This window comes from Halomonas sp. 7T (assembly GCF_025643255.1).
GTDB lineage: Bacteria > Pseudomonadota > Gammaproteobacteria > Pseudomonadales > Halomonadaceae > Vreelandella.
In genome coordinates, this window is sequence record NZ_CP087112.1 from 1,032,899 (window position 1) to 1,148,241 (window position 115,343).

At 51.5% G+C, this 115,343-nt stretch carries 95 protein-coding genes, 1 tRNA gene, 1 other RNA gene, 4 pseudogenes and 2 other annotated features (2 of these 103 running past the window's edge); of the genes and pseudogenes, 54 read left to right on the forward strand and 47 right to left on the reverse strand.

Going from position 1 to position 115,343, the window contains the following annotated elements:
• From LOS15_RS04720 to LOS15_RS04735, 4 genes and pseudogenes are all read right to left on the reverse strand, one after another.
• A protein-coding gene (locus LOS15_RS04720; RefSeq protein WP_263068482.1) for a ketopantoate reductase family protein crosses the window boundary here: on the reverse strand, window positions 1-200 show its beginning. Its footprint begins 721 nt before the window's first position; only the first 200 of its 921 coding nucleotides appear in the window; the start codon lies at window positions 198-200; the stop codon falls past the left edge of the window.
• Window positions 201-375: 175 nt separating this feature from the next.
• On the reverse strand, window positions 376-963 hold the full coding sequence (locus LOS15_RS04725; protein ID WP_263068484.1) for an NAD(P)H-dependent oxidoreductase: 588 nt from the start codon (window positions 961-963) through the stop codon (window positions 376-378).
• 611 nt (window positions 964-1,574) lie between these two features.
• A protein-coding gene (locus tag LOS15_RS04730) for an IS3 family transposase (RefSeq protein ID WP_263068485.1) occupies window positions 1,575-2,791 on the reverse strand; the annotation gives its coding sequence in 2 pieces (ribosomal slippage) (window positions 1,575-2,506 and window positions 2,506-2,791; 1,218 coding nt in all).
• Window positions 2,400-2,516 (reverse strand) — a sequence feature (AL1L pseudoknot). Its footprint overlaps the gene before it by 117 nt.
• Before the next feature lie 714 nt (window positions 2,792-3,505).
• Window positions 3,506-3,816 (reverse strand): annotated as a pseudogene (locus LOS15_RS04735) (transposase); the annotation flags it as partial.
• On the opposite strand from LOS15_RS04735, the gene LOS15_RS04740 reads away from it, so the two are divergent.
• Window positions 3,815-4,108 (forward strand): 2OG-Fe dioxygenase family protein, encoded by a 294-nt coding sequence (locus LOS15_RS04740; RefSeq protein WP_263068486.1) that lies wholly within the window; start codon window positions 3,815-3,817, stop codon window positions 4,106-4,108. The pseudogene LOS15_RS04735 and the gene LOS15_RS04740 overlap by 2 nt on opposite strands.
• 107 nt (window positions 4,109-4,215) lie before the next feature.
• Here LOS15_RS04740 and LOS15_RS04745 read toward each other — a convergent pair whose 3' ends face one another.
• The gene (locus LOS15_RS04745; RefSeq protein ID WP_263068488.1) at window positions 4,216-4,716 is read right to left on the reverse strand and encodes a lactoylglutathione lyase family protein; all 501 of its coding nucleotides are present in this window, start codon (window positions 4,714-4,716) and stop codon (window positions 4,216-4,218) included.
• Between the two features lie 94 nt (window positions 4,717-4,810).
• On the opposite strand from LOS15_RS04745, the gene LOS15_RS04750 reads away from it, so the two are divergent.
• On the forward strand, window positions 4,811-5,680 hold the full coding sequence (locus LOS15_RS04750; protein WP_263069626.1) for a LysR family transcriptional regulator: 870 nt from the start codon (window positions 4,811-4,813) through the stop codon (window positions 5,678-5,680).
• Window positions 5,681-5,799: 119 nt separating this feature from the next.
• Here LOS15_RS04750 and LOS15_RS04755 read toward each other — a convergent pair whose 3' ends face one another.
• The 3 genes from LOS15_RS04755 to LOS15_RS04765 all read right to left on the reverse strand — a co-directional run bounded on the left by LOS15_RS04755 (window position 5,800) and on the right by LOS15_RS04765 (window position 9,129).
• Window positions 5,800-6,762, reverse strand: a complete 963-nt coding sequence (locus LOS15_RS04755; protein ID WP_263068490.1) for an ABC transporter substrate-binding protein — start codon at window positions 6,760-6,762, stop codon at window positions 5,800-5,802.
• 71 nt (window positions 6,763-6,833) lie between these two features.
• A complete protein-coding gene (locus tag LOS15_RS04760; RefSeq protein ID WP_263068491.1) occupies window positions 6,834-8,081 on the reverse strand; it encodes a TauD/TfdA family dioxygenase in 1,248 nt (415 codons plus the stop codon).
• 79 nt (window positions 8,082-8,160) lie between these two features.
• Window positions 8,161-9,129 carry a GlxA family transcriptional regulator gene (locus tag LOS15_RS04765; protein ID WP_263068492.1) on the reverse strand — a complete coding sequence of 323 codons (969 nt, stop codon included), beginning with the start codon at window positions 9,127-9,129 and terminating at the stop codon, window positions 8,161-8,163.
• Window positions 9,130-9,503: 374 nt separating this feature from the next.
• On the opposite strand from LOS15_RS04765, the gene LOS15_RS04770 reads away from it, so the two are divergent.
• A complete protein-coding gene (locus LOS15_RS04770; RefSeq protein WP_263068493.1) occupies window positions 9,504-10,715 on the forward strand; it encodes a GGDEF domain-containing protein in 1,212 nt (403 codons plus the stop codon).
• A 72-nt stretch (window positions 10,716-10,787) separates the two neighbouring features.
• Here the strand turns inward: LOS15_RS04770 and LOS15_RS04775 are convergent, their stop codons facing one another.
• Together LOS15_RS04775 and LOS15_RS04780 are read right to left on the reverse strand one after the other, a co-directional pair.
• Entirely contained in the window at window positions 10,788-12,380 is a 1,593-nt protein-coding gene (locus LOS15_RS04775; RefSeq protein WP_263068494.1) for a GMC family oxidoreductase, read from the reverse strand.
• Between the two features lie 13 nt (window positions 12,381-12,393).
• Window positions 12,394-12,924: a Tat pathway signal protein gene (locus LOS15_RS04780; protein ID WP_263068496.1), complete on the reverse strand. Its 531-nt coding sequence runs from the start codon at window positions 12,922-12,924 to the stop codon at window positions 12,394-12,396.
• A gap of 164 nt (window positions 12,925-13,088) precedes the next feature.
• On the opposite strand from LOS15_RS04780, the gene LOS15_RS04785 reads away from it, so the two are divergent.
• The 3 genes and pseudogenes from LOS15_RS04785 to LOS15_RS04795 all read left to right on the forward strand — a co-directional run.
• Window positions 13,089-13,490 carry a DUF2784 domain-containing protein gene (locus LOS15_RS04785; protein WP_263068498.1) on the forward strand — a complete coding sequence of 134 codons (402 nt, stop codon included), beginning with the start codon at window positions 13,089-13,091 and terminating at the stop codon, window positions 13,488-13,490.
• A 90-nt stretch (window positions 13,491-13,580) separates the two neighbouring features.
• Window positions 13,581-14,177: a LemA family protein gene (locus tag LOS15_RS04790; protein WP_263068499.1), complete on the forward strand. Its 597-nt coding sequence runs from the start codon at window positions 13,581-13,583 to the stop codon at window positions 14,175-14,177.
• A gap of 396 nt (window positions 14,178-14,573) precedes the next feature.
• Window positions 14,574-15,143: pseudogene (locus LOS15_RS04795) on the forward strand (M48 family metalloprotease); the annotation flags it as partial.
• A 288-nt stretch (window positions 15,144-15,431) separates the two neighbouring features.
• On the opposite strand, the gene LOS15_RS04800 reads toward LOS15_RS04795, so the two are convergent.
• A protein-coding gene (locus LOS15_RS04800; RefSeq protein WP_263068500.1) for an IS5 family transposase occupies window positions 15,432-16,285 on the reverse strand; the annotation gives its coding sequence in 2 pieces (ribosomal slippage) (window positions 15,432-15,929 and window positions 15,932-16,285; 852 coding nt in all).
• Window positions 16,286-16,376: 91 nt separating this feature from the next.
• Here LOS15_RS04800 and LOS15_RS04805 point away from each other — a divergent pair.
• A complete protein-coding gene (locus tag LOS15_RS04805) occupies window positions 16,377-17,096 on the forward strand; it encodes a hypothetical protein (RefSeq protein WP_263068501.1) in 720 nt (239 codons plus the stop codon).
• Window positions 17,097-17,109: 13 nt separating this feature from the next.
• Here the strand turns inward: LOS15_RS04805 and LOS15_RS04810 are convergent, their stop codons facing one another.
• A complete protein-coding gene (locus LOS15_RS04810) occupies window positions 17,110-18,795 on the reverse strand; it encodes a DNA topoisomerase (RefSeq protein WP_263068502.1) in 1,686 nt (561 codons plus the stop codon).
• A 544-nt stretch (window positions 18,796-19,339) separates the two neighbouring features.
• On the opposite strand from LOS15_RS04810, the gene LOS15_RS04815 reads away from it, so the two are divergent.
• A complete protein-coding gene (locus LOS15_RS04815; protein WP_263068503.1) occupies window positions 19,340-20,503 on the forward strand; it encodes a hypothetical protein in 1,164 nt (387 codons plus the stop codon).
• A gap of 299 nt (window positions 20,504-20,802) precedes the next feature.
• On the opposite strand, the gene LOS15_RS04820 is transcribed toward LOS15_RS04815, so the two are convergent.
• The 3 genes from LOS15_RS04820 to LOS15_RS04830 all read right to left on the reverse strand — a co-directional run bounded on the left by LOS15_RS04820 (window position 20,803) and on the right by LOS15_RS04830 (window position 25,352).
• Window positions 20,803-21,968, reverse strand: a protein-coding gene (locus LOS15_RS04820; protein ID WP_263068505.1) for an IS3 family transposase whose coding sequence is annotated in 2 segments (ribosomal slippage) — window positions 20,803-21,707 and window positions 21,707-21,968 — 1,167 coding nt in all. Because the reading frame shifts where the segments join, the coding sequence is not laid out codon by codon here.
• A gap of 214 nt (window positions 21,969-22,182) precedes the next feature.
• On the reverse strand, window positions 22,183-23,379 hold the full coding sequence (locus LOS15_RS04825; protein WP_263068506.1) for a DUF3800 domain-containing protein: 1,197 nt from the start codon (window positions 23,377-23,379) through the stop codon (window positions 22,183-22,185).
• Window positions 23,380-23,835: 456 nt separating this feature from the next.
• Window positions 23,836-25,352 (reverse strand): IS3 family transposase gene (locus LOS15_RS04830; RefSeq protein ID WP_263069628.1). Its coding sequence is split into 2 segments (ribosomal slippage): window positions 23,836-24,915 and window positions 24,918-25,352, totalling 1,515 coding nucleotides; the frame shifts between segments, so codons are not numbered across the junction.
• 278 nt (window positions 25,353-25,630) lie between these two features.
• On the opposite strand from LOS15_RS04830, the gene LOS15_RS04835 reads away from it, so the two are divergent.
• The 5 genes from LOS15_RS04835 (at window position 25,631) to LOS15_RS04855 (ending at window position 31,725) form a co-directional block, all read left to right on the forward strand.
• Complete coding sequence (locus tag LOS15_RS04835; protein ID WP_263068507.1) at window positions 25,631-26,869, forward strand: nucleotidyltransferase; 1,239 nt, start codon at window positions 25,631-25,633, stop codon at window positions 26,867-26,869.
• On the forward strand, window positions 26,866-28,587 hold the full coding sequence (locus tag LOS15_RS04840; RefSeq protein ID WP_263068508.1) for a ThiF family adenylyltransferase: 1,722 nt from the start codon (window positions 26,866-26,868) through the stop codon (window positions 28,585-28,587). Before LOS15_RS04835 ends, LOS15_RS04840 begins: the two co-directional genes overlap by 4 nt.
• Window positions 28,588-29,049 carry a Mov34/MPN/PAD-1 family protein gene (locus LOS15_RS04845; RefSeq protein WP_263068509.1) on the forward strand — a complete coding sequence of 154 codons (462 nt, stop codon included), beginning with the start codon at window positions 28,588-28,590 and terminating at the stop codon, window positions 29,047-29,049.
• 36 nt (window positions 29,050-29,085) lie between these two features.
• A complete protein-coding gene (locus tag LOS15_RS04850; RefSeq protein WP_263068510.1) occupies window positions 29,086-30,183 on the forward strand; it encodes an SAVED domain-containing protein in 1,098 nt (365 codons plus the stop codon).
• Between the two features lie 325 nt (window positions 30,184-30,508).
• Window positions 30,509-31,725 (forward strand): IS3 family transposase gene (locus tag LOS15_RS04855; RefSeq protein WP_263068511.1). Its coding sequence is split into 2 segments (ribosomal slippage): window positions 30,509-30,794 and window positions 30,794-31,725, totalling 1,218 coding nucleotides; the frame shifts between segments, so codons are not numbered across the junction.
• Window positions 30,784-30,900: a sequence feature (AL1L pseudoknot), on the forward strand. It overlaps the preceding gene by 117 nt.
• A 45-nt stretch (window positions 31,726-31,770) precedes the next feature.
• Here LOS15_RS04855 and LOS15_RS04860 read toward each other — a convergent pair.
• Window positions 31,771-31,950 carry a type ISP restriction/modification enzyme gene (locus LOS15_RS04860; protein ID WP_263068512.1) on the reverse strand — a complete coding sequence of 60 codons (180 nt, stop codon included), beginning with the start codon at window positions 31,948-31,950 and terminating at the stop codon, window positions 31,771-31,773.
• A 145-nt stretch (window positions 31,951-32,095) separates the two neighbouring features.
• Here LOS15_RS04860 and LOS15_RS04865 point away from each other — a divergent pair, with 145 nt between their 5' ends.
• Window positions 32,096-32,974, forward strand: a complete 879-nt coding sequence (locus LOS15_RS04865) for a hypothetical protein (RefSeq protein WP_263068513.1) — start codon at window positions 32,096-32,098, stop codon at window positions 32,972-32,974.
• Between the two features lie 94 nt (window positions 32,975-33,068).
• Here the strand turns inward: LOS15_RS04865 and LOS15_RS04870 are convergent, their stop codons facing one another.
• The gene (locus LOS15_RS04870; RefSeq protein WP_263068515.1) at window positions 33,069-33,233 is read right to left on the reverse strand and encodes a helix-turn-helix domain-containing protein; all 165 of its coding nucleotides are present in this window, start codon (window positions 33,231-33,233) and stop codon (window positions 33,069-33,071) included.
• Between the two features lie 164 nt (window positions 33,234-33,397).
• Between LOS15_RS04870 and LOS15_RS04875 the strand changes: the two genes are divergently transcribed.
• Complete coding sequence (locus LOS15_RS04875) at window positions 33,398-34,546, forward strand: hypothetical protein (protein ID WP_263068516.1); 1,149 nt, start codon at window positions 33,398-33,400, stop codon at window positions 34,544-34,546.
• A gap of 95 nt (window positions 34,547-34,641) precedes the next feature.
• Here the strand turns inward: LOS15_RS04875 and LOS15_RS04880 are convergent, their stop codons facing one another.
• Genes LOS15_RS04880 through LOS15_RS04900 form a run of 5 tightly spaced genes read right to left on the reverse strand, consistent with a single transcriptional unit; the run spans window position 34,642 to window position 41,423 of the window.
• Window positions 34,642-36,552 (reverse strand): DNA topoisomerase III, encoded by a 1,911-nt coding sequence (locus LOS15_RS04880; protein ID WP_263068518.1) that lies wholly within the window; start codon window positions 36,550-36,552, stop codon window positions 34,642-34,644.
• The gene (locus LOS15_RS04885; RefSeq protein WP_263068519.1) at window positions 36,549-37,025 is read right to left on the reverse strand and encodes a hypothetical protein; all 477 of its coding nucleotides are present in this window, start codon (window positions 37,023-37,025) and stop codon (window positions 36,549-36,551) included. Before LOS15_RS04885 ends, LOS15_RS04880 begins: the two co-directional genes overlap by 4 nt.
• A 2-nt stretch (window positions 37,026-37,027) precedes the next feature.
• Window positions 37,028-38,905 carry a hypothetical protein gene (locus LOS15_RS04890; protein ID WP_263068521.1) on the reverse strand — a complete coding sequence of 626 codons (1,878 nt, stop codon included), beginning with the start codon at window positions 38,903-38,905 and terminating at the stop codon, window positions 37,028-37,030.
• The gene (locus LOS15_RS04895; protein WP_263068522.1) at window positions 38,905-40,689 is read right to left on the reverse strand and encodes a hypothetical protein; all 1,785 of its coding nucleotides are present in this window, start codon (window positions 40,687-40,689) and stop codon (window positions 38,905-38,907) included. Before LOS15_RS04895 ends, LOS15_RS04890 begins: the two co-directional genes overlap by 1 nt.
• On the reverse strand, window positions 40,689-41,423 hold the full coding sequence (locus LOS15_RS04900) for a site-specific integrase (protein ID WP_263068523.1): 735 nt from the start codon (window positions 41,421-41,423) through the stop codon (window positions 40,689-40,691). The genes LOS15_RS04895 and LOS15_RS04900 overlap by 1 nt, the downstream gene beginning before the upstream one ends.
• 80 nt (window positions 41,424-41,503) lie before the next feature.
• Here LOS15_RS04900 and LOS15_RS04905 point away from each other — a divergent pair.
• Together LOS15_RS04905 and LOS15_RS04910 are read left to right on the forward strand one after the other, a co-directional pair.
• Window positions 41,504-41,587: pseudogene (locus tag LOS15_RS04905) on the forward strand (hypothetical protein); the annotation flags it as partial.
• A gap of 209 nt (window positions 41,588-41,796) precedes the next feature.
• A complete protein-coding gene (locus LOS15_RS04910) occupies window positions 41,797-43,074 on the forward strand; it encodes an IS3 family transposase (RefSeq protein WP_226916873.1) in 1,278 nt (425 codons plus the stop codon).
• Here LOS15_RS04910 and LOS15_RS04915 read toward each other — a convergent pair.
• Together LOS15_RS04915 and LOS15_RS04920 are read right to left on the reverse strand one after the other, a co-directional pair.
• Window positions 43,071-43,706, reverse strand: coding sequence for a hypothetical protein (locus LOS15_RS04915; RefSeq protein WP_263068524.1), 636 nt, complete (start codon window positions 43,704-43,706; stop codon window positions 43,071-43,073). The genes LOS15_RS04910 and LOS15_RS04915 overlap by 4 nt on opposite strands.
• Window positions 43,707-43,787: 81 nt before the next feature.
• Window positions 43,788-44,102 (reverse strand): annotated as a pseudogene (locus LOS15_RS04920) (toprim domain-containing protein); the annotation flags it as partial.
• Window positions 44,103-44,290: 188 nt separating this feature from the next.
• On the opposite strand from LOS15_RS04920, the gene LOS15_RS04925 reads away from it, so the two are divergent.
• Window positions 44,291-45,538, forward strand: a complete 1,248-nt coding sequence (locus tag LOS15_RS04925; RefSeq protein ID WP_263068525.1) for an ABC1 kinase family protein — start codon at window positions 44,291-44,293, stop codon at window positions 45,536-45,538.
• A gap of 135 nt (window positions 45,539-45,673) precedes the next feature.
• Window positions 45,674-47,494, forward strand: a complete 1,821-nt coding sequence (locus LOS15_RS04930) for an SEC-C domain-containing protein (protein ID WP_263069630.1) — start codon at window positions 45,674-45,676, stop codon at window positions 47,492-47,494.
• A 7-nt stretch (window positions 47,495-47,501) separates the two neighbouring features.
• On the opposite strand, the gene LOS15_RS04935 is transcribed toward LOS15_RS04930, so the two are convergent.
• Window positions 47,502-48,869: an AmpG family muropeptide MFS transporter gene (locus LOS15_RS04935; RefSeq protein WP_263068526.1), complete on the reverse strand. Its 1,368-nt coding sequence runs from the start codon at window positions 48,867-48,869 to the stop codon at window positions 47,502-47,504.
• Between the two features lie 133 nt (window positions 48,870-49,002).
• Between LOS15_RS04935 and LOS15_RS04940 the strand changes: the two genes are divergently transcribed.
• The 4 genes from LOS15_RS04940 (at window position 49,003) to LOS15_RS04955 (ending at window position 51,729) form a co-directional block, all read left to right on the forward strand.
• Window positions 49,003-49,521, forward strand: coding sequence for a peptidylprolyl isomerase (locus LOS15_RS04940; RefSeq protein ID WP_263068527.1), 519 nt, complete (start codon window positions 49,003-49,005; stop codon window positions 49,519-49,521).
• A gap of 227 nt (window positions 49,522-49,748) precedes the next feature.
• On the forward strand, window positions 49,749-49,874 hold the full coding sequence (ccoM, locus tag LOS15_RS04945) for a cytochrome c oxidase subunit CcoM (RefSeq protein ID WP_263068528.1): 126 nt from the start codon (window positions 49,749-49,751) through the stop codon (window positions 49,872-49,874).
• Window positions 49,875-50,071: 197 nt separating this feature from the next.
• Window positions 50,072-50,584, forward strand: coding sequence for a hypothetical protein (locus LOS15_RS04950; protein WP_263068530.1), 513 nt, complete (start codon window positions 50,072-50,074; stop codon window positions 50,582-50,584).
• Window positions 50,578-51,729: a sensor domain-containing diguanylate cyclase gene (locus tag LOS15_RS04955; RefSeq protein ID WP_263068531.1), complete on the forward strand. Its 1,152-nt coding sequence runs from the start codon at window positions 50,578-50,580 to the stop codon at window positions 51,727-51,729. Before LOS15_RS04950 ends, LOS15_RS04955 begins: the two co-directional genes overlap by 7 nt.
• Here the strand turns inward: LOS15_RS04955 and LOS15_RS04960 are convergent.
• From LOS15_RS04960 to LOS15_RS04975, 4 genes are read right to left on the reverse strand one after another with little or no spacing between them, the layout of a single operon-like run.
• Entirely contained in the window at window positions 51,713-52,162 is a 450-nt protein-coding gene (locus LOS15_RS04960; RefSeq protein ID WP_263068532.1) for a group I truncated hemoglobin, read from the reverse strand. The genes LOS15_RS04955 and LOS15_RS04960 overlap by 17 nt on opposite strands.
• Window positions 52,163-52,207: 45 nt before the next feature.
• Complete coding sequence (locus LOS15_RS04965) at window positions 52,208-53,065, reverse strand: DUF3034 family protein (protein WP_263068533.1); 858 nt, start codon at window positions 53,063-53,065, stop codon at window positions 52,208-52,210.
• A gap of 16 nt (window positions 53,066-53,081) precedes the next feature.
• Entirely contained in the window at window positions 53,082-55,421 is a 2,340-nt protein-coding gene (locus LOS15_RS04970) for a putative bifunctional diguanylate cyclase/phosphodiesterase (RefSeq protein WP_263068535.1), read from the reverse strand.
• Between the two features lie 11 nt (window positions 55,422-55,432).
• Window positions 55,433-56,110 carry a Cupredoxin gene (locus tag LOS15_RS04975; RefSeq protein WP_263068537.1) on the reverse strand — a complete coding sequence of 226 codons (678 nt, stop codon included), beginning with the start codon at window positions 56,108-56,110 and terminating at the stop codon, window positions 55,433-55,435.
• 221 nt (window positions 56,111-56,331) lie between these two features.
• Between LOS15_RS04975 and LOS15_RS04980 the strand changes: the two genes are divergently transcribed.
• Both LOS15_RS04980 and LOS15_RS04985 read left to right on the forward strand, forming a co-directional pair.
• Complete coding sequence (locus LOS15_RS04980) at window positions 56,332-56,643, forward strand: hypothetical protein (protein ID WP_263068538.1); 312 nt, start codon at window positions 56,332-56,334, stop codon at window positions 56,641-56,643.
• A gap of 9 nt (window positions 56,644-56,652) precedes the next feature.
• Window positions 56,653-57,879, forward strand: a complete 1,227-nt coding sequence (locus LOS15_RS04985) for a PqqD family protein (protein ID WP_263068539.1) — start codon at window positions 56,653-56,655, stop codon at window positions 57,877-57,879.
• Here the strand turns inward: LOS15_RS04985 and LOS15_RS04990 are convergent.
• Entirely contained in the window at window positions 57,876-58,370 is a 495-nt protein-coding gene (locus LOS15_RS04990; RefSeq protein ID WP_263069631.1) for a transglycosylase SLT domain-containing protein, read from the reverse strand. The two genes, LOS15_RS04985 and LOS15_RS04990, sit on opposite strands and share 4 nt — an antisense overlap.
• Before the next feature lie 113 nt (window positions 58,371-58,483).
• Window positions 58,484-60,217, reverse strand: coding sequence for a proline--tRNA ligase (locus LOS15_RS04995; RefSeq protein ID WP_263068540.1), 1,734 nt, complete (start codon window positions 60,215-60,217; stop codon window positions 58,484-58,486).
• 254 nt (window positions 60,218-60,471) lie between these two features.
• On the opposite strand from LOS15_RS04995, the gene LOS15_RS05000 reads away from it, so the two are divergent.
• A complete protein-coding gene (locus LOS15_RS05000; protein WP_263068541.1) occupies window positions 60,472-60,906 on the forward strand; it encodes a hypothetical protein in 435 nt (144 codons plus the stop codon).
• Window positions 60,907-60,957: 51 nt separating this feature from the next.
• On the opposite strand, the gene LOS15_RS05005 is transcribed toward LOS15_RS05000, so the two are convergent.
• Complete coding sequence (locus tag LOS15_RS05005; RefSeq protein WP_263068542.1) at window positions 60,958-62,193, reverse strand: benzoate/H(+) symporter BenE family transporter; 1,236 nt, start codon at window positions 62,191-62,193, stop codon at window positions 60,958-60,960.
• Window positions 62,194-62,309: 116 nt separating this feature from the next.
• Complete coding sequence (locus LOS15_RS05010; protein ID WP_263068543.1) at window positions 62,310-63,728, reverse strand: amidase; 1,419 nt, start codon at window positions 63,726-63,728, stop codon at window positions 62,310-62,312.
• Window positions 63,729-63,887: 159 nt separating this feature from the next.
• Between LOS15_RS05010 and LOS15_RS05015 the strand changes: the two genes are divergently transcribed.
• Window positions 63,888-64,475, forward strand: a complete 588-nt coding sequence (locus tag LOS15_RS05015) for a helix-turn-helix domain-containing protein (protein WP_263068545.1) — start codon at window positions 63,888-63,890, stop codon at window positions 64,473-64,475.
• On the opposite strand, the gene nfo is transcribed toward LOS15_RS05015, so the two are convergent.
• Together nfo and LOS15_RS05025 are read right to left on the reverse strand one after the other, a co-directional pair.
• Window positions 64,445-65,305 carry a deoxyribonuclease IV gene (gene nfo / locus LOS15_RS05020; RefSeq protein WP_263069633.1) on the reverse strand — a complete coding sequence of 287 codons (861 nt, stop codon included), beginning with the start codon at window positions 65,303-65,305 and terminating at the stop codon, window positions 64,445-64,447. The two genes, LOS15_RS05015 and nfo, sit on opposite strands and share 31 nt — an antisense overlap.
• 8 nt (window positions 65,306-65,313) lie before the next feature.
• Window positions 65,314-66,081 (reverse strand): glycerophosphodiester phosphodiesterase family protein, encoded by a 768-nt coding sequence (locus LOS15_RS05025; protein WP_263068546.1) that lies wholly within the window; start codon window positions 66,079-66,081, stop codon window positions 65,314-65,316.
• Between the two features lie 159 nt (window positions 66,082-66,240).
• Here LOS15_RS05025 and LOS15_RS05030 point away from each other — a divergent pair, with 159 nt between their 5' ends.
• Window positions 66,241-67,218: an NADPH:quinone reductase gene (locus tag LOS15_RS05030; protein WP_263068547.1), complete on the forward strand. Its 978-nt coding sequence runs from the start codon at window positions 66,241-66,243 to the stop codon at window positions 67,216-67,218.
• A 92-nt stretch (window positions 67,219-67,310) separates the two neighbouring features.
• Here LOS15_RS05030 and LOS15_RS05035 read toward each other — a convergent pair whose 3' ends face one another.
• A complete protein-coding gene (locus tag LOS15_RS05035; RefSeq protein WP_263068548.1) occupies window positions 67,311-68,207 on the reverse strand; it encodes a MurR/RpiR family transcriptional regulator in 897 nt (298 codons plus the stop codon).
• A gap of 179 nt (window positions 68,208-68,386) precedes the next feature.
• On the opposite strand from LOS15_RS05035, the gene LOS15_RS05040 reads away from it, so the two are divergent.
• From LOS15_RS05040 to LOS15_RS05070, 7 genes are all read left to right on the forward strand, one after another.
• Entirely contained in the window at window positions 68,387-69,196 is an 810-nt protein-coding gene (locus LOS15_RS05040; protein ID WP_263068549.1) for an enoyl-CoA hydratase/isomerase family protein, read from the forward strand.
• A gap of 36 nt (window positions 69,197-69,232) precedes the next feature.
• Window positions 69,233-71,410: an acetate--CoA ligase family protein gene (locus LOS15_RS05045; protein WP_263068551.1), complete on the forward strand. Its 2,178-nt coding sequence runs from the start codon at window positions 69,233-69,235 to the stop codon at window positions 71,408-71,410.
• Window positions 71,407-72,210: an enoyl-CoA hydratase-related protein gene (locus tag LOS15_RS05050; protein ID WP_263068552.1), complete on the forward strand. Its 804-nt coding sequence runs from the start codon at window positions 71,407-71,409 to the stop codon at window positions 72,208-72,210. Before LOS15_RS05045 ends, LOS15_RS05050 begins: the two co-directional genes overlap by 4 nt.
• A 184-nt stretch (window positions 72,211-72,394) precedes the next feature.
• Window positions 72,395-74,233 (forward strand): SLC13 family permease, encoded by a 1,839-nt coding sequence (locus tag LOS15_RS05055; protein WP_263068553.1) that lies wholly within the window; start codon window positions 72,395-72,397, stop codon window positions 74,231-74,233.
• An 88-nt stretch (window positions 74,234-74,321) separates the two neighbouring features.
• The gene (locus LOS15_RS05060) at window positions 74,322-75,080 is read left to right on the forward strand and encodes a DeoR/GlpR family transcriptional regulator (protein WP_263068554.1); all 759 of its coding nucleotides are present in this window, start codon (window positions 74,322-74,324) and stop codon (window positions 75,078-75,080) included.
• Window positions 75,081-75,248: 168 nt separating this feature from the next.
• Window positions 75,249-76,730: a glycerol kinase GlpK gene (gene glpK / locus LOS15_RS05065; RefSeq protein ID WP_263068555.1), complete on the forward strand. Its 1,482-nt coding sequence runs from the start codon at window positions 75,249-75,251 to the stop codon at window positions 76,728-76,730.
• Between the two features lie 626 nt (window positions 76,731-77,356).
• Window positions 77,357-77,581: a hypothetical protein gene (locus LOS15_RS05070; RefSeq protein ID WP_009095610.1), complete on the forward strand. Its 225-nt coding sequence runs from the start codon at window positions 77,357-77,359 to the stop codon at window positions 77,579-77,581.
• A 257-nt stretch (window positions 77,582-77,838) separates the two neighbouring features.
• Here the strand turns inward: LOS15_RS05070 and LOS15_RS05075 are convergent, their stop codons facing one another.
• The 11 genes from LOS15_RS05075 to betI form a co-directional block, all read right to left on the reverse strand.
• Window positions 77,839-79,485: a glycerol-3-phosphate dehydrogenase/oxidase gene (locus LOS15_RS05075; RefSeq protein WP_263068557.1), complete on the reverse strand. Its 1,647-nt coding sequence runs from the start codon at window positions 79,483-79,485 to the stop codon at window positions 77,839-77,841.
• 123 nt (window positions 79,486-79,608) lie between these two features.
• Window positions 79,609-81,348 carry an ABC transporter substrate-binding protein gene (locus LOS15_RS05080; protein WP_263068559.1) on the reverse strand — a complete coding sequence of 580 codons (1,740 nt, stop codon included), beginning with the start codon at window positions 81,346-81,348 and terminating at the stop codon, window positions 79,609-79,611.
• A gap of 81 nt (window positions 81,349-81,429) precedes the next feature.
• Window positions 81,430-81,702, reverse strand: a complete 273-nt coding sequence (locus tag LOS15_RS05085; protein ID WP_009095618.1) for a DUF2160 domain-containing protein — start codon at window positions 81,700-81,702, stop codon at window positions 81,430-81,432.
• 11 nt (window positions 81,703-81,713) lie between these two features.
• Window positions 81,714-82,607: a carbohydrate ABC transporter permease gene (locus LOS15_RS05090; RefSeq protein WP_263068560.1), complete on the reverse strand. Its 894-nt coding sequence runs from the start codon at window positions 82,605-82,607 to the stop codon at window positions 81,714-81,716.
• 1 nt (window position 82,608) lies between these two features.
• Window positions 82,609-83,496, reverse strand: coding sequence for a carbohydrate ABC transporter permease (locus LOS15_RS05095; RefSeq protein ID WP_263068561.1), 888 nt, complete (start codon window positions 83,494-83,496; stop codon window positions 82,609-82,611).
• A complete protein-coding gene (locus LOS15_RS05100; RefSeq protein WP_263068562.1) occupies window positions 83,489-84,592 on the reverse strand; it encodes an ABC transporter ATP-binding protein in 1,104 nt (367 codons plus the stop codon). Before LOS15_RS05100 ends, LOS15_RS05095 begins: the two co-directional genes overlap by 8 nt.
• Window positions 84,585-85,682, reverse strand: coding sequence for an ABC transporter ATP-binding protein (locus LOS15_RS05105; RefSeq protein ID WP_263068563.1), 1,098 nt, complete (start codon window positions 85,680-85,682; stop codon window positions 84,585-84,587). Before LOS15_RS05105 ends, LOS15_RS05100 begins: the two co-directional genes overlap by 8 nt.
• Window positions 85,683-86,045: 363 nt before the next feature.
• Entirely contained in the window at window positions 86,046-88,532 is a 2,487-nt protein-coding gene (locus LOS15_RS05110) for an acyl-CoA dehydrogenase (RefSeq protein WP_263068565.1), read from the reverse strand.
• 333 nt (window positions 88,533-88,865) lie between these two features.
• The gene (gene betA, locus LOS15_RS05115; protein WP_263068566.1) at window positions 88,866-90,539 is read right to left on the reverse strand and encodes a choline dehydrogenase; all 1,674 of its coding nucleotides are present in this window, start codon (window positions 90,537-90,539) and stop codon (window positions 88,866-88,868) included.
• A gap of 10 nt (window positions 90,540-90,549) precedes the next feature.
• On the reverse strand, window positions 90,550-92,019 hold the full coding sequence (betB, locus tag LOS15_RS05120) for a betaine-aldehyde dehydrogenase (RefSeq protein ID WP_263068567.1): 1,470 nt from the start codon (window positions 92,017-92,019) through the stop codon (window positions 90,550-90,552).
• 10 nt (window positions 92,020-92,029) lie between these two features.
• The gene (betI, locus tag LOS15_RS05125) at window positions 92,030-92,638 is read right to left on the reverse strand and encodes a transcriptional regulator BetI (protein ID WP_411537531.1); all 609 of its coding nucleotides are present in this window, start codon (window positions 92,636-92,638) and stop codon (window positions 92,030-92,032) included.
• Between the two features lie 234 nt (window positions 92,639-92,872).
• Between betI and LOS15_RS05130 the strand changes: the two genes are divergently transcribed.
• From LOS15_RS05130 to LOS15_RS05220, 19 genes are all read left to right on the forward strand, one after another.
• Window positions 92,873-93,808, forward strand: a complete 936-nt coding sequence (locus tag LOS15_RS05130) for a choline ABC transporter substrate-binding protein (protein WP_263068569.1) — start codon at window positions 92,873-92,875, stop codon at window positions 93,806-93,808.
• Window positions 93,809-93,900: 92 nt separating this feature from the next.
• Window positions 93,901-93,974, forward strand: a tRNA-Met gene (locus LOS15_RS05135).
• 47 nt (window positions 93,975-94,021) lie between these two features.
• An RNA gene (gene ffs / locus LOS15_RS05140) (signal recognition particle sRNA small type) lies at window positions 94,022-94,118 on the forward strand.
• 631 nt (window positions 94,119-94,749) lie between these two features.
• Window positions 94,750-95,922 carry an O-antigen ligase family protein gene (locus LOS15_RS05145; RefSeq protein WP_263069635.1) on the forward strand — a complete coding sequence of 391 codons (1,173 nt, stop codon included), beginning with the start codon at window positions 94,750-94,752 and terminating at the stop codon, window positions 95,920-95,922.
• Window positions 95,910-96,665 (forward strand): ElyC/SanA/YdcF family protein, encoded by a 756-nt coding sequence (locus LOS15_RS05150; RefSeq protein WP_263068571.1) that lies wholly within the window; start codon window positions 95,910-95,912, stop codon window positions 96,663-96,665. The genes LOS15_RS05145 and LOS15_RS05150 overlap by 13 nt, the downstream gene beginning before the upstream one ends.
• Window positions 96,666-96,713: 48 nt before the next feature.
• The gene (locus LOS15_RS05155) at window positions 96,714-97,151 is read left to right on the forward strand and encodes a low molecular weight protein-tyrosine-phosphatase (protein WP_263068573.1); all 438 of its coding nucleotides are present in this window, start codon (window positions 96,714-96,716) and stop codon (window positions 97,149-97,151) included.
• A gap of 777 nt (window positions 97,152-97,928) precedes the next feature.
• On the forward strand, window positions 97,929-99,080 hold the full coding sequence (locus LOS15_RS05160; RefSeq protein WP_263068574.1) for a polysaccharide export protein: 1,152 nt from the start codon (window positions 97,929-97,931) through the stop codon (window positions 99,078-99,080).
• 42 nt (window positions 99,081-99,122) lie between these two features.
• Window positions 99,123-101,381 carry a polysaccharide biosynthesis tyrosine autokinase gene (locus LOS15_RS05165; protein ID WP_263068576.1) on the forward strand — a complete coding sequence of 753 codons (2,259 nt, stop codon included), beginning with the start codon at window positions 99,123-99,125 and terminating at the stop codon, window positions 101,379-101,381.
• Between the two features lie 6 nt (window positions 101,382-101,387).
• Window positions 101,388-103,202, forward strand: a complete 1,815-nt coding sequence (locus LOS15_RS05170) for an ABC transporter ATP-binding protein (protein WP_263068578.1) — start codon at window positions 101,388-101,390, stop codon at window positions 103,200-103,202.
• A 25-nt stretch (window positions 103,203-103,227) separates the two neighbouring features.
• Window positions 103,228-104,367 (forward strand): hypothetical protein, encoded by a 1,140-nt coding sequence (locus tag LOS15_RS05175; RefSeq protein WP_263068580.1) that lies wholly within the window; start codon window positions 103,228-103,230, stop codon window positions 104,365-104,367.
• A 72-nt stretch (window positions 104,368-104,439) separates the two neighbouring features.
• Window positions 104,440-106,437 carry a polysaccharide biosynthesis protein gene (locus tag LOS15_RS05180; protein ID WP_263068582.1) on the forward strand — a complete coding sequence of 666 codons (1,998 nt, stop codon included), beginning with the start codon at window positions 104,440-104,442 and terminating at the stop codon, window positions 106,435-106,437.
• Between the two features lie 136 nt (window positions 106,438-106,573).
• Window positions 106,574-107,773 (forward strand): hypothetical protein, encoded by a 1,200-nt coding sequence (locus tag LOS15_RS05185; RefSeq protein WP_263068584.1) that lies wholly within the window; start codon window positions 106,574-106,576, stop codon window positions 107,771-107,773.
• Between the two features lie 48 nt (window positions 107,774-107,821).
• On the forward strand, window positions 107,822-108,904 hold the full coding sequence (locus LOS15_RS05190) for an NAD-dependent epimerase (protein ID WP_263068586.1): 1,083 nt from the start codon (window positions 107,822-107,824) through the stop codon (window positions 108,902-108,904).
• 47 nt (window positions 108,905-108,951) lie between these two features.
• On the forward strand, window positions 108,952-110,334 hold the full coding sequence (locus LOS15_RS05195) for a UDP-glucose dehydrogenase family protein (protein WP_263068587.1): 1,383 nt from the start codon (window positions 108,952-108,954) through the stop codon (window positions 110,332-110,334).
• A gap of 96 nt (window positions 110,335-110,430) precedes the next feature.
• Window positions 110,431-111,054, forward strand: coding sequence for a sugar transferase (locus LOS15_RS05200; RefSeq protein WP_317629632.1), 624 nt, complete (start codon window positions 110,431-110,433; stop codon window positions 111,052-111,054).
• Window positions 111,047-112,114, forward strand: a complete 1,068-nt coding sequence (locus LOS15_RS05205) for a hypothetical protein (protein WP_263068588.1) — start codon at window positions 111,047-111,049, stop codon at window positions 112,112-112,114. The genes LOS15_RS05200 and LOS15_RS05205 overlap by 8 nt, the downstream gene beginning before the upstream one ends.
• A 1-nt stretch (window position 112,115) precedes the next feature.
• On the forward strand, window positions 112,116-113,333 hold the full coding sequence (locus LOS15_RS05210; protein WP_263068589.1) for a DegT/DnrJ/EryC1/StrS family aminotransferase: 1,218 nt from the start codon (window positions 112,116-112,118) through the stop codon (window positions 113,331-113,333).
• A gap of 110 nt (window positions 113,334-113,443) precedes the next feature.
• Window positions 113,444-114,670, forward strand: coding sequence for a glycosyltransferase family 4 protein (locus tag LOS15_RS05215; protein ID WP_263068590.1), 1,227 nt, complete (start codon window positions 113,444-113,446; stop codon window positions 114,668-114,670).
• Between the two features lie 88 nt (window positions 114,671-114,758).
• Window positions 114,759-115,343, forward strand: partial view of a glycosyltransferase family A protein gene (locus tag LOS15_RS05220; RefSeq protein ID WP_263068592.1) — the 5' portion only. It continues 336 nt past the right edge of the window; only the first 585 of its 921 coding nucleotides appear in the window; it begins with the start codon at window positions 114,759-114,761; the stop codon falls past the right edge of the window.

Sequence of the window (115,343 nt, forward strand, 5' to 3'; positions counted from 1 at the left end):
GGTTCAGGCGTATCTGTTGCCAACTGCGCAGCCGTTAGCAAGGTTAAATGCTGGGTACGCGCTTCGCCTTCCGGTGTAGTGAGCACCTGCCGTGAAGGCAGCTCACGGCGGCCAATCACCACCACCTCAACCAACGGGGCCAGCGAGTGCGCCAGCAGGCGGCCAATGGCCCCAGGGCCAAGAATCCAATGGGTTGTCATGGGGAACACTTCATCATAAACGGGTAGACCGCCAAGCTTACCGCGTTCGGAGTGGGGTGGCGAAGAGGTGCAAAAGGGCTATCGATAGAGTTTTTGCTAGTTGCCGCGCCTTGGCAACAAGTTCAATTACAGGCGTCATGCGTCACAGTCGTCTACTGGGTGGCCACCGTTAACTTCACTTGGCTTTTTTTCCTAACGTATGCAGCTTGCGAAACCATGCGTTGCGTTTTTGCTCGCTCATCGTCTCTACGCCTCCGATCAGTGTTTCACGCACGGGAGAGAAGCCGACAAAGCCGAGGACATTGCGCTCCAATGATTTGATGCTGTGCGCCCGATAAAGGTGTCGATAAATCATCGCTGGCATGCCCATGGTCACTATGACCCGCGCCGTGCGTTCGGTCAGTCCCTTTTTTCCCAGCGGGTTGCCTTCCACATATGAGAAGGCGAAGCCCGGCCGCAGCACTTGTTCTAAAAACGCTTTCACCAGAGCTGGCATGTCGCCAAGCCACAGCGGAAAGATCAGTACCAAGTGCTGGCACCAACCGATGGATTCCTGCGCCGCTTTCAGTGAGGCTGGCAGAGAAGTTGTTTGCCACTCCTGCTGGCTGCGCAGCAGCGGAAATTCCAGAGAGGCGATGTTAATCAGGCGGACCTCGTGGCCGTTGGCCTGGGCGCCTTCGCAATAGTGATCCGCGAAAGAGTGGCACAGGTGCGCCTTACTGGCATCAGGATGGCCCTGCAGGATCAGAATTCGCTTGCTCATTTGGCGGGTTCTCGCTGTAAACAGAGGAGTAAGTGCGCGGCGGTCATTAATCACGCTTTGTGCCTGCTATTACCCAATAGCAACGCTGATTGTGCGTCGCAATAGGGTTTTTATCATGCATCGGTAGCCATGCGCCAATAAGCGGCCAATGGCTCCAGGGCCGATAATCCAATGGGTCGTCATAATCAAAAACATCACCAGCAGTGGCAGTGCCACCAAGCTTTCGGCGCTCAACGTAAGGAGCCGAAACTAAGAAAAAGCGCTAGGTACATGACTATTTTCTAATGACACGGATAAGCCGAGTTTGGTAGGTTGGAAGCTAAGCAGATTTTGTTGGCTTTAAAGTGGTTGGGCAAGAGGTTGCAAAGCGGGCTTTTGAGTCGTTTATGGCCGCTTTCGACCCTGAGCGGACGTCCCGGGAAATCCATAAGGCGCGCGAGTTCTATATATGCAGACTAATTATCAATATCGTATGTCAATTGATTAGAGTGATTTTTAGACTGCGTTTGTCGGATAAACCTGATGGCTAGTTTATCCAATCATAAGATAGGCAGGCTAATAACTGGTCGATGTGAACCGCCCCGGTTATTCCGGAGACCGGTTTGTTTGAGTCAGGCAGCTTCACCCGACTCTTCCAGTTGACGATAATACGTCCTTTCTCGTTCTGCTGGTGGAACGTTTCCGATGGGTTCCAGCAGTCGGCGGTTGTTGAACCAGTCAACCCACTCCAGCGTGGCATACTCAACGGCATCCAGTCCCCTCCATGGGCCACGATGATGGATCACCTCCGTTTTGAACAAGCCGATGATGGTTTCAGCCAGCGCATTGTCGTAGGAGTCGCCGGTGGTGCCGACTGAGGCATTGATACCCTCGTCAGCCATACGCTCGGTGTAGCGGATCGAGAGATATTGGCTTCCCCTATCACTATGATGGATCAACCCTTGTCTGTGTTTTCGTGCCCACAGAGCTTGCTCCAGAGCGTCCAGCACCAGTGCCGTTCTCATCGACGTCGCTACACGCCAACCCACGATACAGCGTGCATAAACATCGATAACCAACGCAACGTAAACGAAGCCAGACCAGGTAGCGACATAGGTAAAATCGGCCACCCAGAGCTGATTAGGACGCATGGCCGTAAAGTCACGTTTCACTAAATCAGGTGCCCGTTTCTGGCCGGGATCACTGATGGTCGTGAAGGGGCGTTGGCCTCGCACCACGCCGCGAATTCCTAGGCGGCGCATGAGCCGTTCTACAGTGCAACGAGCAACATTAACGCCTTCGCGGCGGAGTTGCCGCCAGACCTTACGGGCACCGTAGACGCAGAAGTTTTCTTCCCACACGCGCTGAATCTCAGCGGTAAGAAACGCATCCTGCCGATACCGGTCTGCCCGCCGTTCAGGATCAGCTTCAAGTGCCTTGTGGTGGTAATACGTCGATGGGGCGATTGGCAGTTGACTACAAATCGACTCGACCCCGAACTGAGCACGATGCTCGTCGATAAATGACACCATCAATTGGGTTTGCGGTCGAGCTCCGCCTGGGCGAAAAAAGCAGCCGCCTTACGGAGAATTTCATTGGCACGCTTCAATTCGGTGTTTTCACGCTCTAGTTGCTTGAGCCGTTCATGTTCAGACAGGTTAACCGAGCTGTTTTCCTGCGTGAGCTCTGTGCGCTTGCACCAGGCTCTCAAAGTCTCTGGTGTACAGCCGAACTTGCTGGCAATGGAGCAGATCGCCGCCCACTTGGACGGGTATTCGCCTTGCTGTTCAAGGACTAATCGAACAGCTCGCTCCCGGACTTCTGGGGAATATCGTTTTGGTGAGTTCATAACTCCATCCTCTCAAGATATGGAGTCTCCGGTAAAGCCGGGGCGGTTCAATGTGTTGTTTTTGCGAGTGGCATTACTAGCTAGAGGAAGCAATATAAGCATGAATAATACGGAAAGTACCCTGACCAAATGGTTTTCAGAACGACCTAAGTGGCTTCAGATTGCAGCTACTCGACTACTTCAGCAGTCTGAATTTTCCGACGAAGCCGTCTCTGATCTCGCAGATCTGTGTCGGCAGGAAGCTGATGGAAAGTTGCCCCAGAAGGCTTGTTCCATTCCTGCTAGTGCGTTCTCCCAAAACGTATCCGGTACGCTGCGTTTGTGCTCAATCAGTGATATCGAAGGAGTAAACGCCCTTGCTCCGAAGAAACCACTAGAATTTGGAAAAGGTAATATCACGATTGTTTATGGGCATAATGGGTCAGGCAAATCCGGTTACGTCAGACTCCTCAAGAATGTTTGCGGCGCCCGGGAGATGGGTACTCTCCATCCCAATGTCTATGAACCAGGCTCTGCTGTGCAGAAAGCCTGCATTTCGTTTGAGCAGGACGGTATTTCTAAGAACCATACGTGGTCAGGACAAGGTATCTGCGACGATCTCACCAGTGTCGATATTTTCGACACCTCGTTTGGCAAGGTCTTTGTAAGCAGCGAAGACGAGGTCAGCTACGAGCCGCCTGTATTATCTTTTTTGAGCTCGCTCATCCTCGCATGTGAAAACTTCACTTCAGGCTCTTCGCAAAGTACACCGCGGCCTTTTTTGTGATGGCCAGCTCTTCATTTGCTTCGGCTAATTGGCGCTTCAAGCGGGCGTTTTCTTCTGCCAACGACTGCTCTCGTTCAGAGATGTCTTGCTGAAGCTGCGCTTTGGAGCGCCACTGATAAAGCTGACTCGCATGTATACCCAGCTCACGAGCCGCTGCTGCCACACCAATGCGATCAGCCAGCGCTAACGCTTCTTGACGGTAGGCATCTGAGTAACGGGTATAAGATTTTTTCTTCATTGATGTTGTCGATCTTGCCATGGTTCACCTCATCGTAGCGTATTACATTTTTGAGGTGTCCACTGCTACTGGGCAAGATCACTACGCAGACAAGGCTGGCATGCAACCCCTGGTCGATATCACCCTGAATCCGGGTGATATCCTTCATCTGCGCGATGACCGGTTATTCCACAGCGTCGACGGGATCGAACAGCTCGACAGCGAGGCACCCTTCGAGCGGTTTATCATCATCATTAACAGCCGTTTCGTGGACGACTTCCAGAACCGAATGTTGCGTCGCCACTTCCCGGAAGCGGTTCTTAATAAAAGCTAAGGACACGCTCGTTAAATTGAGAACCTAGCAACATCAACGCCCTCGGAACTCCGGGGGCGTCTTGATTATGCGCTTGCCAAACCCGCGGAACGTTTAAGCGCCAATGGTTAGTAGGCGCCTTCGCTGTAGGTGAGTTCGTAGCTGTGGCTATAAATTTCCACAATGTTTCCGAATGGATCTTCCATGTAAATCATGCGGTAGGGTTTCTCACCCGGATAGTAGTATCGCGGCTTCTTCATGCGCCGCTTACCCCCAGCGGCCTCAATACGATCAACGAGTTCTTCCAAATTGGGGTCTTGCACAGAGAAGTGAAAGACGCCAGTTTTCCAGTATTCAAAGTTATTTTCTGGGTTGGTCTGATTCTTGAACTGAAAAAGCTCGACACCTATTCGGTCTCCGGTCGATAGATGCGCGATTCGGAAACTTTCCCACCCGGCTCCAAATACATCCGTACACATTTCTCCGATGGCGCTGTCATCCTCTTCGATCTTGGTGGGTTCCATGATCAGATACCAGCCCATCACTTCGGTGTAGAACTGTACGGCTTGCTCAAGATCCGGTACGGAAATACCGATGTGCGAGAAGTTTCTTGGGTAGACGCTGTGCATTGCTTGTCCTCCTTTAGTGAGACTGACGTCAGGTTACAGAGCGCCTGTAATCATTTAAAATTATCATTTTTGATTATAGTGATCATATATCGTGATGATTAACACTACTTGGCTACGCACCTTTTGCGCCCTCGTGGATGTAGGACATTTTACCCGTACAGCCGAGCGTCTACACATGACGCAGTCAGGGGTGAGTCAGCATATACGTAAGCTGGAAGAGCAGCTTGGCACCGAATTGCTTGTGAGGCAGGGTAAACAGTTTTATCTATCGGGGGCCGGCGAACGGCTGTATATCGAGGCGCAGGACATTCTCTTTGCGTTGTCGAACCTTGAACAGAAAGTCGGCGAAGATCCACCCTTTGAAGGGTGTGTGCGGCTTATGTCGCCGGGAAGTGTCGGGCTGAAGGTTTATCCGCATTTGTTGGCGTTACAGAGCAGGTACGCGGAACTGGTTATTGATTACCGGTTTGCGCCAAATCCAGATGTTGAAAGCGCAATTGTCGAGTCTAAGGTTGATCTCGGGTTTATGACGTCGAAATCGACCCTGGCTGACGTAATCTGTACGCCCATTGCGCAAGAATCACTGTTGTTGGTAACACCTGCTACCGTAAAAGAGCCGGGTTGGGACACTCTCATGACCCTGGGGTTTATCGATCACCCCGATGGAAGTCATCATGCAAACCTGCTGCTGGGCGCCAATTACCCTGATTTTCAGCACAGCAGCCAGTTTCCCAAAAAGGGGTTCTCAAACCAGATCAGTTTGATTCTAGAGCCGGTCAGCATGGGCTTGGGCTTTACCGTCTTACCTGCACATGCAGTTGAAGCTTTTGAGAAGTCAGAGCACATTAACGTTCATCGGCTCGCGACTCCCGTCAGCGAAACGCTATATCTTTGTTTACATCGGCATCGGGCGCTTCAGGCGAGAATGAAGACTGTCATAGCTGAAGCCCAGCGGTGGCTTTAAACTGCCCCAGTTTGACCAATGGCATTACGAAGACGCGCTAAACACATAATTGGATGGCATGCGCTGTCTTTAAAATTGCCCATGATAGCGCATACCATCGTTAGCCAATCGCTCCCTTCTTATTCGCGCATTAGCGTTTGCTCGACAGCTTCCCAGCCGGGTTCACCATGGCGTGTGGTCACGCCGTCAAGAAAGGCCTGAACACGCTCGCTGTTGTTACGTATCCATTCAAGCGCGACCTGTTCTGGCTCATTCTCTTCATAGCTGAAGCCGTAAATCATTGCGCTTTGATCATCGGCAGTGAAAGTGATTTGATCCAATAGGCGCGTGGCGTTGGGATTTCCCTCCGAAAACGCAGTGGTGACCAAGGTTTTGACATCGCTTCTGCCACCTCCGTCGCCCCAGATATTCTCGGGATCGTCGAGATACTCAATGTCGTATTCGATGTTCATCCAGTGCGGCGTCCAACCGGCAAACACCACCCACTCATCACGGCTCATGGCATCCGCTGCGGCACTTAACATGCCAGGTGTTGAGGTTTCAGAGAGTTTCCATTCCTCCAAGCCATACACATTGTCGTCCACGGCGGCGTTGAGCAGATCGCTCATTCCGGAGCCAACTTCAATAGAGTAGATAGTGCGGTTAACGCGCTCGGCGAATTCCTCATCGGCGAACTGTTCGGCGGAGGTGAAGCCCGCCTCGTAAGCATAGGCTGGAACGGCAAAACCTAACCGCGCACCATCGACATTATTGCCCAAATCTACGATTGTTCCGCGCTCCAGGGCGGTTTCGTACATGCCGTTTTGCGCAGGCAGCCAAGCCGCCATGAAGGCATCAATTTCACCCTGATTCATGGCTTCATAGGTAATGGTGGAACCAAGCTCCTGCTGGCGAACGTTGTAACCCAAGGCTTCTAGGAGTTGCGCAGTCAACGCGGTTTTGACCGTTACGCCGGGCCAGGCGGGCACGGCGAAGCGAACGGTGTCGGCGTCATCTTGAGCGAAGGTGGGTGCACTCAACAGTACAGATGAGAGCAGTACGCCACTGATAGGGATAGCGCTAAACCAACGCGAGCAAGTCATAGGAAGTTCCTTTGTTGTAAAGACCCTATGAGACTACCGTGCCTTGGGCAGAGTGGCTAGTTGGCACTTGCTTAGACCATGGCCGAGCTGGCCTGGGTGGGGCTGACACTAGCAAGGCGTTGCTGAGAGGCGCGCCTCACCATCCGGTAACGCGAGCGAATTTCATCGCGTTCCATGTAGCAACCTTGCAGCCAACGATGACCGCTCGTGCCTTCGAACGCATCGCGGGCGTGGAGAAGTCGGCGGTTATCGAAGATCACCAAATCGCCTGGCTGATAGGTGAAGCGAATGGCGAATGCAGGGTCGTGCAGCATTTTCTGAAGAACCATTAGAGCTTCATAAGCGGGTTCTACGTCCTCAAAACGCGTTTGCAGCGGCCCACGTAGGAAATCGGCGATGCGCACTTCTAACAGCTCGCCGCGATCATCAAGACGGATCATTGGCGAGTACCAGACGTAATCAGTGGTCTTGGCGGTATTCGCAAAGCACCAACGTACCTGGGTAAGCGTGGTAAAGGTGTCCGGGTGGCGCTCGCGCAGTGCCTCGGCCACCGCAAACCCGTCTAGCATCACTGCCTCGCCGCCTTTCACGCTGTTTTCCAGGCAGTGGAGCATTTGCATACCCGGCTGATACTCCCGAGTGGGTAGGTCGACATGTGGGGGCAGGGCGATGGACGTATACGCGTTGGAATCCGGGTTCGGTTTGGCTTTCACGTTGAACAGCAGGCCGAAGTTGGTGGGCCTTACGGGGCCGATGCGCTGCGCAATCGCTTCGAGTGAGCCGGGTTCAATAGGCAGGTTGCGCAGGCGCACCAACCCCTTGCCCAATATGCTGGTAAGTGCAGGAGCGAGAATCTCCTCTTCCGCTTGGCTGCCTTCTTCGGTGTCAAGCAGGCCGGTGGCGTCCAAGGTGTCTGGGCCATCTTCTGAGTCTCGCTGCCACGTCGTGACCGGTACAAGCGGTGCTTCTGGATCGTCAGCGTTGCCGTAGTCGTGCGCTCGCAGCCAGCCAGGGTGGAAGCGTAAGCGCCGTCCTTCGGGTGCGAAATCAACGCACAGCGCGCCGGCTTCATCAATCTCGGCGCCGGTAATCTCAGGCCAGCTAGTCAAGGTGGAAAGATCAAGAATACGTTCGCGCGTGGCCGGGTTGACGGTTGTTTCGTCGGCCGCGTTTTCGCGTAGCCAGATACTGTGGTAGCGGCTCTCACGGCCGTCGCTCCAGGACACCGTTAGCAGGCGTGGCTTGAAAGACACTTCGTGCAGCTGAGCTTCAACAGGCCACACATCGTAATCAGGGGTGAGGGGAAGGGATTGAGTCATGTGGCGCTCCTAAGCGATAAGTGATGACGCTTAGGATGCCGGTTAGGTGGTTAGGCTGCGCAGCAGGATTCGACAGAAACTATGCATAATTCGACACTGCCTGCTGGCGTAACTGGCGAGGCGTGGCGCCGTAGCGGTGGCGAAAGGCGCGGCTGAAGCTCGAAGGAGAGGCAAAGCCACAGGCCAGGCTGATATCCATAATGCTATGCGGCGTTTCACACAGCAGTCGATAAGCGTGATCTAAGCGCCGAGCTAGGTAGGTCTGTTGGGGAGACATCGCTAAATGTCGGGCGAAAAGGCGGTCGAGACGACGCCAGTTAATGCCAAGTTCGTGCGCCAGCGTGCGGATACTAAGCGGCGACGCCAGATTCGCCTCCATCAAGGCAATAGCCTGTTGAAGCATCGGCTCTTGTGGCATCGCGGGGTCGCGCTGGCGACTGGCCGGGCGACGCCCCTGCACATGAATGAGCTGGGCGCGCACCTGTTTGGCGAGCGCGTCACCGTGCCGTCGCCGGATGAGGTCGAGGCTCATGTCGATAGCGGCACTGCCGCCAGCGCAGGAGAAGCCCTCCTCGGTAATCTCATAAATCGACTCCACAGCGTCCACTCGCGGAAAGCGGGTGCGGAAGTCTGTCAGGCATTCCCAGTGCAGGGTCACCGTTTGATCACCAAGCAGGCCAGCGGCAGCAAGCGCGTAGCAGCCGGTATCGATACCGCCAAGCACGCATCCGTCGCGGGCGCGCTCCCGCAGCCAGCTAATGAGTTCGTCATCAAGGCCATTCTCAGGCTCAAAGCTTGCGCAGACTGCCAAGCTAGGCACCTCAAGGGCAGCGCGAAGCGAGCTATTCACGGCGAGTGTCATGCCGTTAGAGGCCGTGACGGGTTCGCCATCGCGGCTGATCAAATGCCACTCAAACAGCGGGCGTCCGTTGATGCGATTGGCAATGCGTAGTGGCTCAATCGCAGAGAAGAACGCCACCATGGCGAAGCGCGGCAGAAGCAAAAAACCAATGTGCTCGGGTACCGTATCGGGAGGCTTAAGTCTCATCGTTGTCAAGAAGGCATAGGAAAGCGGCGCTCTTGGAAGCGTTAAATCGTTTAGTCCAAAGACGTAAATCGCTGAGTGTGCCACACAATGGTGAGCGCAGTCGTGCCTTAGCGTCCATCAGATACTCAAGGGGCGTGTGATGCGCTTGAGTTCTAGGTAGGCATTCAGGCACTGCCTAGCTTCAAGTGAGCTAGGCGCTGGAACGTTGGCTACGCTGCGTGCACAAACAACCTTTCTCGTATAAAAATACGACTTCCTTAACAAAAGTGGCTTTTAATACCCGCCTAAACTATAAGAATACATAGCGTTGACCGATTGGTAAGTGTGACAACTTAAGAACAAGTGCGGTGTTACTTCACGGGGAGAGTAGGACGTTGGCGTTACAAAAACAGCAGAACCAAGTGCACTGGTTGACTGGCCAATTTTGCGACGCTTACCTGGAGCTGGGGTATCGCCAATCCATATACCAAAGCGTAAGAGCCGAGTTCAGCCTTGCGGTGAACGTGGCGGCCTTTGTGTTTGGGATGTTCGCAATTGCCGATTACTATCTGCTGGGCCTGAGCAGGGAGTTCTATCTGCTGCTAGCGATGCGCGTGGTGGTGGTAAGTACCTGTTTGCTCGTTGCTTTTACGGTAAAGCGCTGGGGTGGCACCGACTACCGCCCGTGGCTTCACGCCCTGCCGCTCTGGGTGTTCGCCACAGGCATTATTTTGATAGTACCGCTGCGCCCTGAAAGCATCTCTACGCAAATTACCGCTGTCGTGGTTGCGACCATGGCGTTTTACCTTCTGATCCCTAATTTGTTAACCGTCGTGACGGCGGCCAGCCTTTATCTAAATATCGGCTTTTTAACGGCGGCGGTGCTGTTTGCCGGGCTGGCTCCTATTCCTACGCTGCTGGTCTCACTGCTGCTAATTATGGGGGTGGTGGTAGGCTTCGGCGCTTTACTACGTTTGGAAAGCCTGCAGCGTAAGCAGTATGCGTTGTTGCATGAAGAGCGAGATCAAAACCGCCAGCTCCATCAAGAGATTGCGCACCGGAAATCGCTAGAGGAGCAGCTAAGAGTGCTCGCAGAGCGAGATGCACTCACCAGTCTCAACAACCGTGGTCACTTTATACACCTGGCAACAAAGCTTCTGCAGCGCTCCCAATCTGAAAACGCACCCTTTAGCTTGCTGATGATCGATATCGATCACTTTAAGCACATCAACGACACCTGGGGGCATAGTTATGGGGATTGGGTGCTGACCACGATAGCCAAGACCTGCGAGCAGTCGCTGCGCCCGGGAGATATCATCGGGCGGTTTGGAGGGGAGGAGTTTGTGGTCGCTTTGCCCAACACTACAACCAGCGATGCGCAGCTAATCGCCGAGCGGTTAAAACAGCGGGTTGCCGAGCTTTCACGGGCAGAAGGTATGCGCCCACTACTATGCCCAAGCGTGACGATTGGTGTGGCAACAACGCAGGCTGAAGAGACCGATCTTGATGCCTTGATTAAGAGTGCCGATGAGAGGCTTTATGTGGGTAAGCGCAGCGGCAGAGACCAAGTGGTGGTATGCGACGAGGGTGTAAGAAACGACAATTAAACCTCAAGCAAGACACCGTGCAGCTGCTCGTCATGGCCCCGTGCATGTTTGGCTAGCGCCGCACGTGTTTGGTCATGCAGTAAGCTCATCGCGTAGCTCACTGGCTAAGCGACCTACCAAGGCGTAGATCGAGAGCTGGGGGTTGGCGCCAATGCTGGTGGGAAATAAGGAGCCGTCCAGAATAGACAGGTTGCTGATGTGGTGATGGCGGCCTTGGCTATTGGTGACTGCCCGCTGCGGATCTTCTCCCATGGCGCAACCGCCCATTACATGGGCACTGGCAAGGCGCACATCGTGAAGACGGTAGCTAAGCTGTTCAATTTGAGCTTGGTACTCAGCTAAGTTGCGGCTTAAGCGACCATGGGCGTGTACCGGCGCAACAGCGATGGCACCTGCGGCAAACTGAATTTCTCCCATCGCCAACCAGGCCCGGCGCACGGCTTGCCAAAGGAAGTCGTTGAGCGGGTAATCCAGCGTTGGGCTACCGTCCTTACGCAGGATAACGGTGCCCCCGGTGCTCTGCTCATGAAACCCATCGCGCATTAGCGCAATCATCAGGTTGCTATAAGCCAGTTGCTCCATGCGTGCCAAGCTTTGCGAACCATGCCCGCCCAGCAGCGCTGCAGTGATACTAGGCTGCATAGGCGGCACTTCTAGCTTAAACCCCATGGGCCCGGTCGTGCCCTGCGCCCACTGAAACTGGTCGGAGTAGATCGATTGTGGCGCGCCATAAAAGCCATCAATACGGTGCTCAAACTGGGCAAAAGAAAAATTGACCGGGTGTAGAAACGTGCGTTTGCCCAGCCGGTTGTAAGGGTCGGGTGCCTGCGATCGCAGCAGTAGGGCGGGGCTATTTATACCGCCGCCTGCCAAAATCACATGGCCCGCACGTAGGGTAATAGAAGCGCCGTCTGCTTGGTTTAGCGTGGCGTTCATGGCGCGTGCCTGCACGCCGCTCACTCGGTTGCCGTCAAATATCAACCGTTCGGCGCGTAGCCGGTGTATGAGCCGAGCGCCAGCGTTCAGCGCCGCCGGGAGGCTGGTTACCAGCATAGACTGCTTGGCATTTAGCGGGCAGCCCGTGCCGCAATAGCCCAGGTTGGCGCAGCCACGCACATTGCGCGGTATCGTTGCCCAGTGCCACCTCAGCTGTTCGCAGCCTGATTTGATGACGTCGTTATTGGCATTGGGCGGCACTTGCCAGGGGCTAATGCCAAGCTGCTGTTCGGCCTGTTCAAACCAAGGCGCTAAACTCGCGCTATCAATCCCCTTGACCTGATGAACGTCTGCCCAGTGCTGCAGCGTAGCATCTGGGGTGCGAAAGCTGCTGGTCCAGTTCACCGTGGTAGAGCCGCCCACGCTGCGGCCTTGCAGTATGCCAATGCCTCCATCTTGTGTGGTCCGCGCTGCTCCCTCTTGGTAAAGCTGGGCATAGGCGTTGGCTTCGTCGCCTTTGAAGCTGGTAGAGGTAAACAGGCCGCCTTCCTCAATGATGAGTACGCGTAGACCCGCTTCTGAGAGAATGCGCGCGCTGGTCGCGCCGCCGGCGCCGCTCCCTATAATCAGGACATCCGCGCTAAACTCGGCGCCGCTGTTGAGCGTGGTGGCATCGGTGACCTGCCATCCTTGTGCGATGCCTTGGGTATATAGGTCGGGAATCGGCATGGTGGTGTCCCTATCAGAAAACGGGCGGGCCGGGATAGCCAGTGTGTTCCCAGGAGGCCGGTAACGCATACCACGCCATTAATAGCAGCTGGCTTAAGGCAGCATGGCCCTGGCGTAATAGGTCGAAGCGGCTATCGCGCCAGCGTTCGAGAAAATGCACGACCTGGGCCGGCTCGGCGTTTTCCCAGTGGCCCCAAATGCCAGTCAACGGGCCGCGGGTTAACCGCATGCTCAGTAGGTCAAGCAGCTCATACACATCCTGGTGCACGTGGGTCGACATATAAGCCAAGCTTTCATCTAGCCGCTTTAGGGCGGCCGGTAGATGGGCGGGCATAGCGGGGTGTGCGCCAACAAGTGCAGGCAAAATAGCGCCTAAGATGGGTAGGTCGCTGCTACGCAGTATGCGGTAGTCAGTTGCTGGCTCGCTGCTGCTACAGCCTGTCAGCGTGGCCGTTACACCCACGGTGGTTAGCGCTACGCTTGCGCCAGCGCCCAGCTTGAGCAGCTCGCGACGGCTTAACCTAACCTGGGTGGTGGAGGGCATGGTTTATCTCATCTATGCGGCTTAGCCACTGTTGTTGTTATATCAGCCAATAACCTAGAGTAACCGTGTTAGCCCGTCAATTGGATGAAGGTTGCCAACGCCGGAGGCAGCGCTAAAGCGTAAACAAGCTATCTCGGCTATTTAAGAGGTTAAGCATACGTTCTATGCCATCCTGGTTATTACTGCGGCTTGCTGACGCCATCCTCATTATCCACGTGCTGTTTGTGGCCTTTGTGGTGTTTGGTTTGGTGGCGATCTATGTCGGTTATTTTCTTAACTGGCGCTGGGTGCGTCGCCGTGTTTTTCGGGTCACTCACCTTTGCGCCATCGGTTATGTCGTAGTGCAGTCCTGGTTAGGCATGGTGTGCCCATTAACCACGTGGGAAATGGCGCTTCGCGCTGAAGCGGGGGCAGGCACCTATTCAGGCTCCTTTATTCAGCACTGGCTGCATCGTTTTTTGTATTTCACTGCGCCAGATTGGGTATTTGTGCTGATATATAGCCTATTTGGTAGCTTGGTGGTGGCAAGCTGGTTCGTGGTGCGGCCACGCTCACGCCGTCGCTAGTACGTTTAAAGCGCTTAAGTGCTACTATTTTTGCTAATGGAATAGCCACTCCGTTGCACTCTCGTGCTCTCGCTCAACGAAGGAAAAATTATGTCGATTACGCTCATTGTTGTGTTGGCGATCCTCGCCGCTCTTGTTTTCTATGTGGTTGCCATCTACAACCGCCTTGTGGCATTGCGAAACCGGTTCCAGAATGCCTTTGCTCAGATTGAAGTGCAGCTGAAGCGCCGCCACGACTTGATTCCTAATCTGGTGGAGACGGCAAAGGGCTACCTCAGCCATGAGCGGGAAACGCTGCAGGCGGTGATTGAGGCACGTAACACTGCGTCGGCGGGCTTGAAAGCGGCTGCTGAAAACCCAGGTAGCGCCAAGGCGATGGCTGATTTAGGCGGGGCTGAAGGCGCGCTGACACAAGCAATGGGGCGGCTTAATGTGGTGATGGAAGCCTATCCAGACTTGAAAGCCTCGCAGAACATGCAGCAGCTCTCTGAAGAGCTCACCAGTACTGAAAACAAAGTGGCGTTTTCGCGCCAGGCATTTAATGACTCCGTGATGCACTACAACACCTACAGGCAGAGTTTTCCCCAGGTGGCGGTGGCCGGCATGTTCGGCCATGGCGAAGATGCTGCGTTGCTAGAGTTTGAAGACAGCGCCCAAATTCAGGTGGCGCCTAAGGTGTCGTTCTAAATAACCGCGGAGTGGACAGGGCTAATGGATTTTTTTACTGCACAGGATCACGCTCGCCGCAAAACCGGTCACTTGGTTATTTTACTCGTACTGGCCGTGCTCGCCCTAATTATTGTCACCACGCTGGTCGTTGTCCTTACGCTGCATTTTATGGGCGGAGAGCAATCCGCTGCCCAAACGGATCTTTCGGTTGACGGGGTAATGTCAGCTTTGTCCCTCGAGCTGGTGGCGGGTGTGGCAGCGGCGGTGATTGTTGTTGTGGTGCTAGGTGGGTTGTTCAAGCAGCACCAGTTAAGCCGTGGTGGCCGGGCAGTGGCGGAAGCGCTGGGTGGGCGCGAGATCAATCTAAATACTCGCGATGCTGACGAGCGCCGAATCCTCAATGTGGTGGAAGAGATGGCCATTGCCTCAGGCACGCCGGTGCCCTTGGTTTATGTGTTAGAGGAGGAGGGCATTAATGCCTTTGCGGCAGGCTATCGGCCCAGCAGTGCGGTCATCGGCATTACCCGTGGGGCGATTCGCCACTTAAACCGCGACGAGCTGCAAGGCGTGGTCGCCCACGAGTTCAGCCATATTCTGCACGGTGACATGCGGCTGAATATTCGCCTAGTGAGCATATTGCACGGCATCCTGTTAATTGGCCTGCTGGGCGGAACACTGCTGCGCAGCATGCGTTTTCGTCGAGTGGGCGGCAACAAGCGTAATAACTCAGCCATTGTAGTGCTAGCGCTCGGGGCCTCGTTAATGCTGATCGGCTACGCGGGCACCTTTTTTGGTAATTTGATCAAATCAGCGGTGAGCCGGCAGCGGGAATATTTGGCTGATGCCTCTGCCGTGCAATTTACCCGTAACCCCAAAGGCATCGGAAACGCACTGGTGAAGATTGGCGCACATGCGCAAGGATCTAACCTGCAAGCGTCCCATACGGCAGAGTTCAGCCATCTGCTCTTCGGCCAGGGGTTGCGGTCAGGGTTTACCCAACTGATGGCGACCCACCCGCCACTTAACGAGCGTGTCCAGCGGGTAATGCCTGACTGGAATGGCCGCTTCGAAGTCGAAACGCCCCCGCAACAGGTCGAAAGCGACACCTCAAGCGCAGAAAGCCAAGCACGGCCGGGAGCCGGGTTTAGAGCGGGTATTCGAACAGGCACGCAAGATGCTGATATGGCCGGTGCGGGCGTTATCTCAGCTATATTAACCGGCGCTTCTGCGCAAACCGCCATTGGCGCCATGGGAAAGCCCGATCAACGCCACCTAGGCTTTGTGCGAAAAGTTGGCTCGCAAGCAACGGTCGATGCACGCCATGCATACCAACGCCTTAAAGCTACTTGCCAGCTTTTCATAGCGTGTAGCGATACGGCGACATTCTTTAAGCCAGCCAAAGCAACGCTCTATCGCATTCCGTTGCCGATATTTGGGTTTATCGAACCGCCTGGGTAGTCCAGGCCGGGTTCTACGGTGCATATTGCGCTGAGCAATCACGGACTTGATGCCATGCCTATCGCAATAACGACGTAGCTCATTGCTGTCGTATCCTTTATCAGCCACCATATAGCGACTACGTTTGCGAGGTCGCCCGACGCCACCTGGTAGATGAATGCTCTCTAATGTCGCAACGAAGTGACGAGAATCTGCCTCTTGACCAGGAGACAGCGTGAACGCCAGTGGCCAGCCATGACGATCACAAACCAAATGGATTTTGGTTGTTAAACCACCGCGGCTACGGCCGAGCGCGTGGTCTAGCGGTTCTTTCGAGCCCCCTTTTTACCGCCTCCAGCGGCAGCGCGTGTAGCTCGCACGGAAGTGGCATCGATCATCCACGTATCTAGATCCATCAGCCCATCTTCACGTAGTTTGAGCTGCAAGCGAGAAAGTACCGCTTCAAAGGTGCCGTCATCACGCCACTTGCGGAACCGATCATAAACCGTCGACCAAGGGCCATAACGCTCAGGTAAATCACGCCATTTGGCGCCAGAGCAAAGCATCCAGAAGATACCATTGAGCATTTTGCGGTCATCCCGCCTGGGTCTGCCCATGGTTTGAGGAGGTGCCACGATATCTTCAATCTGTGCCCAGCCGTTATCAGAGATCTCGTAACGTCCGACCATTTTTTTACCTATGTTGCTTTTGCATAGGTAAAGTTAGCAGATAAGGCTTTTCGTACAAAACCTAGCGCATGCGCAGTCAGTACTCAACGCCTTGCCAGCGCCGATAAAGGACGCTGCCCATGAGCCTTATACCGCCCGTGCGTTGATCTACGCGCTGCTGTTAAGCGATGAGCAGGCAGTGCGAGAGCATCAGCTAAAGGCGTTAGAGCAAGCGGCCCTGCCTGATGTGTACCAAGCATTACTGGTGTGTGGGCCCGAGGTCTCAAGGCTGGATGTACACCTGCGGTTGCCGCTGATCGAGCTGACGCTACCCGCGTTACAGGCACTTTCCAACGAGCAGGGCCAGCACTTTCGCCTCTGTATGGAGCGGCTGATTGATGCGGATGGCAAAGTCAGCCTGTTTGAATGGACGCTCTACCAGCTGGTGTTAAACAACTTGGGTGAACAGCATGGCGGGCCTTCTAATCTAAAGTTAAGCGACCTTAAAGGGGAGTGCCAGCAGCTCCTCGCGGTGCTGGCTGCCGCCGGGCAGGATGACCCCGCGGAAATTAGCGCCGCGCTGACAGCGGCTGGGAATGCGCTGCCTTTTGACTTGGCGGAGGTGGAGGATGTCAGCGACATGCAGGCACTTAGCCTCGCCGTTGAGCGCTTGCGGCGCCTGAAGCCGTTGCACAAGCCAGCCTTACTGCAGGCTATGGCGCGCTGTATTGAGCACAGCGGACGCATTCTGCCTGCCGAGGCGGAGCTGTTCTGGGCAATGGCCGATATCCTTGATTGCCCCATGCCGCCGCTGCTTTCAGACGAGGCTTAGGCGTCCATCGCGTTTAAACGCTTTTTGGCTTTCTTGCGGTGCGCTTTCTGGTCGTTGTGGTTTTTCTTTTGGTATAGCTTTTCTTGGTTGCCGCCCCGCGCTTTGCGGGCGCGGCGGCTTCGCCTTGAGCGGTTTGCAGGCTGTGGCGCAGTTTGGCCGCGTCGTTTTGGCTTAGTAGGACGCGTAAGTCTTCCAGCAGCGCGTGCTGAAATGCGCCGGGGTCGTCTTGCTGTTCGGCAATCGCCCGCAGGCGCTGCTCCCAGAGGGCGGTGCGTTCCGGCGTGCTTACCGCGCTGGGCAGGGCGGCGATAAGCGCGCAGCCGAGCTTGGTGGCGCGTAGGGCTTTTTGCTGGCGCACCAAGTAGCCGCGCTGCACCAGGGTTTCAATAATGCCTGCCCGGGTAGCTTCGGTGCCCAGGCCGTCGGTGTCGCGCAGGGTGCGGCGCACCTCCGGGTCGTCCACATAGCGGCCAATGTTCATCATTGCTTTGATTAAGCTGGCATCGGTGAACGGCTCTGGCGGTCGGGTCTCTTTTTCCTCCACACCTGCGCCGAGTGCTTGGCAGGCTTCGCCTTGGGTGAGCGGGGGTAGCGGCGGGGTGTCTTCGCGGGTGGTAAACAGCGGTTTCCAGCCGGGGTCGAGAATGCTTTGGCCGCGAGCACGAAAGGCTTCTTGAAGCAGGGTGAACTCAGCTTTTACTTCAAAGGTGCGCAGCGGGCGGTAGAACTGCGCCATGACGTTGCGCACAATCAGCCGAAACACATGGCCTTCGGTGGCGGAAAGCTGGCTGAAGTCGGCGGGCTTGCCGGTAGGCGCCAGGGCGTGGTGCGCGCCGACCTGTTTATCATTCCAGGCTTTCAAGCGCAGAGTAAAGTCGGCCCCGTTGAGCCATCCACGTAGGGTGTCGTCGTTTTGGCAGGCACCGGAGAGACTGCGCTGGGCAAGTGCTAAGTGATCTTCCGGCAGGTAGCGACAGTCTGAGCGGGGGTAGGTGATCAGCTTGTGCTGTTCGTATAGCCGCTGGCAAATATCCAGCACCATCTGCGCGGAAAGCCCAAAGCGGCGGGCGGCATCCACCTGCAGGGCAGAGAGCGAGTAGGGTAGCGGCGGCGCTTGGCGCTTCTCTTGCTGATCTAATGTGGTGAGCGTGCCGCGTGCGCCGGGTAGCTGAGTGGCCAGGGAATCGGCAGGCGTGCGGTCAATCAGTCGTCCTTGGTCATCCAGAGGTTGATGCGCTTTAGGTGCCCACCAGGCGCGCAGCTGGCCTTGCGCCACCTGTAAATCTACCCAAAGCGGGTAGAACGGGTGGGGTTTGAAATCGCGAATGGTGTTGTCCCGCCGTGCGATCAGCCCCAATACCGGGGTTTGTACGCGGCCTACCGAGAGCACGCCATCGTGCCCGGCTTGGCGGCCGGTGAGCGTCCAGGCGCGGGTTAAGTTAATCCCGTAAAGCCAGTCGGCCCGAGAGCGCGCTTGGGCCGCCTGGAACAGCGGCTGAAACTCGGCATTCGGCCGCAGGCTGGCCAGCGCACGACTTACTGCCGGGCGGTTAAGGTCACTGATCAATAGTCGCTGTACCGGGCCACGGTACTTCAAGTGCTCGATCACCTCTTGTACCAGCAGCTGGCCTTCGTCGTCACTATTACAAGTAATAAAGCGTGAAAATATGTAATTATCTGATTTTATTGATAGTTGCATCATTTCACACTTTCAGTGATCTCTATAAAAATAGCGGTTTGTGCCAGCCTAACGAGAACCCACCCCTTTCATCAGCTTCAAACTTCACTGAAATTTTCCTGCCCCAAAGATCTTATCGTAATTTATGAGTTTTGTCGGGGTGATCGTAAAAAGTGCAGCAACCGTATTTGACATCTATGATAGGGCAGATACAGAGAAGGAGGGCTATGATAGGGCAGATACAGAGAAGGAGGGCAAATTATGATCATGTATTACGTTTTGCTATTTACCCCCGTATTCATGGACATTGCTCTCACTATCGCCGTAAAGATGGATAAAAAAAGTAGTAGCGATTCCCTTAAAACCACCAAAATGGCGTTTTTTATTCAATAAATTAACCATCACTGATCGCCTTTAGCTAATTATCGTCTACGATCTGTCATGGCCAGCAAAACCCTCACTCTGGAAATTTCTTAGTTGGCTTTTCTAATGATAGTATAAAAATATAGATCCATGCCTACCAATGGACTCATCGATGAGTCCATATGATTACTATAGGTTTATAATGAGCGAAGAGTCCCCGAATACCATCGTCCTGAATGCTGAGAAGCTTAGAGCAGGCATGCTCCTAAACATCTTTGGGGAGCAATCCCTCTACGGACTAGACGAAGAATATGCTTTTTTTTACGATGAAACGAACAACATCCGCAAGTTTTGGATCAGGGAGGATGGATTCAACGAACGGCCTAAAAATTTTGTCTTAGGCGGCATCGTATACAAGAAGTCCGAACCGTTAACTGGATTTCATGAGCTTATCAAATCGCTGCACATCCAGAAGTCTGCTAAAGAAATAAAGTTCAATCAGCTTGCAGCAGGTAGCTATCTTGGCGTGTTGAACTCCAAGAAACTAAGGACATTTTTGGCGTGGCTGATTGAAAATGGGGTGTTCGTCCACTATAACAATTTCAACATCCTCTATTGGTCACTGGTGGATATTGTGGATTCGCTTTGGGACGAGCCTGAGCTTCGCCAATACATGCCGTATGTTTTGCATATCAAGAATGAACTATTCAACCTTGCCAATGCAGACTTAGATCGATTGGTGCCAATTCTAAAAAAATATCGGTTTCCAAATGTACAACGAAATTTAAGCTCTGCGTTCATGATGGAATTTTCTGATTTTCTTGAGTCAGTTTCCAAAAAACCTAATTCTGACATTAGTGAACTGGTTATATATATGGTTCGTAAAGCGGCTAACCTTACAGAGTTACCCTTCATTATGGACAACAAAGACAACGTGCTTATTGATAGCTTCGACAGTCAATTTCTACGGCCTTTGTATATGTATCCCACAAGTTCTCATACATTTGACAAAGAAACCGAAGTACAAGAGGCGCTAGGGAGCATTCAAGTCGAATATATGGGACAATTCGTAGAATATTCTTTTGTGGATTCGCTTGATTGCATAGAAACTCAATTGTCTGATGGCATCTGTGGTTTGCTAGGTAGCCATTTCAATTTCTTGGAAGATCACTCAGTTGAGGAACTTATAGATATTAAGCAAAATCTCAATCCTATCCAACGTCAGACTCTCACATTACTAAGCAAACTCATATGCATTTCCGACGCACAGAGCAATGGGTTCATGCATCGAATCTCTCCAATCGATAGTGCCTTTAAGAATGACTATTTTTTGCATGGTCGCTCCTTACCCGACCATCTATTTTGACACCGTCAAAAAGGCAGGCCTTCATATCTGCCTACTTAAATAAAGTAAAATAAGACGTTAAGTTGCTCGTGCGCAATCGTCTGAAACGCTATGAACCGGGTCTAAGTGGACGCCAATTCCTCATCTGTAACGTTTCAATCGAGGCGAAGAAACACGCAGTTTTTTTGCTAATTCTCTTTTTTTGGTTGAGACCATGCCGGAAGCCATTTCAGCTCTCACTGGTAACACTAAATTGTCAGATAACGGGCGCTCGTCCTTTCCGATCGGAATGATCTTACCCAGCAACAGTGGACACTGGTTTAAGCGATCATTCGGGCTTCAAAGGCCTCTGGGCTGATCATCCCAATAGCACTGTGCCGCCGTTGTTTGTTGTAGTCCAGCTCGACGTACTCAAACACCTGGCGCCTCATATCGTTTCGCGTTGTAAATTGCTCCCCATGGATCGCTTCAACCTTGAGGCTGTGGAAGAAGCTTTCGGCACAGGCATTATCATAGCAGTTGCCTTTGGCGCTCATGCTGCACGTAAGCTCATGCCGGGTAAGCAGCGATTGGTAACGCGTGGAACAGTACTGACTACCTCGATCCGAATGGACTATCACGCCTTTGGGCATTTTGCGTCTCCATAGCGCCATCTGTAGCGCGTCACAGACAAGATCGGCCGTCATACGCTCACTCATTGCCCAACCGACCACTTTACGAGAGTAAAGATCAATGAGCACTGCCAGGTAAAGCCAGCCTTCGCCCGTCGCCAAGTAGGTAATGTCACCCACCCACTTTTGATTAGGAGCTGAGGCCGTGAAGTTTTGTTCTAGTAGATTCGGTGCGACTGGCAGCGAATGCCGTGAGTTCGTGGTGGCCTTGAACTTACGAGCTGCTTTAGCGCGCAGGCCCTGACGCTGTAAGCTGGCAGCCACCGTCTTACGGTTGATCGGCATCCCATCATCTCGCAGGTCTAGCGTTAGTCTCGGGGCGCCTGAGCGGCCCTTGCGTTGGTGATAAGCCTTGGCCACATGCTGATCGATAATGGCTTGCTGGCTGCGTTTTGGGGACGATGCGCCTTCGCGTTGCCGCCAAGCGTAGTAGCCACTCCGAGCGACCCCGACAACATGGCACATACGCTGAATACTGAACGCCTGACGATGACGGTGGATAAAGGCGTACTTCACTTCAGGCTTTTCGCAAAGTACACCGCAGCCTTTTTTGTGATGGCCAGCTCTTCATTTGCCTCGGCTAGTTGGCGCTTCAAGCGGGCGTTTTCTTCTGCCAACGACCGCTCTCGCTCGGATGTGTCTTGCTGCAGCTGTGCTTTAGATCGCCACTGATAGAGCTGACTCGCGTGTATTCCCAGTTCACGCGCCGCTGCTGCAACGCCAATACGATCAGCAAGCGCTAATGCTTCTTGCCGGTAGCCATCTGAGTAACGGGTATATGATTTTTTCTTCATTGATGTTGTCGATCTTGCCATGGTTCACCTCATCGTAACGTATGACGTTCTTGAGGTGTCCACCGTTACTGGGCAGGATCAGAAATACCCTCTAATGATAGAGAGATACAAACCTTTTCTTCAGCTTCAGCTTTAGTTTTTATACTTGTCCATGCTTGCCCTTATGATTGAATTACACTGCGCTTTGCAGTTGGTTTGGATCGTAGCGGATAACCAGTCTAACAACAGCGTCTTGTTAATTGTTTGCAACATTTGGATTTGGTGTTGCTCTATGCAAAAAGAGGGACGTATAGTTTGCAGCATTTAAGCCACCATCATGGACAGTACCTAAATCCTCTGGTGTTACGTCCATCGTTGGCCAGATTTTATTGTGACCAATAAACTTGTCTAGATCGAGTTTGTTTAATTCTAAAAACAAATAGTCCTCTGTCTCTCCGCGGTTAATGCCAGCAGCCCAGTATGAGAAGGAACTAGCTATAATGTCCGAGACCTGAATTTGCGAATAATCTTTAGAGCTAGCAAATCTTAATGACTTGCCCTTAAGAGGTAAATTATATTTCCTTCGATCATAGCCAACCTCTACTTCATCTTGTGTCCAGTCCATGAATTGACCAAACAATAATCTCTGTTTTTCGATACTATGAGAATCATCATGGATGATATGAAAACCTTTCGGATATGCGTTTCCCCATTGAGCGCAATGACTAAATAGTGCAGGTATAGATGGATCTAACGAAAATTTATCAATCCCACTTAGAGCATCGTCAATACAATGCTTGGTAGCCAGAATAAGATCAATATCCTGCTTAAATTTCTCATCAGATGAAGAGCTTTTTACCCTTTCTACATCGTTATAAAATTTACCAATGCTTTCCTGATCTTGTTCTCGAATCATTGTTACAAAAGACTCGTACATAGATTGTACTATGTGTTTATCACAAAATGTCGGTAAGCAGTAATAAAGCATATTTGAAAGCGCAATATTCCTACCATTTAAGTATAGGTCCTCGCCCATTAAGTGCATCATATGCTCGATTAGAAGGTCGACAATCTTCGTCGTAATCATGAATTCTTTTAGAAATATATTGATTTTGATATTTTTCACATCAAGCATTCTACTGCTCATTAACCTAATGATGCTATCTTGACCTGATTTTCGACGACGAAGCTTTTTGAAATGTGCTTCATGAGGAGAATTAGAGTCAATAAGATTGAGAAGCTGTTCAGACTCCTCCTTAGAAAATATACAACTGGCTAAAGTAAACACAGGTTGATCTATGTCAAGTAGATTGGAACCTGTATTTCCAGATTCATCAAAGTAGATAGTTGGTATCCTTCGCTTCTCTTGCAAAGCAATATGTCGTTTTTTATTTTGTATTCGACTTTGCGCCTTTTTTTTTGCATCTCTCTTAGCTTTACTGTTTTTGCTCATACTATTCCCGACATTTTATGACATAGTTATATTATTTCATCGACTAGCACTCTAATGCTTGGCGAAATGTCTATGAAGATTGAGTAAATCGATCACGTGGATCAAATACGCGATACGCAAATATACGCTGTAAAGGGTTCTCAACTGACTCCTGAGCTGTTGGCATCCCGATGTTCAGCGAAAATCTGTAATACTTTCTTCTTAAACCACCATAGCACCAGAAAGCTAGTCATACTTACCTTTTTAAGTATTTTTCATTATGAACATTGACGTTTAACGCCTGACAGTGACGAGCTCATCCCAGCGCGTGGTGCCGATGTGCGAGTGTTGCCAACACTTGATACACCAGGTGCCATTTCCAGACGATGTAGGTTGGAATGATTCCGATGACTATCCTGTAGTTGCTGCTTTCCGGTGCCTGTCAACATAGTTGGCACATGAAATGACTTCGGCTCGTTAAAACCCGGCGGCCTGCGGCACCGGGTCCCGCTCGGGATTGAGGTGTACCACCTCCGGCAGGCTGAGCTTCCTGATGTCGCCTGCCCACCGCTCAGGGTGGCGCTGCTTCGCGGCCTCAAAGACCTCTCGGCGCTGCATCAGAATATCCTCGGCTTCGCCGCTATGGCGCTGGCCTGGGGTGACATAGCGAAGGGCGCTGTGCCGGTGCTCGTGGTTGTACCACTCGACGAATTGCTGGACCCACTCCTGTGCCTCGGACAGGGTCGCGAAGCCGTCGACGGGAAAACCTGGTCGGTACTTCAGCGTCTTGAAGGCCGACTCGGCGAAGGCGTTGTCGTTACTGACCCTTGGTCGGCTGTACGACGGGGTGATGCCCAGGTCATAGAGCTTCTCCAGGAAGGTCGCTGCCTTCATCGGGCTGCCGTTATCTGAGTGCAGAATTAGGGGCTTGTGACGATCCGTGAGGTGCTCTCGCCAGCAGGCCTTCTGGATCAGCTCGGCGGCCAGCTCGCCGGTCTCGGTTTCATAGACCTCGTGCCCAACGATCTTGCGGCTGAAGACGTCCATGATCAGGTACAGGTACCACCAAGTACCGCGTGCAGGGCCCGGTAACCAGTTGATATCCCAGCACCAAAGCCGGTTTGGCGCCGTGGCCTGGTGCGTGGTCGGCGGTCGCTTGCGCTGTGGGGCCTGCTGTCGGCCCCGGTGGTGTTGCTGATCGTACTCATGCAGCACTCGGTACATCGTCGACTCAGAGGCCAGGTAGCGGCCCTTGTCCGCCTGATCGGCCACGATGAAGGCCGGAGGGCGGCTCCGATACTCCGGAGCGTTGCACAGCGCCACAACAGCCTCTCGTTCCTCGGGCGACAGCTTGTTGGCCGGCTCCGGGCGGTCGGCGTCGGGGCGGCGATCTGCCGTCACTTCGCCTTCCGCAACCCAGCGGTAATAGGTTCGCACATTGATGCCCATTACCTGACAGGCCTTGGCCAGCCGAGCACCGTCACGCTGGGCGTCTTGCACCAGAGTCACGATACGCTGGCGATCCGGGAGGCTGGTCAGTCGTCCTCGTCGTTGGTCGTGCCCCAGATCGCCTCGGCTTTTTTTGACAGGGCCAACAGCGCCGCCGTCTCGGCCAGGGCCTTGTCCTTGCGGTGCAGTTCGCGCTCCAGCTTACGGAGCTGCTTCTGCTCCGCCTTACGCGCCTGTCGAAGCTGCTTGGCCTGCGCTGCCGCATCGTCGTTGGCGTTCATGCAGGCATCCCGCCAGGCCTCCACCTGCTCGGGGTAGAGCCCACGCTCGCGGCAGTAGGCGCTGACTTCGGCCTCGTTCATTGGAGCTGTCTCCAGGACGATCTGGAACTTCTCCTGGCTGGTCCACTGATCTGGCTGGGTAGAACGTGATGGCAAAACCTGTCCTCGTGCTCTGGCCTGTTTCCTCCAATTGTAGAGGGTTGTCGCGGTGATGCCTTCCTGTTCGGCTAATTCCGGGATGGTCATGTTCATGGGCGGCGCCATCTTCTTGAGGATGGCTTCCTTACGCTCTGCGGGGTAACGCACGTTGATCACCTATCAATCCGTTTGGGTGACAACTATGCTGACAGATAGGGTTTCCTAATACTGATATTTAGACCTATGTTCATTGTGGAAAATAGAGGTAAAAATTTCATTTTCACTATATATGGTAGGTTGATCTTGTTTTTATCCCTATATATACTCCTCTTATGTCTGGGTGGCTAAGTTTAATATGCTCTTGGAACCACTCTACAAAATATTTTCATATGGGAGTGGTGCGCATGACTGTCACAATCACAAAACAGAGTGAAGCTTATTTAGATGCTCTGGCAAAAGCCCTTGAAATTCCTATCTCACGGTACGAGCAAGCGGAGAAAAGCTATAGGTCTCTTGGAGAGTGGTTTCATAGAGACGACTCTAAAGTGCGCCATTTTGACCCTGATGTATTTGTACAGGGCTCCTTTCGGCTGGGTACAGTCATCAAGCCACAGTCCGCTGAAGAAGAATATGATGTCGACTGCGCCTGCAATTTGAATAACCTTGATAAATCGGAGCTGTCCCAAGCTGATCTGAAAGAACTCCTTGGCCATGAAATCAAGCTTTATCGCAAAAGCAAAGGCATCTCAAAGCAAGTACATGAAGGTCGTCGGTGTTGGCGGCTGGAATATGCAGACGGCGCGCAATTTCATATGGATATCGTTCCCTGTATTCCAAATGGGCGCGATCAGCGTCGCTTGCTCGAAGATAGGAGACTGGACACTCAGTTTGCCGATACAGCGGTTGCGATTACCGATAACGAAGTGACCCCTCAGTACTATCAGATCACCAATGACTGGCCACGCTCCAATCCCAGGGGGTACTCAGAATGGTTTAAGTTTCGTATGGGCGATGTCTTCAAACGTCGGCGCACACAGGTACTCAACGAGATGCGATCAGGAGGAAATATCACAGCTAGTATTGAAGATATCCCCACCTATCGCGTCAGAACCCCTCTGCAATCAGCGATCATGATACTAAAGCGCCATAGAGATATCATGTTTACTCAGGATCCAACGGATAAGCCAATTTCGATCATTATTTCCACTCTATCAGCACACGCTTATCAAGGTGAAGAGACAATTGGTTATGCGCTACTTTCGATCTTGAGCCGCATGCAGGATGCGATTGTTTATGACGGTACGAAATATGTAATAAAGAATCCAACTGATGCCCTAGAAAACTTTGCAGACAAGTGGGAGGCTCATCCTGAGCGGGCGGACGCATTTTTTGATTGGCTTGAAAAGGCCCGTGAGGATTTTCGTGAGGTTGGACGCCTTGTCGAACACCGGCGGATATCTGGTGTTCTAGCTAATCGCATTGGGCGCGATCTGACTGATCAGGTAAGTAATAGTATCAATGCTTCGAGCTCTGTAGGGGGCGGCCTCCTGGGGGCTGCAACGGCTGCCTCGACGATTTCAATCCCCAAAGTGTCTTTTTCAGACGAACCAAGGAACCCCAAAAAGCCGGATGGTTTCGCATGATCTGGTGGATGACGAGTAACGCAAGGTTATCATCTGAGAAGGCCAAAATCGCAGAGCTTGAGGCCACGGTTGATTGGCTACAGGTATTTAGATGGCGAATCAATGTAGATGCTGCCATGTGTGTTGACTTCCAAGTCATCAACGAAGATGAAGTGTTTATCTTTCAGATGGTCTATCCAAGCGTATTCCCCGATGCGCCACCGATGGTCTACACAAAAGACAGAACACAAATTTCCTTTCACCAGTACGGCGCAGATGGTGAAATGTGCCTGGAACATCGACCAGATAATTGGCAGCCGTCAGTCACAGGGGCTGACATGATAATTAGCTGTCAAAAGTTGTTGTTAGAAGAGCGCTCCGCGGAGGGCAAAGTGCTTTTCGCACACTCGGCTCACGTGGCGTCTTTAGGGCGTGATATGCGGTCAAAACACTTTCGGTTTTTAGTGACCGAGCACGATATAAAAATCCTCAATGCATTGAATGAGCGCGAGCCAACCTCTGTTTTTTTGAGTGAGCGGAGTTCATCGTCTGTATATATATCAACGCTTTCTCATGTTGGTGCGAATGAAGAGTCGGCATTGCCTAGTGATTTCGTGTTCCCAGAAGGAAGAGCAAACGATGTGGGATTAGTAGTTCGGCTAGTCGGAGTCGGTAGTCCTAGTGCAAGTAATGCGGATGAGCTGCGAGCGCTTCTCGAAAGTTTTGAGCTAGTTGATCTGTGTGACTCGCTACTGAACAGCAACAGCTTTTCGCATCTGCTAATAGGTGACGAAGAGTCTTGGTCATTTTTCTGTATTTTTGGGGAGATTAATGATCGTAAAGTCATTAACTATACAACATTACGGCTTCCGAGCGAAAAACAACGTTTGCCAGACAGTAGCTCTTCTCTTTCTAGTAAGACAGTGGGCCTTGTTGGATGCGGTTCTATCGGATCAAAAGTTGCTACTAGCCTTTGCCGGTCTGGTGTAGGCAGTTTCTTCTTTATTGATGAAGATATTTTTTTCCCCGGCAACGTCATTCGCAACGAACTAGACCTTAACGATACAGGAGCTCACAAAGCCCACGCCTTGCGTGACCGACTACTCAGAATTAATCCACACATGGACATCAAGGCCTTTCGATTGTCCCTCGGTGGTCAAGAAAGCGCAAACTCGATGGCTGGAGCCCTCGAGTCACTTGGTGAATGCGATCTCCTGATAGATGCTACAGCTGAACCAAAGGCATTTAATATGATCGCCTCTGTATCAACACGCCAAAAAAAACCAATGATTTGGGTGGAGGTATTTGCTGGCGGTATTGGGGGGATCGTTGCTCGCGCTCGACCAGATATAGATCCCGTCCCATTGGTGGCACGATCTCAAATTGAGGCCTGGTGCCATGACCAAGATGTGGATTGGATCCGACCAGAAGAGGTAGGTCGTTACGATGGTCGAGATGGAGAAGGGGCTCCGTTAATTGCAGAAGATGCTGAAATTTCGATTATGGCAGGGCATGCGACTCGATTTGCATCCGATATTTTGGCTCGGCCAGAAGCCAGTGTTTTTCCTGTATCAGCCTATGTTGTCGGTTTCTCTTCGGAGTGGCTATTCAACGAACCTTTTGATACTCGCCCTATTGACCTCAGGCCCGATGGGGAATGGGGAGAGAGTGCTGATATGCTGGAGCCAGAAGCATTGGTTCAGCTCTTGAGAGAGCATCTTCCTTCTGAGGAGAGTTAGATGCAAATGCTGCTACCAAATGATGTTCTGCATAAAATGCGGCGCCATATGATACGCGCTGGTCGGCGTGAAATTGGCGGAATAATCATGGGCGAAGAGATTGGCGACCAGAAGTTTAGGATTGTAGATTTTTCTGTCGACTGCAAAAGTGGCTCCCATTCGAATTTTGTTCGTGATGCAGAACAGCATAACCAAGCTCTAGCGAAGTTCTTTGAAAAAACCGGGGCAGACTATCGCCGATACAACTATCTCGGTGAATGGCACACGCATCCAAGCTATGAAGTGCAGCCCAGTTTGCAGGATCTGAATGCGATGAAGGGTTTAGTCGACGGTTCAGGAGGTGTTGAGTTTGCAGTCCTTTTAATCGCTCGGTTGAAGTGGTGCTCGCAGCTTGAATTTAGTACAAGCCTTTTCGTTAGAGATCATGAGCCGACCCCGATAGGCTTGGTCCATGAGAAATGAATAGCCAGATATTAATTGGTGGTGAGTGATATATAAATGATCAAAAAGCTCTTTGAAAATTTTGTCCGCAAGGGAACAGACTGGCTATTTCGCGTTCATTCAATTGAAGCGATTATTTTAAAGTCGGCTTTTGGTGTGTTGTTAGCTGTTTTCGGTGTCCCACCATTTGTGGCATTTATCTTGCGTCTTATTCTGGGGGCTGTACCTGAAGAAATTTTGTCCGTACAAAAAACTTTCACTGATATCCACATCTTAATACTAGCAATCTGCTCTATTGCTATATTAATCGCGTTGGGCTTGATTGTTTATAGGGTTGTGAGCGATGCAAAAAACAACTTTAAGAAGAGAGTTGTAGTGGTTGAAGGTCGAGGACTTCGTGATGATGATGGTTCTCCACTTGATCAAGTAGTGAGAAAAAACACTAAAGGGCAAATTATCCCCGTTCTGCTTGACTTGCGGAATCGTCTGGATGGAAAAGTCATCGAGCCCGAACGCGCACTAAGTGAGATTTATAGTGTGCACCGAACGATCCTTCAGCACAAAAAAAGTGCCGAAAGGAGCAGCCTGAAAGTCTTTTATGGTGGTCTAACATCTGTTCCTTATACTTTTCTAACAGGTGTGCTTTTGGACGATGAGGGAGTGATTGATCTATATGACTGGGATCGAACGCGAGAAAACTGGCGTAAACTTGATGAAGAAGACGATGGAGCTGAATTTAGTGTAAATGGGGTCGAGAGGGTTATTCATGAAGAAGATGTGGTGATAGCACTTGCTTTCTCTTATGCAATTGACGACAAAAACTTAAAAAGTACATTTAATTATCCCACTGTGAGGCTTACTCTCGATGGCATGTCCTCAGACGCACATTGGTCTCGCGAAAAACAAAATCGCCTGGCACAGCAATTCTTTGAAGTTGTCAAGCAACTCAGTGAGCATGATGTAAAACGCATACATTTAGTTCTGGCAGCGCCAAACAGCGTGGTTTTCACATTTGGGCGTCGTTACGACAAACGTAACCTACCTGAACTGATTGTCTATCAGTATGAGCGTGGCAAAAAGCCAGCCTATCCTTGGGGTGTTTTGATGCCTGTTGCTGGCGTTGATAATGCTCAGATATGTTATATAGATAGATAAAAAGCTTAATTCGATTAGTCTTTTTGCTTAGCAACAAAAGTTTTTATAGACCAAGCATTACCAGTAAACATCGTTAGCTTCTCAAGCCACTTCATACAATAGGGCTGAGCTACTAGCTTATATATAAAACTGAAATAGGCCATCCTGGATCCTGTTGTTGATTACAAGGTATCCAGCTTCGGCAGATCTCTGACGATCGCCTGAGTCCTGAGGCTAGCCGTAACCTTCCGCAAAAATAGCTCAAGTGGGTAGCGAGCATTTCCTATGGTGTCGATTGAACCGTCCCGGCTTTACCGGAGACTCCATATCTTGAGAGGATGGAGTTATGAACTCACCAAAACGATATTCCCCAGAAGTCCGGGAGCGAGCTGTTCGATTAGTCCTTGAACAGCAAGGCGAATACCCGTCCAAGTGGGCGGCGATCTGCTCCATTGCCAGCAAGTTTGGCTGTACACCAGAGACCTTAAGAGCCTGGTGCAAACGCTCAGAACTCACGCAGGAAAACAGCTCGGCTAACCTGCCTGAAAATGAACGACTCAAGCAGCTAGAGCGTGAAAACGTCGAATTGAAGCGCGCCAATGAAATTCTCCGTAAGGCGGCTGCTTTTTTCGCCCAGGCGGAGCTCGACCGCAAACCCAATTGATGGTGTTATTTATCGACGAGCATCGTGCTCAGTTCGGGGTCGAGTCGATTTGTAGCCAGCTGCCAATCGCCCCATCGACGTATTACCACCACAAGGCACTTGAGACCGATCCTGAGCGGCGGGCAGATCGATATCGGCAGGATGCGTTTCTTACCGCTGAGATTCAGCGAGTGTGGGAAGAAAACTTCTGCGTCTACGGTGCTCGTAAGGTCTGGCGGCAACTTCGCCGTGAGGGCGTTAATGTTGCTCGTTGCACCGTAGAACGACTCATGCGACGCCTGGGAATTCGCGGCGTGGTGCGAGGCCAACGCCCCTTCACGACGATCAGTGATCCCGGCCAGAAACGAGCACCTGATTTAGTGAAACGTGACTTTACGGCCATGCGTCCTAATCAGCTTTGGGTGGCCGATTTTACGTATGTCGCTACCTGGTCTGGCTTCGTTTACGTTGCGTTCGTTATCGATGTTTATGCACGCTGTATCGTGGGTTGGCGTGTAGCAACGTCGATGAAAACGGGATTGGTACTGGACGCTCTGGAGCAAGCCCTGTGGGCACGAAAGCACAGGCAAGGGTTAATCCACCATAGTGATAGAGGAAGCCAATATCTCTCGATCCGCTACACAGAGCGTATGGCTGATGAGGGTATCGATGCCTCAGTCGGCACCACCGGTGACTCCTACGACAATGCGCTGGCCGAGACCATCATCGGCTTATTCAAAACGGAGGTGATTCACCATCGCGGACCATGGAAAGGGCGAGATGCCGTTGAGTATGCCACGCTGGAGTGGGTTGACTGGTTTAACAATCGCCGACTGCTGGAACCCATAGGAAACGTTCCACCAGCAGAACGAGAAAGGACGTATTATCGTCAATTGGAGGAGTCGGGTGAAGCTGCCTGACTCAAACAAACCGGTCTCCGGAATAACCGGGGCGGTTCAGATCGCTCAATCGTTGGTGTCATTGACGATGCCCGATTTCTTACCAGTGGTAATCGCCTGATGTTCCATGACCCACTCCAGTGCTAGCTTACCGTTCACGAAGTAGCTGTATGCTTCTTCAGGCATATTTTCGATGGTAATTTTATCGTTGTAGATAACCTTGGTTTCTTGGTGATGATGTTCCACTGTACAACTACTGTGCCCTTAGATATTTTAATAGTAAGCTAAATAAATATCAGAAAGGTGGGCGTAAAAATGGTGCGACTTTCTCTAATTTAGTGGATGGTAACAATCTAGGTATATAGCTAGCTATCAAGAAATTGGAGGAAGGATGCCTGCCCTTGTCCCAGAATTGGTGAATGCGGCAATTGATACCTCGGTATCTTCTAGTGATTTGTTGCGCCGGGCACTGGTCGTTGCACGGCGTTTAGCTGTGCCCGAACTGGTTGACTGGATCAGTAGTGAGTTGAACGGCTATTACTCTGAAGAGGTGCCTGACTATCGCCGTGTGAGGGGGCAGTTGATGGCCGAGAATCCAATCAATGGCCCGATCCCTTTTTTTGCGTCGCCAGAAATGGCTGAGTTGTTGACAGACTTCAAGGTGCGGCAGCCAGTACCTGAACTGATGCAGCTTATGCAAAGCACAACTGGTATTTACAGCCACTTCCCGGCCGATATCGAGCAAGCGCTGATGCAGATGATGCGTAAGACAAACGGTATGGCCATGCGCCCGGTGCTCAGGTTTTCCTCCGTACAGGTGCAGGGTGTCATCGAGAATGTTCGGAACCGGGTTCTTGAGTGGGCGCTCGATCTGGAGACCAAAGGTGTGCTTGGGGAGGGCATGACATTTACGCAGCAGGAGAAAGAGACCGTGCAACAGCAGCATTATCACTTCGGGGACGTAAGCGGCTCCCAAATCCAAATCGGTTCGAATAGCACCAACCAGACCCAGACAGATGGTGACATGGCAGCTCTCTCAGCATTGATTGAGTTACTGCGCGAAGCCATCCAGCAGGGACGCATGGAGGCTGATTTGCGCGAGGAGTTACAAGCAGAGCTGGCGACATTGCAGGCTCAGGCAGCGTCACCGAAGCCCAAGTGGGCCATCATCAAAGCGACCGCAGGAAGTATCAAAGCCGTATTGGAAAGCGCGTCAGGTGGTGTGCTTGCGATCCAAGCTCAGACGTATCTGAAGACACTGCTGGGATAGTTACATTATGTAGGGTATTGATTTATAGAGATAAACTTTCTATGTTTGGGCCTGTTTTTTGTAAATCGCTTAAACACTTTTAAAACTAACACCGCTATTGTGAAGACGTGGAGCTGCTAGTGTCAGCACGTGGAAAGAGGTCAGCGACCTCAATGCCGAGCGCGTCACTGATCTGATAGATCTTAGTCAGGGTAATGTTCTTCTCACCGCGCTCTATGTGGCCCATGTAACTGCGATCAATCCCAGACAGTGCAGCCATGCTTTCCTGGGATAGCCCTCTACTTTTACGAATCTCTCTGACCCTCTGGCCGAACGCCACCAGCTTCTCGTTCCGCATCTGTCCTGCTCCATCCAAAGGATGGAACTATCACGGGGCACTGGATACAATTCCACGGACTATGATTCCCATTTGGAGCGGCCTGGATGAAGTTGGAAATAATCACTGATGATGAGCAGGGCGCGCATATCTGCGGGGAATACTGGAGGCAGTCTGAAGACGGCGAGTTTGTCTTCAAAATTAGCGAAATAGCGACCGCTAATTCAATGAAAACACACGAGGTCAGTAAGTTCGTCGAACAGCATGCTTTCGTATGGCTGGAAGATATCTGCTGTGGTCGTTGCAGACAGCCATACCGCTTTGGTACTCGCAGCCAGTATCAAGACCGCCGATGGCTTCGGGAGCGGGTCTGTAGTGCATGCTTAAAAGCCGAACGACAAGCCATTGCTGACGAAAAGCAAGAGTTGCTTCTGAAAATGCGGCAGACAGCTAAAAGCAACGTACCAGACCTAGCAACGCTAGCCCTGAAAAGCAAGATCTATCTACTAGCGGCGATTCAGGCGTTAGGCGATGAAGAACTTGCTACTATAGAACCACTTAACGATTATCCCACTTGCACACTGTCGCCGGATCCTGTCTATGATCATAAGGTGCTTCAGCATTTGATTGATCACAATCTATTGTTGATTTCCCTAGATACACGTCTTGAGGTGATCGAGCTTCATGAAGATGGTCAGTTGAGTATCGACCTTGGAGCATGCGCATTTAACCTTCCCTTTGATGCCGACCAAGTCACTGCACTTATCAATAAGTTTTTTGATGAGGAAATCGCACACAGCGTCAAGCAATCTCCCGAATTTAATGCACTATGTAAGGAAGCCCAACTGAACGAGTGCATTGGTTTCTTGAAGGTTATGCTTGAAGAGCATCAGCTGTACTTGTCGCCGGGGGAGAAAAGCCGCCAGATGCTCAGCAGGTGCCTAGAGCATTTTAGTGTAGCCCAGGTCTATAACTTCATTTGGCGGGCCGCCAAGGACGCCGCTGCCTATTATATGCGTAGCTCTATCAGCAAACGGCAGGCAGCTAACTCGGTTGTTGGGAACATTTCACGGAGTATGGAGCGTGCCCTGGCCAATGAATGGGAAGTGAAGCCATTTGGTAGGAACTATAACCTTCCGCAGTCCTCATTGAGCCGTGTCATCTTCAATATGATTCTGGGCACTGACGACGGCGGTTTTACTTACCGATTAGCCGACGTTTTTGAGAAGAGTGACCTGTACGAACAGAGCGTTTGAGCAAGAATTAATATTGCTCAGGGCGTCCTTGTGTTGCACATAGGACGCCAACCAGATAAGCATTGAATCAACCGCGGTATGAGGTTTGTGCTGAGCTATTTTTTTCTAGCTGTTTTTCTTTTTCGCATCGGCTTCTTTCCCATTCCACGTAGAGCCGAGAAATCACCGCTTTCTACTTCAACGATTAGCGCTTTCAGGCCATCAGTGAGGGGCTGCATAAACTGCCCGTATCGCATCCGCTTCTCGCTGATGGCTTCAAGCTGAGACTCCCAATGTGCGGTCATATCAGGAACAACCATTCGTTTAGGCAGACTGTTCACAAGATGCTTTCCTGCGTCTGTCGAGTGTATTTCCTTGCCTTTCTTTGTCAGAAACTGCCGTTTGAACAATAACTCGATGATCCCTGCACGGGTGGCTTCCGTGCCGAGCCCGTCCGTATCCCTGAGCACTTTTTTAATTTCAGGGTCTGATACGTACCTCGCTATTCCCGTCATGGCGGAGAGTAATGTTGCATCTGTGAAGCGTTTCGGGGGGCTGGTTTGTTTCTCGTCCATTTTGCCGTCGATGCAGGTAACAGGATCTCCAGTCTTAACGTTGGGAAGAGCCACTGAGGAAAATTCAGCGTCTTGCTTTGGGGTCTTTTGAGGAGGCAGCAGCGCCTTCCAGCCGTTAGAAATAACTGACTTCTGTTTGGCAACGAACAATCCACCTTCCACCTCGCTGTCGATTTGGTGCTCTGCATACTCAAACGGCGGGTAAAATTGCATCAGGTACTGGCGGGCAACTAGCTCGTAGATATTCTTCTCATCCTGAGACAGGCGATCAGCTGGAACTGCCCTGGATGTTGGTATAATTGCGTGGTGCGCGCCTACCTTAGCATCGTTCCACGCCTTACTCTTTAGGTCGAGGTCAGCCTTTTGAACGCTATCAGAAAGCGCCGCCGATGTTTTGGCTATCGACTGAGCCACTGTTTGGCGTTCAGTGTAATGGCCTTTGGGTAGATACCGACAGTCTGACCGCGGGTAGGTGATCAGCTTATGGCGTTCATATAACTGTTGGCATATGTCCAGAGTCTTCTGGGCGTTTAGATTGAAACGCTTTGATGCATCAATTTGCAGTGATGAAAGACTATAGGGCAGGGGGGCAGGCTGTTTTTTCTTGTCGCGTTTGACTGCGATGACGTTGCCTGAATGTCCGACTACCTTTTGAAGAACGACCTCTGCAAGCTTTCGTGAAAGCACACGGCCTTCCTCGTCCATGTAAGGCTCGCAAGCAGTACTAGGCTTCCACTTAGCTGTAAAAGACTCACCAGCCACTGTCTGAAGCGTTATGAAGACCTCATAAAATGGCTTGGTTATAAAGTTTTCGATTTCTTGGTCTCGGTGAACGACCAATCCCAATACAGGCGTCTGTACTCGGCCAATCGACAAAACGCCGTTGTACCCAGCGCTTTGGCCAAGCAGGGTGCAAAGGCGGGTCATATTAATACCATAGAGCCAATCGGCCCTTGCCCTTGCTAGGGCGGATGTTGCTAACGGTATGAAGTCAGTATTCTTGCGAAGATCATTCAATGCCTTCTTGATAGCACCAGGGTTCATATCGTTGACGAGACAGCGCAATGTGGCTTCGCGTTTTGCCTTATTCACACCTGAATAATTGATCACTTCATCGACCAGGATCTGACCGACGCGATCAGGGTCACCCATATTGACCAATTGGTCAGCTTCTTTGATCAGTTTTTTGACAGCATTAAACTGTGAGCGGGTTTGGCTTTTGATTTGATGTTTCCACTCGACTGGGATAATTGGCAGGTGCTCTTTTTTCCACTTTTTGTACTCAGGGTCATAAGCATCTGGCTCAGCCTGCTCCAATAAGTGACCAATACACCAGGTTACAACATCACCATTAGCCACCCTGATAAACCCATCACCTTTCTGGTGGGGTTTGGGAAGCACATCTGCAACTGCGCGTCCGACACTCGGCTTTTCGGCAATGTATAGAATCAACTCTGTTTACCTCGCTCAAATTCAACGACTTTCACTTTGTTCAGCTCAGCCTGAAGGGCTTCTATTTCCTCAAGTGCCTCATAAAGAGAGAATTCTAAATTGGCATTTCGTGCGATAACTTGGTCACAGAATTTTTTGATGTCGTCTCGTTGTGATCTGTAACGTTCTTTAAGCTCACGTTCTTTATCTCTTTGGGCTCTAAGCCTATCTACAGAAACTTTAACTTTAGTTGAGGAAGAAGCCGACATTCTTGATTTGTGTTTATCAATTTCACGCCGTGCTCTTTCAACAAAGTCATCGTAATAGTATATTCCACCAGAGCTAAGGCCAGCTTCCTTGTTTATTCGACTTAAATTCAATTTTCCGTCATTGGGAGTTCTTTCAGGATTGCCATCGATTAAGCGCTGAAGAGCATCTTCAAGCCTTTGCTTGGTTATTTCACCCCGCTCAGAAGGTGTGTTTTGGATGCCCACGTTTAAAATTCCTCTTTGCTAAATGCTACAAAATCGAGGTTGTGTTCTGAAAGAACTTTCTCAATAGAGCGAATCTCATAATATATTTTTGACATTATGTTGGGTATATCTATGCCGCTCGAATAAATTTCATTATATTTTATAATTAATTTATCTCTTACAGTAACCAATGACTTGGCTTTTTCAACCGTAACCACCTTATATTGACAAACGGCCATATCACAAATTCTATCACAATCTGGATTCGTGCAATATCCACCAGGATGCTCGATGATAGATAAGCGTCCTTCCTCAACTTGCTTGCGTATCTCTTCTTTACTTAGATATATAGTGGAGTCTCCTTCCGCTCGAAGGTTTTTAATCCTCTTCCCTTCTGGGCCTGCTAACGTTTCAGCTTCATTGTAAAGGTGATAGAAAATATCAGTCATATAATTTTTGTTTTCACCTGCTATTTCGTCTTGAAGCTCGTTGTCAATCATCATGTCAAGATAAGAAGCAATGTTAGCTTGGTTTGCATACCAGGAAGTCATCGCTATATTCATATGCTTAAATTGATATTTAATATCTAGTAAAGATGAAAGTTTGTTGCGTACCAAGTAAACAGCAAATGTGCGACGGAAAGCATGAGGGTGAATATGCAGTCTCTCACCAATTTTAAGCTCGCCTTTCCTGGATGGGTTTAAAGTATTAAATTCATAAACGTCATCTTTTGTTGCAAGACAATCTAGTGAGCGTATGAAGGAATTAAGCGAATGAAATATTGACTGTCTTCCAGCATTAGGCTTCTTTGCGGTTGAGTGTGGTAGTGTAACGAATAAACTATCCGCATCTTTTAGAAATTTATTGCGCTCATCTACGTGCTTTATATCCGACGCCTGATTTTTCCATCCTTCGCGTGCAAAGCTAAAAGCATCCCATAGTAATTCAATAGCTTTCTTAACTGCAGGTATGGTTACCCATGAGATGGTTCGTTCGACACCACCAAGGTTGGGTTTAGTGTGAATTCCATTTAGCACAGACACCGTCATACCAGCATATTTTTTCTCTTGATATGATTCCAAGTTAAATGATTTTATTTCAGCGTCTCTACAGCCCGTAAATGCAGCGATAACAATGTAGCAGGCTCCCCTTAGTTTTGAGAGCCAATGACCACTATAATCAAATTCAATATCTATGGCTGACAGATCAAAATTTAAATTTTTAAGCGCATGTTTTCTGGATGATATGCTTGAAGTATATCGACCTGTTAGTCTTTCATACTCAGTAATGAAGTCGGCGTAAGCAGAAGATATTTCATGCCTATAGGGGTAATACACTTCAACTAAGTTTAGAGACTCTCTATAGTAAATGGTGGCGATACGCTCTGGCAAACATATTGCCTGAGAAATATTATCACCACTACTTGACAAATATCTTGCTAAGTTATCAGCGCTACCTATATTTCGGATTATTAATTTTTCAGCATATAGATGAGAAATGAAAATTAAATTATTTTTCCATGTTTTATATTTTAGTTTTCTATTCTTTGCTTGATCTATAACTTTTCGATAGTTTTTGTCTTCATCAATGAATTCATATGAATAGCCATTGCATGCTGTTATACATTTTTCAAAAATAACTGCCCCTTCAATGATGTTTTTAATAGCGCTTTTTTTAGATTTGAGGGTTTTGTTTGTTATGACCTTATATACAAGATGTTTAGTGGCTTTTTTGAATTCTCCTGACAGTCTGGAAAAAGAAACATCGAAGTTAAGAGACCACAAAATCCATTTGTCTGACGAGTAGTAACTATATGGGTTTCCATCAGAATCAATAGATATGACTATATCATTAATAGACGTCGTCAATTCCGAATCTTTAGCCCTTGTTGTTTCATTCATTAGTAAATTTCCAGCATCAATTCAATGTCACTAGTATCTTGCCAAAGCGGGTGTGCTGTATCTAGGTATTTTTGATAAGCTTCATGATAAACAGTTGCATGTTTCGTTTTAATGCGTTCAATAATAACCTGAACGGTGCTGTGGACTTTATTTAGCAAATTTGATGGCTTTGAATTGATAGATGGAGTTGTGAGAGACTCCAATATAACATCACCAAAAGACAGTAATAACCAGATATCTTCCACTTCTGCCACTACTGCATGATGCATACAGCCGAAGCACTCTAAAAACTTATGGCAAGCAACAAGATCAGATTCTTTGGCAAGCCCTTCTTTAATTAATGCGTTTTTTATCTTAATTGATTTTTCTCCAAAGGCACCACCACATCTTAAGCCATTTGATAGTTTTTTATACTTAGTGTTTGTGGCGCTTTCTTTGATTGGGTCATTGAAAATAAATGCACTTTCTTTTATTGCGTTATCTAATGGTGACCCTAGTGCAGTTTGCTCACGGATATATAGTGCCGAGGCTAGTGAGAGCTCAGTTGTTACTGGATCTCCATTAGCATAATGCTTGGATGCAGTTGCTACAGAATTGTTTAGCCCTTGAGCAACCATGAATACACTCTCAGTCGCTCTCATAATAAGAGAGGCCTTAGTCTTTCTAAACCGCTGGCTACTAAAGGCAGGAATGCCGAAGTTGATGATGTATTTGTTTAGTTTACTAGCGTTGCTAGTGGTCATTTTTGATGGCTTATTGCGAGAGAAATTTGGAAATATATACCCATCACTGTGAGAGTTTAGCTTTTTACTAATTTTAAGCCACCTATTAAAAAAAGTTTTTCCTTTTTTCGTAAAGCCGACTTCTATTTCGTTTACCCTTCCTGATTGCCTTCCTTTAATCGTCCTAAGCTTATAGGATCTGCGATTAATGTCTTGAAAAGGCTCTTCATCTATATCTGATATTTTTAATCCCAAGAGAGGGTTGGAGTTTGCTCCAGTGTGTAAGCAGGTGATGAAGTATGCAACTCTAACTAGATCGGTTTTCCATGTGCTATCACTGTTATTAGAAGTTGTATATCGTATAGAAACTCCGTTGCTCTCAAATTTAAAAGTGCCATCTTTATTTTTTGCATTATAGAGTGGGAAAATTAGCGGTGCAGTATCGTTGTCGATATGCTTTGCGTAATCGTCAAATATTGTATAAAGAGCTGATGCTATTTTATTAAGCTCATCGTCTGTGTATGGCTTTGTAGGCTCACTGTCTGATGGAAAAGTTATGAATATATTTTTACATTGCTCGTATAGCTCTATGTCTAGCTCTTTTAGCAACGATTTAATAGAGTTTTGGCGAGAAGATAAGCTTTTTCCTTTTATGCCTTTTTCATATAGTTTTGCTAGCTCATTAACGTACATGGATACGGAGTCATGGCAAAAAGTGTCGTTAATTCCTTCCGAGTCCATTTTTCTAATAAATGATACTGTTTCTCTAAATATATTAATCTTGGTTCTGTCAGTTTTATCCATGGCGTGGATTGCATTACAGACTTGTATTGCCAGCTCTCTGCGATTGGCATCGACAAGATCAGCCTGAGTCTTAGGCTTGTTTGTACGTTTTTCTTCCATTGAAAGAATTGGGCATCCTCTATAAAGAAGGCGCTCAAAATTGGCAGTGCCGTGCCCATCAGTGATAAATCTATCCTTCAGGTTTATGCTGACTACATTTTCTAAATTTGTTTTTTGTGCTGTCGATGTTTTTCTTTTTTTTTCTTTTAAAAAAGCCATTAATTTTCACCACTTTCAAGAATGATGTTTGTTGCCAGCTCATGAATTTCATTAGCTGTAACTACTTCCTCAGAAAGCTTGAGATAGCCCAGTAATGTGGCTCTGCTTTTGTGCCCCATCACAGACTGGAGATAGTCGAGGGCTTTCCCTTCTTTTATTCCTGAATTCAATAATTCTTTTAATCTTTCAACAGCATAGGTCGAGCGTAAATTATGAAACTTATGGCTAAAATTTGGAAGCTCGCTTCTAATGGCATTTCTGAGCTCACCCCAGCGTGCATCAATACTTTTAGATGAATATGGCTTGCCTAACTGGTTTAAGAGCAGCGGGGGACTGTGTTTGTCTTCAGGATGGCTTTCCTCATATAGTTTCCGGCGCTGTATGTATCGAGCTGAGTTAGTATAGTCATAGAGTTGCTGCATCAATTCAGAAGGGATTTCAGCTATTCTTACCGTCCCATTTTTAGTTGCCACACCTGCCCTTGGGTCAAGTGCTAAACCATCAGCGTTGATGAGGTATTTCTTTCTCAGCTGTTCTGAGCTGGGCTTGTAAATTGCGTTTAACCGAAGACTTATAATTTCTGATCTTCTCAATCCACAGTATCGACTTAGCTCGATTGCAATTTGGAACTCCTGAGATAACGCAATGCTCTTTGTGTTATTGCTTCTATTCGAAACTCCAGTTTGAAGCTCCTTGTAGTATTTTTTAGCGACGCGCCATTCCTGATGATTCATTGGAACCCCCTCTGTCAGCCTAGTTGTCCGGTTGGCGATATCACCTAAACTCAGTCCAGAGGGAGCGGTATGGAATTCATGTGCCACGTTATTCTGAAGAGCGTAAAGCCGCCATCCTGAAAAAGTTATTGCCGCCCCACAATCGCAGTGTGGCGTCGGTAGCAACGGAAGAAGGCATCTCCAACGCGACGCTGTATAGTTGGTTAAAACAGTGTCGAGAAAAAGGAGTGCCTGTGCCGGGTTACACCCAAGGCGACAACGAATGGTCACCTGACGCCAAGCTAGCCGTTGTCATCGAAACCGCGACGATGTCAGAAACAGAGCTTGGCGCTTACTGTCGTGAAAAAGGCCTTTATCCCGAGCAAATCCAGCAATGGAAAGCCGCTTGTCTCGAAGGAGCTGGTCGGCAAGAAGAGCAGGCAAAAGCAGCGCAGAAACAGCGCAAAGAAGACCGAAAGACCATCAAGCAGCTCAAAGCGGAAGTACGGCGCAAAGACAAGGTGCTGGCAGAAACAACGTCGTTGCTGGTGCTTTCAAAAAAGCTCGAAGCCTTGTACGGCGAGGATCCGGACAGCGGCGAGGACGACTAACGCCTCTAAAGGAACGTGCAAGGCTCATCGCGCTATTTGACGAAGCGGTTATGGGTGGCGCGTCCCGTTATCAAGCGGCTGCCGTGATCGGCATAAGCGAACGCACACTGAAGCGGTGGCGATCTGAGCGCGGCGCTATTGTCGAGGATCAGCGTCCACATGCAGGGCAACACAGGCAGCCGCATCAGCTGACGCATGAGGAAGAGCAAGCCATTTTGAACACGTGCCATCGCCCCGAGTATCAGAGCTTGCCGCCGTCTCAAATCGTTCCTTTATTGGCCGACGAAGGCGTCTATCTGGCCTCCGAATCGTCGTTTTATCGGGTCTTGAAAAAGCATCATCAGCAGCACCATCGTGGCCGTATGAAACCACGTCGTTCAGTCCCCGAGCCGACTAGCTTTACGGCTACAGGGCCAAACCAGGTCTGGAGCTGGGACATCAGTTATTGTGCCTCCGTTGTGCGAGGTCAGCACTGGTATCTTTACCTGATCATGGATATCTACAGCCGCAAAATCATTGCTTGGGAAGTCCACGACACGGAATCGGGCGAGTTGGCTAAACAGCTTTTGGAACGTGCCTTGCTGCGAGAAGGTTGCTGGCATCAGCCGCCAGTACTGCACTCTGATAACGGAGCACCGATGACCTCCTATACGCTCAAAGCGAGGCTAACAGAGCTGGGCATGTTGATGTCTTACAGTCGGCCGAGAGTAAGCAATGATAACCCTTACTCGGAAGCGCTGTTCCGTACCGTCAAATACTGTCCAGCGTGGCCCACCAAGGGCTTCGCATCGCTGGGCGCGGTACGAGAATGGATGCTAGCGTTCGAGCGGGCTTACAACGAACAGCACCTGCACAGTGGCATCCAGTATGTCACGCCAGCGGACCGTCATCGCGGCGTAGACCAAGAGCGCCTGGAACGCCGGAACGCGGTATACCAACGTGCGAAGCAGCGACATCCGCAACGCTGGTCGGGCCACACTCGAAACTGGGAAGTCACCGGCCCAGTCTCGCTTAACCCGGGAAAAATGCACGAAATCGAGCGTAATCAACAGGCTGCTTAAGCGCAGCCATTTGGACAACTGGGTTGAAAATCACCGGGAAGCAGTTTGCGTGATAGGCCATAATGGCTCGTATCATTTGGTAGCTTTAATCTTAGATCAGTGGTGTCCACATGAATCAATGTTTTTCTCATATACTCATGTGACCCACTCGTATTGACTTTGACTATCTCGTACTTAAACGGTGGGTGTTCAAATGGGTGATTTCTAGCCAGATAAAATTTATAAAACTTGATCACCACGCCCATATAGCTATTGGCAGTAGATCTAGCTATATCTCCATTTTTATATGCTTCACGAAGGTGCTTCTTGAACCCATAGGTAGGCCTTTTTCTAAGGGCGGCAGGCATAGTGTCCCAAGCAATGCCTATATCTTCAATGAAGGTAAAGTAGTGAAGCAATGCTTGTGCTTGAGTGTTAACCGCTTTCTTACGCAAATTGGCTTTTAAATGTATCAGCCAAATATTCGCGACTCTAATGCTGCTACCGTCTTCCTTGTATAAGAGAGGAAGTTTGCCTAGAGAATTGCCAGATCCTTCAAAGCATATTGATAGCTCTCCGGTAGACCTATTAATCTCTCGTTTAATTGACTGATCTACAACAAAGTCAGGAACTTCCCATAGCACTATGCCCATGCAAGTCTCCATGCCGTAATTTCACGATTTCTTAGATTTTATACGTAACAATCGTATTCAATAGAAAAATCGTAACAGTGCTCGATCCGGGTCGCCCGCATGCACCACGCTGGTGGCCTGCTTCATTAGCTTACGAATTACTGCGAGCTGGCCGCGGGCTTTAGAGCGCGGGGCCAGTTGCCACGTGCCGGGCACAATGGGCAGGCGGTTCAGCCGCCACTGTTTATCAGCGGGGTCGTAGGCTTCTGGAGGGGCTTGTTCCAGCAGGTGGCCCAGGCACCAGGTCACGGTGGTATCGCCGCAGGTGATAGCCCCTTCCTGACGTTTGCCGGCGCTAGGCAGAGCCTCGGCGATGGCGCGGGCGAGGCTGGGTTTTTCGGCGATAATCAAGCGCATACGGTATGGCCCTGGCAGCAGTCAAGAAACAGTTGCCATGGTAGCAGAAGGCATCCTGAGGTTTGAGCGCTAAGGCGTGAAAATGTATACAGCTGATTGAAAGGTGTCGCGCCAATTTTGTGCGTATAGTTTTTGTATAAAATTACTGAATTGAGTAAGCTGACACAAACCATTGGGAGGCAGTTTCCATGCGCGAGCGCGGTAGAACACGACGTTTACTGGGCCTGGGTGCCCGCACAGGGGGTGCCCTGTTAAAAACGCGCCTGGGCGGCCAAGCGGATTGGCGGGCCTTGGGTGAGGCGCTGTTTGAGGGGCTTTCAGAGCTGAAAGGCCCGGCGATGAAGCTGGCGCAGATTATGTCTCAATGGGATGACCTGCTGCCTCCCGATCTCGCCAACGAGCTTGCCCGCCTGCAGCGCCAAGCCGAGCCAATGCCTTGGCCGAAAATTCGCGAAGCGCTGGTGCTGCAGTACGGCGATATCGACCAGCACTTTCGCAACATAGAAGAGCGCCCCTTTGCCAGCGCGTCCATGGGGCAGGTGCACAAAGCGGTGACCCATGAAGGTGAAACCGTGGTGCTCAAAGTGCAGTACCCTGGGCTTGCCGAGGTGTTAGAAAGTGATCTCAAGCAAGTAAGGCGAATAATGGGCCTGGGGCGCTGGTTTAAAGTCCCACAAGCGCGGCTGGATGCGCTCTTTGAGGAGTTAGCCGCCGGGCTGCGGGATGAGTTGGATTATCATGCCGAGGCCGAGGCGCTGGCGCGTTACCGGGAGCGCTACCAGGATAACCCTGCCCTGGTGATTCCAGAGCCCCTGTTTGAGCTGTCTGGACAGCACGTTTTGGCGATGCGTTTTGTAGACGGCACCCCGCTGCGCGATCTAGAGAGTACCGATGATGCCACCCGCCAAAAAGTAGCCATAGCGCTGGCGGATTGGATTACAGAAGAACTCTTTACCTACCGCGAACTGCATGCCGACCCCCATGCGGGGAACTTTGCCTGCGACGACCAGGGCCGCTTAGTGATTTACGACTTTGGTGCCGTGATTCCCGTCCCTGAAGCGCGGCTCAAAGCCATGATGCAGCTTCTGGATGCCACCCTGGCCCAAGACCCGATGGCCATGGATGACGCCTTAATGAAGATGGGGGGCCGACAAGGGCAGGGCGCGCCACTTTCGCTGTATAAAGAGTCCGCCGATTGCGTATCGCCGCTATTCGCTCCCGGCGAGCAGGACTTCAGTGATGTACGGGTGCATCGTCGTTTGCGGGAGCTGACACCGAAGGTGTGGGCCGCCATGGATCGCCTCCAACCCCCAGCGGATACGCTGCTACTCTCCCGGGCGTTGAACGGCCACTACTGGAACTTGGTGCGTCTTAAAGCGCGTTTAGATATGCACACCCGCACTGAACCGTTGCTCAAGTGGGCCCGCTCGGCCTAACGATTGCCGCTGCGATCGCATTGCCACCCATGTTAGACTATTGCGCTTTTCAATTGGGTTCTGAAGATTCATGGGGCTTTTAAGGGCGCCCATTGGATGTTCAAAATCACTAGTCTTACAACAGTGGAGGCGGCAATGCTGGCGGTATGGGTCGATCAACTGCTGGGATTTGCCTCTGGGGCACTCTCGGCCATCAGGCAGCAGGAACACTACCCAGATTTTATGACATGGGTGCGTGGTAAGGGCGCAGAATCGTTTAATGGCAATGTCGCAACGGCTCAGGCGCTCGCGCCCATTTTATGGTCACAAACGCCGTTAGAGCGGCTCAACTTTGGCTGTGAGCCGCTGGCGACTCCGGGCCGTAACGAGCCCTGCTGGTGCGATTCTGGGCGCAAATACAAACAGTGTTGCTACCGCGTTGAATTCCCAACGGAAATTCCTGAGCAGATGATGTGGATGCTATCGCTTCGGGAGTGGAAGGGCGCCACGCTTAAAGCGGCGCTTGAGAGCCAGCAGGCCCCTGCCCAGGCGCTACTGGAAGCGGGTTTGATCGCTGCGGAGGGCGGCCAAACAGGGCGCTCCATGCAGATTCTTGAGTCGCTGTTTGATGGCAGTGACTGGTCGCGCCTACCCGAACAGGCGGAGCCTGCCTTTGAAATCCTCTTGGATATTTATCAAGAACGTGGTTTTACCCGCAAGCGCGCCGACCTTTTAGATGACGTGATGGAGCGTGGCCCGCTGTTTTTGCGCGGCGTGGCGCTTGAGCGTTTGTGCTTAATGCACCTGGATAACGACGACTTAGACAGCGCCCGCGCTGCGTTTGTGAAAGCGCAACAAGCGCTGCCTGACTCCCCGACGCTGGCTTACATCGAAGCGATGCTGCTGCTGCATGAAGGGCATGAGAGTGAAGCCAAAGAGCGCGCTGATTTTTGGTACCGCCGTTTGGTGCGTCAGGGCGATTTGGATGAAGAGCAGCTCGATTTTCTTGCCGCGCTGGCTGAAAACCCCGGCGCAACCCTTGCCGACCAGCTGCTAAGCGCTGAAGAGGACATGGCCACGCCTCTGGTGTCACTGCAGGCGTTGTTAGCTGCCTTGCCCATCGCTCCTAAGCTGAATATTAACCACGATCCAGAGACAGGGAAGCTGCTTTACAACACTACCGCTCGCGAAGAGACCCTATTTGCGACTTGGCACGAGCAGTTTCAAGTGATGGTGGATGAAGAGGTGGCGCTTGGATTCCGTGACGACCCCTGGGGCAACGCGGTGGAGTGGATGTCGGCGCTGTGTGCGCACCCCGAGTGGTTAGATGCACCCCAAGTAGTGCAAGACGTAGCGCTTGCCCTCACCAGCCGGTTTGGTAGCTTACCGTGGATGGCGCCAAGCCTGCTGGAGCCGCTGGCGTTGCGTCTCTCCCGCTGGTTAGAGCAAGCACGCGCTGCCGGTGACGGCAGTTTGTGCTGGGACGATGCGGATAATGCCATGCTGTTACGTACCGGCTTGGCGCTGGTGGTAGGCATGGAGCGTGGCGCCCGGCAACACTCCCGCGAGCTGGCCGAAGAGTTATTGGCGATAGACCAAGAAGATAGCCTGGGTCTGAAAGAGCTGGTGCTAGACCAACTGCTAAGAGATGACCGCAACGAAGAAGCGCTAGCGCTGACTGATGAGCCGCATAAAGACGATGGCTCGCTGGTATTAGGGTTACTGATGGGCCGCACGTTGGCGCTTTATCGCCTAGCGAAGCGCGATGCCGCTGAAACGGCTTTGGCAGAGGCTGTTGCCCATAACCGCTATGCGCTTGAGCTGCTGTGTGCTGAAAGCCCAAGGCCCTCCATGCCCTATGCTGATGGCCAGGTTGACCCTGGCTCCCGGGCAGAGGCATGGCAGTACCGCACGTTAATGCGTGACCAGTGGCGCACCACCCCAGGCGCTCTGGAGTGGCTTAATCATCACCGCTAACAGGCGGCTAGTTAGCCTGAGCAAGCGGGGTAGGGACTAGCTGCTTATCTCGGCTTATCCAGATCGCTAACGCAATCGCGGGTAAGCCGAGCAGTGTGGCTACCACAAAGAAAGTGGCATAGCCCTGGGCGCCCACCACAATGCCGCCAAATCCGCTCAAGAATTTGCCCGGCAGCGTCATCAGTGACGAAAATAGCGCGTACTGTGTGGCCGTGTAGGCCCGCGAGGTTAAGCTGGAGAGGAACGCAATAAACACCGCGCTGGCAAGCCCATTGGCGAGGTTATCGCCTATAATCGTTACCACCAGCATAGGCACTTGATTGCCAATCACAGCAAGAGCTGCAAACAGCAGGTTGGTTACCATTACCAAACCCGCACCAAACACCAGTAGCGGGCCAATGCCGTAACGGGCTACTAGCAGCCCGCCCAATATGCCCCCTGCAATGCTCATGGCAATTCCAAAAATATTGGTAACATTGGCGATCGTTGCCAGCGAAAAGCCAAGGTCGATATAGAGCGGGTTCGCCATGGAGGCCATGGCAAGGTCGCTAATGCGAAACACCGCAATAAAGACCAAAATGCCCATCGCCTTCACACCATAGCGGCGGAAGAAGTCGGTAAAAGGGCAGACAATCGCTCCAATCCCCCAAGCACCTAAACGACGCAGCGTTTTGGGCTTGCCTCGGCTGGCACGAATAAACGCTCGCACTTTGGGTTCATGAATTAATTGTACGCTTAACGAGGCGCGCTTGGGCTCCGGGCGAATTAGCACGGTGAGCACGCCAATGCCTACCAGCGCAGCCATAGTGAGGTAGGCCGCGTTCCATGATACTGCCGAGGCCACGTAGAGCGCACCGGCCCCGGCCGCCAGCAGCCCGCCTCGATAGCCAATAATGTAGGTGGAGGCCATGGCTGCTTGAACATCGTCATCAGCGGACTCAATTCGGTAGGCATCGATGGCGATATCTTGCGTTGCGGAGCCAAATGCCACCAAAAGGGCAAAGGCTGCTACCCAGCCTAAGTTACCTACGGGGTCTACACCTGCCAAACCGACTAACCCAGCGGCAATCATGCCCTGGGCCAGCAGCATCCAGCCCCTGCGTTGGCCAAACGCGCGGGTTAGTAGCGGAAGCGCTAAACGATCTACAATTGGTGCCCAAAAAAACTTGATTGAATAGAGCATACCAATCCAGGCAAAAAAGCCGATGGCGGCCACTTCTACACCGTCACTGCGTAGCCAGGCTGATAGCGTGGAAAATACCAGAAGAAACGGCAGGCCAGCGGAAAAGCCTAAAAACAGCATGGTGATCACAGGTGCTCGGCAGTAAATACCAAGCGCCGCCAACCAACTGCGCTGGGGCGTCGGGGTGGGCATGTAGTCATACACTCCAAAAAAGAAAACGTCAGTGTCGAGGCCCGCTCAAAAACCGGTCGGTGTTAGACTAGGCTCAGGGTTCATGGTTAGCACTCCATGACAACGCCCACAGCTTACCGGAGAGGAGTTTTCCATGTCGATTACGGCACATCAGGTAGTGACCTTACACTATGTACTCAGCGACGTACTTCACGATGGTAGTACCCACGTGTTGGATGACTCCCAGGCGCGTAGTACGCCGTTGGAGTACCTACACGGCCACAATAATATCCTACCTGGCCTGGAGCGTGCGCTAGAGGGAAAAGAGGCAGGAGCAGAGCTTCGTGTCACGTTAGCCCCCGCCGAAGCGTACGGAGTGCGCAATGATGACTTGGTGCAAGAGGTAAGCCGAGCGTCGTTTGGTAGCGCTGAGCTTGAACCCGGTAGCCGGTTCCAAACCGAAGGAGAAGCCGGGCCGCAAATTGTCACGGTGCTGAGTATTGACGGTGAGCAGGTCACGGTGGATACCAACCATCCCCTGGCAGGACATACCCTTCGCTACCAAGTAACCGTGTTAGACGTAAGAGAGGCTACCCGGGCAGAATTAGCCAAGGGTCACCCGTTACCACCGGGTACCGAGCACAGCAAAGTGGAAGACCGCAAAGTTTTGTGACAAAACGCTGAGACAAAGTGCTGAGACAAAGTGCTGTGACGTTATAGGTAAGCCTCCTCCCTAAGTGCGGCTACCGAGCTAATTAAGTGCTTAGCATCCTTAGAAATGATGTGCGTCAAGTTCTTTACCGGTCCTAGTTGAGCCATCTTAAAAGCTTGACCCAGGTCAGTTTCCCCCTCCGTTAACCCCGTAGGATGAATGCATATATCACGGCGGGAGGGGAAGCCATGTACTGGGATGATACTGTCGTTTTTAGCTTAGTCACTATCGCGTTAGTGATTGCATTTATGATCGGTTGGGCTGGCTTTGTCATCCGCGACCATCTTCGTAAGGATGAGCGTAAAAAGCCTTAGTTTTATCGGTTGTTACCGTCGTCAGGGGAGGGGGCTTGCTTTTACGAGTAAGCTTCCTGTTGCCGGCCCACTTGGGCCGGCTTTTTTGTTTGTCCGTCTTTTCGTCTTAAGTTAATAGGCGTTGAAAACGGTAGTCGTCATGCTCTGGTATAGTACTTTTACTGTAGACAATACTTGCCATTAGGGAACTCCTTTCCATGACCGCTGCTCGTTTATGCGTTGTATTTACTCAACGTTTTAGAAAGCAGGTAAAAGCGGGCTTTGCCTCTTTGTTACTACTGCTGATCGTTTTTCCATTAGCAAGTGTTCATGCGCAAGTGTTAACGCTCATCAACGGCGATGATACCCGTCAACTCCCGGTCGCAACGCTACTCCAGCAGGCAGACGCCACTTTTACGCTTTTTGATCCTTACCAGGGACGAGACGTGGAAATGCGTGGCTTTGAGTTCCGCGATTTCCTGATTGAGCAGTTTGGTGATATCCCTCCTGAGCTACATTTCACAGCCTGGGATGACTACAGCGTCACGCTCGGCGGGTGGGATGACCCCAATTGGTTCATGATTGTTGAAGAGGATGGCGAACCACTGTCACTTCGCTCTCGCGGGCCGTTTCGCTTGGTCGAGCGAGATTACGGAACGCGCGATGTCAACTCACTTCGTGAATTTAATGACTGGGTTTGGATGATTCGTAGCATAGAGGCCAGATGGTGAGTGCGAATCAGCCTGTAAAATCGCCTGAATCCGCTGAAAAACCAGGCTGGGTAAGACGCCGTTACGTTACGTGGCTTTCGCTAAGCCTGATGAGCTTTATGGCGCTGATGATGCTGATTGTTTATGAATCGCGCTGGGTGTATCCAGAAATCCAGGCCTACTTTAGCCAAACAGGCAGCTTAACAGGCCAGCAATTGGCTACTCGCTCTCGCGCTTACCTACAAAATGCCCAGCAAACGCTGCTCAACGACCAGCCAATGAGTGGGGAGAACATCGAGGCGATTTCATTGAATCTGGATCTCGCCTATGGGTTGATGGACGTGAGCGTTTATCATCAAGAGTATGCTTGCACGGGGCCTAGTGTCACGACGGTGGGCTCGCTTACCTCGCGTCTCACGCAAGATGCGCTTTCACCATTGGCTGCCTCGCGTGAGCTGTTAGAGCCTATTAACTGCCTAACGCACATTGAAATGGATCAGTTAGACCGCCGGGGTATGGTGATTAATAACTTCTCGGAAAGTACCCGGCGCCATAGCCAAATGCTTATCTACTCTAGTATGACTATTTTCATCATGGGGTTACTTTTTTGGGGGATGCATGAGCGCCAACTGCGCCGGACGCAGCGTGCTACTGAGCAAAAAATTGCCTGGATGAAGCGAGCTATGCGTGACCCGCTCACCGGGATTGGCAACCGCAGTGCGCTACATCAAGAGGTTATGGCAAGAGCCAACCAGCCCCTTGGGTTGATCTTGGTAGATATCGACTTCTTCAAACAGTACAACGATGAGCTGGGCCACCCTGCCGGCGATCAGCTATTGCGTCGTTTGGCCAGCCTGCTGAAAAAGCAGTTAGGCACGGAGGCTAAGCTCTACCGGCTAGGCGGTGATGAGTTTGCTGCCGTGTTACCGTGTGCTGATGACACCGAGCTAGCGCAGTACTGTGAATCGTTAATAACGGGGCTGACGGCTGAACAGTTTAACCACCCCGCCCATCCAGATAACAAACAGGTAACGCTCAGCATAGGCGCTGTGCGCTTTATAGCGGTTGAAACAACCTTCGCGTACGCTTATGAAACGGCTGATAAAGCGCTGTATAGCGTGAAAGCGGCAGGTCGTGATGGCTGGCAGATCAGCGCAGGCGCATAATGTCATCGTAGAGAGGCGCTAAGCGGCCTAGCATGTCATTGCGGGCGGCGAGGTTGACGCCTTCTTCCTGCATTGCGGCATCAAGATATTCAACCACCCGGTTAAAGTGCGCGTTTGTAATCCCCATCGTTTGGTGGGCGCGGTCCATGGGCGGGCCGTCGTAAGTGCAGGGGCCATCGCTGATATCGCACAGCTGAGTCGCCAGCGATTCGGCAAATAGGTCAATATTGCTATTAACAAAGTAGCCCACGATATCGTTGTCATCGGCAATGCGGTAAAGCAGGTTTTCCACCACCGCATCAATTGTGGTTTGTCCACCCATACGGTCGTAGAGCGTGGCTTGCGGGTGGGGTTGCGCGCAGCCAGTGAGCAGCAGGCTGGTAAGTGCCATGATGATGAAGAGATGGCGTGCAGTAGAGGCTTGATACTTCATGGCAGCTCCTTGCTGTTAGCGCATAAGGTGGAAGGGTAAAGCGCTTTAAAACGCCGCCTGTAATGAGAGATAACCACCGCGTTGGGAAGGCAGCCCCGCAATGTCGCCCAGGTCAAGCCATGCGCCCGTCACGGATAGGTGTTTGTTAAAAAAGTAAGCGCTGTAAACACTTTGCCAGTCGTCTTCTTGCGCCACGCCGAGGTTATTGGGTTTTTGGCGATACTCAGTGCCAACTATCCAGTTAGGGGTGATAAACACGCCTAAGCTACCCTCTGCCATCCATGAGCGACCGCCCTGGTCGCCACCAAACCCAAGCAATCCGCCTTGATTTGCCGCCGTATTACGCAGCGTGCCGTTGAGTAGAACGTTGCGACCTAAAAAAGCGTTAAACAGCAGTTTGCTGGCGCTTAGGTAAGCCTCCGTGCCGCTCACATCATCAGCCCCAAATGCGGTGGGTACACTGCCATCTACCAACCGCTTGTGCATCACGCCGACACTCCAGATGCCCAGAGGGTGGTAGAGTACATCGCCAAATAGCCGGGCCTTGGCTCCATAAATATCCTGCTCAAGCTCTCCACCCAAAGTAGAGAGTTCGAGGGATTGGCGGGCAATGGATAGCTCCAGTCGATCGTATAGGTTGACGCTGGCCCCTGTGACGGTGAGCTGGTAATCATCAACCCAAGCCCGCGTAGCCGCCGCTGTAACGCCTATTTCGGTATCGCTAGCGGTGCTGGTCAGGACGGCCCAGGGCGATAATCCACCGCCGGCTGCGCCCTCAATGGCACTGACTGCACCGGTGCCTAAAATACGGCTACCCGCCACACTGGGCGCTGCCAGCCACAAAGTGCTAAGCGCGGCAAACGCCAGCAAGAAGCGCTGCATCAATAGGCTGGTATTGCGCATGTTGTCCCCTTGTTTATTAGTAAGTGGCCGTTGAGGCGAGTTGCAGCGGCTTGAACGCGCCCAGCCAGCGAGTAATATCTTCGGCGGGCATCGGTTTAGCAATCCAATAACCCTGAAGATAGTCGCAGCGCAGTTGATTCAAGATCATAGCGCTAGCGCTGTTTTCCACCCCCTCCGCGACGATTTTAAGGCCTAGATTGTGGCCCATTTCAATAGTCGAGCGGACAATCGTGAGGTCCTCTTGCTGGGCATCGAGTTTTAGGACAAACGATTTATCGATTTTCAGCTCATCAACCGGCAGACGTTTGATCTGAGCAAGCGATGAATAGCCGGTGCCATAGTCATCAACAGCAATTTTCAGCCCTAACTGGCTTAACGCCATCAGCGTTTTCGTCGCGGCTTCAACATCCTGCATTACGGCGCTTTCGGTTACTTCAAGGGCTAATTGGTCTGTTGTTAAACCGTAGTGCTCTAACAGTTCGTGAATATGCTGTGGAAGGCTTGGGTCAGCGACGTCACTGGCCGACAAGTTGATTGCCACAGAGAGATGGAAGTTGTTATTTTTCCAGGCGTGCAACTGCTGGCAGACGTCCGTTAGCATCCATTTAGTTAGCAACCCAATATCACCCGAGCGCTCGGCCAAGCCGATAAACTCATCAGGAGGCACAAACCCAAGGGTCGGATGCCGCCAGCGCATGAGCGCTTCAAATTGGCAAACATGCCCAGTAGCGGTGTCCACTTTGGGTTGGTACGCCATCCATAACTCGCTGTTATCCACCGCATTTTGCAGGTCTCGGATAAGCATCAATTGGCGAAGGTGCTGTTCGTCTTGGCCTTCAATGTAGCGTTTGTGGTGGTGACCCAGGCGCCGTGCTTGATCAAGCGCGATGTCGGATCGACGTAGCAGTATATGGGCACTATCACCATGGGTGGGGTGGCTGACTTCTCCTGTGGTTAGCGAAGGCGTTATAAAAGAGTTATCTAGCCTGATGGGCCCGCTGATAAGCGCCATAATCTCTTCTCGCTGGTGTTTCTCAAGCGCGTTTTGGCGAATCATGAGCATTAACTCGTCGCCGTCCAAGCGATATGCCTTCATAGCGGGTGAGGGCAGGTTGTGCATGCGCTGAGCGAGGCTAACCAAGAAATGATCGCCTAGCTCGTAGCCAAATGTATCGTTGATACTGCGGAAATCTTTAATCCAGAGGCGTAAAAGGGTGAACGCATGGCTCTGCTTGATACGCTGCTCGATATCCTCAAACGCGCGCGTTCGATTGGGTAAGTTAGTCAAACGATCATGGCGTGATTGATGCAAAAGTGTCGCTTCGCGCTTGGCGATATCCTCCTGCATGGAAAGCAGTGTGGTCGCTAGCTGGTGGGTTTCGGCGACAGTAGCCCCTGCTGGAATACGTTCGACACGCTCTCCCTGGCCAATGCGTTTGGCTGCCTGCGCCAGGGCCATCAGCGGCCTACTAATGCTGCGGGCACTCCACGCTGCCACCGCTAAGGTTAAGACTAATATGAGAGCCACAATGCCCAGTAGTTGCCATTGAAGTCGGCTATAGGCACTTAGCAGCTCATCGCGGGAAAGCTGAATGACGACAAATGATTGGTAATATTCGTCGGTAAGTAGAGGCGATGAGTAGGACAGATAGCGCTTGTCGTTGCTCGTCTGGCCACGAGTCAAGTTGCCGCTTCTCTGTTGTTCCCCATTGATATTCACCTGTGGCATGGCGAGCTGCTGATGGTTAGAACTCGCCAAATAGCGCACGTCGCCAGCGGAATCGTAGGTGATGATGCCCGCTTCTAGTCCGGTAAGGGCATTGATTTCTTGGGTCACCTCTTCATCGATTAAAAACCCCATACCTACCCAGCCAATCAAGTTAGGAGCGCGAATCGGTAACAGCACAAACTCATAGGGCTGGCCGTCGTCAATGACTACGCCAACGCCGCTCCCTGTTTGCCGAGCACGCTGAAATAGCTCAGGAAATGGCATCTCACTTTGCTGCTCATGGTGACTGCTGGCCAGCATATTGCCGCTTAAATCGCTGAGCATGACCATATCGGCTTGGGCGCGGTCGCCGTGGTTGGCGAGTACGGAGTAGAGCGTTGCGGTATCTTGAGTGGCCACTGCGCTTTTAAACCCAAAATCATCCGCTAAAATCGCGACATTATCCCGGAGTTGCTCACCACGAATGTCGAGCAACTGTTGAAAAACGCGGGCGCCAACCTCTAAACGCTGCTGGCCTTTTGCAAGCGCATCATTTTGGGTAGCGCGTAAAAAGGCAGCGCCAGTGGCAAGTTGCGAAATGATAACAACCGTTAACAGCACGAGTGTTAAACGAGTGCGAAAGCGCATGGTCACCTCAGTTAGTGACTGTGCGTAGCATTTTGAAAACGCTGCTGCAGGGGCGACAGCGTGGGTGGCTGTCGCGGCACCGCATTGAGTTCTAGTTCAACGGTGATATTGTCTTGATGACGGATCTCACCTTCCCACCAAACGTTTTGGCTATCATCCATACGACTATGCCATACCCGCATACGATGTGAGCCTTCCGGTAGCATAGGCAGGTTGAGCGTGCCGTCACCCTGGGTGAGCGCAGCATAGGGAGCATCGCTCACCACGATAAATGCCTGCATTTGATCATGAATATTGCACCCCAATACCACTACACCCGGTTGATCAAAGTGAATAGGTGGCGGCGTTTCATTTAGAAAGAGTTCCAGATCAAAGGGTTTAGCCTCAGAAAACGAAAATACATGATGTCGCGTGGTGTCTTCATTTGGAAATGCGACATAGCTGCCAGTAGGGACCGTAGTGACAGTAGGGTGGAAAGCGGCATCCCGTTGAATGATGTTTTTCTCAGCGGGTGCTGGTGAGGCTGCACGCTCAATGTAGACCTCGATCACTGCATGCTCTAACGGGAAGCCGTCAGTATCGATAACGTTCACCGTAGCCGCGTTAGTGTGAACGCTGAATAATGCGGCAAGAGTAATGAGCGGCCATGCAACATGGCGTAGACCCATCGTTTTACGCGTTAGGGGCATGGCGATAGACCTAATTAACGTCAACTGTAGTGTCTTATCATGTCGTTATTGCACTGAAAAGTCATGTTATCGCATTAACGATGTACTCACAGAGTGTTAAAAAAGAGTAAATAATAGGGAAGTCGTCCCAACCGTATGGTGTCTTCTGCAGGACAGGGCTTAAAGTTGTTTCAGAAACAGTGTTCGATAATCTGTTGACTAGCCGAGACTGGAGAAACATCATGAGTAACGAGACGGATGATCTACTAACAAAGCGTCGTTCGCGCCGCCAAGTACTAGCACGTTTAGGGCTAGGCGCTGCTGCGCTTTACGTTGCCCCTACGCTACTTTCCTTGAATCAAGCAGAAGCCCGCTACTCACGTACTAGCTACTCGCGGCCTAGCTATTCCCGTCCTAGCTATTCTCGGCCAAGCTATTCTCGGCCACGGCATAAACGTCCGCACTACTCCCGCTACGATCGTCCCCGGCCCTCGCGCTTCGACAGTGGTGGGGTAATCGAAATTCGCCTTAGCCGCTTATTGCCACGCTGGTAGGAGGAGGCCGTGCTTACATCAGCCGCTTTCAACGATTATGCCTTGGAAGGTCTCGGCCCCTGTTTACGCTTAGTGGAGGCAGAGCCATTATTGCCTACACTTCGTCAAGCAATGCTGGGCTGGCCCCTCACGCCTTGTGTGACGCAGAAAGCGACGCCTGATATTTGCGTTTGGCGCCATTCAGAAGGGTATTGGCAGGAAGCGCCAGCGCTACCCCAAGGCATGCTGCTGGATACGCCGGTAGGGACTGCGTGCAGTGTCATTGCCGATGTCGCCGGCGCATTTTTACGTAAGCATCCAGAGCTTGTTGGCCTGCACTGCGGGTCTGTGGAAATTAACGGCCAGCTGGTGATTTTTCCAGATGCTCATCGGGCGGGTAAGAGCACGTTAACATCCGCGTTTGCAGCCGCTGGCTACCGCGTGTTCGGCGACGATGTGCTGGCGCTCAACCAGCAGGGTGAGGGCATTGCTTTGGGGGTTGCGCCCCGGCTTCGGCTGCCACTGCCTGAAACGCTGGCCACCGACTTTCAGCACTTTGTGGCCTGCCATCTTGGCCCCTTTGATGAGCGCTATGGCTATTTGCGGCTGCCTGCTTCTCGCTTAGCCGCGCATGGTGATAAGCGTCCGCTGGGTGCTATTTTGTTGATTGATCGTGACCACTCACTATCAAGCCCCCAGTTAACGCGCTTGCAGCCGGGGGACGGTCTTTGGCAGCTGTTGCAGCAGAATTTTGCGGAACACGAGCTAGACCAAGCGTTGATTGAGCGCTTTCTTCCCATTCTGCAGAAGCTGCCCTGTTTTTTACTGTGCTATCCCGATGCTTATGAGGCAGCTGTTTGGCTAACCAAGCGGTGGCAGGGGCAGTCCTTTCAAGCTGATACGCCTGCAACGCAGCCCATGGGCGCCGAGAATCGTCCTGCATGCGCTGCGCTCTCACTTGATGACGCGCGTTGTTGGCAAACGAGCCCGGCGGCATGCGAGTGGCTAGTTGGCGATGAGCTATTTGTCATTGGGCAATCGGGAGGAGATGTTCACCGTATGAACGCGACCAGTCGTGCCGTTTGGGAACTGCTTAAACACGAGCCGCTGACGCTGGAAGATGTGAGTGAAACGCTTGACGAATTCTTTGGCGGGGTGGGATTGATGCAGATAAAGCGTGATATGGCGCAGCTGCTGGCTAATCTGGATCACGTCGGTTTAATTCATGAGGCGTGCGAGCCGTTGTCTACTGCTTAGCGCCAATAGTCACGCCATGTTTTCAGCACCCGCTCAGGATACCAGGTCTGCCCCAGGCTACCGTTGTAGCGCGCCAGTGCACGGGTGAAATCGCCCCGTTCAACGGCCAGGTAGTGGGCCAAAATAGTGCAGCCGTAGCGCAGGTTGCGGTTCGGTTCGGTAAGGTCATCCATGGGTAGGCCAAGCTCCTCTACCCAAAAAGGCATGATCTGCATTAAGCCGACGGCACCGGCAGATGAAACGGCATCGGCGTTAAAGGCGCTTTCTACCTGAATTAACGCCAGTACCAGTTCGGGCGGTAGCCCAGCTAACCGCGCCTCACGGTAAAGGCGAGTCAGCAGCGTGTGCCGCCGTTCAGGCGATGCGATAAAGCGGGCAAGCGGCGCATCCATTCGGCTGCGCCACTGCTGCAGCTGCCACTGAGCCTGGGGCGTTTGTTGATCAGCGGTTTCAAACGTTAGGCGCAGCGGTTCTTGGGCGGCGCTTTGCATAGGGTGGGCAGCCGCTGCAAGGCTGCCCACTAGTATCCACTGACTGACGCTTTTCACATGTAGCCGCTTGCGCTGTAAACGCTGCCACGGCAATCTCAGTGACATGGTCCCGCTTACTCTGCGTTGATAAGGCCCGCCTGCTCACGCAGGAAATCGACAATTTTCTCAGCAGGGATCATCGTCGCTTCGCTATCGCGACGGCCTTTGTACTCCAGTTCGCCGTTGTCCAAGCCACGGTCGCCAATGACCAAGCGGTGAGGTACGCCCATTAGTTCCAGGTCGGCAAACTTCACGCCGGGGCGGGTGTCGCGGTCATCCAGCAGTACATCTAAACCAGCGGCGGTCAGCGTTTGGTAGAGGCGCTCAGACTCTTCACGCACGCGCTGAGATTTATGCGCGTTCATGGGAACAAGTGCGACCTGGAACGGTGCGATGGCGTTGGGCCAGATGATCCCGGATTCATCGTGATTCTGCTCAATAGCAGCGGCTACCACGCGGGTGACGCCAATGCCATAGCAGCCCATCCACGGGTGGCTGGTTTTGCCGTTGTCGCCTAGCACGCTGGCATTCATCGCTTCGGAGTACTTCTGGCCAAGCTGGAATACGTGGCCGACTTCGATGCCGCGCTTGATCGAGAGCGTGCCTTGGCCATCGGGTGACGGGTCGCCTTCTACGACGTTACGCAGGTCAGCGACCTGGGGCAGGGCAGCATCACGCTCCCAGTTGATGCCGAAGTAGTGCTTGCCATCGACGTTGGCACCCGCGCCGAAGTCGCTCATTAAGGCAACGCTGCGGTCGATGATGATCGGCATTTCTAAACCGACGGGGCCTAAAGAACCCGGGCCTGCACCCACAGCGGCACGAATTTCCTCTTCGCTGGCCATGGTTAGCGGGGCTTTTACCTGAGGCAGGTTTTCCGCTTTGACTTCGTTGAGTTCGTGGTCGCCGCGTACCAGCAGCGCAATGAGGCCGCCTTCCGCTGCGTGAACCATCAGCGTTTTGACGGTTTTCTCAATGGGCAGCTTGAACTGCTCTACCAGCGTGGCGATGGTTTTGGCATCCGGTGTATCAACCAAACGCAGCTCTTCGCTGGGGGCCGCACGTTCAACGTTGCTGCCTAAGGGTGCGGGCAGCGCTTCAGCTTTTTCGATGTTAGCAGCGTAATCAGACGCGTTGGAGAAGACGATATCGTCTTCGCCGGAGTCGGCCAGCACGTGGAATTCATGAGAGCCCGTGCCGCCAATGGAGCCGTTATCGGCAATGACCGGGCGGAAGTCGAGGCCCAGGCGGGTGAAAATACGTGAATAGGCGTCGTACATGCCTTGGTAAGTCTCTTTGAGCGAGGCTTCATCCAGGTGAAAGGAGTAGGCATCTTTCATGATGAATTCACGCGAGCGCATCACGCCAAAGCGTGGGCGGATCTCGTCGCGGAATTTGGTTTGAATCTGGTAGAAGTTCACCGGTAGCTGCTTGTAGCTGGCGATCTCTTTACGCACTAGGTCAGTGATGACTTCTTCATGGGTAGGCCCCACGCAGTAGTCGCGGTCATGGCGATCTTTTAAACGCAGCAGCTCAGGGCCGTACTGCTCCCAGCGGCCCGATTCCTGCCACAGGTCGGCAGGCTGAACGGCGGGCATTAATACTTCTTGGGCGCCGGCACGGTTCATCTCTTCGCGAACAATGGCTTCCACCTTGCGCAGGGTGCGTAGCCCCAGGGGCAGCCAGGTATACAGGCCCGAGGTGAGACGGCGGATCATCCCGGCGCGCAGCATTAACTGGTGGCTGATGACTTCAGCGTCGGCCGGGGTTTCTTTTAATGTCGCAATCAATAATTGGCTGGCGCGCATGGGCGTGAGCATTCCTTGGTTAGTAGCGGTGATGCTGAATCGTTGTGTCGAACGTAGCGCTTAATCGAGCGTTGAATCCGGCATTGTACGGCTAAGCGGGTAAGGCGGCAAAATCCTAACTCTTTCGCTTAGCAACGCTTAGGTTAAATTGTGCTAAGCTTGATCAGATTTTTGGCTCGATAGCGATCGTCAATTGGTGTCTCATGTGGCATTGCCACCAGCTATCGGTAGGTTAGAACAGTGAGGAAATTTTCATGCAGCAAGCATTGCGCCGTTGGCTAGCGGGGGCGATGGTAGGTGTCTCCATCGTAGCACTCAGTGGGTGTGGAACACTTTTTCATCCTGAACGAAAAGGGCAGTTAAGTGGCGATGTAGACCCGGTAGTTGCCATCGCGAACGGCGTTGGTTTGCTGTTCTTTATTGTGCCGGGTGTTATTGCGTATGCAGTTGATTTCTCAAATGGCACTATCTATCTGCCCAGCCATAGTAGCGCATCGGTAGATGTGCATCATTTGAATGATGCGATGGATGTAGCGTCACTTGAGAAGCTCCTGTCGGATAAAGCGGGTCAGCCCGTTAGTTTGGAAAGTGAGCTGGTCATGATTGAAGAAGTGGATAGCTTAGATGAAGCGCTTGCGATGGTTAGGATGTCAGGCGTGCTGGATGAGGAGCGTTTAGCCACCATGTAAGCGCTTCAATGAACGCCCCTAGCCGTAGCTAACGGCTAGGGGCGTTTTCGTTCAAAGCGCTTTAACAGCGCTAGCTTTTCTGATCGTGGTAAATTTCAGCACTATCAATCCTGCCACTAGCCCCCAAAAGGCGCCCCCAATTCCCAGCAGTGAAATGCCTGACCCGGTAAGCAAAAACGTGACAATAGCAGCATCACGCTGTTCGCTACTCTCAAAGGCGCCGGCGAGGCCGCTACTTAGTGTGCTCAGTAGCGCAATACCTGCTAGCGACATCACTAATACGCTAGGTAAGGCATTAAAAATGCCGGTGACCGTGGCGCCAAAAATGCCCATGAGGATATACAGTACGCCCGCTGCGACCCCAGCTGTGTAGCGACGCTGTGGATCTGCGTGCGCATCTGGCCCCATGCATACCGCCGCGCTGATAGCCGCCATATTAAGCGCATAGCCGCCAAAGGGCGCGAGAAGCAAGGTGGCAGCGCCCGTGAAACCAATTAATGGCGAGCTGTTAGGCCGATAACCTGCTGCTCTTAGCACTGCCATCGCGGGTAGGTTTTGAGTCGCCATGGTGATCACAAACAGGGGTATGCCAATGCCAATCAGCGTTGAGGGGTTGAAAATAGGGGCCGTGAATACCGGTGTTGCAGGGGTGAGTGGCAGTCCCTGCAAATTTATTTGCCCAAGAAACACGGCAACTAGTATGCCGGTGAGCAGCACGCAAGGTACCGCAAGCGTTGGGCACAAACGGCGACCCGCCACCCAGGCAGCTAACATGGACAGGGGCAGCAGCCACTGACGTTCCATCACGTTAAAAAGCTCTAGCCCAAAACGCAGCAGAATCCCGGCTAGCATCGCGGAAGCAATAGCGCTGGGGATGTGACGCATTAAGCGTTCAAACAGTCCCGTTACCCCGCACAGTGTGATCAGTAGCGCTGAGAACAAAAATGCCCCGATTGCTTCTTCGATAGGAATGCCGGCAAGACTAGTGGCCAGAAACGCCGCCCCTGGAGTAGACCACGCGGTTAAAAGCGGCATGCGGTAACGCAGAGAAAGTCCTAATGACGTAAGCCCCATGCCTACTCCCAGCGCCCACAGCCACGAGCTGATTTGCGCCGCGCTGGCACCCGCAGCGGCAGCTGCCTGAAAGATAATGGCTGCGGAGCTGGTGTAGCCAATGATGACCGCGACGCAACCTGCGGTAACGGTCGACAGGCTCATATCGTGCCAAAATGCGGTTTTGGGTGTGGTGATGGCCGAAGGCTTAGTGGTGTTGTTTGGCGCTTCCATTGGGGGACCTCACTTACGCGCATAAATGTGCGCTATAGCGCACAAAGCGTAAGGCTACCATTGTGCGTCATAACGCACAATGGAGGTGCTGGAAGTTTGATGGCATCAAAGTGCGATTAACTTGCGAAGTGAGCGGGGTTCGGGATGCTCGGGAAGCGAGGTGGATGCGCCTGCATATAGGCGTGACACGCTCTCAGCACGCGTTTATCGTCATATTTACCGCCTGCTAGTTGAAAACCTACTGGTAAGCCTTGTTCGGTAAAACCGCAGGGCACCGAAGCGGCGGGTTGCTGGCTTAGGTTAAACGGATAGCTAAACGCCGCCCACTCTTCCCAGTCGCGCATGTTGCTGCCCGGGGGAACTTCATGATTGATATCAAACGCAGGAAGAGTGACAGCGGGGGTCATCAATAGGTGGTACTGCTGATTAAAATACTCCAGCCGCTGGGTGAGCGTGGCACGGTCGGCAAGAGCGCGAAATAACTCAACCGCTGACCAGCGTTCCGCTTTTTTAGCATTGGCGACTAAGCCTGGGTCAAGTAATTCCCGCTGGGCACTGCTCATTTGTGACCACTGTTCCAGTGAAGCGGTAAACCATAGCTTGCGGAACGTATCCAGCGGCGATTCGAAACCCGGATTCACCTCAACCACTTCCGCGCCAAGTGCCGCCAGTTTATCGGCAGCTTCTCGCACCCGTGCCGCTACCTGCGGGTCAACTTGGGCATAGCCTAAGTCGCTTGAAAAGCCAATACGCAAACCTTCCAGGCCTTTATCCAAATCCTCACCCCAGCACTCTGGCTGGCCTCGTGTGGCGTAGGGGTCGCGATAATCGTAGCGGCCCATAACGTTGAGCATGCTGACCGCATCTTTCACCGAGCGGGTAAGTGGCCCTAAATGCGAAAGGCTGGGTTCTTTAGAAGGCGGCCATTGGGGCGTCCAGCCGAACGTGGGCTTAAAACCAAAAACGCCGGTAAATGCTGCGGGAATTCGGATAGACCCTCCAGAGTCACCTCCTTGGTGGAGCACACCCATATTCAGCGCCGCCGCCGCAGCGGCCCCACCGGAAGAGCCGCCCGCTGTCAGCCGCGTATCCCAAGGGTTAGCGGTAGCGCCAAAGACCCGGTTATCCGTGACTGCCTTCCAGCCAAATTCAGGGGTGTTGGTTTTGCCAAGAATAATTGCGCCTGCTTCTCGTAGCATTCTGGCGGGTGGTGCATCGGTATCGCAGAGCGCATCTGAGGTGGTGAGCGACCCCTCTCGGCAGGGCATACCTGCTACCTGGGTAAGATCCTTAATAGAAATGGGAACGCCATCGATTGGACTCAACGGTTTGTCTTGCCCCCAGCGCCTTGCCGAAGCCTTGGCAGCGCTTTCAGCGCCCTCTGTATCCACATACACGTAAGCGTTTACCTGTTTGTTAAACTGCTCAATGCGCCCAAGGGCCGCTCGGGTTGCCTCTAAGGGTGAGGCCTGCTGGGATTCGTAGAGGTTGGCTAGCGAGCGGGCGTCCATTAGGCCTAGGTCGGTATCGCTCATTGATCGCTCCTTGCGCTTCGTTAATACAATAAACCTCATGTAAGCCTAGGCAAGCGGGCGTGAGTCTGCAAAATGGGGGCGAAAACCAAGTTGCCAATCGGGCCATACTGTAAGGGCAAGTAGTCGGTAAACTAACTAACCTCATTAAAGGAGAGCCCAATGGCAAGCGCGCCCCATACTATTGCTGAACATATCGCAGGAACCGTTAAACAGCTTCGTAAAGAGCGTGGCTGGAGCCTCGACCGTGCTGCAGGGGCTACCGGAGTAAGCAAAGCGATGTTGGGTCAGATTGAACGGGGGGAGTCTAGCCCGACGGTGTCTACCCTTTGGAAGATCGCCAGCGGTTTTAAAGTCTCATTCTCTCGGTTATTTGATGGTGATAAGCCCGCGCTGGGGGAGCTGCATCGGGATGGCTGGGAATCGGTATGGGGAGAGGATAGCGTGGGGATGCAGGCAAGGCTGCTGTTCCCTTACGATCCGCTGCTGGGCTTTGAAATGTTTATGATTGAGCTAGCGCCCGGTGCGATGAGTGAATCATCAGCCCACGCCAGCGGGGTTGTGGAGCATATTGTGGTGGTAGAAGGCGAAATGGAGCTGCGCATTGATGAACGCTGGCAAACCCTTCGAGTGGGCGAGGGGCTGCGCTTTTTTGCCGACAGGCCCCACGCCATGCGTAATAACACCGCCACGCGGTTACGCTTTCACGATGTGATTCACTATCTACCAGGGGCCGCTTCCGGCGCCTGAGCGCGCAGCCAGTTAAGCTCATCGGCCCAGATCTCGGGTTCAACAGTTTCTAAGATCATGGGAATGCCGCTAATGCGAGCATCCTGCATGATAGTGGTAAACGCAGCTAATCCGATATTGCCTTTCCCCAAGCTGTGGTGGCGATCAACGCGGCTGGCAAAGGCGCTTTTGGCATCGTTAAGGTGCATACCCCGCAAAAATTCAAAGCCCACCACCTTGCCAAGCTCATTCAGCGTATCTTGGGTGGCGTCGGCGGTGCGTAAGTCATACCCCGCAGCGAAGGCGTGGCAAGTATCAATACAGACGCCAACCCGGGTTTTGTCGTCGACGTGTTCGATGATTTCCGCCAGATGCTCAAAACGCCAGCCAAGGTTAGTGCCTTGGCCTGCGGTGTTCTCGATGACTGCTGTGACGCCTTGAGTATGGCTTAGCGCTTCGTTGAGCGACTCAGCAATCCGCTTGAGGCAATCGGACTCGCTGATCTTATTTAAATGGCTGCCGGGGTGAAAATTGAGCAGCGTGAGCCCCAACTGCTCGCAACGCTGCATTTCGTCTAAAAACGCAGCGCGGGATTTTTCCAGCCCCTCGGCTTCCGGGTGGCCAAGGTTAATCAGGTAGCTGTCGTGGGGCAAAATTTGCTCGGGGCCAAAGCCGTGCCTTTGACAGGCTTGCTTAAACGCTAAAATAGCCTCGTCGGTAAGCGGTTTGCCTTTCCACTGACGCTGATTTTTAGTGAACAGAGCAAACGCCGTTGCACCGATTTCCACGGCACGGGTAACGGCTTGGTCTGCACCGCCTGCGGCACTGACGTGGGCGCCTAAGTATTTCATCATTTTCCTTAGCCGTGCTGGCGTCGGTTATTAAGGTAGCGCTGGAAAGCGGCGGGCTCATCAGTTATAGCGCTGGCGATACCCCACGCCCAGCGGCTATCAAAAGCACTTGGGTCGTTGGGGGTATAACACAAAATCTGATAGCCATTTTCTCGCATGGCGTCGGCCTGGGAGCGCTTTAAATGCGGCCAATGCGCATGAATGCTAAAGGCTTCTACCGCTTCGCATTGGGCGCGCCACTCTTTGGGCGTGCTACCGAACAGCACCCCAAGCGCAAGCGCTTCTTTAGGCGCAAAATGGCGGCAGTGGGCAAGCGCGACGGGATCAAATGATGAAACGATTAATCGCTCGGCGGGTAAAGCTGCCAACACACTTGGCATGACGGTGTCGACGAGGGCGATGGGATCGCGGCCTTTATTGACCTTAATCTCTAAATTCACTCCCATGTTTAGCTCATTAAGCAGCGCAAGCATCGCTTCTAGGCTGGCCATTTTCTCCCCAGAAAAACCATCGCCAAACCAACTGCCAACGTCTAAGCGCTGTGCCTGCTGCCAGGTCATTGTGGCAAGCTCTCCACGGCCGTCGGAGCAGCGGCTAACATCGCTATCGTGCCAAATAACCGGCGCACCATCGCCCAGCAGCTGAACATCCAATTCTACCCAGGTGGCGCCTGCATCATAGGCGGCACGAACCGCTGTTAAGGTGTTTTCTGGCGCCGCGGCTGAATAGCCACGGTGGGCAATAAGGGTGGGCAAGTTGATTGCTGGATGCGTCATATCACAGCCTTCTAAATGTAACCAAGTAGGTTGGGAAGTCTAGCATGGCTGCATGACATGGGTGTGTCGCCGTACATAGGCTATTGCTTGATTTATTGGTGGCGACGCGTTTGGATAGCGGTACAAGGTACGTCCAATTAATAACAAGGAGTTCGAAGTATGGCTAAACGCATAGAGTTTTCCAAAACCGGTGGTTCAGAGGTGTTGGAGTGGGTAGATGTTGAGCCCGCAACGCCTGCTGCTGGTGAAGTACGTATTGTTAATAAGGCGGTAGGGCTTAACTTTATTGATATCTACTTCCGCACCGGGCTGTATCCGGCGCCGTCTATGCCCTCAGGCCTGGGCACTGAAGGGGCTGGCGTGGTCGACGCGGTCGGTGAGGGAGTTACCCACTTAAAGGCCGGTGACCGCGTGGCCTACGCCCAAGGCCCGCTGGGTGCCTACGCCGAGGTACATACACTGCCTGCTGCTAAAGTGGTTAAATTGCCGGACTTTATTGATTTTGAGACGGCCGCTGCCAGCATGCTGAAAGGCTTAACCGTTCAGTATTTGCTACGCCAAACCTACGAGTTAAAAGGCGGTGAAACCATTTTGTTCCATGCGGCGGCCGGGGGAGTTGGCTCCATTGCCTGTCAGTGGGCTAAAGCGTTAGGCGTTAAGCTAATCGGCACCGTTAGCTCTCAAGAGAAAGCGGATCTTGCCATTGCGAATGGCGCCTGGGCGACGATTAACTACACCAAAGAGAACGTCGTGGAGCGGGTACGCGAGCTGACTAACGGCGAAATGTGCGATGTGGTCTATGACTCTGTAGGCAAAGATACCTGGGAAATGTCGCTGGACTGTTTAAAACCCCGCGCACTGATGGTGAGCTTTGGTAATGCTTCTGGCCCTGTGGATGGGGTGAATATCGGCATTCTTAACCAAAAAGGCGCGCTGTTTGTGACCCGGCCAAGCCTGAATGGCTACGCCGATACCCGCGAACGCCTAGAGATGATGTGTGAAGACTTCTTTGCCATGATTGAGAGCGGCAAGCTTAAGATTGATGTTGCCAACCGCTACCCACTGCAGGAGGCGGGCAAAGCGCAAGATGCCTTACAGAGCCGCAAAACGACAGGTTCAACCGTTCTGTTACCCTAGAGGGTATTAATCAAAGGGGTGCTCTTTTGCACCCTGGCCTGGCTACCCGCTTCCTAGCCGAGCGGGTGCCACTTGGTCTATCAAAAGGCTACTTAATCCACGTCTACATAAGCCCCCATTCTGCGCATCCGGTTTTCAAAACTGGCGACGTTATCAACCAGTTGATCAGGACCAAAGGCGACACACTCTGCCAATATCGCCTCACTTAAAGTAATCGCCGACAAAATGGAAGGAAAAAAGTGCGGTGTTGCGTTAGCAACAGTAAACGTTACGCAGGCCCCGGGCACCAGCGGAGAGCGAAGCGTGTCGGTAATGACAATGGCCTGTACGCCGTTGGCGCGTGTCACTTCAAGTGCTTTTACCGTTTCCGCGCAGTAAGGTTCGAAGCCAAACGCTACCACGATGTCTTGTTCATTGAAATGGTCCAGCTCAGTCAGCAAACCGCCCTCCAGGCCACGAATTAACGTCACGTCAGGCATTGCAATCCGCCCTACATAGGCAAAGTGATAGGCGCAGGCAAAGGTATCTCGAAATCCAACAACGGCGACTTTGCGCGCTGCCAAAATTCGCCGGGCGGCGTCCTTTACGCGGGTTTGGTTATCAGCCGTAAAGAGACGGCCAATATTATCAAACGCGGCATCACCCACCTCAACAAACAGCGTATCTTCAGGCTGACCAGCCTGATGCTTGAGCTTATTGGCGCGCCCGCTTAGCTCAACCGGAGCGGCTTGAACAGCCGACTGAAACACCTCCCTGAACTGCTCGTAACTTTCAAAGTTGAGCCGCTTGGCCAAACGCACCAGCGTAGAGGGCGTGACGCCTGCGGCTGCGGCGGTTTTGCGAATAGATTGAAAGGCGATGTCGATGGGGTGTTCCAGCACGTGGCTAGCGGCACGTTTTAGCTGAGGACTTAGTGCGGGGTAGCTTTCAGCAAGCCGCTGATGAATCTCGTCCAGGCCCGTTGGGTAGGGGGGGTAAGCGTCAGGCATGGCGTGCTCCCAAAAGTAATATAAAACGTTTGTGCCAATAATAAATGTTTTTGATACGCATGTATTGACTGATTTGTGTTGGATACCCTATTGTTGGCAAAACATATGTTTCTTTTTTTCTAAAAAATAGAACGTATGTTTCTTTTTGATGCTCAGTTCTTAGAGGTTTTAAAAATACGATGTCCTCCGCTGACCGTACATTGCCCTGCTACGAAACGCTGCTGGTCTCTCAGCATAACTACGTCTTGGAAGTGCGCTTTAATCGACCGGAGCGTCTGAACGCAGTGATCGAAGTGCTCTACCGTGAGCTGTTAGACGTGCTGCAGTACGCTGCCCAAACGCCCGATGTAAGGGCGGTGGTGCTTACCGGTGAGGGGCGGGCATTCTGCGTGGGGGCGGATATGAAAGCCCATGGCGGTGCGGCGCGCACGCTTTTTCAACGCCGGGCGTATTTACAGCTAGGTAACGATGTATGCGAAGCGATTATCAAGCTCAACAAGCCCGTGGTGGCCGCAGTGAATGGTTATGCCCTTGGGGCGGGCGCGGAAATGGCGGTATCTTGCGACTTTATTGTGATGGCTAATGAGGCACAGATTGGTTTCCCTGAAACCAGCATCGGCACCTGCGTTGGGGGTGGGGTTTCCAAGCTGTTGCCTCAGTTGGTAGGGCTCAGTCAGGCGCGTCGACTGCTCTATCTTGGCGATAAAATTTCTGGGGCCGAGGCGGCAACGATTGGACTAGCGCTGGCTAGCCACCCCCAAACCGAGTTGCTATCAGAAGCGTTGGCGTTAGCAGAAAAGCTGGCCCGCCAGGCGCCTGTTTCGATGGCGATGTTAAAGCCCTTAGTGAACAGGGGTGGCCACACCAGTTTAGAGAGTCAGCTGCAGCAGGAATTAGATGCGGTGTTTACCTGTTCTACCACGGAGGATTGGCAAGAGGGCGTCGATGCGTTTGCCGAACGCCGCAAGCCCGATTTTCAAGGCCAGTAGTCACTATTTTTTCCGTATTTTAAGACAGGTAGCATCATGAACACGATTGAAGGTCACCTCCCGTTGCTCAGCCCATTACACGCTATTTTGGCGCCTACGGGCATTGCCGTTGTTGGCGCCTCTGCTGACCCTACCAAGCGCGGCTATAAAGCTATGGTCGGGCTAGTAAAAGGCGGTTACCGAGGCGCTATTTATCCAATCAATCCGAAAGCCGACACTATCCTAGGCGTGAAGGCTTGGCCTTCCATCAGTGAGGTGCCGGGTAATCCTGAGCTGGCGCTTCTGTGTACCCCTGCCGCCACGGTGCCAGGGCTAATTGCCGAGTGTGGTCGTCGAGGCGTTAAAGGGGCTGTCATTTTAGCCAGTGGCTTTGGTGAAACCGGCGAGGCAGGCGCGGCGCTGGAAGCAGAAATGATGGAGGCAGCCCGCGCCCACGGCGTGAGAATTATCGGCCCCAACACCTCGGGCATGTTTAACCTGCACCACAAAATTAATTTGCTGGCGCTGGATAACGTCACCCCTGGCGATATTGGGATTGTTTCCCAGTCGGGCAATATGCTGCTGTCACTGGCCCTTGAGGCGCAGCACAACGGGCAAGTGGGTTTCAGTACTTACATCGGCCCAGGAAATCAAAGTGATATTGGCTTTAATGATTACCTGCGCTACCTGGGAGAAGATGAGCATACGCGAGTAGCGACGCTGTATGTGGAAGGCTTTCGTGATGGTCGAAAGTTTTTAGATGTTGCGCGGGAGGTAACGGCGATGAAGCCGGTGGTGGTGTACAAGTCTGGCGCCACCGAACAGGGTCAAAAAGCGGCCAGTTCCCATACCGGTGCGCTGGCAGGTAGCTATCAAATGACCGTGGATCTGCTGCGCCAAGCCGGGGTCAGCGTGGTGCAGTATTCAGATGAAATTCTGCCTGTAGCGGAAGGTTTGGGGCGGCTGCAGAAAGCCTCTGGTAAGCGTGTGGCGGTAATCTCAGACGGCGGTGGCCAAGCGACGATTGCAGCCGACCGCCTAGCAGAGGCCGGTTTGGCGCTGGCAGAGCTCTCTGACGATACCCGTGCGGCGTTGCGCAGCGTGCTACTGCCCCAAGCGTCTACGCTCAACCCGGTGGATGTGGCAGGCTCATCAGATGCGAATCCTTCGCTATTGGCGCGCTGTATTGATATCGTCATGGCGGATGAGGGCGTAGATAGCGTGTTCTTGGTCGGCATGTTTGGCGGCTACAGCATGCGCTTTGCTGAGTCGCTAATGGGCGATGAGATGCGCGGCGCTGAAGCGATGATTGAACGGGCCAAGGCCAACGAAAAACCGCTGGTTATTTACAGTCTGTATGCACCCATTAAGCCACCCGCACTTAGGCGCTTGCATGAGGCGGGCCTGCCGGTATACGCCTCTATTGAGCACGCGGTTAGGGTGCTTTCAGCGTTGGGTGAGCGAGGTGAGTACCTTGCTGGTCAAGCGGTGCGTGTCGCTGCTGACCCGGTTCTGCCCTTGGCAGCAGGGCAGGCTATGTTGAAAAACGCCCGAGATGAGAAGCGTGATCTGCTGGAGTTTGAAGCGAAAGCGCTGCTAGCGCAGCATGGTATTGCAGTGCCTGATGAGCGGCTTGCCACCAGCATTGATGCGTTGGGGGATATCGCACGTCACTTTGGTGATCAGCCGCTGGCTATGAAGATTGTTTCGAAGGACATTCTGCATAAATCTGACGCTGGCGGGGTGAAGCTAAATCTGGTGGGCGAAGCTGCGCTGCGCGCGTCTTATCAGGAAATCATCAATAGCGCCTATGCCTATGACCCTGAGGCGCAGATTGAAGGGGTCCTGGTGACGCCGATGGCCGATAAAGGTGTAGAGGTGATCATTGGCATGTTGCGGGACCCGATTTTTGGCCCGGTCATGATGTTTGGTCTAGGCGGCGTCTTCGTTGAAGTCCTAGAAGATGTAGCATTTCGTGCGCTTCCGCTCAGCCAAGCTGATGCAGAGTCAATGATTAACCAGATTAAAGCGCAAAAGGTGCTTGCAGGGGTACGCGGTGCCGCAGGTGTTGATAAAAAATCGCTAGCGTCGCTGCTGGTGCAGGTGTCTCGTTTAGTTGAAGCGTACCCTAGTATCCATGAGCTAGATTTAAACCCTGTTATTGCCTATCCCGAGAGCCATGCAACAGGCTACGCCGTGGTAGATGCCCGAATTATTGTGGAGCGTGATCAATGAGCCAAGCGTTACCCGAGCTAGTCGATGCCACCATCACCCTTGAAAACCGCGTCGCAACGCTAACCTTAAATCGCCATGACGTGCGTAATGCGCTAACGGGCACTCAGCTTGTCGATGACATTGTAGCGACCGCTGAGTGGGTAAACCGTTGCCAAGAGGTTTCCGTGTTGGTCATAACCGGCGCAGGGTCGGCCTTTTGCGCCGGCGGCAACGTGAAAGACATGGCCGAGCGAGGCGGTGACTTTGCCGGTGATGTGGCTGAGGTGGCCGAGCGTTATCGTAACGGTATTCAGCGAATGCCGCTGGCACTTGACCGGGTGGAGGTGCCGATTATTGCCGCGGTTAACGGGGCTGCGATTGGCGCAGGGTTTGATTTAGCCAATATGGCGGATATACGTATTGCCTCAAGCCGCGCTAAATTTGGCGAAACCTTTCTTAATTTAGGAATCATTCCAGGCGATGGCGGTGCATGGTTTATGCAGCGCCAAATAGGCTATCAGCGCGCCTTTGAGCTGACGCTTTCTGGACGAATTATCACCGCCGATGAGGCTCTTTCGTATAGCGTCGTGCTAGAGGTTGTTGAACCAGACGACTTGATGGCGACCGCCATGGCGCATGCCAGCCGCATAGCCGCTCAGCCCCCCAAAGCAACGCGCCTTACAAAGCGGCTAATGAAAATGGCGCCCACGATGGAGCTAAAAGGCTTTTTAGATGTGTGTGCGGTGTTCCAGGGTATGTGCCACAACGAGCCTGAACACCTTGAGGCCGTTGAGCGGCTGCTGGCCAGCATGAAAAAGTAAATCACTACCTTCACGATGTTGAATAACGCCTGGCTAAGCCAGGCGTTATTACTTGTTTAGCGGATGTCGCTGTTTTTAGAAGCTTTACGGTCGTATAGTCATTGCTTCTGATTTCATGGCTGATGCGTCGCTCACTATGTGGCGTGCTCAATGGATATTCGCAACATAGGGAGGTGGTGAAGGTATGGCATGGGATAGTTTGAGGCTAGCGCCTAGCACATTGGTATTTATGGTATTGGGCGTTACCTTGATCGCTTTTATGTGGGGTCGCTTTCGCTATGATTTAGTAGCGCTTGCCGCTTTGCTTGGCTCTGTCATGCTTGGCTTAGTCCCCGCCGACGATGCGTTTAAGGGATTTGGTCATCCCGCCGTGATCACGGTAGCGGCTGTACTAGTACTTAGCCGTGGCTTTGAGCGCTCTGGCGTCGTGGATATTATTGCCAATCAAGTGCTGAGGGTCGGCGAGCGGTTACTCCTTCAACTCCTGGCGCTGGTAGGCACCGTTGTCGTGCTTTCTGGCATGATGAATAATGTCGGCGCATTGGCGTTGCTGCTGCCTGTGGCGATGCGCTTGGCCCGTGAACATAACACGTCACCTTCACTGCTATTAATGCCTCTGGCGTTTGGCTCGCTGCTGGGTGGGCTAACCACGCTGATTGGCACGCCACCCAATATTATCATTGCCACCTATCGCGGCAGCGTAACCGGGGAAAGTTTCGGCATGTTTAGCTTTTCACCGGTGGGGGTGGTGGTCGCGTTAATCGGTCTGGCCTTTATCGTTTTAGTGGGATGGCGCTTAACCCCAAAGCGCAGTGGCCAAGCATCAACGGAAGAAATGTTTGATACCGCTAATTATTTAGTGGAACTGAACGTCACGGAAGCTTCCAAAGCGAACGGGCTTACGCTGCAGCAGTTGCATGACGAGTTGGAAGAGACGATTCCAGTGCTGGCAGTGGTGCGCGACGACGACCGACGGGCTGGCTATAACTTTCATGGGGTGCTTAAAGAGGGCGATATTCTGCTCCTTGAGGCAGGCCCAGACGAGCTGAAACTACTAGAAGACAAAGTGGGCCTGAGCGCTATTGCCGAGCCGGAAGAGCCAGAGGAGGATCAAGAGCAGAGCGATGACATGGAGAAAGGCGATGAACGTCAGCCCGTTGATACCGAAGGGTTGCAGCTCATCGAAGCCGTTGTGCGTAACGACTCCATAATGGTGAATCGTAGTGTGCGTCAGCTGCGCTTAAACCAGCAGTTCGGCCTACATTTAGTCGCTGTAGCGCGGGATGGCGGGCGCTTGAAGCAGCGCCTGAGGGATATTCGTTTTCAGACCGGCGATGTGTTGTTGCTCCAAGGTAGCGAAAATGAAATTTCCGAAAGCTTATCTACCTTAGGGTGCCTTCCCTTGGCTAACCGCGAGCTGAATTTGGGCCAGCCGCGCAAATTGGCGATGTCGATAGGCATCTTTGCATTAGCCATTATGGCCATGCTGTTTGATGTGTTACCCGCAGCGGTTGCGATGAGTACGGCGGCATTAATCTCGCTACTTATCGGCGTGCTGCCGTTGCGGGAGGGCTATCAAGCCATTGATGGCCCGGTGATTGTACTGCTGGCCGCCATGTTGCCCGTGGGGGAAGCGCTGGAGACGAGCGGTGGCGCTAAAATTATCGCTGATGCACTGCTAAGGTTTGGCGTCGAATGGCCCGTTATTATCTCGTTGGTTGGCCTGTTTATTATCTCTATGCTGCTTTCCAATGTGGTTAACAATGCTGCCGCCGCGCTATTAATGGCACCCATAGCGGCAAGCTTAGCGAGCGGCTTTGATGTCTCCATGGATCCTTTTTTGATGGTTGTAGCGGTGAGTGCTTCCTGCGCGTTTTTAACCCCTATCGGCCATCAGTCGAATACCCTGGTCCTTGGCCCTGGCGGGTATCGATTTGGTGACTATTGGAAACTGGGGCTGCCGTTATCCCTTGTAGTACTTGCGGTTGCAATACCCATGATCCTTTGGGTGTGGCCGCTTTAATCCAGCTTCGAAACAGCCAGTTATAAGTTTCGAAAATTTTGCTAATCTAATAAGCTAAAGATAAACAAATAACGAACAGGCCGGGCTTATGAACCAACAGTTTCGCCAAGACGCCATTGTCGAGCTCGTTCGACAGCACGGCTATATGAGTATTGAACAGCTCACTGATCACTTTTCAGTTACCCCGCAAACCATCCGACGTGATTTGAATACCCTTGCCGACGACGGCCGAGTGCGGCGGGTGCATGGCGGGGTGGGGATTGAATCAAGCACTGTTAATACGGCTTATAGCACGCGTAAAACGCTGCATTTGGAGGAGAAAGAGCGCATCGCTCACTGTTTGGCAGAGCATATTCCTAACCACGCCTCGCTGTTTATCAATATCGGTACTAGCAATGAGGTGATTGCACAGGCGTTGTTGGAGCATCAAGGGTTAGAAATTATTACCAATAACCTCAACGTGGCGGCGATTCTGCAACATAAAGAAGATTTCACGGTGATTATTGCGGGGGGCCAGGTACGCTCGCGGGATGGTGGGATTATTGGTGAGGCGACGATCGACTTCATTAACCAGTTCAAGGTGGATTACGGCATTATCGGCATCAGTGGTATTGATGAAGATGGCTCGTTGCTGGAGTTTGACTACCAAGAGGTGCGTGTTGCCCAAGCCATTATCGCGAATTCAAGGCGCGTTTATTTAGCGGCCGACTACTCCAAGTTTCACCGCAACCCCGTGGTTCGCCAGGGGAAAATTTCTCAGTTAGATGCGCTGTTTACCGACCGTTCCCCACCCGAGGCAATTTTGCAGCTGCTTAAGCAGCACGACGTAGCGCTACATATTGCATAGCACTACATATTGCCATAGTGCGACATATTGCATATGTGCTATGCCAGCCTTCTGGCTGTGTGAAAAGTTCACACTTGACCTTTTAGGAAGCTAGGGTAGCCTTGAATGATAATAAAGCGAAAGTAAAAACATAAATTCGAAAGAAACCTACAACAAAGCGAATGTTATATGACCTCTTTTATTCTCGCCATCGACCAAGGTACTACCAGCTCTCGCGCTATCCTGTTTGATCGCCAGGGGCAAATTACCGCTGTCGCCCAGCAAGAGTTCCCTCAACATTTTCCTGAAGATGGCTGGATCGAACATAATCCGGAAGACATCTGGGAAACCGTCCTTGCTACCTGTAAAGAGGTGCTAATTAAGGCAGATATTAGCGCTTCGCAAGTTGATGGCGTTGGTATTACCAACCAACGTGAAACGACGATTGTTTGGGATCGTAAAACAGGAAAACCCCTCTACAACGCTATTGTATGGCAAGACCGACGTACTTCTGAGCTGTGTCAGGCGCTGCGCGACCAAGGCCACACTGAGGAAGTACAAGCAAAGACGGGCCTGCTAATTGACCCCTATTTCTCAGCCACTAAGCTTGCCTGGATTCTGGATAATGTAGAGGGCGCTCGCGAGCGGGCTGAGCGAGGTGAATTGGCGTTTGGCACGGTAGACAGCTTTCTTATATGGCGGCTAACCGGAGGAAAACACGTAACCGATGCCACTAATGCTTCGCGGACAGCGCTGTTTAACATCCATACCCAGCAGTGGGATGAGTCGCTGTTAAAACTGTATAACGTTCCCGCCAATATGCTGCCGGAAGTGAAAGATTCAAGCGACGACTTTGGCAACCTAGAGGCCACTTGGTTAGGCGAAGCGCTGCCGATTGCTGGCGTTGCCGGTGATCAACAAGCCGCCTTGGTTGGCCAGGCCTGTTTTCAACCGGGGATGGGGAAGAGCACCTACGGTACCGGGTGCTTCATGATTGTAAATACTGGGAAAACCGCTTCTCTTTCTCGCAATCGCTTGCTGACCACTATCGGGTATCGGATAAACGGCAAGCCGACTTACGCCATGGAAGGCAGCATTTTTGTCGCAGGCGCTACGGTACAGTGGCTGCGTGACGGCTTAAATCTTTTTGCAGATGCCTCGGAAACAGAAGCACTGGCGCGGGAAACCCGAAGTGGACACAGCGTATACCTAGTGCCTGCTTTTACAGGGCTAGGCGCTCCCCACTGGGACCCAAAAGCCCGAGGGGCAATATTTGGACTTACCCGAGACACCGGCATCGCTGAGATTGTCGCTGCCGGTCTCCAGGCTGTCTGCTATCAAACCCGTGACCTACAGCACTGCATGAATGATGATATGGAAGCGGCACCGAAAAACCTTCGTGTTGACGGTGGTATGGTTAAAAATAGCTGGGTGATGCAGTTTTTAGCTGACATGCTCAATGTCCAAGTGGACAGACCCACTATCCTTGAAACTACCGCGCTAGGCGCTGCTTATTTGGCTGGACTGCGCTTAGGGTGGTATGACTCTTTAGAAGAGATAGAGCAGCTGTGGCGTTGCGAAAAAAGTTTTACGCCCATGATGGATGAGAATACGCGCGAGCACCTTTATCAAGGGTGGCAGGATGCGGTATCACGTGTGCGATCGTTTTAGAGCGCACATCCCCAGCGCTTAGATAACGCCGCTTTTCTGATGAGCGGCGTTTTTTATTATCACTGTTTTGTGCGTTATCACCCTTGGTCGTATGGTGAAATCAGCTGCTAGGTGTAGAATTCACTCGATTTTAAATTGTCGACAAACATTATTTTAAGCAATTAACATTTTAATAGGCATTTAAAGGCGAATGTCACCGCTTATAAAAATGGCCTATTTGTTTTAAAACAGTTGCTTAGCAACGTTCTTGAAAGTATCAATCAACAAAACTCCTTTCATCGCCATGATGTAGTCAAGCTACAACTTCTCCTGCTGCCAATGACGCATTGTGAGCATCGCTTGCGTGAACCATAGTGAAGTCATGGATCAGGGAGGGGTATCGTTATCCCGGTATGACTCAACTGATCCCTTGCTACAACCGAGGCACTACGTTGTACCCAGGTGCCAAAGGCGAAGGTCTTGCAAAGCTTGTGACCGTATCGCAGTTACCGAACTGAGCACTTACCCGGCTCAGCATGAGTAGCAACGTCACCAATCGTCGTTAATTAAGATGGCTGCTTTGTTCTTTCAGTAAACGAGCTTTACTACCTACAAGCAGCGGCTGACCATACCATGAGGGATTGACCATGAACTGCACCGAATTGAGCCAACAAGCCGACCGTATCGCTAGTACATTCAGCAAGCAGGACTTAGCTAAGCTGGTTCTCGCTCTGAAGGGCAATCGCGAGTCGCTCCAACACGCCGTTGAAGTTATTGATACCATCGATAGCCGTCTAGGTTACACCTTAGAAGAGGCGTGGGATGAGGTATTAGCGGGCGACTCTCAACTGCTCGTAGAAAACGAAGAGTAGTGCTTTCATTAGCGTGCACCACTATTATCTTGCAATGATTATTGCCCCCTCACGTTTGAGGGGGCATTTTTTAGAAAGCAAAGTAAATAAACGCTAATTGTTTATCCAATTAATTTAATTTATGAAAGCGCTGGTTAGTGATAACGACTGCCCATGGGGCATTAAAAATAACTTTGCGCCTAGGGTTTTTCGATAACTCTTTTTTCTATTCTTTCTTTATTGTCTTCAGCCTTATCTTGATCCGTTTTCACACAAAGTTAGCAATCCTCGATAGCTGACTTAGGCGGTCGAGATGTATCTCTATTCTGTTCAAAATACGCGTTAAAACGCTCTTCCGCCTCTTCGCCAAACAGTACTTTGCAAGCTTCTTTCAGCCCTTTTGATTGGCGTAGCTGTTCGTGCTGAACGACCAAAGAGACTTTTGCTCTCCGACGTAAGAAGTCCTCTAGCTGGGTAATCATTTCGTGATCCCTCGCATGCGCTAGCTCACAGCGAATGTACTCCGTACCTTCGATAAGAATATCGGCTTCAGAGGGGTCTTGACGGATCTCCTCCAGCATTCCCATTGCCTTTTCAGCATAGCGCCGCCACAAACGAGAAGAGAGTGGCTCAGAGGAGCTGTCAGCGGTCATGGCATCTAGGTTCATGCGCGCCGCTTGATCCATAAACTGTTGCTTGACGGGGAGGGGGGGCTCGCCGTACCACTGGAAGTTCGGGTCGCTGAGCGTAACGCCTAGCCTTGCTACGTCGTCGGCAATCTCATCGCCGACGTTGAGGCAGTCGGTAAGCTTGCCGCCAAAAATACTGATATGCGCGCTATCGGTGTTGGTATCGATAACATGCTTACGAGAGAGCTGTAAAAAATCACGATCATTACCCTGGTCAGCTTTAATGGCCAGCGGACGTACCCCGCACCGGGTAGAAATAATATCATCGGGCGTAAGGGGGTTTTTGAGGGTCAAGCGCGTATTGATGTTTTCAAGCACAAAAGCAATGTCGTCTGCGGTTACATCGACTTCTGGATGCTCCATGTGAGTGTCAGTGGTGCCAATACAGGTTCGGTTACCCATGGGGATGACAAAGAATAACCGCCCATCACTGGCGAAAAATGCCAAAACGCGCTTGATACGGGTTAATTGCGGAACAATTAAGTGAATACCTTTGGAGTACATGTGCTGGTGGGTTGTTTTTTGACCGGTTAATGCATTGTGCTGGTCCACCCACGGGCCGGCAGCGTTAATCAGCACTTTGGCGCGGATGGTAAAAGTGCTGCCGTCCATCACATTACGCGCTTTAGTCAGCCACCAATCGCCTTCACGTTCAGCACCCAGTGACTCCACATAGTTTGCGGCTGCTGCACCATAATCAAGAGCATGACGAACAAAATTAAACACAAAGCGGGCATCATTGTCGTGGAGGTAAGCGTCTGAGTACTCGAATCCGCCAACTGAACCTTCAACATTAATGATGGGCTCTTCCTGTTTGATTTTATTCGGCGACAGTAAGCGCGGTAACTTTGTAAACCCATTGCCCATTAGCCAGTAAAGCCACGTTCCCGCCCACAAGTAGCGTGGAGAGTGACGAAAACCTTTAGTAATGGTGGTAAGAAAACGTATCTCCTGCACGGTCGAAGGGTAGCTTTTAATCAGATGGTTTCTGCTCTTGCATAGCTTGCGCACCAGTGCAAAATCTTTGCTTTCCATGTACTTGATTCCTCCCCAAACTAAGTTTGAGGAGTGCATGCTGGTACTGCCTGCAAAATCACCACGATCAATAAGGGCAACTTTAGCGCCTTTGCCTGCTAGAGCAGCAGCAGTGGCAGCACCGTTGATGCCACCGCCGATAATTAGCGCGTCGAATTCTTCAGTGTGCAATTTCTCGATATTGCGGTTACGCAGTTTCATAGCGGTTCCAGTTAACAAAGAAAAAGCCCTGGGTTGACGGTCTCAATATGTGAATAGGCGAAAACGCCTGCTTGCCACTGATGAAACGCTGGAAGAGGCGGGCCGAAGCCCGCCTGGTAAGGATTAACGTGTACCTGCTTCCATCCACGCTTCCATCATTTCATCATAAGGAACGGTGGTGCCCTGAGGCATCTCATTGTCGAGCTTGGCTTTCGGAGAACCCTCCTGGTCAAGCCAGTATTGAGGGTCGCGTTCTTCATTTAGCACTGGCGCGTAGCTGTCGAAGACGTTGGCACGGGCCAAGCGGTGCATGGTGTTATCCATGTCAGCTGCTAGCTTATCCAAGCCTTCCTGAGGTGTGACCTCGCCACTCATGACCGGTGCCAGGTTTTGCCACCACAGCGGTGCCATACGTGGGTAGTCTGGTACGTTGGTGCCAGTAGGCGTCCAGTTGGATTCGTTCGGGCTGCGGTAAAACTCCACCAATCCCCCCAGTTTGGGGGCCATTTCGGTCATCTGCTCGGAGAAAATGTCAGACTCGCGAATTGGCGTTAGGCCAACCATCAGTTTTTCCAGCGACGTTGTTTTCGCCACGGTGAACTGGGCAAACAGCCAAGCGGCGCTGCGACGGTCTTCGGGGGTTGAGTCAAAGAAGGTCCAAGACCCTACGTCCTGGTAGCCCACTTTCATACCTTCTTCCCAGTAGGGGCCGGTGGGGGAAGGGGCCATGCGCCACAGCGGGTTACCTTCATCGTCGGTGACGGCAACCGATGGGTCGGTCATATCTGCAGTGAAGGCTGTGTACCAAAAGATCTGCTGAGCGATATGACCCTGTGCCGGAACCGGGCCCGCTTCACCAAAGGTCATGCCTTGCGCTTCTGGTGGCGCAAAGTCACGAAGCCAATCCACGGCTTTCTGCATCGCGAAAACCGACGCGGGTGAGTTCGTAGCACCACCACGGCTAACGCTTGCGCCCACCGGCTGGCTCTCTTCATTAACCCGGATGCCCCAATCATCGACTGGGTTACCGAAAGGTACGCCAGGACTGCCCATACCTGCCATGGAGAGCCAGGAGTCATGGAAGCGCCAGCCCAGCGACGGGTCGCGCCGACCGTAATCCATATGGCCGTAAACGCGAGTACCATCAATCTCGCCCACATGTTCCGTAAAGAATTCGGCAATATCTTCGTAGGCAGTCCAGTTGGTGGGTACGCCTAGGTCATAACCGTAAATCTCCCGAAACTGCTCTTGCAGGTCTTCACGCTGGAACCAGTCATAGCGGAACCAGTAGAGGTTGGCGAACTGCTGAGCAGGTAGCTGATAGATACTTCCATCAGGCCCCGTGGTGTATTGCAGGCCGATAAAATCATCCAAATCTAGTGTGGGGAGCGTAAGATCAGCCCACTCATTTTGCATTGCTTCGGACAAGTTGATGGTGGTGCCATAGCGAATATGGGTGCCGATAGAATCAGAGTCGTTGATATAGCCATCGTAGATGCTGTTACCAGACTGCATCTGGTTCTGCATCGTATCGACTAAGTCACCCTCGCCGATGATGTTATGCGTGAGGCTAATGCCGGTTAGCTCGCTAAAAGCTTCCGCCAAGACTTCACTTTCATAGACGTGGGTGGTTAAGCCTTCGGCTACCGTTTGAATGTCCATACCACGGAAGGGTTCGGCCGCTTGGGCAAACCAGAGAAGCTCTTCGATTTGCTCTTCACGACTTAGCGTAGAATTTTGGAAGTGCTCGTCTACCAAGCGCTCAGCAATTGCCCGTGCATCGTGGTCGTCGGCTAACAGCGTCCCCGATGCGAGCATAAAGCTAGCGGCGAGGGTGGTGAGTTGGAAAGGTATGTTACGCATGTGGACCTCGTTTTGTTGTGTTCTTCCTTGGTGTTGAGACCATCCTTGATACTTCCGTAACGCTGGGGGCATTTCGTTGCATTAGCCCCAGCGCATTAACACCAGCAGCCATACCGCTGATAGCGCTAGTGCAATCCAGATAGAGAGCGTTGTAAAACCGATAACGCCTAGGTGAATGAAGGCAGCCGATAGCAAGCCGATAAATAGCCGGTCACCACGGGTAGTGCTAATGGGTAAAAACCCTTTTCGCTCAATCGTGGGCGATAAAATTTCCCATAGCGTCATGCCGGCTAGCATGGCGGCAATTGATGAAAAGAACAGAGCTGTTGGAGTTGTCCATACCATCCAAGTCATAGCGGTGCTCCTTAGGTGCGGCCCAGGGCAAAGCCCTTGGCGATATGGTTACGAACGAAATAGACCACCAAAATACCCGGCACGATGGTGAGCACTCCAGCGGCTGCCAGCGTTCCCCAGTCAATGCCTGATGCGGTGGAAGTGCGGGTCATAATCATGCCAATCGGCTGAGCGCTAGTGGCAGTCAGCGTTCTCGCCAGCAGTAGCTCTACCCAAGAGAACATAAACAGGAAGAACAGCGTGACGCCGATGCCAGAGCGGATCATGGGAATAAAAATTTTGATAAAGAAGCGCGGAAAGCTGTAACCGTCTATGTAAGCCGTTTCGTCGATCTCTTTCGGCACGCTGCTCATAAAGCCCTCTAAAATCCAAATAGCCAGCGGGATATTAAACAGGCAGTGGGCCAGCGCTACGGCAATGTGGGTATCAAACAGGCCCACCGAGTAGTAGAGCTGGAAGTAGGGCAGGAGAAACACCGCAGGTGGCGCCATCAGGTTAGTGAGTAGCCAGAAAAATAGATGCTTATCGCCGATAAAACGGTAACGACTAAATGCATAAGCCGCCGGGAGTGCGACACAGATAGTGATGAACATGTTCATGGCGACGTACAGCATCGAATTGACGTAGCCCATGTACCAGCTTGAGTTGGTGAAAATACCGATATAGTTATCAAACGTTAGGTTTTGGGGCCACAGCGTCATGGAGCCCAGAATCTCGCTGTTGGTCTGCAGCGACATATTAATCAGCCAATAAATTGGCAGGATCATCAGGAACAGATACAGGCCTAATAGCGCCCGAGAACGCCATCGGCTGCGCGCATTCCGACGACGGCGCTGAGCAGGGGTCGTCTTGCTGAAAATGGTGTTGTACTTTTCACCTTGCTGAGAGTTTTCGAGATGGTACATATCATGCTCCCCCGTGCGGGTTCTTATCTTTTTGCATGTGCATGATGGTGGTGTAGAACACCCAACTCACCAGCAAAATGACCAAGAAATAGATAATCGAGAATGCCGCAGAAGGGCCTAAGTCTTGTTGACCGATGGCCATTGTGGCCAGCGATTGGCTCAAGAAAGTGGTTGAACTACCTGGGCCGCCGCCGGTAAGCACGAAGGGCTCGGCGTAAATCATGAACGAGTGCATAAAACGTAACAGCACCGCAATGACCAGCACATTGGTAAGCTTGGGAAGCTGGATGTAACGGAATACCGCCCATTTTGACGCGCGGTCGATGCGTGCGGCCTGATAGTAAGCTTCAGGGATTGAACGCAGGCCGCTATAGCAAAGCATGGCGACTAGCGGCGTCCAGTGCCAAACATCCATCAAGATAATCGTGGCCCAAGCATCACCAGCATTGCGGGTAATGTTGTAATTGATGCCAATCTCCCGCAGGCCCCATCCCATTAGGCCAATGTCGCCCCGTGTGAAAATTTGCCAAATGCTGCCCACAACGTTCCAGGGAATTAGCAGCGGCAGAGTGATTAAGATCAATACTGCTGATGCCTGCCAGCCGCGCTTGGGCATAATGAGTGCAATGCCGATACCCAAGGGCACCTGAATGGCCAAGATAGTCAGCGAAAAAAGGATTTGACGAACGAAGGCCGCACGAAGCGCTGAGTCGTTTAAGATGCTTTCAAACCACTCCGTGCCGGTAAAGAAGCGTGCATTGGGGCCTAGTACGTCTTGCACCGAGTAGTTGACGACCGTCATTAGCGGAATAAGGGCGGAGAATGCGACGAGAACCAGCATGGGAAGAACCAAAAGCCATGCACGGTTATTTTGCACTTTGTTATTCATGGCCGATCTCCACTAGATATTCGTCGATATAGAGAGCGATGTGTTGATTAGAAAACACTGCATAGGCAGCGTCACCTACCGGAGCGTGTCCTTCAGGTAGCCGTGCCTTGAAGAGTTGATCGTTCAGGGTGAAGCTCAACAGCGAGTAGGTGCCCAGATCCTGTAGGTTGACGACTTCGATGGGTACGCTGCCAGCAGCCTCTGGGGAGTTGCTGACCGTAATAAACTCCGGGCGAATTCCGAGCTTGATATTGCTGGAGCTAGCAGCCGCGACGCTACGATACATGGCTTGGCTGACGGGTAATGGCCGCTCGCCAAACATCACCTTTCCCGCTTGGTGGGTGACACTCATAAAATTCATACCTGGGCTACCAATAAAGTAGCCTACGAAGGTATGTGCCGGTTTTTCGAAGAGTTCCCGTGGCGTACCGAATTGCACCACCTGGCCGTCATACATCACCGCGATTTTATCGGCGAAGGTGGACGCCTCAAGCTGGTCGTGGGTGACATAGATCATGGTGATGTTAAAGCGCTCATGAATCTCTTTGAGCTTACGGCGCAGCTTCCACTTGAGTTGCGGGTCGATCACCGTTAGCGGTTCGTCAAACAGGATGGCGGAGACGTCGTCGCGCACCAGCCCGCGGCCCATGGAGACTTTTTGCTTTTCATCGGCAGTGAGATTTTTAGCTTTCCGCGAGAGCAGCGGCGTAAGGTCTAGAATATCGGCCACTTCACGTACTTTGGGATCTAGCCGATATTCAGGGGTATTCATGTTGCGAAGCGGGAAAGCCAAATTGTCATACACCGTCATAGTGTCGTAGATGACAGGGAACTGAAATACCTGAGCAATGTTGCGCTCTTCAGGAGGAAGTTCGTTAACCCGCTGCCCATCGAATAACACATCACCTTCTGAGGGTTCTAACAGGCCAGAGATAATATTGAGTAGCGTCGACTTACCGCAGCCGGAGGGGCCAAGCAATGCATAAGCACCGCCTTGATGCCAGACGTGGTCCATTTGGCGGATCGCATAATCGTCGCTTTCCGTCGGGGTTTTACTGTAACTATGGGCAAGTCCTTTAAGCGTAATTTCAGCCATTGACGGTGCCTCCTTGGCCTGCGGGCACGTGCACAGTGCTGCCCTGCTTATCGAAGGCGTAAAGCTGACGACTGGAGAAGTAAACCTTGATAGGCGCGTTGACGTGAAATTCGTGAATGCCAGCTAAATGAAGCACGAGTGGAAACCGCTTATGGCTAACATGTAAAAAGGTTTCAGATCCGCTGATTTCGGCGACGTCAACATTCACCGGCAGTTCTATATCGCTAGGTGATGTGGGCGAAAGGGTGATATGCGAGGCGCGTATCCCAAAATCATAGGTGCCTTTCGATAGGCTTTGTAAGTCATCGTCGCAGGGAAAGCTTAAAGAGGGGTCAAAGGAGATAGCCGCAGTGCTGAGGGTTCCCGGTACAATATTAATAGGCGGCTCTGAGAACATTTCGGCGCTATAACGGCTATTGGGTTGGCGGTAAACCTGGTCAGTAGGGCCGTACTGGAGAAGCTTACCCTCATGCAGTACTGCGGTATTGCCACCCAATGCTAGCGCTTCGTTAGGCTCCGTGGTGGCATAAACCGCAATGCAGTTGCGCTCTTGAAACAGCTCACGCAGCTCATCACGAAGCTCTTCTCTAAGCTTGTAGTCAAGGTTAACAAGCGGTTCATCGAATAAAATGAGATCAGCTTCTTTTACCAGGGCGCGGCCCATTGCAGTGCGTTGTTGTTGCCCGCCTGATAATTCCTGTGGGTACCTATCCAGCAGGTGCTCTATGCGAAGCATTTCAGCAATCTTACCGACGCGATGCTCAATCTCTTTTTCAGGGGTGTTGGCAAGCTTTAGGGGCGAAGCAATATTGTCGCGCACAGTGAGACTGGGATAGTTGATGAATTGCTGATAAACCATGGAGACGTTGCGTTTTCGAACGGAAACGCCCGTCACGTCTTTACCGTCCATGAAGATTTTGCCCTTAGAGGGCTGCTCCAAACCTGCCATTAGGCGCATTAGCGTGGTTTTGCCTGCTAATGTTCTCCCGAGTAGCACATTAAACGAACCTGGCTCTAGCTCAAGTTCTACACTACTAATATGAGGAACCCCGCCAACGACGTGGTCAATATGCTGTAGATATAAGGACATGCCGATCTCGCTAGCGTCATTGTTATTGGAAAAATGCTACTGAAAATCGTTATTGCTTGATGAGCGTGATGGTGGCTGTGGCGGTAGAATCTGCGCTGAGTTACTCAGTTTCCGCACATGAATTTTCAATAACGAAAGGCTAGTTGATCATTTTCGAACTTGCAACGCATTTTATGTGCTTATTTGGGCTTTTTAACTTATGTCTAATGCCATGCCAATGGCAGAAAAGATAAGAGCGTGATTGCCCGCGAGCGTTTGGCGAAGGGGATAGGCGGGAAGTTTTCGCTTTAGAAAGTGTCGAGAAATGCAGGGCACAAAAAAACCGGCCCTAAAAGAGGGCCGGTTAGAGGGCAGGCGAACGAGCTATTTAACGCTCATCTCCTCGCTTGTCGGCGTCGTGGCTGGGGCTGCGTTATGGTTAATCAGGGTTGATTTGTCCGTTGCAAATGCATCGTAAGCGAAGTCGTCTACGGTCAGCATTTCAAGCACTTCAGCTTCAAAAGTGCGCATAAACTGGGCATCTTCTTCGCTGATCAGGCTTTTCTCTAGAGCTGCTTCCACCCTTGCTTCTGGGTGAAGTGCCGTCTGCGGCAGCTCGCCTTTCGCGTAAGCCTTGTTTACCGTACGGTAGATTTTCTCTGCGCGCTCGTACTCAGCCAGTAGGGCATTGTAACGGGCTAGTGGGTTGCGCTCTGCACCATCATCCTGATCCCACGTGTTGGTAAGTAGTTTGGTGCGCAGGGCACTATGGCTAGAGACGCGCTGGGCAATATCCCGTGCTAGGTCGTCACTGGGTTTATCCCAACGGCGGCCTGTGGGCATTGTGACAGCGTTAAGCACTTTACCTAGCGCGCGATTTGGCAGGTTGTCGAAGATTTCGACAAAGGCCTGCTCAGCACGATGTAGCAAGAAACGGCAGCTGTAATGCAGAAGTGCTTCTTCACCTTCGACCTTATCGCCTGCTTGCCACTGCTTGAGCACCATGGAGGCTAGGTAAAGGTTAGAGAGTACGTCACCGAGGCGAGCAGAGAGCATTTCGCGCTTTTTCAGCTCAGAACCGAGGCTTGCCATAGCGGCATCGGCGCATAAGCCAAACGCAGCAGAGAGGCGGGCAATATCTTTTGCATAGATAGCAGCAGGGCCATCGAAAGGCACACTGGCTTTGCCCAGACCAAGCCCTAAGGTAAAGGCGCGTGCCGCATTACCAAAAATCAGGCCCGCGTGGCCAAAGAAGGCTTTATCAAACGCCTTAATGTCGTTGGCATCTTTCGCCGCTAGCTCGTCAAGGACGTAAGGGTGGCAGCGAATAGCGCCCTGACCAAAGATCATCAGGTTGCGGGTCATGATGTTCGCGCCTTCTACGGTAATCGCCACCGGATTCGCGCTGTAGCCAATGCCTAGATAGTTGCGCGGGCCAAGGGTAACCGCTTTACCACCGTGAACGTCCATCGCATCACTTAGCAGCACGCGCTGGAATTCAGTGAGCTGACTTTTCAAAATCGCTGACGGCACGGCGGGTTTTTCGCCATGATCAATCAGGTTAGCGGTTTGGTAAACCGTCGCCGCAGAGATATAAGCCAAGGAGGCCATGCGTGCTAATGGCTCTTGCACGCCTTCCATCTCGGCCACCGGCACGTTGAACTGACGGCGAACGCGAGTGAAACCACCGCTCCAGCCAAGTGCGTAACGCGCAGTCCCGGTTGCGCCGGAAGGCAGGGTGATGCAGCGGCCAATGGAGAGGCACTCCACCAGCATCCGCCAGCCTTGTCCAATCATATCCGGGCCGCCGATAATGGTGTCCAGCGGTACAAAGACGTCTTTTCCTTTGATCGGGCCGTTCATGAACGGGCTGCCGATAGGGTGGTGGCGCCGACCAATGTCCATGCCGTCGGTATCACGGGGAATCAGCGCTAGGGTAATGCCGCGATCTTCTTCTTCACCCAGCAGGTTTTCGGGGTCGAAAAGACGGAACGCTAAGCCTACTACGGTAGCGATAGGCGCTAGGGTGATCCAGCGCTTCTCAAAGTTGAGGCGAACGCCGACGACTTCTTCGCCGTTGATGACCTGTTTGCAGACCACACCGGTATCCGGTAGTGAGGTGGCATCAGAGCCAGCACGTGGGCCTGTTAAACCAAAGCAGGGAATTTCGCGGCCATCGGCCAGGCGGGGCAGGTAGTGATCTTTCTGCTCTTGGGTGCCGTACTTCAGCAACAGTTCACCTGGGCCGAGCGAGTTGGGTACGCCTACGGTCACCATCAGAGTTTCATTGGCGGAAAGCTTCTGTAGCACTGTGGACTGGGCTTTAGCGGAAAAACCTAAACCGCCGTACTCCTTCGGAATAATCATACCGAAGAAGCCCTCTTTCTTCAGAAAGTCCCAAAGCTCTTGGGGAAGGTCGGCGCGCTCTTTAGCGATATCCCAGGCGTTACACATGCCAGCGGCTTTTGCACACTGATTGTCGATAAACGCCTGTTCGTCTTCGCGCAGACCCTCATCTTTAAAGTCGAGCAGCTTGTTCCACTGCGGCTTACCCGAAAAAAGCTCGCCGTCCCAGGAGACGCTACCCGCTTCCAGCGCGGTGCGTTCTGTGGCAGATACTTTGGGTGCAACCTTTTTGAAGATAGCGAAAAGGCGCGGTGTGAGCCACTTGCTACGCAGCGCAGGCAGACCCGCAGCCGCCACTACGGCGGCGCCAATCAGTAGTATGGTACCAGTAACCGGCGCGTCGAATAACACGCCGATAAGACCGAGAACGCCAAGGACAGCGAGCGCTGGCGTCGCGCCCGCTTCCCGACGCATCACGATGAGCAAGCCGACAACGGCAAGCACAATAAGCAGTAGGGTTAGCATATAACCTCTCCGTGGGTTGTTAATTTGCGTTTTGTTAATTGATAGTGCATTTAAACAGATGTTTGAATTCTGGCAGACTCTCGCTGTTCAGTGCAAGCCTTTCGCGTGTTTGCCGCAGCCATAAACCCATCGCTCTGAGAGTGCTGCTACAACTTCCTGGGCTACTGTAGCGGCTGTTCTCAGCCGCTCGTTTTAACGCTGCGTTTAACCACTACTGTAGCGTATGGGGGACGGGGATGTTCTCTGTGCGATGTACTAGGTGCGATGTATACGCATAAAAAAACGCCACAGCGATGTGCTATGGCGTTTTGAGTCATTCTTTCAAAGTAAAGTTCAGTACTGTTTTGCGGGTGCTCCGTTAGCGACGTAGTACTCAGCGTTAGCTCGTGGCAGCGGCTCGCGGCCACGAATGCGGTCGGCGATTTTTTCCGCCAGCATGATGGTGGGGGCGTTCAAGTTGCCGGTGGGAATCACTGGGAACAGCGACGCATCCACGACGCGAAGCCCTTCGAGGCCATGCACGCGGCCTTGGGCATCGGTGACAGCCATTTCACCTTCACCCATGCGGCAGCTGCCACAGGGGTGGTAGGCGGTTTCGGCGTGCTGTTTAACGAAGCTGTCGAGTTCTTCGTCGCTTTGCACGTTAGGGCCCGGCGCAATCTCGCGACCTCGGTATTGATCGAAGGCCGGTTGAGCGATGATCTCGCGGGTCAAACGAATCGCATCGCGGAACTCTTCCCAGTCTTTCTCTTTGGCCATGTAGTTGAACAGAATGCTCGGTGCAGCGTGGGGGTCTTTGGACGTCAGACGAATACGGCCACGACTTTCTGAACGCATGGAACCGACGTGTGCCTGGAACCCGTGAGCTTGAACTGCACTCTTACCGTTATAGCTAATGGCAATGGGCAGAAAGTGGTACTGCAGGTTGGGCCACTCCTCCTCGTCACGGCTGCGGATAAAGCCGCAGGACTCAAACTGGTTGCTGGCGCCCACGCCGGTGCCCTTAAATAACCACTCAGCACCGATTTTCGGCTGGTTGTACCACTTCAGCGCCGGGTAGAGCGAAATAGGCTCTTTGCACTCGTACTGAATATACATTTCCAGATGGTCTTGCAGGTTTTCACCCACGCCGGGTAGCTCGTGTACCACGGGAATACCCAGCTCTTTCAGCCACTCAGGGTTACCGACGCCAGAGCGCTGGAGAATTTGCGGTGAGGCAATCGCGCCACCGCACAGCAGCACCTCGCGACGTGCGCGAGCTTGCTGGGGCTGGCCTTTTTGCTCGTAGCGCACGCCAACCGCGCGTTTACCATCAAATTCGATCACATCGGTGACGGCATGGGTTTCGATAGTGAGATTGCTGCGTTGTTTGGCGGTATCCAGGTAACCCCGGGCGGTAGAGGCGCGGCGACCGTTGGGCGTCACGAAACGGTCCATGGGGCCGAAACCTTCTTGCTGGTAGCCGTTAACGTCGTCGGTTTCTGGATAGCCTGCTTGCTTGCCCGCTTCAATAAAGGTGCGGTAAAGCGGATTATTGCCCGCTTTGGGCGTTGTGACGCTTACTGGGCCATCACCACCGTGGTAATCGTTCGGGCCGATATCGCGGGTTTCGCACTTTTTGAAGTAGGGCAGGCAGTTTAAGTAGTCCCACTCCTCCAGGCCAGGCTGTTTGGCCCAGTTGTCGTAATCTAGCGCGTTCCCGCGGATGTAGCACATGCCGTTGATGAGCGAGGAGCCGCCGAGGCCTTTGCCCCGGCCACACTCCATGCGGCGGTTGTCCATGTGCGGTTCGGGGTCCGTTTCAAACGCCCAGTTGTAGCGCTTACCCTGCAGCGGGTAGGCCAGGGCGGCGGGCATCTGGGTACGAAAGTCAAAGCGGTAATCTGGGCCGCCTGCTTCTAACAGCAGTACGCTGACGTTGCTGTCTTCGGTTAGGCGCGTAGCCAGCACGTTACCTGCTGATCCAGCACCGATAATAATGTAGTCAAATTCACGTGATTGAGACATGGGGGCTCCTTTAAAACACCGACTCAAACGGACCCATCTCGATCTGTACAGACTTGGTCTGAGTGTAGTGATTTAGCGTTTCAACACCGTTTTCACGGCCAATCCCCGACTCTTTGTAGCCGCCTACCGGCATTTCAGAAGGCGACTCGCCCCAGGTGTTGACCCAGCAGATTCCCGCTTCCAGCTGGTGAATCACGCGGTGAGCGCGGTTCAGGCTCTCACTGAAGACGCCGGCAGCCAAGCCGTACTTGGTGTCGTTGGCGCGGCGGATCACTTCGTCTTCGTCATCAAACGTAAGTACGGACATCACCGGGCCAAAGATCTCTTCTTTGACGACGCGCATCTCATCGGTGCAGTCGGTGAAGATGGTGGGGGCTGCCCAAGCGCCTTTCGCCCATTCACCGCTGTTCCACGCTTCGCCACCGGCCAGTACCCGTGCGCCTTGCTCTTTGCCGAGCGCGATGTAAGAGAGCACTTTTTCCTGGTGTTCAAAACTCACTAACGGCCCGAAGTTGATGCTGGGGTCCATCGGGTCGCCCGCTTTGATGCGCGCAACGCGCTCAGCCAGCTTGGCTTCAAATGCCTCTTTGACACTGCGCTCAACAAACACGCGGGTGCCGTTAGTGCAGATTTGGCCGCTGGAGTAGAAGTTGGCCATCATGGCGGCATCGGCCGCGCGGTCGAGATCGGCATCCGCAAACACGATCATCGGAGACTTGCCGCCTAGCTCCATGGTGACGTCTTTCAACGTGGAGCCACCGGCCGCTGCCATGACTTTCTTCCCAGTGCCTACTTCGCCGGTAAACGAGACTTTGGCAATGCCTGCGTGCTCGGTCAGCATGGCGCCTACTTGGCCATCCCCCTGTACCACGTTAAAAACGCCGTTGGGTAGGCCTGCTTCGGTGAAAATCTCGGCAAGTTTGATCGCCGTCAGCGGGGTGACTTCGCTGGGCTTGAACACAATGGCGTTACCCGCTGCCAGCGCCGGGGCGGCTTTCCAGCAGGCAATTTGAATCGGGTAGTTCCACGCGCCAATCGCGCCAATCACGCCCAGCGGCTCACGGCGAGTGTAGACGAACGAGCTATCGCGCAAAGGAATCTGGCTACCCTCAATGGCGGGTGCAAGACCTGCGTAGTATTCCAGCGCATCGGCGCCGGTGACGATATCGACGCTGGCGGTTTCGCTAATCGGCTTACCGGTATTGCGCGTTTCCAGTTCGGCAAGTTCATCGTTGCGCTCACGCAACAGCGCCACGGCACGCAGCAGAATGCGCGAACGCTCCATGCCGGTCATTGCGGCCCACTCACGCTGGCCACGTTGGGCGGCTTCAACGGCGCTGTCGACATCGGCTTGGCTTGCCTGGCCAATGGTGGCCAGTAGGCTGCCATCATACGGGTTGGTAACGGTAAATGTTTCGCCGGAGGTGGCATCAACCGGGCGACCATCGATGAAGAGGGGCTGTACGTCTTGAGCGGCCATGCTGATCTCCTTAATAAAGTTCGGCAGTGGATGCATCTTCGAGGCATCCGTAATGGGTCAGTAGCTGGTCGAGATAGGTGTGCGCAAGGTGTCGTGCTTCTTCGGCATCCAACCCTTCTGGCGTCAACGCACCGCGTAGCCAGAGGCCATCGATCATCGCGGCTAACCCGCGAGCAGCGTTGCGGGCGTCGCGCCGGGTCATGACTTTGCGGAACTGGTAACAGAGGTTGGCGTAGAGGCGGCGGTCATTCACGTACTGTAAACGTTGGAGCACGGGCTTATGCATACTGCTCGCCCAAAAGGCGAGCCAGGTTTTAGCGGCGGGTCCAGTGACCTGGGTGCGGTCGAAGTTACCCTCGATGATGGCGCCAATGTGGGCGCGAGGGGAATCATCTTCCAACGCATGACGACGAGCTGCGACAGCATCGCTGAGATCCGTCAAAATTTGCCGCATGGTGGCTTCGAGCAAACCATCCTTGCCGCCAAAGTAATGGCTAATAATACCCGCAGAGACTCCTGCGTGACGGGCGATACGCATCACCGTTGCCTCTGCAAGGCCAACCTCATCAATGGCCGCCATTGTGGCCTTAATTAACTGCTGGCGGCGTATTGGTTCCATTCCCACCTTAGGCACAGCTATCTCCTAATGACGTTGAATGCCGATTGCCCCTGAACCTTGAAAAGCAGGGGTAGGCATGGTTACCTAGTTATGATGACATTTTTTTATTGAACGTTCAATCAATAAAAATGGATGCTGCTCAGTTGCTGGGTTTAAAAGCTAATTGACTGAAGCAAAAACCTTTAATGTGCGTATTCGAAACAGTTCGATGACCAACGAGAAAGGGGATTGATAATGACAAAACCACACTACTCACGAGGACTTGCCGCCCTTCTAATCGCCGCCGGGTTGCCAGCAGTGGCTTCTGCAAACGAGTGCAGCAGCGTTCGCTTTGCAGAAGTGGGTTGGACAGACATAACCGCGACCACCGCGATGGCTAGTGAAGTGTTAGAAGCGTTGGGATACGAGCCACGCGTGGATACGGTGTCGGTACCGATTGCCTATGCAGGCATGCGTAATAATGATTTTGACGTCTTCCTCGGTAACTGGATGCCCTCAATGGCCTCCATTAGCGATCCGTATATTGAAAGCGGAGAAGTGGAGCGCTTAGTAGCAAACCTTGAAGGGGCTAAATACACGCTGGCGGTGCCCCAGTATGTGTATGATGCCGGCGTTACCTCAGTAAACGATTTAGCCGAACACGCCGAGCAGTTCGAGCAGCGTATTCATGGCATTGAGGCGGGTAACGACGGTAACGAACTCATCGAGCAAATGATCGATGATGATGCTTACGGATTGGGGGATTGGCAGGTAGTCGATTCCAGCGAGGCGGGTATGCTTGCCGAGCTTCGCGCACGGGTGCCTAATGAAAAGTGGATGGTGTTCTTGGGCTGGGAGCCGCACCCTATGAACACTAATTTCGATATGGCCTACCTGTCGGATGCAGACGACTATTTTGGTCCGAACCTAGGTGGTGCAACGGTGTATACCAATACCCGCGCAGGATTTGTCGAGTCTTGTCCCAACGTGGGCGAACTGCTGAACAACATGACGTTCACGCTGGAGATGGAAAACCAACTGATGAGCGCCATCATGGATGAGGGGATAGATCCGCGTGAAGCAGCGCGAACATATCTCAACGAAAATCCAGAGGTGCTAGCGGTGTGGCTAGAGGGCGTCACGACCCGTGACGGCGGCGAAGCACTACCTGCGGTGCAGGCCGCGCTGTAAGCCCGTATGCTAAACGCCAATAAAAGGCAGGCCGTTTTGGCTTGCCTTTTGGCACTGATATAGGCATAATCTGCACCCGCTGATGTCGGAAAGGCTACGTAGCTCAGCTGGTTAGAGCACATCACTCATAATGATGGGGTCCCCTGTTCAAATCAGGGCGTAGCCACCGATCAGCGCAAGTATGCCACATTAAGGCATGCACTATGGTGGCCCCTTAGGTCCTCCCGCAACGCTAAACTGCGAACCCCGCCAGGCCCGGAAGGGAGCAACGGTAGTGGTGGCTGCGTGTGCCGGGATGTGGCTTTTGGGGCCGCCTCCATTTTTTCTATACCCCCGCGTAAATTGCCTCATGAACTGGCTAACCCGTAGCGACAGTGCATGACGCTGGCTCTTCCCTCCGTAAATCGCTGTTTTCTCTTTTGCCCGTTTTTTACCCCACTTCTGACACCTTACTCCTACCCTCACTAGTGCTTCTGTATTTCCTATATGCTGCCGCCATGCGGCGTAATCATCGCCGTGGTAGTGTGATGAGCGTGCTTGGTTACCAAATTATTTTTACTTCATAAGTTATTAACTTACTTATACTATTTATTAAGTTTATAAGACTTATTAATTGCGTCTAAAGGGTGAGACTCCATACCGTATGGGCCGATTTTTAATATCAATAGCTTGCTTTGGACTCAAGCTTTTATTATTAAATAAAATTCTGAAGACCGTTGTGAAACTTATTTTTTGAACGTAATTTTGAATGTTAGCAGTTATGATCCTTGGGGCGGAGAAAGTTAAAAAAGCATGGATAGCCTATAAAGTGACGAGATTTGCCATCTAATCTTTTTGAATCACTCCGATCCCTGTAGCAGTTACAAGGCAAACAAGATATGCAGGCGATAGCACTTACTACATTACCGCTGCTAGTGCCTCTGGGATATTGGTTGGCTCTGGTGATCTCCATTGTATGGGGATTCCTTGTGTGGAATAAGCAACGAAAGCCAGGCTCCATTAATATCAAGCATTTTATCGAACGTGGCGATGGCCTTTTGCTGGGCTTGTTAGTCGGAGTTGGTGTCGTAGAAGTCGTCGTCGGCCTATGGCATGACAGCCTAAGACAAGCGTTGCCCTTGGCCGGTACTGCTTGGCTTGCGGCATTGGCTTTGTTTGCGGTGCGTGCTGTTACGCCAAAGCCACAGACGTGGTGGATTGGTTTAGCATTGTGTGGCCTCGGCGCAGGGAGCTGGGCTGCGTGGCAAAAACTGGGGATAGGCTTGACCCGAGCGACAGGGCATCCGCCAATGCACTCTATTTTTTTCGGTAATTTTGCGTTGTTATGCGGCCTGCTTTGTTTGGCGGGACTTGGGTGTGCCAGGCAACAGCACGCATCACGTTTTTATTGGATGATACTGTTACTAGGTGGCGCCGTGGGAGGTGTACTGGCGTCGATATTTTCAGGTACACGAGGTGGCTGGTTGGTCGTGCCGCTGGTGCTTGGCATATTTTACGTCGGGTATACGCACCGCTGGCGAGCGAGGTGGCGCTGGTTAGGAATGTGCTCTGTTTTTGCCTTGATATTAGTGGTGTATGCCATCCCGCAAAGCGGTGTGGCAAAACGTATGGATAAAGCAATGAATGAGGTGCACCGCTACATTGAGGGCGTTGGAGTTGGTTCCGTGGGGGCGCGCCTGGAAATGTATCGTGGTGCGCTGTGGTTGATCCGTGAGCAACCCGTAATGGGTTATGGGCATCAAGGCTATGAACCTGCTATGCAAACATTAAAAACAAAGGGCGTATTGCGTCCGGAGCTTGGCAACTACTGGCATGCACATAATGACCTTTTAGACGCTTGGGTTCGGCGAGGTGCGCTGGGATTTCTGATGGTGTTAGGGCTTTATCTTGTCCCTTTATGGCGCTTTCTCCCCGGTCTGCGCAGCGAAAACGCTAACGAAAGGTCTTTTGCCATGGCGGGCGTTTTACTGGTAATAAGTTTTATAAGCTTTGGTTTGAGTTACTCTTTTTTTGCATATCCGGCAGGCGTGGCTGTATATGCCAGCTGGTTGGTGTTTCTCTGGGTTCAGGTGCCGGCAGCGTGTCATCAGGATACATCACCGTGTATAGCTTAGTTAAAACGCTGACGGCGATAGTGTTGATGCCTGTCCCCTTATTGGGAATTACCTTTGGCGTTGGCCTATTACTCCGTCGATGGAGCCGTTACCGTTTAGGCGATAACCTGATGGTAGCGGCAATGGCTTTACTGCTACTAATGGCATGGGCACCGGTCGCTGACGCTCTCCTAAAGCCATTAGAGTCGAAATATGCGGCACTAATAGAATGGCCGGAAAATCAACAGATACACGCCGTGGTTGTGTTAGGTGGCGGCTGGCAGCCAGAGCAGCCGTGGTCGATCACCGGGCGTCTTAGCGACAGTTCGGTATCTCGTTTGATGGAAGGATTAAGGTTATGGAATCAGCGCCCAGATTTGCCGTTATTCGTTTCAGGAGGCGGATCGGACCCTGAGATGACCATGGCCCATGGCTATGCCGAAGCCGCTGAGTCATTGGGCGTTCCCGCAGAGCAGATCATAAAACTGGTCTCTCCTAGCGATACTGCACAAGAAGCAAGCGAAGTAGAGGCGATACTTGGTGAAGGTGCCCATGTGTTACTGGTGACATCAGCATCGCACATGCCGCGTGCCATGCAGCATTTCGAATTGGTGGGCTTAAAGCCAGTGGCGGCGCCTACGCACTATCTAGTAAAACAAATGAAGGGGTTTGCTTATTGGGTGCCTTCTGCTCGTGAACTGCGTAAAACGGAGCGAGCGATTTATGAAGCGTTTGGGCTTCTAGCGATTCGTTGGGAACATTAAGTATGAAATTAAGGTACCTTTTTTCACTTGCTAAGGAATCATTCAACCATGTTCGAACGAATTCTAGTGGTTTGCACCGGGAATATTTGCCGCAGTCCTGTTGCCGAGGCCTTTCTGAGGCAGCAGCTACCCAAGTGCCAGCTCAGCTCAGCAGGTCTGGGTGCTTTAGTGGGTGAGCCCGTCTCATCGCTAGCGCGGCAACTGGCTGAAGCGGATGGCCTGGATGTTACACATCACCAAGCACGGCAACTTTCAGCAATGATGATTCAAAAAGCTGATCTTATTCTGGTGATGACCGAAGGCCAGCGTCGCGCTGTGGGAAAGCAAGCGCCACAGGCGCTGGGTAAAACGCTGCTGCTTGGCCGCTGGCTAGATGGTGGGAAAGGGTGTGATATACCCGATCCTTATAGAAAGACGAAGGAGGTGTTTGAACATGTTCATACACTGCTTCGGGACGCGTCTCACTTATGGGCTGAAAAGCTCTAGGTTTATGTCAAAACTAACGTTACTGTCCATTCGGCGTTGAACATTCTATTGCGCGCCAGCCTAAGTAAAATGCCCCCTCATTGTGTGCTACAGGCTTGAGTACAAGGCAATTGCTGCTCATTGAATTGCTGTCTTTTAAGCGTTTAATCCATGAATTTAATGCTTGGAACGTTTCCTTAGGCATTGGCTACTGATTTATACGCTACTCCGGCTAATTGCATTGCTTCCCCGCTTAACTCCCGCCGTTTTGCCATTCCCTTTGTTTATTCACTCTCTGAAATTTCTCCTTTATTAACAAGGCGAATAAGTGCACCGCTGTTAGATGAATTTTTTTCGTGCCTTTCTGTAACGTTTTTTTACGACCGTAAATTGGATGAATTTGATTAGCTTTTAGGTTTGAAAGTATTAACAAGCAATAACAGTAGTTGTTACTTTCTTATGTGATTTAATTATTTGATTTTATTTGAAAATAACGCCTAGCGCGTGATTGAAAATAGATCAGTTTTCTAAAAGTAGGGTGGCTGACTTTTAACGCTTTTATTCGTACTGGGCGGTCCGGGAAAGCACTAAAAATCTCACCCTGGCATGACGATGTAAATAGAAGTAATTTTTTTGTATTTTTATGTAACCTTATTATTGTTTATCGAATCAGCAAGGGGTCATACGGCGCGGCACTGATTCGTAGTTTGACGACAGTTTTCATAAGGCTCTGGGAAATGCCCTTATCAAAATCCCTGGGCGGTAGCGTGGTAAGACGAAAAGCAAAGGGAGTATATAATGAATAAATTCAATACTATAACAGAGCCTGAGTCTAGCCAGCACACTGGGCGTGTGGTTCGCTATCTGATGCTAGTCGTGCTTCTAGGTGTCCTCAGCGGATGTGCCATGGCGCCTGGTGGCCATATAGACAAGAATAATCTTGATCAGTCGCTGGATGGGCGTGTGAACGTACAGCCCATTACGCCTGACTTGGTGAATGCGATGGTCGAAATGGAGGCGCCCACCCGAGCAACGCCTCTAACACTAGACCAAGAAGTTCAAGGCTATGAATACCGCGTAGGCCCCGGCGATATCCTGAGCGTGATTGTCTACGATCATCCTGAATTGACGATTCCTGCGGGTACCGAACGTTCCGCCGCAGAAACCGGTAACCGTATTCGTCCTAACGGCACCATGTTTTACCCCTACGTTGGGCGCGTTAAGGTCGACGGTATGACGCTTGACCAAGTGCGGGACTTGATAGCACGGCGGCTTTCCAGCGTGATTACCGACCCCCAGGTGGAAGTAGGCATTGCGGCGTTTCATTCACAAAAGGTGTACATCAGTGGTGCGGTAGAGAATCCAGGTACGCTGCCATTAACCATTGTGCCTATGACTGTCTTGGACGCCATCAGTGAAGTGGGCGGGGCGCGTGATAACGCCGATTGGCACAACGTCACGCTTAGCCGTAATGGCAGAGAAGACAGAATCTCGCTATACGCCATGATGCGTCAAGGCGACATGACTCAGAATCGCCTGTTACGCAATGGCGACCTGCTTCACGTGCCCACCATGGAAAATCAGAACGTGATCGTAATGGGTCAGGTAATACGCCCTGGCGCAATTGCCTTGGGGAATGAGCGCATTACCCTGACCGACGCCCTTGGAAGGGCGGGGGGTGTCAATGAAAGTCGAGCCGAGCCTTCAGGCATCTTCGTTGTGCGTGGGAACCCGCCAGGCAGTGAGAAAATCGCCACGATTTACCAGCTAGATATTCGAGATGCCACGCGCTTGTTACTAGGAACACGTTTTCCTCTAGAGCCGCAGGATGTGGTGTATGTCACTTCCGCGCCGCTGGCCCGTTGGAACAATGTGATCTCGTTACTACTGCCTTCCGTCAGTTTGCCGGGTGACGTTGCGACTGTTGCAACGGATGTCGGTGAGCTTTAAGCACCGCACAAACTATTATTCTACGAGTAATGAGGCATGGCTATGACTCACTTTCCCCCGGCACCCTCGTCGTTGCCTGGCCCCCAGGAGGGCGACGATCTCAATCTACGTAAGCTGGTTGATACGCTCTACGACCACCGCTGGCTTATCATTTCGTTAACAGGCATTTTTCTTCTGGGAGGCTATTTTTACGCCAGTTCACAGCCTCGTATCTATCAAGCGGATGCGTTAGTTCAAATTGAGGCGAGAGGCTCGAACTTAGCGTTTATGGACTCATTAGGTGAAAGTCAGCCTGATAACCCCACTGCCGCTGAGCTTGAAATCCTGCAGTCGCGTATGGTGCTGGGCGAAACGGCTGAACGGCAAGATCTAGCTATTCAGGTCGAACCGCGCCGACTGCCGGTGGTGGGTCGCTTCCTTGTGAGTCATGGGGTTGATCAAGCCTCGATTGAAAGCATTACGCCTGCATTTATACGTGAGTGGCTAGGCAACGGTGCGAATAGTGAATGGCAAAGCCCTTATGTGTGGGCGGATGAGTCGCTACGCGTCGCACGTTTTGAAGTGCCCGATGACCGTATCGGCCAGGGTCATATTCTTCGTATCAAAGAAAACAACAGTTTCGACTTGCTACTGGAAGAGACTGTCCTGCTGACGGGTAACATTGGTGAAACCGTTCAAGACGATACGCTGGGCTATCGCTTGTTTATTAGTCAGGCAGTAGCGCAGCCGGGATCTGAATTTATTTTGAAGCGAATCTCGTCGCTGGATGCAATAAAGAGCTTGAAGAGCCGTTTCGAAATTTTACCGCGAGGCATGGATTCCGGTGTCTATGAGCTTAAGTTAAGTGGGGCAGATCGCAGAGAAATTCAGCCCACACTAGACACGTTAACGGGCGTTTTTCTTACCCAAAACGTACAGCGTCATTCCGAAGAGGCAGAGAAACAGATCGCTTTTCTTAACGAGCAAATTCCTCAAGTGAGTGATCAGTTATCCAATGCAGAGGGAATGCTCAATGATTATCGGGCGCAGCGCGACTCCGTAGACTTAACATTTGAGACCCAAAACCTTCTTACTCGCGTCGTGGAAGTAGAAAACCAGCTTAGTGAACTTGCCATGAGAGAGGCGGACTTAGCTGAGCGGTACCGTCCTTCCCACCCTAACTACCAGACACTGTTAAGGCAGCGCTCCCAGCTGACCGCAGAGCGTGACCGCTTGAATGCTGAGGTTAATGAGCTACCCGAAACACAACAGGAAGTGCTTCGCCTGACGCGAGATAGCCAGGTCAATCAGCAGGTGTACGTCCAATTACTTAATCAGCTTCAAGAGATGCGCCTAGTGAAGGCAGGCACCGTAGGTAACGTACGTATTCTGGATGCCGCTATGCTGAGTCCCGGCACGATTGCTCCGCGTATTTCTCTCATTACGGCCGTTAGTGGCCTGCTCGGGGCGTTGCTGGCGACGATGTTAGTGGTGGTGCGTTTACTACTTAGCCGAGCGATCAAGACACCGGAACAGCTTGAAGAGTTAGGTCTGCCCGTTTACGCAACGTTGCCGGACTCTGGAGAGCAGGCAGGGCTTACTGAACGAATTCGCCCGCGCCGTTCGAAAAAGGCTCAGGAAGTGTTTAGAGGCTTGCTGGCTGTTAAAAAACCTGCCGAAATTGCCGTGGAAGCCTTGCGTGGCCTGCGTACCAGTCTCTATTTCGCGATGCTTGAATCCGACAATAACCGCCTGATGATCACCGGTGCAAGCCCTGGAGTCGGTAAGAGTTTTGTGGCGGCTAACTTGGCAGCGGTATGTGCTCAAGCGGGTCAAAGAGTCCTGTTGATCGATGCGGATATGCGCCGCGGTCACCTGCATCATGCGTTTAACGATAAAGGCGTAAAGGGCCTATCGGAGTTGCTGGCACGGCGTATTGATATAGATGAAGCCGTTCGCCATAGCGATTTGGAAGGGCTGGATTATGTGGCGCGCGGCAGTGTGCCGCCAAATCCATCAGAGCTTTTGATGCAGCAAAGCTTCCACGATTTTCTTGAAGCAATGAGTCAAAACTACGATTTAGTCATCGTGGATACGCCGCCCATCCTCGCAGTCACGGATGCCTCGGTAGTCGGCAAAATGGCCGGCACTAGCCTGATGGTGGTGCGTTTTGATGCCAATGCTCCCGGCGAAATCAAAGCCGCTAAGCGCCGCCTGGAGAGTGCGGGTGTGAAACTCAAAGGTGGAATCCTAAATGGCGTGAAGAAATCCACCAATAGCCGGCATGGATATTACGGCAGCTACCTCTATGCTTACCGGTGATCCAATATGCTAAAGCAATTGCGTGAATTCTATTCTTTATTGACCCAGCAACAACGTCGGCAATTGTTGAGGCTCCAAGTGTTAATTATTGGCATGGCGCTGGCTCAGATAGTGAGTGTCATTGCCATTGGGCCCTTCATGGCGGTAGTGGGTGATATGAGCAAGCTCCAGGGAGATGGTTGGCTTGCGTGGGCATACGATTTCAGCGGTATGCAAAGCCCTAAGGCGTTCTTGAGCTTACTGGGTGGCATGGTGCTTGGCGTACTGTTATTAGCGGCGCTGGTATCTATTTATACGACGTGGCGGCTTGCGCTCTACAGTGCTCAGGTGGGGGCGGAACTCTCAAGCCGTCTCTACCGCTATTACTTGCACCAGCCGTGGCTGTTTCACTCCGGCCAGAACACGAGCGGCTTAACCACTAAAGTCTCTGCTGAAGTCCAACGAGTGACCATCAAGATTATTAATCCTGCCATGGAGCTCAACGCTAAGTTGATCATGGTGTCTTTGATGACGCTGGCAATCTTTCTCTACAACCCGGTGGTGGCAATATCCGGCATGTTGATTTTTATAGGCTCCTATTTTCTTTTATATCAGACGGTTAGGCGTTATCTGGTGATTAACGGAAAGCGGGTGTCTGAATCGCAAGCCAAGCGTTTTAAGCTGATGAGTGAGGGGTTCGGGGGCATTAAAGACCTACTGTTACTGCATCGGCAGGCGGGGTTCACCTCTCGTTTTGAAAAAGCGAGCAATCGTATTGCGCGAGGGGAGGGAGTGACACAAGGACTTAGTGAAGCTCCGCGTTTCGCCATTGAGCTAGTGGCCTTCGGTTCGGTCATTGTACTGGTGATTTATCTGCTGAACCTCTACGAGGGAAACCTGGGCGCTATTTTGCCAGCCCTTTCCATCTATGCGTTGGCAGGCTTCAAAATGCTGCCCGGCTTCCAAAAAATTTATACCTCAATTACAAAAATACGCGGCAACTTGGCCGCCTATGACGCTATTCGTGACGATTTGATGGCAAGTCGTGATGAAGTGAAAAACGCTGATACAGAGAGCAAAGCACACACGGATTCACCGATAATTCCTTGGGTGCCACAGCAAGAAATTAAACTGCAGGATGTGGTGTTTGACTACCCAGGGTCACGGGCATTGGCACTCGATGGACTAACGCTGACGATACCCGTGAATAAGATGGTGGGTTTAGTAGGCTCTTCCGGCAGTGGCAAGAGCACGGCTATCGATTTATTGCTGGGCCTGATTGAGCCTCAAAAAGGGCGTGTGCTGATTGATGGTGTTCCGCTCACACCGGAAAACATGCGCTATTGGCAGGCGGGCGTTGGTTTCGTCCCCCAGCAAATATTTCTGTCCGATGCCAGCATCCTTGAAAACGTCGCATTTGCTATCGAGCGCGATGATATTGATGTTGATAGGGTGAAGGAAGCGCTGCGCATGGCGCAACTTGATGACCTGATTGAAAGATTTCCTGAAGGGCTGGAAACACGCATTGGGGAGCGAGGCGTTCAGATATCAGGTGGGCAACGCCAGCGCTTGGGCATCGCTCGCGCCCTGTATCAGCAAGCCCGCGTATTGGTGTTCGACGAGGCGACTAGCGCCCTGGATGGGATAACCGAACGTCGCGTCATGGAAGATATCCAGCGGTTTTCTGGCCAGATGACCGTGATTATGATTGCCCATCGCTTAGCGACCGTTAAAGGGTGCGACATCATCTATATGCTTGAAGACGGGCAGGTGAGTGATGCGGGTACCTACGATGATCTAGCCGGCCGCAACCATACCTTCCAGATGATGGCCAACCTCTAGCCACTGAGAATAAAAGGATATCGTCATGAATCTGATTGGTGCGCTACTGCTATTTCTGGGTCTTTCACTCAGCAGTCTTTATCTGTTCCCCAGCGGTGCGCCACAGCTAACCGATTTTGTATTGGTAGGCTTCGCTGGCGTAATGCTGGTGATGTCATTGGGTGACAAACAGCTAAAAGTTTCTCCCTTCGCAATATGCTGGGGAATGATGGTGCTCTGGGTGTTGTTAGTGTGCCTTACCTGGACACTGATCATGCAAACCACCACCTTCTTTAGGCCTGCTCAGTTTTTCCTATTTAACTTCTTGATTGGAATGTCGTTATTGCGCTTTCTCACTGTTTACGGCGATCGTGCGTTAGGCATTATCCGCAATGGCGTATCCATTGCTTTAATAATCGCGGGTAGCCATGTGGTGACGCAGTTAGCTTTGGGCGTTAACCGCACGACTGGAAGTTTCAATAACCCCAATCAGCTCGCCTATTTTTCGCTATGCGGCTTAGTGTTGCTATTAATGCTCGATGATTTTCATCTTCGGATGAGGCCCTTAGTGTTGGCTGGTGTCGCGTCTGGGGTGCTGGGCATTCTAGCGGCTTCATCGCTAGCGGCCATGGGCGGTGGGGTCATGGTGTTAGCTGGCTGGGCAGTCGCAAATGCCAAGCAAGTCAAACACTTTGCACGTTTAATACTGCTACTTCCCCTGCTATTGCTGGGTGTGCTGGTGGCCAATATCAGTTCAGATGGACAAGTGCTACGGAACCTAGAAGCACGTATGGACAGGGCGCCTAGCAAAGTAGATAGCGTTTATGAAGAGCGCAAGTTTGACCGGCTGATGAATTTCCCGGAATACGCGATTCTTGGGGCGGGAGAAGCCGAGCGCGAGCGGTTTGCGCCCTACGACGGACAAGAAATTCATTCATCCTTTGTCAATATGTTATTCGCTTATGGCTTACCCGGGTTAGGGCTGTTCCTTTTGACCATTGCGACGGTATTACGTCGAGCACCGCTCTTCGTTTGGGCAGCGGTCGCCGGGCCATTGATTTATTCCACCACCCATAATGGCCTGCGTTCAACACTCTTCTGGATTGTACTGGTAGTCGGTTGGCATCTTTACCGGGAGGGCTCTCTGGCCATAACTCGCCGACGTTTAGTTGCTGAACTTTCCTAACGCTGCTTCTCCAAGAATGTCTCGCCGTATAGCGCGTCCGTCATGCCGGCAAGGAATTATAAAGGTGAAAGTATGGCCAATGTGATGAAGTCGTTATTGATGAAGCCACGCTGGATAAAGCGCAGGGTGCTTGTAGGGCTGGATGGAGTGATTGTGGCGTGTAGTTTACAGCTGGCCGCTATGATCCATCTGGAAAGCCCACAGCCGCTAAAAGACGGTTCTCTTTGGATGACTATCGGCCTATTGGTGCCCATGAGCCTCTTACTTTTCCATTGGCTTGGGCTATATCGCCTGGTCATTCGCTACATGAGTCATGTCACTGTTCCGACCGTCGTCATGGTAGTGCTGTCATCAGCTTTGCTCGTGATACCCGCCAGTTACGCTGTGGAACACGCCATTGGCCCCTCTATCGTTGTGACTTACGCACTTCTCTTACTGTTAGGTATCGGTAGCTTACGTTTTGTACTACGTGAGCTATATCGCCGTAGCCAGCGCCGCCAGCGCAAACCCGTCGTCATCTATGGGGCAGGTGCCGCAGGATGTGAACTGGTCGCAGCACTTCGCCATGGCGGTGAGTATGAGCCAGTTGCCTTTGTTGATGACTGGCGCGGCCTTGAGGGGGCGATGGTAGAAGGCTTGCGGGTCCACCAACCGGTCGCGTTGGCTGCGTTAGTGCAGGAGTATCGCGCCGCGATGGTATTGCTGGCGATCCCGAGTGCGCCCAGGTGCCGCCGTCGCGAAATACTGCATTGGCTATCAGGACTCTCTGTTCCGCTTAAAACGATTCCTGGCAGTGCCGATGTGATCGCCGGTCGGGCGAAAATCAGCGAGCTTCATGATGTGGCGCTTGAGGATTTATTGGGAAGAGAGGCGGTGCCAGCTTTCCCTGAGTTGATGCAGTCCAATATTCACGATAAGTCAGTGATGGTGACCGGGGCGGGTGGCTCGATTGGCAGTGAGCTATGCCGTCAGATACTTGCTCAGAATCCCGTGCGGTTATTGTTGGTCGACAACTGTGAATTTGCGCTGTACGCCATCGAGCAGGAGTTGAAGCAGCATATTGAAACGACCCATTCACGCTGTGAATTAAAACCATTGCTTGTCTCGGTTCAGCACGCGGGCAGCCTGAAAGCGGTGTTCGACAGCTTCGAAGTACATACCGTCTACCACGCTGCTGCTTACAAACACGTACCAATGGTGGAGTTTAATCTTATACAAGGAGTAAGCAATAACGTACTGGGCACCCTGCACCTTGCAAAGGCGGCCATGGCGGCGGGGGTACAAACCTTTGTGGTGATCTCTACCGATAAAGCAGTGCGTCCCACCAATGCGATGGGGGCTTCTAAACGATTGACAGAGCTCATTTGCCAAGCATTTGCTGATGTACAAACTAGTACACGTTTCTGCATGGTGCGTTTTGGTAATGTGTTGGGTTCAAGTGGCTCTGTCGTTCCAGTGTTTCGTAAGCAGATTGAGCAGGGTGGCCCTATTAAGGTGACACATCCGGATATCACCCGCTATTTCATGACCATTCCGGAAGCCGCGCAGTTAGTTATCCAGGCAGGCGCCATGGGAAAGGGGGGAGAGGTATTTGTGCTCGATATGGGTGAGCCGGTACGTATCTATGATTTGGCGATCAACATGGTTCGGCTCTCAGGGCTTGAAGTCAAAGATGCCCAGCACCCTGAAGGCGATATTGAAATTACCTACTCCGGTCTACGGCCTGGTGAGAAGCTTTATGAAGAGTTACTGATTGGTGAGGACGTCCGTAGGACGCGTCACGATCGCATCATGACCTCAAAAGAGCGTTTCTGGGAATGGCCAAGGCTTGAAGCCTTTTTAAAAGAATTGGAGCAGGCGTTTACTGAGACGGATCATTTGCGTATTCGACAACTTTTGCAGATGGCTCCTTTGGATTACCACCCCTTAGACGAAATCGCGGATTTGGTATGGGAGGCTCGTCAAACGATGCTCCCGAGCACTCACCATCAGCAACTCGACACGCCTTATTTTCTACGTGCCATTAACCGCACTGAACCCGCATTGAGCCCCGTTTCTAAAGAAAGCTGATACGCCTGCCAGACAAGCATTGCATTTAGTAAGCACCACTTTTCCAACGTTAAGTGATGAATTAGTCATTGCTAAGCACGTCATTGCTTCCTGTTTTTAAACATAAGCCCTCTCTTTAGCTTAAGGAGCAAAAACTATGGCCGATAAAAACCATGATATAGAGCAACAGGAGTGGCTTTCAGGGGTTGCCGTCTTATTGATTAAAGAGCAAGGGTTGGAATACCTCGACGTTCTGCGTGGCTTACTGGATCGCTACGGTTTTAATGTTTTGTGTGATGTGTCTCTCGAAAAAGACCAGCAGCATGCGCTTTACCAAGGCATAGACAACTCCCCTCAGCCGTCAATAAATAATCGAGAAGACATCAGCGGTTTACCGGTTCACTTTTTAGTGGTGCACGATGTTTACCCCGTACGCCAGGAAGCATCTTCGCCAGATAGTCCTGAGCGAATTGATAATCTTCGGTTGCTGACGGTTAAGAAAAAAATAACCTATAAGGCTAACCATGAATACAGTAAGCAAGAACAATACGACCCAGTGGATTTAACCTGTAATGCAACGCAGGTGTTTAAATACCTTAGTCACATAGTGCCCCAACAAATTGATGAAATACGACAAACAGCCCTACGTTATAACGCGGCGTTTCGCACACCTTACCCGGTTCTTGCTGACTTAAGTAAACAAGTGTGTCGAGCCAAAGTTGAGCTAGTCGATTTCCACGGCACGGAAGCCATTTGTAAAACTTTTCGACCCGGGCGCGAGCGCTATCTAGAGCGTGAGGTAAGAGCTCGGGAGCTAGGTGCATCACTGCCTGAAGTATCGCGATTACTTGAGGTAGGCCCTCATTACTTAGTGTTTGAGCGCTATGCCAATCGTATGGAGCGTATTCTCTCACCCCGCGCGCCTTTTTCACCTCATGGGTTGCTACCTATCTGGACGATTGAGCGCGTAAGAGTGGTTATCCTGCACTACCGTCGTCTTGGCTACGAATGTATCGACCTCAATCCAGAAGATCTTATTTATGACCCTTGCCAGGGGCTTAAAATCATTGATTTTGAATTTCTACAGCCTGGTCCTGACGAGATAGAAACGTTGAAAGGCAATTATGCCTGGTATGCCGTGCCTTCTCGATTCACCGGCGATTTGCCGCTTTCAGCCCCGCAGAGTTCCTACGGTGAGCGGTGGTTTCCATATACTGGCCTACCTCGATCCCTATGTTTAAAAGAGCTACCGAGACCCGTGCTGGCGATGGTGCGTTCAGTGGCACTGGTGCCCTTAGCGTTGGGCGGTTTAAAGCGGGTGAGTTGGCAACATATTCAGCGTTTTGTTCGTCATTGAACCTCCTCCTTTCCCATGTCCCCGACTGTGTCAGCATGGAGTCACTGTATGAAGATTTTAGTTACCGGCCATGCCGGTTTTATCGGCTTTCACACGGCTAAGCGACTGTTAGAGCGCGGAGATAGTGTTGTCGGTATTGATAACGTCAATGATTACTACGACCCCACTATTAAAGAATCGCGTCTTGCGTTACTGGATCAGACAGCTGCTCAGGCAAGCGGTCGTTACATTTCTATTCGCGCCAATTTGGCTAACCAAAAAGCGGTCGCACAATGCTTCGACGAGCATCGTTTTGACCGGGTTATACACTTAGCTGCTCAAGCAGGTGTTCGCTATTCACTAGAAAACCCGCTCAGCTATGTAGAAAGCAACCTAATTGGGTTTACCAATATATTGGAGGCGTGCCGCTACGCTTCGATTGCACACCTAACGTATGCCAGTACGAGCAGTGTTTATGGCGCTAACACACGAATGCCATTCTCTGAACATCAGGGTGCTAATCATCCGTTGCAATTTTATGCGGCTACCAAGAAAGCTAACGAGATGATGGCTCACAGTTACAGCCACTTGTTTGGGCTACCCACCACCGGCCTGCGCTTTTTTACCGTCTATGGTCCCTGGGGCCGCCCAGATATGGCGCTGTTTAAGTTTGCTAAGAAAATTTTGGCCGATGAGCCCATTCAGATTTTCAATTATGGTCGGCACACACGCGACTTTACGTATGTAGACGACATTGTTGAAGGGGTCATCCGAGCGAGTGATGACATCGCGACCTCCACACAGGAGTGGAATAGCGACTGTCCAGACCCCGCTAATAGTAGTGCACCGTTTCGTCTCTTTAATATTGGTAACAACAACCCAGTGACAATTGGCGCCTATATCGAAGCGATTGAAAAAGCCTTGGGCAAAAAAGCGATAAAAGAACTACTGCCCCTACAGCCAGGTGATGTGCTTGATACTTATGCGGACTCAAGCGAGCTTGAAGCAAAGGTGGGCTATAAGCCCTCCATGCCGGTTTCGCAGGGCGTTGAGAATTTTATTAGTTGGTATCGGGACTACTACTCATTAAATAAAACCGCAGCGGAAAACGCTGAAAAAATCATAAATAAAGCATCTATTTCACTTAAGTGAAGTGCATTTTTCTCTTTTATTAACACACTGACTGAGCAGGAAACCCTATGAACGTTACAGTTTTCGGAACGGGTTATGTTGGCCTAGTTCAAGGTGCTATTTTGGCTGAAGTTGGCCATCACGTGATCTGCGTTGATGTAGATGCTAATAAAGTTGAAAAGCTTAAATTGGGCATCATACCCATTTTCGAGCCGGGATTAGAGGCTTTAGTAAAAGAGAACCACGCTGCCGGTAGGCTAGAGTTTACCACCGATGCGGTGGCTGCAATCAAACATGGCCAGGTGCAATTTATCGCCGTAGGGACACCGCCGGATGAGGACGGGAGCGCTGATCTTAAGTACGTGCTTACTGTGGCGGCTACCATCGGTGAACATACGGAACGTAACCAGATCATCATCAATAAATCTACCGTGCCGGTGGGCAGTGCCGACAAAGTACGTGCCGAGGTGGAAAAAGTATTAAAAAAACGTGGCCGTGACGATATTAACTTTGATGTTGTTTCAAACCCTGAGTTTCTCAAGGAAGGTAGCGCAGTCTCAGATTGCCAGAAACCAGATCGAATTATCATTGGCACTGATAGTGATACTACCGTAGAGGTGATGCGCGAGCTTTATGCCCCCTTCAATCGAAATCGCGACAAAATCATAGTAATGGATGTGAAAAGCGCCGAACTGACTAAATATGCCGCTAATTGCATGCTAGCTACTAAAATTAGTTTTATGAATGAGATGGCTAACTTAGCGGAGCGTCTGGGTGCTGACATTGAGGCTGTGCGACAAGGAATTGGCTCAGATCCCCGCATTGGCTATCACTTTATTTATCCTGGAGTAGGTTATGGCGGCTCGTGCTTTCCGAAAGATCTACAGGCGCTGATCCGTGCTTCAGATGCTATAAATTTCGATGCCAAGGTGCTTAAAGCAGTTGAGTTGCGCAACAAGGAGCAGAAAGCAACGTTGTTTGAAAAAGTAAATGAGCATTTCAATGGACACTTGCAAGGTAAAGTATTCGCCATCTGGGGGCTTTCGTTTAAACCTAATACTGATGATATGCGTGATGCGCCGAGTCGTGTGCTGATGGAGGCACTTTGGGAAGCAGGCGCGAATGTTCAAGCCTATGATCCAGAAGCCATGGAGGAGGCACAGCGAATTTACGGTACACATGAGCAATTAATCCTTTGTGGAACTAAAGAAGCAGCACTTAAAAATACACATGCACTAATTATTGTTACGGAGTGGCAGAATTTTCGAGCACCTGATTTTGAACTCATAAAAAGTCAGCTTTACGAACCAACGATCTTTGATGGTCGCAATCTTTATGATCCTCAAAGAATGTTGTCAAAAGGCTTTACCTACTACTCAGTAGGAAGAGCAAAACCGCTATTGTTGTCCAATACTTCAGTGGCGGTACACTCCGAGTTAATGCATAGCTAGATTAAGCATCATAGGTACCTAGGAATGGCTTGCTAATAATAAAGTGATCTATTGTTGGTTAGTCAATTGGAATATCAGCATTTAATGGAGTGCTCTATGTTTAAACGACAAGTTGACATAGCCGTATCGATGCTCGGGTTGATACTGCTTTCACCTATCATGATTATCATAGCACTCATGATTCGCTATAAGTTAGGATCTCCTGTGCTGTTTCGACAATACCGTCCTGGATTAAATGGTCAACCGTTCGAGATTATTAAGTTCCGATCTATGCGGGATGTCTATGATGAGCAAGGTCGAAAGATATCCGAAAAAGAGCGTCTGACGCCATTTGGCCGACGCCTACGGGCGACTAGTCTTGATGAATTACCCGAATTATGGAATGTATTAAAAGGGGATATGAGCTTGGTAGGGCCAAGACCTTTACTAATGGAATACTTGCCCCACTATAGCGCTTACGAAGCACGACGACATGAGGTGCGCCCAGGAGTAACAGGTTGGGCACAAGTTAATGGACGTAACGCAATCTCTTGGGAAAAAAAATTCGATTACGATATTTGGTACGTGGATAATAAAACGTTTTTATTGGATGTTAAAATACTTTTTTTAACGATTAAGAAAGTGCTAGTGGGAGAGGGTGTTAGCTATTCAAGTGAAGTGGCTATGCCTAATTTTAAAGCATCAAAACTGCATAAAGAGAAAGGTGGTAAAAATGGCTAATAAAATCAATATCCTGGTTACCGGGGTGGGTGGCCCAACACCTCGCAGTTTTGTTAGATCAGTGATTGACTCTGGAAATAATGATTATAATTTTATTGGTGTAGATGCCAATCCATTGGCAATTGGTCTTTATGATAATGCTTCTTACAGCAAAACCTATCTAGTACCTAGGGCAAATGATGATCATTATTGGGCAGAAATATCTAAAATAATTGACCATCACCATATTGAATTTGCTGTTGTATTACCTGAAGTTGAGGTCATTGCTTGGGCGAAGCGTAAAGAACAAGAAGGGTTGCCCTGCAAGGCTTTTATTTCATCTATGCGCCCGACTGAGGCATTAGTCGATAAGAAACAGCTTCATCACCTTTTGAGAAATAAGCACTATATACCTAATTATTGTACTTTTAAAAATGGCGAAGGAAGTAACAATTTTCCATTAGATTACCCTTTTTGGGTGCGTGGTACCGTTGGATCAAGCGGCCTTGGTTCCTTAAAAATTAATAGTGAAAAAGAGTTAGAAGAGTGGATGCGTATTAACCCACTCATCGAAGAGTTTATTGCTTCAGAGTTTCTTCCCGGTAGAAACCTGGCTTGCAAAGTACTGTATATGGATGGCGAGATTTTACGCTCTGCGTGCGCTGAGAGAGTGACATACATTATGTCAAAGGTAGCGCCTTCTGGGATAACGGGTAATACCGCCTTTGGCAGAATGATTAATGATAAAGGGTTGGTGAGGACTGCTGATGAAGCTATCCGTTCGGTTTTTAGTCAATATCAATGCAAACCTAACGGGATTTTTACGGTTGATTTCAAAGAAAATGCAGATGGTCAGCCAATAATAACTGAAATAAACGTCAGGTTTGTCGCTTTTATTTCGTCGTTGGCCCAGGCAGGCGCAAACTTGCCGTTAGACTACCTTGACGCAAATCTTAAATCTAAAAGCTTCTCCTTTGCTTACCAGCATTATGAGTTTGCCCAAGGCACAATATTCCTCAGAGATGTAGATGAGAGGCCCATTGTCATGAACGAAAAAGACTTATTGAGTATGAGGCCTTAATATGCTCAACGGACCGTTTTCTCCATGGCCTTCTTTTACCCAGGAAGAAGCTCAAGCGGTGCAGGATGTACTGCTTTCCAATAAAGTGAATTATTGGACAGGTAAAGAATGTGTTGAATTTGAAAAAGAATTTGCCCAGTTTGCTGAGACTGAGCATGCTATTGCCTTGGCGAACGGAACCAACGCACTGGACTTAGCGTTAAAGGGCTTGGGCATTGGTGAAAAAGATAATGAAGAGGTGATTGTTACCTCTCGAACCTTTGTCGCTTCAGCGTCTTGTATTGCAAATGCCGGTGCTATAGCCGTTTTCGCTGACGTTGATCGCGATTCTCAAAACATCACTGCCTCCACGGTAGCTGAAAAGATTACGCCGCGTACTCGCGCCATCATTGCGGTGCATTTAGCAGGCTGGCCCTGTGAAATGGATGGGCTAATGGCATTAGCAGAGCAGCACGGGCTTTATGTGATTGAAGATTGTGCTCAAGCCCACGGAGCCCGTTATCGGGGCAGGAGCGTGGGGGGGATTGGTCACGTGGGGTGTTGGTCGTTTTGTCAGGATAAAATTATGACGACCGGTGGCGAAGGGGGCATGGTTACCACGAACGACTCCGCACTTTGGAAAAAAATGTGGGCCTATAAGGACCATGGTAAAAGCTGGGATGCTGTTTATGTGCATGAGCACCCGCCTGGTTTTCGCTGGTTACACGACACCTTTGGCACCAACTGGCGTATGACCGAAATGCAGGCCGTTATTGGTCGTATACAGCTTAAACGTATGCCCGAATGGAGTGTTATTCGGCAAACGTATGCTCAACGTATTTGGCAAGCCGCGGCTGACTGCCCAGGATTGCGGGTACCATCTTTAACTTCAGAAACAGCATCCAGTAGCGTAAGCAAAAATTCTCAACATGGTGCTTATAAATGCTACGTGTTTATTGAGCCTCATCAGCTTGCAGCAGGCTGGGATCGAGACCGAATTCTAAAAGAGATTAATCAGCGCGGGGTACCCTGCTTTTCAGGTAGTTGTTCTGAGGTATATCGTGAAAAAGCGTTTGTAAGAGCCGGCTGGCAGCCGCAAGGCAGCCTGCCAGTGGCTCAGGAGCTTGGTCAAACGAGTCTCATGTTTTTATGCCACCCGACGCTTACCCAGCAAGAAATTGATAAGACTTGCCAAGTACTACAAGAAATTATGAAGAAATGTACTAATACTGCTTTCTAACACATCGGCTACTGAAAGCTACCCCTTCCCATTACAACTATTTTAATAGTAAACACCAAATGAGATGCACATAACGATGGTGTGGCTTGGTGGTTCTTTGAGGAGTTTTTATGAATGCTAATAATCCAATATCGAAACGGCGATTTTTGTTGATATCAGGTACAAGCTATTCGTTAGTTAATTTTCGGGGGCCGCTGGTGCAGGCGCTGATTAACGCAGGGCTAGAAGTGCATACAGCCGCCCCTGGGCTTTTTGAGGATACAAAGACTTGCCAACAGCTTGAAGCATGGGGTGCAATTACTCACGACTACCCAATGCAGAGAGCGGGTCTTAATCCGCTAAAAGACATTTTAACCCTACAGTCACTTTACCAGTTGATGCGTACCGTTCGGCCTGACATGGTGCTTGGTTACACTATCAAACCAGTTGTTTATGGCATGTTGGCCGCGTGGCTGGCTAGGGTTCCTAAGCGCTATGCGCTCATTACAGGCCTAGGTTACGCTTTTGCAGGCCAGGCTAGTGGTAAGCGTGCCTTAGTCTTTCACGTAGTGCGTCGTCTTTATGCGGCAGCGCTAAATAGGGCAGACAAAGTATTTTTCCAAAACCCAGATGATGAATCTCTTTTTCGTGAGCTGGGGATACTGCGTAAGAAAGTGCCTTCGCAAGTGCTTAATGGATCTGGGGTAGATATGGCGCATTTTGCGCTAGCTTCTTTGCCCCCTGGGCCACCGCGCTTTCTACTGATTGCCCGCTTACTAGGCGACAAAGGTGTGCGCCAATACGCTAGTGCTGCGCGTCGAATCAAACAGCAGCATCCTGAAATGGTATTTCAGCTGGCCGGCGATATTGATAGTAATCCCGATACAATTGCTCAGGAGGAGCTAGATGCGTGGGTAAACGAAGGCTCAATCCAGCACTTAGGTTGGCTTGATGATGTGCGACCCGCCATCGCTAATTGCAGCGTTTACGTACTCCCCAGCTATTACCGAGAAGGCACCCCACGCTCAGTATTAGAAGCTATGTCGATGGGGCGGGCGGTGATCACTACTGATGCGCCTGGTTGTCGAGAAACAGTTCTTGAGGGCGAAAACGGTTACTTGATACCGGTAAGAAACGTTGATGCGCTTGTTAGCGCCATGCAGCACTTTATTGATTGTCCAGCGCGGGTGAAAGCTATGGGGCAGCGTTCTCATGAAATAGCTGAAGAGAGGTACGATGTCCATAAGGTTAATGCTGTAATGCTGCAGGCGATGGGGGTAGTGACGCCAGAAGAAAACACGACAGAAGAAATTCGAGAGGTCTCTTCTACTGAAAATTTAATATCACATATATCATAAAAAGAACTCCTTTTGCATACATTGCTTACTAAATAGTGTATCCACTAATACGGCATTATCATCCTTAAAAAAGAGGAAATGTATTGATATGCCCCTTTTTTCGGTGATCGTACCCGTCAATAACAAAATAGCAACCTTGTCAACCTCGTTAGAATGTTTGTATCGTCAAACCTTCAGAGATTTTGAGGTCATTGCTATAGATGATGGTTCCACGGATGGCTCTCTTGACGTACTTATTCAGCATGAAAAAGCAGGATTATTGCGTCTTTTTCAGCAAGACTCGATGGGTGGCGGGGATTATGCTTCTTATAACTTAGGAGCAGATAAAGCTAAGGGGCATTGGTTGGTTTTTTATGATGCTAAAGGAATCATGCTACTTGATCACTTATCTTGTTTTGCTAATGATATCGCACACAACCCAGGTATAGAGCTTTTTTTTAACGCTTACCAAAAAATACAAGGACAGAGCCGATTACCCTACTTAAAAGGAATGCCTTTTGAGCGTCTTAGTCGTTTTGAAGCCTTAAGAGCTCTGGCACGCTTTGACTTTATTCATATAAATGGTGTTTGTATAAGTAGAGATCGATTCGTTTCGTTGGGTTGCTTTCCTGCAGGGTATTATCGTCGTAGTAGCGATGTCTATTTTTGGTTAAAAGTGTTATGTGAACTAAGA

Bases quoted from the DNA above. Each gene is read 5' to 3' on its own strand.
- LOS15_RS04915 (WP_263068524.1), bottom strand. From the start codon at position 43,706: ATGGGCATAGTGCTATGGGAAGTTCCTGACTTTGTTGTAGATCAGTCA.
- LOS15_RS05030 (WP_263068547.1), top strand. From the start codon at position 66,241: ATGGCTAAACGCATAGAGTTTTCCAAAACCGGTGGTTCAGAGGTGTTG.
- LOS15_RS05210 (WP_263068589.1), top strand. From the start codon at position 112,116: ATGCTCAACGGACCGTTTTCTCCATGGCCTTCTTTTACCCAGGAAGAA.
- LOS15_RS05090 (WP_263068560.1), bottom strand. From the start codon at position 82,607: ATGTACCATCTCGAAAACTCTCAGCAAGGTGAAAAGTACAACACCATT.
- LOS15_RS05050 (WP_263068552.1), top strand. From the start codon at position 71,407: ATGAGCCAAGCGTTACCCGAGCTAGTCGATGCCACCATCACCCTTGAA.
- LOS15_RS04840 (WP_263068508.1), top strand. From the start codon at position 26,866: ATGATCTGGTGGATGACGAGTAACGCAAGGTTATCATCTGAGAAGGCC.
- LOS15_RS04995 (WP_263068540.1), bottom strand. From the start codon at position 60,217: ATGCGCGCCAGCCAATTATTGATTGCGACATTAAAAGAAACCCCGGCC.
- LOS15_RS05055 (WP_263068553.1), top strand. From the start codon at position 72,395: ATGGCATGGGATAGTTTGAGGCTAGCGCCTAGCACATTGGTATTTATG.
- LOS15_RS04850 (WP_263068510.1), top strand. From the start codon at position 29,086: ATGATCAAAAAGCTCTTTGAAAATTTTGTCCGCAAGGGAACAGACTGG.
- LOS15_RS04900 (WP_263068523.1), bottom strand. From the start codon at position 41,423: ATGAATCATCAGGAATGGCGCGTCGCTAAAAAATACTACAAGGAGCTT.
- LOS15_RS04970 (WP_263068535.1), bottom strand. From the start codon at position 55,421: ATGCGCTTTCGCACTCGTTTAACACTCGTGCTGTTAACGGTTGTTATC.
- LOS15_RS05215 (WP_263068590.1), top strand. From the start codon at position 113,444: ATGAATGCTAATAATCCAATATCGAAACGGCGATTTTTGTTGATATCA.
- LOS15_RS05095 (WP_263068561.1), bottom strand. From the start codon at position 83,496: ATGAATAACAAAGTGCAAAATAACCGTGCATGGCTTTTGGTTCTTCCC.
- LOS15_RS05075 (WP_263068557.1), bottom strand. From the start codon at position 79,485: ATGAAACTGCGTAACCGCAATATCGAGAAATTGCACACTGAAGAATTC.
- LOS15_RS05010 (WP_263068543.1), bottom strand. From the start codon at position 63,728: ATGAGCGATACCGACCTAGGCCTAATGGACGCCCGCTCGCTAGCCAAC.
- LOS15_RS05045 (WP_263068551.1), top strand. From the start codon at position 69,233: ATGAACACGATTGAAGGTCACCTCCCGTTGCTCAGCCCATTACACGCT.
- LOS15_RS04745 (WP_263068488.1), bottom strand. From the start codon at position 4,716: ATGCACAGCGTCTACCCAAGAAACTTCTCGCACATCGGTATTTCCGTA.
- LOS15_RS05005 (WP_263068542.1), bottom strand. From the start codon at position 62,193: ATGGAAGCGCCAAACAACACCACTAAGCCTTCGGCCATCACCACACCC.
- LOS15_RS04810 (WP_263068502.1), bottom strand. From the start codon at position 18,795: ATGCAACTATCAATAAAATCAGATAATTACATATTTTCACGCTTTATT.
- LOS15_RS04780 (WP_263068496.1), bottom strand. From the start codon at position 12,924: ATGCCCTCCACCACCCAGGTTAGGTTAAGCCGTCGCGAGCTGCTCAAG.
- glpK (WP_263068555.1), top strand. From the start codon at position 75,249: ATGACCTCTTTTATTCTCGCCATCGACCAAGGTACTACCAGCTCTCGC.
- LOS15_RS04825 (WP_263068506.1), bottom strand. From the start codon at position 23,379: ATGAGCAAAAACAGTAAAGCTAAGAGAGATGCAAAAAAAAAGGCGCAA.
- LOS15_RS05190 (WP_263068586.1), top strand. From the start codon at position 107,822: ATGAAGATTTTAGTTACCGGCCATGCCGGTTTTATCGGCTTTCACACG.
- LOS15_RS04875 (WP_263068516.1), top strand. From the start codon at position 33,398: ATGAAGTTGGAAATAATCACTGATGATGAGCAGGGCGCGCATATCTGC.
- LOS15_RS05160 (WP_263068574.1), top strand. From the start codon at position 97,929: ATGAATAAATTCAATACTATAACAGAGCCTGAGTCTAGCCAGCACACT.
- LOS15_RS04725 (WP_263068484.1), bottom strand. From the start codon at position 963: ATGAGCAAGCGAATTCTGATCCTGCAGGGCCATCCTGATGCCAGTAAG.
- betI (WP_411537531.1), bottom strand. From the start codon at position 92,638: ATGGAACCAATACGCCGCCAGCAGTTAATTAAGGCCACAATGGCGGCC.
- LOS15_RS05130 (WP_263068569.1), top strand. From the start codon at position 92,873: ATGACAAAACCACACTACTCACGAGGACTTGCCGCCCTTCTAATCGCC.
- LOS15_RS05165 (WP_263068576.1), top strand. From the start codon at position 99,123: ATGACTCACTTTCCCCCGGCACCCTCGTCGTTGCCTGGCCCCCAGGAG.
- LOS15_RS05080 (WP_263068559.1), bottom strand. From the start codon at position 81,348: ATGCGTAACATACCTTTCCAACTCACCACCCTCGCCGCTAGCTTTATG.
- LOS15_RS05155 (WP_263068573.1), top strand. From the start codon at position 96,714: ATGTTCGAACGAATTCTAGTGGTTTGCACCGGGAATATTTGCCGCAGT.
- betA (WP_263068566.1), bottom strand. From the start codon at position 90,539: ATGTCTCAATCACGTGAATTTGACTACATTATTATCGGTGCTGGATCA.
- LOS15_RS04760 (WP_263068491.1), bottom strand. From the start codon at position 8,081: ATGACTCAATCCCTTCCCCTCACCCCTGATTACGATGTGTGGCCTGTT.
- LOS15_RS04750 (WP_263069626.1), top strand. From the start codon at position 4,811: ATGATTAACACTACTTGGCTACGCACCTTTTGCGCCCTCGTGGATGTA.
- betB (WP_263068567.1), bottom strand. From the start codon at position 92,019: ATGGCCGCTCAAGACGTACAGCCCCTCTTCATCGATGGTCGCCCGGTT.
- LOS15_RS04950 (WP_263068530.1), top strand. From the start codon at position 50,072: ATGACCGCTGCTCGTTTATGCGTTGTATTTACTCAACGTTTTAGAAAG.
- LOS15_RS04930 (WP_263069630.1), top strand. From the start codon at position 45,674: ATGCTGGCGGTATGGGTCGATCAACTGCTGGGATTTGCCTCTGGGGCA.
- LOS15_RS04990 (WP_263069631.1), bottom strand. From the start codon at position 58,370: ATGCAAAGCGCCGCCCAAGAACCGCTGCGCCTAACGTTTGAAACCGCT.
- LOS15_RS04870 (WP_263068515.1), bottom strand. From the start codon at position 33,233: ATGGCTGCACTGTCTGGGATTGATCGCAGTTACATGGGCCACATAGAG.
- LOS15_RS04775 (WP_263068494.1), bottom strand. From the start codon at position 12,380: ATGCCGATTCCCGACCTATATACCCAAGGCATCGCACAAGGATGGCAG.
- LOS15_RS04755 (WP_263068490.1), bottom strand. From the start codon at position 6,762: ATGACTTGCTCGCGTTGGTTTAGCGCTATCCCTATCAGTGGCGTACTG.
- LOS15_RS05105 (WP_263068563.1), bottom strand. From the start codon at position 85,682: ATGTCCTTATATCTACAGCATATTGACCACGTCGTTGGCGGGGTTCCT.
- LOS15_RS05060 (WP_263068554.1), top strand. From the start codon at position 74,322: ATGAACCAACAGTTTCGCCAAGACGCCATTGTCGAGCTCGTTCGACAG.
- LOS15_RS04740 (WP_263068486.1), top strand. From the start codon at position 3,815: ATGGTTCACCTCATCGTAGCGTATTACATTTTTGAGGTGTCCACTGCT.
- LOS15_RS05085 (WP_009095618.1), bottom strand. From the start codon at position 81,702: ATGACTTGGATGGTATGGACAACTCCAACAGCTCTGTTCTTTTCATCA.
- LOS15_RS04865 (WP_263068513.1), top strand. From the start codon at position 32,096: ATGCCTGCCCTTGTCCCAGAATTGGTGAATGCGGCAATTGATACCTCG.
- LOS15_RS04765 (WP_263068492.1), bottom strand. From the start codon at position 9,129: ATGAGACTTAAGCCTCCCGATACGGTACCCGAGCACATTGGTTTTTTG.
- LOS15_RS05070 (WP_009095610.1), top strand. From the start codon at position 77,357: ATGAACTGCACCGAATTGAGCCAACAAGCCGACCGTATCGCTAGTACA.
- LOS15_RS05205 (WP_263068588.1), top strand. From the start codon at position 111,047: ATGGCTAATAAAATCAATATCCTGGTTACCGGGGTGGGTGGCCCAACA.
- LOS15_RS05180 (WP_263068582.1), top strand. From the start codon at position 104,440: ATGGCCAATGTGATGAAGTCGTTATTGATGAAGCCACGCTGGATAAAG.
- LOS15_RS04845 (WP_263068509.1), top strand. From the start codon at position 28,588: ATGCAAATGCTGCTACCAAATGATGTTCTGCATAAAATGCGGCGCCAT.
- LOS15_RS04790 (WP_263068499.1), top strand. From the start codon at position 13,581: ATGTCGATTACGCTCATTGTTGTGTTGGCGATCCTCGCCGCTCTTGTT.
- LOS15_RS05025 (WP_263068546.1), bottom strand. From the start codon at position 66,081: ATGACGCATCCAGCAATCAACTTGCCCACCCTTATTGCCCACCGTGGC.
- LOS15_RS05040 (WP_263068549.1), top strand. From the start codon at position 68,387: ATGTCCTCCGCTGACCGTACATTGCCCTGCTACGAAACGCTGCTGGTC.
- LOS15_RS05170 (WP_263068578.1), top strand. From the start codon at position 101,388: ATGCTAAAGCAATTGCGTGAATTCTATTCTTTATTGACCCAGCAACAA.
- LOS15_RS04895 (WP_263068522.1), bottom strand. From the start codon at position 40,689: ATGGCTTTTTTAAAAGAAAAAAAAAGAAAAACATCGACAGCACAAAAA.
- LOS15_RS05200 (WP_317629632.1), top strand. From the start codon at position 110,431: ATGTTTAAACGACAAGTTGACATAGCCGTATCGATGCTCGGGTTGATA.
- LOS15_RS05015 (WP_263068545.1), top strand. From the start codon at position 63,888: ATGGCAAGCGCGCCCCATACTATTGCTGAACATATCGCAGGAACCGTT.
- LOS15_RS04975 (WP_263068537.1), bottom strand. From the start codon at position 56,110: ATGCCCCTAACGCGTAAAACGATGGGTCTACGCCATGTTGCATGGCCG.
- LOS15_RS04965 (WP_263068533.1), bottom strand. From the start codon at position 53,065: ATGCGCAATACCAGCCTATTGATGCAGCGCTTCTTGCTGGCGTTTGCC.
- LOS15_RS04960 (WP_263068532.1), bottom strand. From the start codon at position 52,162: ATGAAGTATCAAGCCTCTACTGCACGCCATCTCTTCATCATCATGGCA.
- LOS15_RS04785 (WP_263068498.1), top strand. From the start codon at position 13,089: ATGCCATCCTGGTTATTACTGCGGCTTGCTGACGCCATCCTCATTATC.
- LOS15_RS04910 (WP_226916873.1), top strand. From the start codon at position 41,797: ATGGAAAGCCGCTTGTCTCGAAGGAGCTGGTCGGCAAGAAGAGCAGGC.
- LOS15_RS05110 (WP_263068565.1), bottom strand. From the start codon at position 88,532: ATGCTAACCCTACTGCTTATTGTGCTTGCCGTTGTCGGCTTGCTCATC.
- nfo (WP_263069633.1), bottom strand. From the start codon at position 65,305: ATGAAATACTTAGGCGCCCACGTCAGTGCCGCAGGCGGTGCAGACCAA.
- LOS15_RS05000 (WP_263068541.1), top strand. From the start codon at position 60,472: ATGCAGCAAGCATTGCGCCGTTGGCTAGCGGGGGCGATGGTAGGTGTC.
- ccoM (WP_263068528.1), top strand. From the start codon at position 49,749: ATGTACTGGGATGATACTGTCGTTTTTAGCTTAGTCACTATCGCGTTA.
- LOS15_RS04925 (WP_263068525.1), top strand. From the start codon at position 44,291: ATGCGCGAGCGCGGTAGAACACGACGTTTACTGGGCCTGGGTGCCCGC.
- LOS15_RS04980 (WP_263068538.1), top strand. From the start codon at position 56,332: ATGAGTAACGAGACGGATGATCTACTAACAAAGCGTCGTTCGCGCCGC.
- LOS15_RS04955 (WP_263068531.1), top strand. From the start codon at position 50,578: ATGGTGAGTGCGAATCAGCCTGTAAAATCGCCTGAATCCGCTGAAAAA.
- LOS15_RS05035 (WP_263068548.1), bottom strand. From the start codon at position 68,207: ATGCCTGACGCTTACCCCCCCTACCCAACGGGCCTGGACGAGATTCAT.
- LOS15_RS04815 (WP_263068503.1), top strand. From the start codon at position 19,340: ATGAGCGAAGAGTCCCCGAATACCATCGTCCTGAATGCTGAGAAGCTT.
- LOS15_RS05100 (WP_263068562.1), bottom strand. From the start codon at position 84,592: ATGGCTGAAATTACGCTTAAAGGACTTGCCCATAGTTACAGTAAAACC.
- LOS15_RS04935 (WP_263068526.1), bottom strand. From the start codon at position 48,869: ATGCCCACCCCGACGCCCCAGCGCAGTTGGTTGGCGGCGCTTGGTATT.
- LOS15_RS04890 (WP_263068521.1), bottom strand. From the start codon at position 38,905: ATGAATGAAACAACAAGGGCTAAAGATTCGGAATTGACGACGTCTATT.
- LOS15_RS05185 (WP_263068584.1), top strand. From the start codon at position 106,574: ATGGCCGATAAAAACCATGATATAGAGCAACAGGAGTGGCTTTCAGGG.
- LOS15_RS05195 (WP_263068587.1), top strand. From the start codon at position 108,952: ATGAACGTTACAGTTTTCGGAACGGGTTATGTTGGCCTAGTTCAAGGT.
- LOS15_RS04940 (WP_263068527.1), top strand. From the start codon at position 49,003: ATGTCGATTACGGCACATCAGGTAGTGACCTTACACTATGTACTCAGC.
- LOS15_RS04835 (WP_263068507.1), top strand. From the start codon at position 25,631: ATGACTGTCACAATCACAAAACAGAGTGAAGCTTATTTAGATGCTCTG.
- LOS15_RS05175 (WP_263068580.1), top strand. From the start codon at position 103,228: ATGAATCTGATTGGTGCGCTACTGCTATTTCTGGGTCTTTCACTCAGC.